This is a genomic window from Gordonia sp. IEGM753 (genome assembly GCF_050321825.1).
Classification (GTDB): Bacteria; Pseudomonadota; Gammaproteobacteria; order Pseudomonadales; family Pseudomonadaceae; genus Aquipseudomonas.
Genome location: NZ_JBNQGB010000006.1, coordinates 1 through 115,343 on the forward strand (window position 1 = coordinate 1; position 115,343 = coordinate 115,343).

95 protein-coding genes (1 of these 95 running past the window's edge) are annotated in these 115,343 nt (G+C 58.8%); 49 read left to right on the forward strand and 46 right to left on the reverse strand.

Annotation, left to right across the window (positions count from 1 at the left end; genetic code table 11):
- The 4 genes from ACQR3R_RS24035 to putP all read right to left on the reverse strand — a co-directional run.
- Positions 1-2,413: DUF6531 domain-containing protein (locus ACQR3R_RS24035; protein ID WP_428276075.1), on the reverse strand; the 2,413-nt coding region annotated here is incomplete at its 3' end.
- Positions 2,413-3,150 carry a DUF4123 domain-containing protein gene (locus tag ACQR3R_RS24040; protein ID WP_428276077.1) on the reverse strand — a complete coding sequence of 246 codons (738 nt, stop codon included), beginning with the start codon at positions 3,148-3,150 and terminating at the stop codon, positions 2,413-2,415. The genes ACQR3R_RS24040 and ACQR3R_RS24035, both read right to left, overlap by 1 nt.
- Positions 3,140-5,131, reverse strand: coding sequence for a type VI secretion system tip protein TssI/VgrG (locus ACQR3R_RS24045; protein WP_428276079.1), 1,992 nt, complete (start codon positions 5,129-5,131; stop codon positions 3,140-3,142). The genes ACQR3R_RS24040 and ACQR3R_RS24045 overlap by 11 nt, the downstream gene beginning before the upstream one ends.
- 254 nt (positions 5,132-5,385) lie before the next feature.
- On the reverse strand, positions 5,386-6,870 hold the full coding sequence (gene putP / locus ACQR3R_RS24050; RefSeq protein WP_428276081.1) for a sodium/proline symporter PutP: 1,485 nt from the start codon (positions 6,868-6,870) through the stop codon (positions 5,386-5,388).
- A 394-nt stretch (positions 6,871-7,264) separates the two neighbouring features.
- Between putP and putA the strand changes: the two genes are divergently transcribed.
- Complete coding sequence (putA, locus tag ACQR3R_RS24055; protein WP_428276083.1) at positions 7,265-11,215, forward strand: trifunctional transcriptional regulator/proline dehydrogenase/L-glutamate gamma-semialdehyde dehydrogenase; 3,951 nt, start codon at positions 7,265-7,267, stop codon at positions 11,213-11,215.
- Between the two features lie 260 nt (positions 11,216-11,475).
- A complete protein-coding gene (locus ACQR3R_RS24060; protein WP_428276085.1) occupies positions 11,476-13,278 on the forward strand; it encodes an acyl-CoA dehydrogenase C-terminal domain-containing protein in 1,803 nt (600 codons plus the stop codon).
- Positions 13,279-13,394: 116 nt separating this feature from the next.
- Here ACQR3R_RS24060 and ACQR3R_RS24065 read toward each other — a convergent pair whose 3' ends face one another.
- The 3 genes from ACQR3R_RS24065 to ACQR3R_RS24075 form a co-directional block, all read right to left on the reverse strand.
- The gene (locus ACQR3R_RS24065) at positions 13,395-15,341 is read right to left on the reverse strand and encodes a methyl-accepting chemotaxis protein (protein WP_428276087.1); all 1,947 of its coding nucleotides are present in this window, start codon (positions 15,339-15,341) and stop codon (positions 13,395-13,397) included.
- A gap of 101 nt (positions 15,342-15,442) precedes the next feature.
- Positions 15,443-15,745, reverse strand: a complete 303-nt coding sequence (locus ACQR3R_RS24070; RefSeq protein WP_428276089.1) for a cell division protein ZapA — start codon at positions 15,743-15,745, stop codon at positions 15,443-15,445.
- Positions 15,742-15,972 carry a hypothetical protein gene (locus ACQR3R_RS24075; protein WP_428276091.1) on the reverse strand — a complete coding sequence of 77 codons (231 nt, stop codon included), beginning with the start codon at positions 15,970-15,972 and terminating at the stop codon, positions 15,742-15,744. The genes ACQR3R_RS24070 and ACQR3R_RS24075 overlap by 4 nt, the downstream gene beginning before the upstream one ends.
- Before the next feature lie 274 nt (positions 15,973-16,246).
- Here ACQR3R_RS24075 and ACQR3R_RS24080 point away from each other — a divergent pair, with 274 nt between their 5' ends.
- The 4 genes from ACQR3R_RS24080 (at position 16,247) to selO (ending at position 24,787) form a co-directional block, all read left to right on the forward strand.
- Complete coding sequence (locus tag ACQR3R_RS24080) at positions 16,247-17,872, forward strand: methyl-accepting chemotaxis protein (RefSeq protein WP_428276093.1); 1,626 nt, start codon at positions 16,247-16,249, stop codon at positions 17,870-17,872.
- A gap of 275 nt (positions 17,873-18,147) precedes the next feature.
- Positions 18,148-19,890 carry a potassium/proton antiporter gene (locus ACQR3R_RS24085; RefSeq protein ID WP_428276095.1) on the forward strand — a complete coding sequence of 581 codons (1,743 nt, stop codon included), beginning with the start codon at positions 18,148-18,150 and terminating at the stop codon, positions 19,888-19,890.
- Between the two features lie 34 nt (positions 19,891-19,924).
- Entirely contained in the window at positions 19,925-23,275 is a 3,351-nt protein-coding gene (gene mscK, locus ACQR3R_RS24090) for a mechanosensitive channel MscK (RefSeq protein ID WP_428276097.1), read from the forward strand.
- Positions 23,276-23,323: 48 nt separating this feature from the next.
- Entirely contained in the window at positions 23,324-24,787 is a 1,464-nt protein-coding gene (gene selO, locus ACQR3R_RS24095) for a protein adenylyltransferase SelO (RefSeq protein WP_428276099.1), read from the forward strand.
- A 6-nt stretch (positions 24,788-24,793) separates the two neighbouring features.
- Here selO and ACQR3R_RS24100 read toward each other — a convergent pair whose 3' ends face one another.
- Together ACQR3R_RS24100 and ACQR3R_RS24105 are read right to left on the reverse strand one after the other, a co-directional pair.
- A complete protein-coding gene (locus tag ACQR3R_RS24100; protein ID WP_428276101.1) occupies positions 24,794-25,195 on the reverse strand; it encodes a helix-turn-helix domain-containing protein in 402 nt (133 codons plus the stop codon).
- A gap of 2 nt (positions 25,196-25,197) precedes the next feature.
- On the reverse strand, positions 25,198-25,443 hold the full coding sequence (locus tag ACQR3R_RS24105) for a type II toxin-antitoxin system HigB family toxin (protein WP_428276103.1): 246 nt from the start codon (positions 25,441-25,443) through the stop codon (positions 25,198-25,200).
- A gap of 238 nt (positions 25,444-25,681) precedes the next feature.
- Here ACQR3R_RS24105 and trxC point away from each other — a divergent pair, with 238 nt between their 5' ends.
- A complete protein-coding gene (gene trxC, locus ACQR3R_RS24110) occupies positions 25,682-26,116 on the forward strand; it encodes a thioredoxin TrxC (RefSeq protein ID WP_428276105.1) in 435 nt (144 codons plus the stop codon).
- A gap of 130 nt (positions 26,117-26,246) precedes the next feature.
- Here the strand turns inward: trxC and ACQR3R_RS24115 are convergent, their stop codons facing one another.
- Complete coding sequence (locus tag ACQR3R_RS24115; protein WP_428276107.1) at positions 26,247-27,017, reverse strand: AAA family ATPase; 771 nt, start codon at positions 27,015-27,017, stop codon at positions 26,247-26,249.
- 271 nt (positions 27,018-27,288) lie between these two features.
- On the opposite strand from ACQR3R_RS24115, the gene ACQR3R_RS24120 reads away from it, so the two are divergent.
- From ACQR3R_RS24120 to ACQR3R_RS24215, 20 genes are all read left to right on the forward strand, one after another.
- On the forward strand, positions 27,289-28,008 hold the full coding sequence (locus ACQR3R_RS24120) for a beta-ketoacyl synthase chain length factor (protein ID WP_428276109.1): 720 nt from the start codon (positions 27,289-27,291) through the stop codon (positions 28,006-28,008).
- On the forward strand, positions 27,984-28,793 hold the full coding sequence (locus tag ACQR3R_RS24125) for a 1-acyl-sn-glycerol-3-phosphate acyltransferase (RefSeq protein WP_428276111.1): 810 nt from the start codon (positions 27,984-27,986) through the stop codon (positions 28,791-28,793). Before ACQR3R_RS24120 ends, ACQR3R_RS24125 begins: the two co-directional genes overlap by 25 nt.
- On the forward strand, positions 28,774-29,034 hold the full coding sequence (locus ACQR3R_RS24130; protein WP_123510983.1) for a phosphopantetheine-binding protein: 261 nt from the start codon (positions 28,774-28,776) through the stop codon (positions 29,032-29,034). Before ACQR3R_RS24125 ends, ACQR3R_RS24130 begins: the two co-directional genes overlap by 20 nt.
- Before the next feature lie 9 nt (positions 29,035-29,043).
- Positions 29,044-29,298 carry an acyl carrier protein gene (locus ACQR3R_RS24135; RefSeq protein WP_008025124.1) on the forward strand — a complete coding sequence of 85 codons (255 nt, stop codon included), beginning with the start codon at positions 29,044-29,046 and terminating at the stop codon, positions 29,296-29,298.
- Positions 29,295-29,840: a hypothetical protein gene (locus ACQR3R_RS24140; protein ID WP_428276114.1), complete on the forward strand. Its 546-nt coding sequence runs from the start codon at positions 29,295-29,297 to the stop codon at positions 29,838-29,840. The genes ACQR3R_RS24135 and ACQR3R_RS24140 overlap by 4 nt, the downstream gene beginning before the upstream one ends.
- Positions 29,837-31,519, forward strand: a complete 1,683-nt coding sequence (locus ACQR3R_RS24145) for an ApeI family dehydratase (RefSeq protein ID WP_428276116.1) — start codon at positions 29,837-29,839, stop codon at positions 31,517-31,519. Before ACQR3R_RS24140 ends, ACQR3R_RS24145 begins: the two co-directional genes overlap by 4 nt.
- 122 nt (positions 31,520-31,641) lie before the next feature.
- On the forward strand, positions 31,642-32,376 hold the full coding sequence (locus tag ACQR3R_RS24150) for a glycosyltransferase (RefSeq protein ID WP_428276118.1): 735 nt from the start codon (positions 31,642-31,644) through the stop codon (positions 32,374-32,376).
- The gene (locus tag ACQR3R_RS24155) at positions 32,373-33,320 is read left to right on the forward strand and encodes an LpxL/LpxP family acyltransferase (protein ID WP_428276120.1); all 948 of its coding nucleotides are present in this window, start codon (positions 32,373-32,375) and stop codon (positions 33,318-33,320) included. Before ACQR3R_RS24150 ends, ACQR3R_RS24155 begins: the two co-directional genes overlap by 4 nt.
- Positions 33,301-34,845 carry an aromatic amino acid lyase gene (locus tag ACQR3R_RS24160; protein ID WP_428276122.1) on the forward strand — a complete coding sequence of 515 codons (1,545 nt, stop codon included), beginning with the start codon at positions 33,301-33,303 and terminating at the stop codon, positions 34,843-34,845. The genes ACQR3R_RS24155 and ACQR3R_RS24160 overlap by 20 nt, the downstream gene beginning before the upstream one ends.
- Positions 34,838-35,263 (forward strand): thioesterase family protein, encoded by a 426-nt coding sequence (locus ACQR3R_RS24165; protein ID WP_428276124.1) that lies wholly within the window; start codon positions 34,838-34,840, stop codon positions 35,261-35,263. Before ACQR3R_RS24160 ends, ACQR3R_RS24165 begins: the two co-directional genes overlap by 8 nt.
- A gap of 56 nt (positions 35,264-35,319) precedes the next feature.
- Entirely contained in the window at positions 35,320-35,913 is a 594-nt protein-coding gene (locus tag ACQR3R_RS24170) for a LolA-related protein (RefSeq protein WP_428276126.1), read from the forward strand.
- Entirely contained in the window at positions 35,897-38,239 is a 2,343-nt protein-coding gene (locus ACQR3R_RS24175) for an MMPL family transporter (RefSeq protein ID WP_428276128.1), read from the forward strand. Before ACQR3R_RS24170 ends, ACQR3R_RS24175 begins: the two co-directional genes overlap by 17 nt.
- On the forward strand, positions 38,236-39,396 hold the full coding sequence (locus tag ACQR3R_RS24180; RefSeq protein ID WP_428276130.1) for a hypothetical protein: 1,161 nt from the start codon (positions 38,236-38,238) through the stop codon (positions 39,394-39,396). Before ACQR3R_RS24175 ends, ACQR3R_RS24180 begins: the two co-directional genes overlap by 4 nt.
- Positions 39,383-40,630 (forward strand): tryptophan 7-halogenase, encoded by a 1,248-nt coding sequence (locus ACQR3R_RS24185; RefSeq protein WP_428276132.1) that lies wholly within the window; start codon positions 39,383-39,385, stop codon positions 40,628-40,630. The genes ACQR3R_RS24180 and ACQR3R_RS24185 overlap by 14 nt, the downstream gene beginning before the upstream one ends.
- Entirely contained in the window at positions 40,627-41,352 is a 726-nt protein-coding gene (locus tag ACQR3R_RS24190) for a methyltransferase domain-containing protein (protein ID WP_428276134.1), read from the forward strand. Before ACQR3R_RS24185 ends, ACQR3R_RS24190 begins: the two co-directional genes overlap by 4 nt.
- Positions 41,352-41,957: a hypothetical protein gene (locus ACQR3R_RS24195; protein ID WP_428276136.1), complete on the forward strand. Its 606-nt coding sequence runs from the start codon at positions 41,352-41,354 to the stop codon at positions 41,955-41,957. Before ACQR3R_RS24190 ends, ACQR3R_RS24195 begins: the two co-directional genes overlap by 1 nt.
- The gene (locus ACQR3R_RS24200; protein WP_428276138.1) at positions 41,954-43,150 is read left to right on the forward strand and encodes a beta-ketoacyl-ACP synthase; all 1,197 of its coding nucleotides are present in this window, start codon (positions 41,954-41,956) and stop codon (positions 43,148-43,150) included. The genes ACQR3R_RS24195 and ACQR3R_RS24200 overlap by 4 nt, the downstream gene beginning before the upstream one ends.
- The gene (locus ACQR3R_RS24205) at positions 43,147-43,608 is read left to right on the forward strand and encodes an ApeP family dehydratase (protein WP_428276140.1); all 462 of its coding nucleotides are present in this window, start codon (positions 43,147-43,149) and stop codon (positions 43,606-43,608) included. The genes ACQR3R_RS24200 and ACQR3R_RS24205 overlap by 4 nt, the downstream gene beginning before the upstream one ends.
- Positions 43,605-44,333, forward strand: a complete 729-nt coding sequence (gene fabG / locus ACQR3R_RS24210) for a 3-oxoacyl-ACP reductase FabG (protein ID WP_428276142.1) — start codon at positions 43,605-43,607, stop codon at positions 44,331-44,333. The genes ACQR3R_RS24205 and fabG overlap by 4 nt, the downstream gene beginning before the upstream one ends.
- Positions 44,333-45,559 (forward strand): beta-ketoacyl-ACP synthase, encoded by a 1,227-nt coding sequence (locus ACQR3R_RS24215; protein ID WP_428276144.1) that lies wholly within the window; start codon positions 44,333-44,335, stop codon positions 45,557-45,559. The genes fabG and ACQR3R_RS24215 overlap by 1 nt, the downstream gene beginning before the upstream one ends.
- Before the next feature lie 148 nt (positions 45,560-45,707).
- Here the strand turns inward: ACQR3R_RS24215 and ACQR3R_RS24220 are convergent, their stop codons facing one another.
- Entirely contained in the window at positions 45,708-46,610 is a 903-nt protein-coding gene (locus ACQR3R_RS24220; protein WP_428276146.1) for a LysR substrate-binding domain-containing protein, read from the reverse strand.
- A gap of 120 nt (positions 46,611-46,730) precedes the next feature.
- On the opposite strand from ACQR3R_RS24220, the gene ACQR3R_RS24225 reads away from it, so the two are divergent.
- A complete protein-coding gene (locus ACQR3R_RS24225; protein WP_428276148.1) occupies positions 46,731-48,005 on the forward strand; it encodes an MFS transporter in 1,275 nt (424 codons plus the stop codon).
- Positions 48,006-48,147: 142 nt separating this feature from the next.
- On the opposite strand, the gene hemE is transcribed toward ACQR3R_RS24225, so the two are convergent.
- From hemE to ACQR3R_RS24280, 11 genes are all read right to left on the reverse strand, one after another.
- Positions 48,148-49,215, reverse strand: a complete 1,068-nt coding sequence (gene hemE / locus ACQR3R_RS24230; protein ID WP_428276150.1) for a uroporphyrinogen decarboxylase — start codon at positions 49,213-49,215, stop codon at positions 48,148-48,150.
- A 251-nt stretch (positions 49,216-49,466) separates the two neighbouring features.
- Positions 49,467-50,885 (reverse strand): FAD-dependent oxidoreductase, encoded by a 1,419-nt coding sequence (locus ACQR3R_RS24235; protein ID WP_428276152.1) that lies wholly within the window; start codon positions 50,883-50,885, stop codon positions 49,467-49,469.
- Between the two features lie 32 nt (positions 50,886-50,917).
- Complete coding sequence (gltB, locus tag ACQR3R_RS24240) at positions 50,918-55,363, reverse strand: glutamate synthase large subunit (RefSeq protein ID WP_428276154.1); 4,446 nt, start codon at positions 55,361-55,363, stop codon at positions 50,918-50,920.
- Between the two features lie 350 nt (positions 55,364-55,713).
- Positions 55,714-57,294, reverse strand: a complete 1,581-nt coding sequence (locus ACQR3R_RS24245; protein WP_428276156.1) for an AAA family ATPase — start codon at positions 57,292-57,294, stop codon at positions 55,714-55,716.
- Positions 57,295-57,304: 10 nt separating this feature from the next.
- Positions 57,305-58,405, reverse strand: coding sequence for a 3-dehydroquinate synthase (gene aroB / locus ACQR3R_RS24250; RefSeq protein WP_428276158.1), 1,101 nt, complete (start codon positions 58,403-58,405; stop codon positions 57,305-57,307).
- A 151-nt stretch (positions 58,406-58,556) separates the two neighbouring features.
- Positions 58,557-59,075, reverse strand: a complete 519-nt coding sequence (aroK, locus tag ACQR3R_RS24255) for a shikimate kinase AroK (protein ID WP_428276160.1) — start codon at positions 59,073-59,075, stop codon at positions 58,557-58,559.
- A gap of 4 nt (positions 59,076-59,079) precedes the next feature.
- Complete coding sequence (gene pilQ, locus ACQR3R_RS24260) at positions 59,080-61,167, reverse strand: type IV pilus secretin PilQ (RefSeq protein ID WP_428276162.1); 2,088 nt, start codon at positions 61,165-61,167, stop codon at positions 59,080-59,082.
- A 13-nt stretch (positions 61,168-61,180) separates the two neighbouring features.
- On the reverse strand, positions 61,181-61,708 hold the full coding sequence (locus tag ACQR3R_RS24265) for a pilus assembly protein PilP (protein WP_428276164.1): 528 nt from the start codon (positions 61,706-61,708) through the stop codon (positions 61,181-61,183).
- Positions 61,705-62,328 (reverse strand): type 4a pilus biogenesis protein PilO, encoded by a 624-nt coding sequence (gene pilO / locus ACQR3R_RS24270; RefSeq protein WP_428276166.1) that lies wholly within the window; start codon positions 62,326-62,328, stop codon positions 61,705-61,707. Before pilO ends, ACQR3R_RS24265 begins: the two co-directional genes overlap by 4 nt.
- Positions 62,325-62,891, reverse strand: coding sequence for a PilN domain-containing protein (locus ACQR3R_RS24275; RefSeq protein ID WP_428276168.1), 567 nt, complete (start codon positions 62,889-62,891; stop codon positions 62,325-62,327). The genes pilO and ACQR3R_RS24275 overlap by 4 nt, the downstream gene beginning before the upstream one ends.
- On the reverse strand, positions 62,891-63,955 hold the full coding sequence (locus ACQR3R_RS24280) for a type IV pilus assembly protein PilM (RefSeq protein WP_428276170.1): 1,065 nt from the start codon (positions 63,953-63,955) through the stop codon (positions 62,891-62,893). The genes ACQR3R_RS24275 and ACQR3R_RS24280 overlap by 1 nt, the downstream gene beginning before the upstream one ends.
- A gap of 322 nt (positions 63,956-64,277) precedes the next feature.
- Here ACQR3R_RS24280 and ACQR3R_RS24285 point away from each other — a divergent pair, with 322 nt between their 5' ends.
- Positions 64,278-66,614 carry a PBP1A family penicillin-binding protein gene (locus ACQR3R_RS24285; protein ID WP_428276172.1) on the forward strand — a complete coding sequence of 779 codons (2,337 nt, stop codon included), beginning with the start codon at positions 64,278-64,280 and terminating at the stop codon, positions 66,612-66,614.
- Between the two features lie 228 nt (positions 66,615-66,842).
- On the opposite strand, the gene ACQR3R_RS24290 is transcribed toward ACQR3R_RS24285, so the two are convergent.
- From ACQR3R_RS24290 to rpmE, 3 genes are all read right to left on the reverse strand, one after another.
- Positions 66,843-68,111, reverse strand: coding sequence for a malic enzyme-like NAD(P)-binding protein (locus ACQR3R_RS24290; protein ID WP_428276174.1), 1,269 nt, complete (start codon positions 68,109-68,111; stop codon positions 66,843-66,845).
- 183 nt (positions 68,112-68,294) lie between these two features.
- Complete coding sequence (locus ACQR3R_RS24295) at positions 68,295-69,059, reverse strand: thermonuclease family protein (RefSeq protein ID WP_428276176.1); 765 nt, start codon at positions 69,057-69,059, stop codon at positions 68,295-68,297.
- Between the two features lie 50 nt (positions 69,060-69,109).
- Positions 69,110-69,343, reverse strand: coding sequence for a 50S ribosomal protein L31 (gene rpmE, locus ACQR3R_RS24300; protein WP_028621753.1), 234 nt, complete (start codon positions 69,341-69,343; stop codon positions 69,110-69,112).
- Between the two features lie 170 nt (positions 69,344-69,513).
- Here rpmE and ACQR3R_RS24305 point away from each other — a divergent pair, with 170 nt between their 5' ends.
- From ACQR3R_RS24305 to ACQR3R_RS24350, 10 genes are all read left to right on the forward strand, one after another.
- Positions 69,514-71,733 carry a primosomal protein N' gene (locus ACQR3R_RS24305; RefSeq protein ID WP_428276178.1) on the forward strand — a complete coding sequence of 740 codons (2,220 nt, stop codon included), beginning with the start codon at positions 69,514-69,516 and terminating at the stop codon, positions 71,731-71,733.
- Between the two features lie 234 nt (positions 71,734-71,967).
- Entirely contained in the window at positions 71,968-73,704 is a 1,737-nt protein-coding gene (gene argS / locus ACQR3R_RS24310) for an arginine--tRNA ligase (protein ID WP_428276180.1), read from the forward strand.
- Position 73,705: 1 nt separating this feature from the next.
- Entirely contained in the window at positions 73,706-74,404 is a 699-nt protein-coding gene (locus ACQR3R_RS24315) for an SPOR domain-containing protein (RefSeq protein ID WP_428276182.1), read from the forward strand.
- Positions 74,405-74,634: 230 nt separating this feature from the next.
- Entirely contained in the window at positions 74,635-75,165 is a 531-nt protein-coding gene (hslV, locus tag ACQR3R_RS24320) for an ATP-dependent protease subunit HslV (RefSeq protein WP_007899242.1), read from the forward strand.
- Between the two features lie 55 nt (positions 75,166-75,220).
- Positions 75,221-76,561 carry an ATP-dependent protease ATPase subunit HslU gene (gene hslU / locus ACQR3R_RS24325; protein WP_428276185.1) on the forward strand — a complete coding sequence of 447 codons (1,341 nt, stop codon included), beginning with the start codon at positions 75,221-75,223 and terminating at the stop codon, positions 76,559-76,561.
- Between the two features lie 205 nt (positions 76,562-76,766).
- Complete coding sequence (locus ACQR3R_RS24330; RefSeq protein ID WP_428276187.1) at positions 76,767-77,147, forward strand: gamma-butyrobetaine hydroxylase-like domain-containing protein; 381 nt, start codon at positions 76,767-76,769, stop codon at positions 77,145-77,147.
- 261 nt (positions 77,148-77,408) lie between these two features.
- Positions 77,409-79,088: a class II poly(R)-hydroxyalkanoic acid synthase gene (gene phaC, locus ACQR3R_RS24335; protein ID WP_428276189.1), complete on the forward strand. Its 1,680-nt coding sequence runs from the start codon at positions 77,409-77,411 to the stop codon at positions 79,086-79,088.
- 59 nt (positions 79,089-79,147) lie between these two features.
- Positions 79,148-80,002: a poly(3-hydroxyalkanoate) depolymerase gene (gene phaZ / locus ACQR3R_RS24340; protein WP_047536441.1), complete on the forward strand. Its 855-nt coding sequence runs from the start codon at positions 79,148-79,150 to the stop codon at positions 80,000-80,002.
- A 125-nt stretch (positions 80,003-80,127) separates the two neighbouring features.
- Entirely contained in the window at positions 80,128-81,810 is a 1,683-nt protein-coding gene (phaC, locus tag ACQR3R_RS24345; RefSeq protein WP_428276192.1) for a class II poly(R)-hydroxyalkanoic acid synthase, read from the forward strand.
- Between the two features lie 27 nt (positions 81,811-81,837).
- Positions 81,838-82,458, forward strand: coding sequence for a TetR/AcrR family transcriptional regulator (locus ACQR3R_RS24350; protein WP_428276194.1), 621 nt, complete (start codon positions 81,838-81,840; stop codon positions 82,456-82,458).
- Positions 82,459-82,560: 102 nt separating this feature from the next.
- On the opposite strand, the gene ACQR3R_RS24355 is transcribed toward ACQR3R_RS24350, so the two are convergent.
- From ACQR3R_RS24355 to ACQR3R_RS24365, 3 genes are all read right to left on the reverse strand, one after another.
- Positions 82,561-83,562, reverse strand: coding sequence for a phasin family protein (locus ACQR3R_RS24355; RefSeq protein WP_428276196.1), 1,002 nt, complete (start codon positions 83,560-83,562; stop codon positions 82,561-82,563).
- Between the two features lie 10 nt (positions 83,563-83,572).
- Positions 83,573-83,995, reverse strand: coding sequence for a phasin family protein (locus tag ACQR3R_RS24360; protein WP_428276198.1), 423 nt, complete (start codon positions 83,993-83,995; stop codon positions 83,573-83,575).
- 238 nt (positions 83,996-84,233) lie between these two features.
- On the reverse strand, positions 84,234-84,509 hold the full coding sequence (locus tag ACQR3R_RS24365) for a polyhydroxyalkanoic acid system family protein (RefSeq protein ID WP_428276200.1): 276 nt from the start codon (positions 84,507-84,509) through the stop codon (positions 84,234-84,236).
- 155 nt (positions 84,510-84,664) lie between these two features.
- Between ACQR3R_RS24365 and ubiE the strand changes: the two genes are divergently transcribed.
- From ubiE to ACQR3R_RS24415, 10 genes are all read left to right on the forward strand, one after another.
- On the forward strand, positions 84,665-85,435 hold the full coding sequence (ubiE, locus tag ACQR3R_RS24370) for a bifunctional demethylmenaquinone methyltransferase/2-methoxy-6-polyprenyl-1,4-benzoquinol methylase UbiE (protein ID WP_007948968.1): 771 nt from the start codon (positions 84,665-84,667) through the stop codon (positions 85,433-85,435).
- Positions 85,435-86,058: an SCP2 sterol-binding domain-containing protein gene (locus ACQR3R_RS24375; RefSeq protein ID WP_428276202.1), complete on the forward strand. Its 624-nt coding sequence runs from the start codon at positions 85,435-85,437 to the stop codon at positions 86,056-86,058. Before ubiE ends, ACQR3R_RS24375 begins: the two co-directional genes overlap by 1 nt.
- The gene (ubiB, locus tag ACQR3R_RS24380; RefSeq protein ID WP_428276204.1) at positions 86,055-87,659 is read left to right on the forward strand and encodes a ubiquinone biosynthesis regulatory protein kinase UbiB; all 1,605 of its coding nucleotides are present in this window, start codon (positions 86,055-86,057) and stop codon (positions 87,657-87,659) included. The genes ACQR3R_RS24375 and ubiB overlap by 4 nt, the downstream gene beginning before the upstream one ends.
- A gap of 171 nt (positions 87,660-87,830) precedes the next feature.
- Complete coding sequence (hisI, locus tag ACQR3R_RS24385; protein ID WP_428276206.1) at positions 87,831-88,232, forward strand: phosphoribosyl-AMP cyclohydrolase; 402 nt, start codon at positions 87,831-87,833, stop codon at positions 88,230-88,232.
- Positions 88,225-88,557 (forward strand): phosphoribosyl-ATP diphosphatase, encoded by a 333-nt coding sequence (locus ACQR3R_RS24390; protein WP_008047820.1) that lies wholly within the window; start codon positions 88,225-88,227, stop codon positions 88,555-88,557. Before hisI ends, ACQR3R_RS24390 begins: the two co-directional genes overlap by 8 nt.
- 25 nt (positions 88,558-88,582) lie before the next feature.
- On the forward strand, positions 88,583-88,858 hold the full coding sequence (locus ACQR3R_RS24395) for a twin-arginine translocase TatA/TatE family subunit (protein ID WP_428276209.1): 276 nt from the start codon (positions 88,583-88,585) through the stop codon (positions 88,856-88,858).
- Positions 88,859-88,868: 10 nt separating this feature from the next.
- A complete protein-coding gene (gene tatB / locus ACQR3R_RS24400; RefSeq protein ID WP_428276211.1) occupies positions 88,869-89,315 on the forward strand; it encodes a Sec-independent protein translocase protein TatB in 447 nt (148 codons plus the stop codon).
- The gene (gene tatC, locus ACQR3R_RS24405; RefSeq protein WP_428276213.1) at positions 89,312-90,106 is read left to right on the forward strand and encodes a twin-arginine translocase subunit TatC; all 795 of its coding nucleotides are present in this window, start codon (positions 89,312-89,314) and stop codon (positions 90,104-90,106) included. Before tatB ends, tatC begins: the two co-directional genes overlap by 4 nt.
- Positions 90,103-90,810, forward strand: a complete 708-nt coding sequence (locus tag ACQR3R_RS24410) for a 16S rRNA (uracil(1498)-N(3))-methyltransferase (protein WP_428276215.1) — start codon at positions 90,103-90,105, stop codon at positions 90,808-90,810. Before tatC ends, ACQR3R_RS24410 begins: the two co-directional genes overlap by 4 nt.
- Before the next feature lie 71 nt (positions 90,811-90,881).
- Positions 90,882-92,798, forward strand: coding sequence for a methyl-accepting chemotaxis protein (locus ACQR3R_RS24415; protein WP_428276217.1), 1,917 nt, complete (start codon positions 90,882-90,884; stop codon positions 92,796-92,798).
- A 654-nt stretch (positions 92,799-93,452) separates the two neighbouring features.
- Here the strand turns inward: ACQR3R_RS24415 and ACQR3R_RS24420 are convergent.
- The 18 genes from ACQR3R_RS24420 to hutC all read right to left on the reverse strand — a co-directional run.
- Positions 93,453-94,187 (reverse strand): ATP-binding cassette domain-containing protein, encoded by a 735-nt coding sequence (locus tag ACQR3R_RS24420; RefSeq protein WP_428276219.1) that lies wholly within the window; start codon positions 94,185-94,187, stop codon positions 93,453-93,455.
- Positions 94,180-95,139 (reverse strand): ABC transporter permease subunit, encoded by a 960-nt coding sequence (locus ACQR3R_RS24425; protein WP_428276221.1) that lies wholly within the window; start codon positions 95,137-95,139, stop codon positions 94,180-94,182. Before ACQR3R_RS24425 ends, ACQR3R_RS24420 begins: the two co-directional genes overlap by 8 nt.
- A 129-nt stretch (positions 95,140-95,268) precedes the next feature.
- Positions 95,269-96,066, reverse strand: a complete 798-nt coding sequence (locus ACQR3R_RS24430) for a transporter substrate-binding domain-containing protein (protein ID WP_428276223.1) — start codon at positions 96,064-96,066, stop codon at positions 95,269-95,271.
- 239 nt (positions 96,067-96,305) lie between these two features.
- Positions 96,306-98,876 (reverse strand): glucans biosynthesis glucosyltransferase MdoH, encoded by a 2,571-nt coding sequence (gene mdoH, locus ACQR3R_RS24435; RefSeq protein ID WP_428276225.1) that lies wholly within the window; start codon positions 98,874-98,876, stop codon positions 96,306-96,308.
- Positions 98,869-100,671: a glucan biosynthesis protein gene (locus ACQR3R_RS24440; RefSeq protein ID WP_428276227.1), complete on the reverse strand. Its 1,803-nt coding sequence runs from the start codon at positions 100,669-100,671 to the stop codon at positions 98,869-98,871. The genes mdoH and ACQR3R_RS24440 overlap by 8 nt, the downstream gene beginning before the upstream one ends.
- A gap of 307 nt (positions 100,672-100,978) precedes the next feature.
- Positions 100,979-101,416, reverse strand: coding sequence for a D-aminoacyl-tRNA deacylase (gene dtd, locus ACQR3R_RS24445; protein ID WP_428276229.1), 438 nt, complete (start codon positions 101,414-101,416; stop codon positions 100,979-100,981).
- Positions 101,413-102,384: a prolyl aminopeptidase gene (gene pip / locus ACQR3R_RS24450; protein WP_428276231.1), complete on the reverse strand. Its 972-nt coding sequence runs from the start codon at positions 102,382-102,384 to the stop codon at positions 101,413-101,415. The genes dtd and pip overlap by 4 nt, the downstream gene beginning before the upstream one ends.
- 141 nt (positions 102,385-102,525) lie before the next feature.
- A complete protein-coding gene (gene hutG / locus ACQR3R_RS24455) occupies positions 102,526-103,329 on the reverse strand; it encodes an N-formylglutamate deformylase (protein WP_428276233.1) in 804 nt (267 codons plus the stop codon).
- A gap of 10 nt (positions 103,330-103,339) precedes the next feature.
- Complete coding sequence (gene hutI / locus ACQR3R_RS24460) at positions 103,340-104,545, reverse strand: imidazolonepropionase (RefSeq protein ID WP_428276235.1); 1,206 nt, start codon at positions 104,543-104,545, stop codon at positions 103,340-103,342.
- 101 nt (positions 104,546-104,646) lie between these two features.
- Positions 104,647-106,179 (reverse strand): histidine ammonia-lyase, encoded by a 1,533-nt coding sequence (gene hutH, locus ACQR3R_RS24465; RefSeq protein ID WP_428276237.1) that lies wholly within the window; start codon positions 106,177-106,179, stop codon positions 104,647-104,649.
- Between the two features lie 119 nt (positions 106,180-106,298).
- Positions 106,299-107,822 carry a histidine ammonia-lyase gene (gene hutH, locus ACQR3R_RS24470; RefSeq protein WP_428276239.1) on the reverse strand — a complete coding sequence of 508 codons (1,524 nt, stop codon included), beginning with the start codon at positions 107,820-107,822 and terminating at the stop codon, positions 106,299-106,301.
- 157 nt (positions 107,823-107,979) lie between these two features.
- Positions 107,980-108,810, reverse strand: a complete 831-nt coding sequence (locus tag ACQR3R_RS24475; protein ID WP_428276241.1) for a betaine/proline/choline family ABC transporter ATP-binding protein — start codon at positions 108,808-108,810, stop codon at positions 107,980-107,982.
- Positions 108,807-109,658 carry an ABC transporter permease subunit gene (locus ACQR3R_RS24480; protein ID WP_428276243.1) on the reverse strand — a complete coding sequence of 284 codons (852 nt, stop codon included), beginning with the start codon at positions 109,656-109,658 and terminating at the stop codon, positions 108,807-108,809. The genes ACQR3R_RS24475 and ACQR3R_RS24480 overlap by 4 nt, the downstream gene beginning before the upstream one ends.
- Positions 109,659-109,728: 70 nt before the next feature.
- The gene (locus tag ACQR3R_RS24485) at positions 109,729-110,697 is read right to left on the reverse strand and encodes a glycine betaine ABC transporter substrate-binding protein (RefSeq protein WP_428276245.1); all 969 of its coding nucleotides are present in this window, start codon (positions 110,695-110,697) and stop codon (positions 109,729-109,731) included.
- Between the two features lie 76 nt (positions 110,698-110,773).
- Complete coding sequence (locus ACQR3R_RS24490) at positions 110,774-112,243, reverse strand: cytosine permease (protein WP_428276247.1); 1,470 nt, start codon at positions 112,241-112,243, stop codon at positions 110,774-110,776.
- 171 nt (positions 112,244-112,414) lie between these two features.
- Entirely contained in the window at positions 112,415-114,103 is a 1,689-nt protein-coding gene (hutU, locus tag ACQR3R_RS24495) for a urocanate hydratase (RefSeq protein ID WP_428276249.1), read from the reverse strand.
- Between the two features lie 477 nt (positions 114,104-114,580).
- The gene (locus ACQR3R_RS24500) at positions 114,581-115,150 is read right to left on the reverse strand and encodes a HutD family protein (RefSeq protein ID WP_428276251.1); all 570 of its coding nucleotides are present in this window, start codon (positions 115,148-115,150) and stop codon (positions 114,581-114,583) included.
- Between the two features lie 10 nt (positions 115,151-115,160).
- Positions 115,161-115,343, reverse strand: the 3' portion of a protein-coding gene (hutC, locus tag ACQR3R_RS24505) for a histidine utilization transcriptional repressor HutC (RefSeq protein WP_428276655.1). It continues 528 nt past the right edge of the window; 183 of the gene's 711 nt are visible here — the last part of the coding sequence; its start codon lies beyond the right edge, outside the window; it ends in the stop codon at positions 115,161-115,163.

Sequence of the window (115,343 nt, forward strand, 5' to 3'; positions counted from 1 at the left end):
CCGCCGGGTCGTGGGCGAAGTTTTCTGGTGGCGCGTCGCGGCTGTGGTGTACGCGGGTCAGTCGGTCGACGGCGTCGTAGTCATAGCTGCGCTGGCCGTGCTGGCTGTCGGCGATGGAGGCCAGGTGGCCGTTGGCCGCGTAGCAGTAATGGCGCAGGTACAGCGGGCGGTTTTTCTGGTTCAGCGCGTGGCTTTGCAGCCGACCCTGTTCGTCGTGGTGGTAGTGGCTGATCAACTGACCCTGTTGGCGTTGCTGCTCGCGGCCCAGCACGTAGTGATGGCCGGTGAGACGCGTGCCGTTGAGGTCGATGGCGGTCAGCGCACCACCGCTGGCGTGGTGGTAATCGAGTGTGCTGTTGTCCGGCAGGCGCAGGCGATTGAGTTGGCCACAGGCGTCGTAGCCGTAGCGCAACGTACCCCAGCCCTGGTGCTCGGTGATCAGCCGATCCTGGGCGTCGTACTCAAATTCCAGCGGATGGTCCTGGCCGTCATCGACGCTGATCAGCCGTCCGAGGCTGTCGTAGCGATACTCGACCTTGACCCCATCCGGCAGCGTCTTGACCCGCAAACGCCCTGCCGAATCGCGGGCATAACCGGTGATGAGTTGCGAGTCGTCAGCGCCGAACTCGGTTTTCTCCAGCAAGTGGCCGTTGAGGTCGTAGCGGTACGCGGTGCGTTGGCCGTCGAAGCCGCACTCCTGTCGGATCAGGCCGTTGGGCGTGTAGTCCAGTTGATATTTTTCGCCGGACTCGTTTTCGATTTCGGTCAGTAACAGTCGGGCGTTGTCATAGCGATAGCGCCGTTGTGTGCCGTCGGCGTTGATCCGGCGACTGACCAGGTGCAGATCGTCGGCGTATTCATAACGCGTGACCCGGTCCAGTTCGTCGCGCTCGGCGGTGAGTTGGCCGTAGGCGTTGTAGCTGAACGTGCGACGGGCGCCGTCAGGCAATGTGCTTTGCAGCAGTCGGCCAACGGCATCCCAGTGGGAGAGCGTGACCGCACCGTGTTCGTCCTGACGCGTAAGCTGACGCCCCAGCGCATCGTAGGAAAACTGCCGCTGGCCACCGTTTGCTAACGTTTCCTCGACTAACTGGCCAAGTGCGTTGCGCACGAACACATGCCGGCTCTCGTCCGGGTGACGAATCGACAGCAACTGACCTTTTTCGTCGTAGGCATAACGGGTGACATGGCCGTGTGGATCGGTGGCGGCGGTGACATCGCCCTGCGCATTGCGCTGATAAGTCCACACCGCTTGACCGCGATACCGTGCATGCAAAAAGCCGTTGCGGTACTCGTACGCGGTCGGTTCGTTTTCTGGCGGCAACAACGCCACGAGCCGGCCGACTTCGTCGTAGTGGTATTCGGTGACGGCACCCAGCGGGTCCTGCTCGGCGGTGAGCCGACCGTTATCGTCATACGCCTTGAGGTGTTCACCGCCGTCCGGCTCGACCTTGCGCACCAGTCGCGCACGCTCGTCGTGGGCATATGTTTCTTCGCTGCCATCGGCGTTGACGACCGTGACAGTGCCCGCGTCATCCCAGACATAACGTGCCTGCATCTGCGAAAACGAGGCCCAATGCCGGACGCAGCGCGCCGCTTTGCCCGAGCGCTCCCACTCCCAGAAGAAGCTCGCGCCACCGGCCAGTTGCCGCTGCAAGATGACGTGCTGATCGTCATAGTCGTAGCGCTCGCTTTCGTTGGCGGCGTTGGTGGCTTCGATCAGTCGCTGGCGTTCGTCGTAGCGATAGCGGACCAGCGTCTGCTCGGTCACCCAGGAACGGTGCAAGGCGGCGCCCGAAACAAAACGCTGGTAGTCGACGGCGATCAGGTGGCGGCGGTCGTAACGCAACAACAAGGCGCGGCCGGCGCCGTTGTCGAGGCGCTGGATACGCGCCTGAAGGTCGCGGGTGATGCTCAGGCGGTTGTCATAGGCGTCGCTGATCGACGTGAGCTGGCCGTTGATAAAGTGATAAAAACGTGGCTCGTCGCCGGCCTGGGCGACGATCAATTCCTCTGCTTGATCACCCAGGTAAATCGCTGCTCGCGACAGGCTGTTGTGGATGGCCGGGCGCTCGATACTCGGTATCGGAAACCTGGTGCGCCGGTTTTCGTGGTCGGTCCAGATGACGTCGTCGCCATCGATGTGCAACCGGTGCGAGAGGCTGTGGCTCCAGCCGAAACCGAGCCCGCAATCGACCTCGACGGCACTGCTGCGATAGAGCCGGGTGAAGTCGAACGCCAAGATGCCGTCCAGCACACCGTCGTTCAGGGTCAGCAGCTCTTCGCCGGTGACCATCGACACCGGGCATTTGTCGGTCGCGGTGTTACGGGCGGAATCGGTGCTGTCGTCGTTAGGGTTTTTCGCTTGTCGGGAGGCGTCGTCGTGACGCTCGGTTTGAGTGATCTGGTCCATCAGTTCAGCTCCGCCATCAGGTAATCCACCAACGCTGATTTCGGTGCTTGAGGCAGGCCGGGGGCGCCCAGAAACATCACGATCTTGTGGCGCAATACGCTGCCGGAAAACGCTTCGAAAAGGTCCGGGTGGTCTTCACCAAGCCACAACAGCAGGTTGTTGACGTGAGTGTCGATGGACTCACAAGCGAGTGTTTTCAGCAGCGTTGGCGAGACCTCCCACCAAGGGAAAGTTTTACCCGTCGCAAGCGCAGCACCACCGAGTTCGAGCGCCTGGCCGTTGATCAGGCAGCGCCCGATCACTGGCATCAACTGCGCGGTGTCGACTTCGTCAGCCTGAAGAATGGGCAGTAAATAACGCCCATCCCAAAACCGGAAAAAAACAACGTCACCATTCGCCAAAAGCACTTGGGTAAGGCTGCGCAAGTGCTCAACCATCACCTCAAGACTTGCCGAAGACACCGCCAGCCAACCCCAATCCGGAGCCTCGGTGCTGGCCGCCCAATCCAGAAATTCGCTGCCGGCAGCGACGACACCGACATACGGCATCACCGCTTCCCACTCGGCATAAGCGGTGCCAGCCCAGATCGGGTGAGGCGCTTGTGAAGGGTTCAAACGTCGCCAGACATTGAAGGGTTCAGCCGCACTGGCGCTGCTGAAAACAACGAACAATTGCTCGGTTGACTCAAGCGGCTGGCCTTCGAGCCAAGCCCGCGGTGATACGCGCTCAGACTGCACAGAGACCTGCCTTGCAACGCTCACATTCTTCACAAAAGGGTGCAGCGCTTTTCAGGCTCAGAACTTGTGCAAAACTCAGTAAAGCGAGGGGCACCACAGGTTTGTCGGGTGCGCCTACCGTGGCAGTCATTGCCTTGACCGGGGCGCCGCCGCTTTTTATCGGCACACTGCTGAAAATCCCGCCCGGACCGATGTTGATCCAGTTCCCGCCCGCCTGAATGGTGGCGCTTCCCCCGCCATCGATCACCACTTGCACGCCGGCACTGACGTGAAATTGCTGGCTGGCGTTGAGGGCTTGATTGTTTACGCTGATGTGCCGGTCACCGCTGACATGCAGGTGATCATTTTGTTTGAGCTCGGCCCATCGATTACCTCGAGTCTCATTACGATCAGCGCCACCCACCACCACGCTGCGATGGTTATCAACCTGCACATTCAAGTCGTGCCGAACCAACTGAGTCCAGTCGCGCTGGGCACGCAGGTAGATTTCCTCTGCACCTCTGCGATCTTCGATGCGCAGCTCGTTATAGCCTCGTGCACCGTCAGGACTCGCCGGTGTGCTTTGGCTGCGCAGCACGCTTCGGGTTTTGTCTGCCGGCAAGTCGAGTGCCGACGAATTGGCACCATTCGACAAGCAGCCCATTATCAACGGCTTGTCGGCGTCGGCATCGACGAAGCCCACCAACACTTCCATGCCGACCCTTGGAATCAGTGCGGCGCCGTAGCCGTCATGCGCCCAACTGCTGGCCACTCTCAGCCAGCAGCTGGAACGATCAGTGCCCTCGCCCTCTCGATCCCAGGCGAGCTGGACCTTGACCCGCCCGTGCTCATCGCAGTGGATTTCACTGTCTCGCGGACCGGTCACTACCGCGGATTGATAGCCTCGCACGTGCGGTTTTTCGATCAGCGGCGGACGAAAGATCACGTTCCATGGCGTTGCCAGAAACGTATTGCAATAGCCTTGAAAATCGTCCTCACCGTTGCTGGCGGCCAGCCCCTCAAGTACTTGCGGCTGACGCCCACGGTGCTCGATCCGGGTAATCAACCACAGGTCGTTCCACTGCTGCCGAGGGTGTTCTTCAATCGATAAAAAATGGCCAGTGATCAGCGCTGGTTGGTCACTGTGGCCCTCGGCCTGACGGTGGTCTGCAGCGTGGCGTTCCAATGCTCTCTGCGCCAGTTGCTTGCCGTATTCGCGATCACTGAACTGACCGGGAAAGTGATAATCCTCCAGCCCGGGCAACTGCTTGTTGTCAACGCGGCCTTCGAGTTTCAGTCGCGGCTTCAGGAAGTCGTAGTCGCGCCGGGTGACAGCGGTGGCGCGGGTTTCCAGGCGAACGTTGAAATGCTTGATCGTTGGCTCGGCGACGGCCATCGCGCTGCCAGAACGATAGGGTGTCGGCTCGGCCAAACGAGGGAAAAACGTCTGGTCATCACCGAACACCAACAGATGCCGTTCGGCGCTGTGCTGAAAGTGGTAGTGAATACCGAGCTCTGAGCACAGCCGCTGTATGAACGCCAAATCACTTTCAGCGTATTGCACACAGTACTCACGCTCCAGGTACTGACTGCCGAGCTCGAACTTGAACGTATCGCCGAGGATGCCGTGATCCTTGAGAATTTGTTCAATAATTTCGGGCACATTTTTGTGCTGGAAGATTCGCTGATTGATGCGCTGATCAAGATAGGCCAGGTGTGGCACCAGGCTGATCTGATAGCGCGTCAGGTGCTTCGATGTTTCGCCTTGGCCGACGCGATAAATTTGCCCATGAATACCCGCGCCTTGGGTATCGAAACTGAGAAAAGCCTGACGATGCAAAAGGCTTTCGAGTGCTATGTCCGGGCGCTCGCTGACCAGTTCGAGGTCAAAACGATAGGGCTGGCTGATAGCTTCCGTGCCAGTGAACTCAAGCACCTTGAGCTCATGCTGATCGTCGTCAAGGGCCAAGCTGAAGTACGGTTGGTTAGCAGGAGCAAACATCCGATGTGTCTCTGCAGATTCAAGACGGGCGATTCTGCATGACGCATAACGGGCACTGACGGGACTACCTGGAAAACAGATTACCCGCAGTTTCTTAGCGAATTTTCCCGCAAGCATCGGTATGTTTTGCTACAGACATTTGCTTCAAAACCACTGCCAGTTCGGGGGATATACCGACAAAAAAAAGACCCGACTCCAGTAGGAGACGAGTCTTTTTCATGTGGCCGATGAGACAAAGTCTCAGGCTATTTCCATCACTTGTTCAGACGGAAGTCCGCTTCGGCTGCAGCGAAACGCTGAAGCATGCCCGTTGTCGGTTTACCCTGCTTGCTGACGAAGTAGATAGCCAGGCTGGCAAAGATGAAACCTGGAATGATTTCGTACAGGCCCAGCAGGTTGAAGTGTTTCCAGACAATAACGGTGATTGCACCAACAACAATGCCTGCCAGTGCTCCGTTGCGGGTCATGTCTTTCCAGATCACCGAGATCAGAACCACCGGCCCAAACGCTGCACCGAAACCGGCCCAAGCGTAGCTGACAAGACCCAAGACACGGTTTTCCGGATTTGCGGCCAACGCGATTGCAATCAGGGCAACCAACAGCACCATGGCGCGACCGACCCACACCAGTTCAACCTGGGAAGCGGATTTACGCAGGAAGGTTTTGTAGAAGTCTTCGGTCAGCGCACTCGAGCACACCAGCAACTGGCAGCTCAACGTACTCATTACGGCGGCCAGAATGGCCGACAGCAGCACACCGGCGATCCATGGGTTGAACAGGATTTTCGCCAGTTCGATGAAAACCCGCTCAGGGTTCTCGGTCACAGGTGCTGCTACCTCCGGGTGCGCCGCGAAGTACGCAATGCCGAAGAAACCTACCGCTACGGTCCCGCCCAGGCACACGATCATCCAGGTCATGGAGATACGACGTGCTTTGGCGATCGACTTGACCGAATCCGCTGCCATGAAACGCGCGAGGATGTGCGGCTGACCGAAGTAGCCCAAGCCCCAACCCATCAACGAAATCACACCGATAAAAGTGGTGTTTTTCAACATGTCGAAGTTGCTAGGGTCTTGCGACTCGATGGCCAGGAATGTGGTATCGACACCACCAGTGGCCAGCAATACAAAGATCGGCGTCAGCAACAGCGCAAAGATCATGAGGGAGGCTTGTACGGTATCGGTCCAGCTCACGGCCAGGAAACCACCGATGAAAGTGTAGGCAATCGTCGCCGCAGCACCCGCCCACAACGCGGTCTCGTAGGGCATACCGAAAGTGCTTTCGAACAGACGGGCACCGGCGACGATGCCGGAAGCACAGTAGATGGTGAAGAACACCAGGATTACGACTGCAGAGATAATCCGCAGCAAACCGCTTTTGTCTTCGAAACGGCTGGAGAAGTAATCCGGCAGGGTCAGGGCATCGCCGTTGTGTTCGGTTTGAACGCGCAGACGACCAGCTACGAATAGCCAGTTCAGGTAAGCACCGACGATCAGGCCGATGGCGATCCAGCTTTCGGACAGGCCAGACATATAGATAGCGCCCGGTAAGCCCATCAGCAGCCAGCCGCTCATATCGGAAGCGCCGGCAGACAGTGCCGTCACAACGCTGCCCAGACTGCGGCCGCCCAGAATGTAGTCAGACAGGTTATTGGTGGAGCGATAGGCCATTAAGCCAATCAGCACCATTGCTGCGATGTAGATCACGAACGTGATCAGTGTTGGGTTGCTAACGCTCATTCGAGTTCGCCCTGGCTTTGTTTTTATGTATGACTGATGTTTCCCCAGGAAAGCCATCAGCCGATGCACCCATTCTCAAGACGGTTGCACCTTAGGGCGCGAATCCTATTCAACAATGCAAATGAGGTGCAACCCATTTCTCGATAATAAGTTGCACCTGAAATAATTTAGGTCAAAAAGGCGATTTTTCGCGCCCTTTTAGGGCAGTCATGCCATTTACCTGTCAGTAAAAGCGCACTTCAGGTGCACTGCGTTTAAAACAGAATTTATTTCTTGATCACCTGCCGATTATTCCTACAAAAAAGGGTTGCACCAGGTTGCACCTCTGAGATTGCCCAGCTAATCTTGCTGCCAGCTGATGCCACGCCATCGTGGCAAACATGAGGATAAAAATATGGCGACTACCACCCTCGGGGTCAAACTTGACGACCCCACCCGCGAGCGCCTCAAGGCTGCCGCGTCCTCGATCGATCGCACACCGCACTGGTTGATCAAACAGGCAATTTTCAATTACCTGGAAAAACTCGAGGGTGGTGCAACCCTGACCGAACTGAACGGTTTGGCCAAGGATGCTGACGATGTAGCCGATGCGCCACAGGAACATTCCCATCAATGCTTCCTGGAATTTGCAGAAAGCATCCTGCCGCAATCGGTTCTTCGCGCTTCGATCACGGCGGCCTATCGTCGTCCGGAACCTGAAGTGGTACCGATGCTGATGGAGCAGGCCCGACTGCCAGCAGCGATGGCTGAGGCCACCAACAAGCTCGCCTCCTCTATTGCCGATAAATTGCGCAATCAGAAAAGCGCCGGCGGCCGTGCAGGAATTGTTCAGGGCCTGCTGCAAGAATTTTCCCTTTCTTCCCAAGAAGGCGTGGCACTGATGTGCCTGGCCGAAGCGCTGCTGCGCATCCCGGACAAAGGCACTCGCGATGCGCTGATTCGCGACAAGATCAGCACCGGCAACTGGCACCCACATTTGGGCAACAGCCCATCGCTGTTCGTCAACGCTGCCACTTGGGGCTTGTTGCTGACCGGTAAATTGGTCGCCACCCACAACGAAGCCGGCCTCACATCCTCCCTGAGCCGCATCATTGGCAAAAGCGGCGAGCCGATGATCCGCAAGGGTGTCGACATGGCCATGCGCTTGATGGGCGAGCAGTTCGTCACTGGCGAAACCATCGCCGAAGCCCTGGCCAACGCCAGCAAGTTCGAAGCCAAGGGCTTCCGCTACTCCTACGACATGCTGGGTGAAGCCGCACTCACCGAGCACGACGCCCAGAAGTACCTGGCCTCGTACGAGCAAGCCATCCACTCCATCGGCAAAGCGTCGCACGGTCGTGGGATTTATGAAGGCCCGGGCATTTCCATCAAACTTTCGGCACTGCACCCGCGTTACAGCCGTGCGCAGTACGAGCGCGTGATGGACGAGTTGTACCCGCGCCTGCTGTCGCTGACCTTGCTGGCCAAGCACTACGACATTGGTTTAAACATCGACGCCGAAGAAGCCGACCGCCTCGAGTTGTCGCTGGATCTGCTGGAGCGCCTGTGCTTCGAGCCGCAGTTGAGCGGCTGGAACGGCATCGGTTTTGTGATCCAGGCTTACCAGAAACGTTGCCCGTACGTCATCGACTACGTGATCGACCTGGCTCGTCGCAGTCGTCATCGCCTGATGATCCGACTGGTAAAAGGCGCGTACTGGGACAGCGAAATAAAGCGTGCTCAGGTTGAAGGCCTGGAAGGCTATCCGGTCTATACCCGCAAGGTGTACACCGACGTTTCCTACATCGCCTGCGCCCGCAAACTGCTGTCGGTGCCGGAAGTCATCTACCCGCAATTCGCCACGCACAATGCGCACACCTTGTCGGCTATCTATCACATTGCAGGGCAGAACTATTACCCCGGCCAGTACGAGTTCCAATGCCTGCACGGCATGGGCGAACCGCTGTACGAACAGGTTGTAGGTAAAGTTTCCGAAGGCAAATTGAACCGTCCGTGCCGCGTGTACGCACCGGTCGGAACTCATGAAACGCTTCTGGCTTACCTGGTGCGTCGCCTGCTGGAAAATGGCGCGAACACTTCGTTCGTCAATCAGATCGCCGACCAGTCGATTTCGATTCAAGCGTTGGTCGCCGATCCAGTGGCCAGTATCGAGAAAATGGCGACGGCGGAAGGTGGCTTCGGTCTGCCGCATCCGCGCATCCCGCTGCCGCGCGACCTTTATGGTGCCGAGCGCGCCAACTCCAGCGGCATCGACATGGCCAACGAACACCGTTTGGCTTCGCTGTCCTGCGCCCTGCTGGCCAGCGCGCACAACAGTTGGAAAGCTGCGCCAATGCTGGGTTGCGCCTCCAGTACTGAAGCACCTGCGCCGGTGCTCAACCCGTCCGACTTGCGGGACGTGGTCGGCCACGTACAGGAAGCAACTGTCGAAGACGTCGACAACGCTATTCAGTGCGCATTGAAAGCTGCGCCGATCTGGCAGGCCACGCCGCCGGCCGAACGCGCCGCGATTCTGGAGCGCGCCGCCGATTTGATGGAAGGCGAAATTCAACCGCTGATGGGCCTGTTGGCTCGCGAAGCCGGCAAGACCTTCGCCAACGCCATCGCCGAGGTACGTGAAGCGGTGGACTTCCTGCGTTACTACGCGGTGCAGGCCCGCAACGATTTCACCAACGACGCTCATCGTCCATTGGGCCCGGTGGTTTGTATCAGCCCGTGGAACTTCCCGCTCGCAATCTTCAGCGGTCAAGTAGCTGCGGCATTGGCCGCCGGCAACCCGGTACTCGCCAAACCTGCCGAACAAACCCCACTGGTCGCTGCTCAGGCGGTGCGTTTGCTGCTCGAAGCAGGGATTCCTGAAGGCGTGCTGCAACTGCTGCCGGGCCGCGGCGAAACCGTCGGCGCACGCTTGGTCGGTGACGATCGGGTCAAAGGCGTGATGTTTACCGGCTCCACCGAAGTCGCTCGTTTGCTGCAACGCAACGTCGCCGGCCGCTTGGATGCACAAGGTCGTCCGATCCCGCTGATCGCCGAAACGGGTGGCCAGAACGCGATGATCGTCGACTCTTCAGCACTGACCGAACAAGTTGTGATCGACGTCGTTTCCTCGGCATTCGATAGCGCTGGCCAACGTTGCTCGGCACTGCGCGTGCTGTGCTTGCAGGAAGATTCCGCAGACCGCGTCATCGAAATGCTCAAAGGCGCCATGGCTGAATGCCGTCTCGGTAACCCTGAGCGTCTGTCTGTCGACATCGGCCCGGTGATCGACGCCGAAGCCAAGGCAGGCATCGAGAAGCACATCCAGGCCATGCGCGACAAAGGTCGCAGCGTGTACCAGGTGGCTATCGCCGACGCCGAAGAAGTCAAACGCGGCACCTTCGTGATACCGACGCTGATCGAGCTGGAAAGCTTCGATGAACTGCAACGCGAGATCTTCGGTCCGGTGCTGCACGTGGTTCGCTACAAGCGCCGGGACATCGATCAATTGATCGGCCAGATCAACGCTTCCGGCTACGGCCTGACGCTGGGCGTGCATACCCGCATCGACGAGACCATCGCCAAGGTGATCGACAACGTCAATGCCGGTAACGTCTACGTCAATCGCAACATCGTCGGCGCAGTGGTCGGCGTGCAACCGTTCGGCGGCGAAGGCCTGTCGGGTACGGGTCCGAAAGCAGGTGGTCCGTTGTACCTGTACCGCTTGCTGTCGACACGTCCTACTGATGCAATCGAACAATCCTTCGCTCGCGGTGACGCAATCGCCGCACCGGACGTTCGTCTGCGTGACGCCATGAGCAAACCGCTGACAGCGCTGCAAACCTGGGCCGACAGCAACAAACTCAGTGACCTGAGCGCTTTGTGCGCACAGTTCGCCACGCAATCGCAAAGCGGGATCACTCGTGTACTGGCTGGCCCAACCGGCGAGCGCAACAGCTATGCAATCCTGCCGCGTGAACACGTGCTGTGCCTGGCGGAAGTCGAAGGCGACCTGCTGACGCAATTGGCGGCAGTGCTGGCAGTCGGTGGCTCGGCCGTGTGGCCGGAAGCGGACTTGACCAAAGCCGTGTTCGCACGTTTGCCAAAGGAAATTCAGGCACGGATCAAACTGATTTCCGACTGGAACAAAGACGAAGTGGTGTTCGATGCAGTCCTGCATCACGGCCACTCCGATCAACTGCGCGCGGTGTGCCAAGAAGTGGCTAAGCGTGCCGGGGCAATCGTCGGGGTTCAGGGTCTGTCACAAGGCGAAACCAACATCGCCCTGGAACGGTTGGTGATTGAACGCGCACTGAGCGTTAACACCGCTGCAGCGGGTGGTAATGCGAGTTTGATGACTATTGGTTAAACCGTAACAAGACCAGGCACCCGCGATGGGTGCCTGAAATGCAAAACACTGTGGGAGCGAGCCTGCTCGCGATAGCGATTTATCAGTCACATCCTTTTTGAAGGTGTGCCGCCGCTATCGTGAGCAAGCTCGTTCCCACATTTGTTTTGTGGTGCCAGTAAAGTCGCCGCTCGGCTGCACCATCACCGCCATCAATCATGCTGTTCACCTCGCTGTCAGCACGCCTAGACTCGGTTTATTCCAAACCAAGGTAGGCCGCCATGTCCGAGACGCTGCTCAGTTCCCGCAATCTGGCTTTCGAGCTGTATGAAGTTCTTGATGCCGAGGGCTTGACCCAGCGTGAGCGATTCGCCGAGCACAATCGCGAGACATTCGATGCGGCGATTGGCACTGCCCGTAGCATCGCGGAGAAGTTTTTCGCCCCCCATAACCGCAAGGGTGACGAGAACGAACCGCGCTACGAGGACGGTCAAGCGATTCTGATTCCGGAAGTGAAACCGGCGGTGGATGCGTTTCTTGAGGCTGGTTTCTTGAATGCTGCGCGCAGTTTCGAAGCGGGTGGAATGCAGCTTCCTACGCTGTTGTCCCAGGCGTGTTTTGCACACTTTCAATCAGCCAACGCGGCGTCCACTTCCTATCCGTTCCTGACAATGGGTGCGGCGAACCTGATTGAAAGCTTTGGCACGCAAGAACAGAAGCAGCGCTTCCTGCAGCCGATGATTGATGGCCGTTTCTTCGGCACCATGGCGTTGACCGAACCGCATGCGGGTTCATCACTGTCGGATATCCGCACCCGCGCAGAGCCTGCACCTGACGGCACGTATCGGCTTAAAGGCAACAAGATTTTTATCTCGGGTGGCGATCATTCGCTGTCGGAAAACATTGTGCACATGGTGCTGGCGAAGCTGCCCGATGCACCGGCAGGGGTTAAGGGCATTTCGTTGTTTATCGTGCCCAAGTTCCTGGTCAACGATGATGGCAGTCTCGGCAAACGCAACGACGTATTGCTCGCGGGCCTGTTCCACAAAATGGGCTGGCGCGGCACGACGTCCACGGCACTGAACTTCGGCGACAACGGCGAATGCATCGGGTATCTGGTAGGCAAACCGCACCAAGGTTTGAGCTACATGTTCCAGATGATGAACGAGGCCCGAATCGGTGTTGGCATGGGCGCAGTGATGCTCGGTTATGCCGGTTATCTGTATTCGCTGGAGTACGCCCGCGAGCGTCCGCAGGGCCGGGTGCCGGACAGCAAAGACCCGAACACCTCGCCAGTAGCGATCATTCAGCACGCCGATGTAAAACGCATGTTGCTGACGCAAAAGGCCTACGTTGAAGGCTCCTTCGACCTTGGGCTTTACGCTGCACGGCTGTTCGATGACACCACGACGCTTGAGACCGAAGCCGAGCGTAAACAGGCGCATGAATTGCTGGATTTGCTGACGCCAATCGTCAAATCCTGGCCGTCGGAGTTCTGCCTGAAAGCGAACGAACTGGCGATCCAGATTCTTGGCGGGCACGGTTATACCCGTGAATATCCGGTGGAGCAGTATTACCGCGACAACCGTCTGAACCCGATTCATGAGGGCACGCACGGCATTCAGTCGCTGGATTTACTGGGGCGCAAACTGGCGCAGAACGGTGGCGCCGGGCTCAAGCAGTTGATCCGCCTGATTGCCAATACTGCAGAGCGGGCGCAGGCCTTTGAATCACTTACCGCGTTACGTGAGCCGCTGGAAAAACTGGTGGCGCGCCTGCAAACGGTGACTATCGGTTTGCTGACGGATCTGGGCCAAGGCAAGGTCAATAGCAGCCTGGCGAACTCGGCGCTGTACCTGAAAGTGTTTGGGCATACGGTGATTGGCTGGCGCTGGCTGGAGCAGGCAATTCGTGCCGAGCAAGGCTTGGTCAAGGGCAACACGGCGGATGTGAGCTTTTATAAAGGCAAGCTGCAGGCGGCGCGGTACTTCCTGACGTGGGAGGTACCGGGTTGCCATCATGAGCTGGCTATCCTTGAGGCACGCGATGATGTGTGCCTTGGGATGCAGGATGAATGGTTTTAACTAAAGCCTTGTGATGCTTCTTAAATCCATTCGCGAGCGAGCGAGCCTCCCACATTCGAAATGCTTTCCAGTGTGGGAGCGGGCTTGCTCGCGAAGGCGTCGGCACTGACCACGCATCAACTCAGTTTGAAACTACCCATCTGCCGCGCCAGGTCATCCGCCAGTCGCTGCAACGTCTGGCAATCTTCACGGCACGCCCTGACTTCCCCTGCCGTTGCACGGGCCAGATCGGAAATCCCCTGAACGTTGCGGTTGATCTCCTCGGTGACCGCCGACTGTTCTTCCGTTGCCGTCGCCACCTGGTGGTTCATGTCGCTGATGCGCTCCACCTGCCCGGTAATTGCCGTCAACGATGCTCCAGTGCGCTGGCTCGACTCGACACCGGTGCCGGTCGCCGCCTGCCCGCTGTGCATCGATGACACTGCATTTTCGGCGCCTTGCTTGAGGCTGCCGATCATTTGTTGAATTTCGTCAGTTGACGACTGCGTCCGTCGCGCCAAGGTTCGCACTTCATCTGCCACCACTGCGAACCCTCGGCCCATGTCCCCGGCTCGCGCGGCCTCGATAGCCGCGTTCAGCGCCAGTAAATTGGTCTGCTCGGAAATACCGCGGATCACTGCCAACACTTGATCGATCGACGCGACCTGATTGGCCAGCTCACCCACCGCCGTAGCGGCGAGGCCGATCTCGCAGGACATGCTTTCGATATGCCGAATCGATCCGCCGACCACTTCTCGCGCTTGCATGGCCTCATCGCGAGCGCTTTGCGACGCTACGGCTGCGTTACCGGCGTTTTGCGCGATTTCCTGTACGGTCAGGCCCATTTCGTGGACAGCGGTGGCGACCATGTCGGTCATTTCCTGCTGGCGTCCTGAACGCTCGGCGGTGTTGTCCACCACCTTCGCCACTTGACCGACAGCGGTGCGCAAACGCTCGCTGGTGGTCAGCACCTCGCCGATCATCTCACGCTGATTTTCCAGAAACCGATTGAAGCCGCGCGCAAGATCACCCAGCTCATCGGCACGACTGGAATCTAACCTGTGGGTCAAATCTCCCCCACCGCTACCGATGGCTACCAGCGCTGCTGTTACCTGACGAATCGGTCGTACCAGTCCGCGAGCCAGCAGCACCACCAGCAACAGGCACACCAATGCTACCGCCAAGCCAATGCCGCTGCTCATCCACATGGCGCGACGGGCCTCGGCGTAGATCTGCGACTGTGGTACTTCGGCCACCAATGTCCAACCCAGATCCCTTAGCGGCAGGCTCAGCGCCAGATAATCTTCGCCATCGCGGGTAAAGCTGCTGGCGGACGCTTTGGAGGTAGAGAGCTGCCCCATGACGGCTTGCGCCGCCGGTGCGCCAATTTGCTCGGCCAAGGTCCGTTTGCCACTGTATTGCGCCTCAGGATGAACCTGGATCAACCCATCGGAACGCACGAGATAGACCTTGCCGCGCTCACCGAAGCTGAAGTTGTGAATCAGCTCAGACAACTCTTTCATGCTCAGGCCTAGCCCGGCGACGCCCACGACTTTGCCGGCCTGCTCGACTTTAAGGTCGATGAACAGCGCCAGTTCTCCCGTTGCGGTGTCATTGTCGATGTTGAGCGTGCGTTGCTGGTGACTGTCGAGGAACGAATAAAACCAGGCATCAGCCGGGTTAGAGCGGCTGAGGGTGCGGTCCAGGCCTTTTTCGGTGAAGTAATGACTGGAGGCGGCGCCAACGATCAGTGCCGTAAATGCTTTGTGCTCCGCCCGAACCCCTTCCAGGTAGGTCACGAAACTCTCGGTCTGGGCACTGTTTTCGCCCCCGGCCAGCCAGTCGCGCACCATGCTGTTACTGGCGATGTCCTTCGCGGCGGTGAGCGGTTGAACGAGGATTCGCTCGATGTCGTTGCGCATCGCTTCGATGCTCGACGGCAGAGCCTGCTCGACCAGGTAACTCTGGGCGAGACGGTTGACCACGAGGGTATAAATGCCAACCACGATCAGGATACTGACCAACAGGGCGCTGCCCATACTCAGGATCAACTGCCACTGGATACTGCGCCGCCAGAACTGCATGGAACACCCCCAAAGAATAAGAGGCTGAAACACTGCAACAGCCGTGCCGATTGTATACAACTAAATCGACAATTTTATTCTTTGGTTGTGCGCAAAGGCGATCAGGCCTGATTGATCGTCTTGGAGATCACTTCAACCGTGGCGCTGACTTGCTCTTGGTAACGGTTGAGTTCGAGCGTGTGCTGCTTTTGCATTTCGATCTGCTGCGAGCACAGATTCATTGCCGCCAGCACCAGCAAGCGGTCACCGATCAGCGTCGGGTACTTCCTTTTGGTGTCGGCCAAAGCGGCCTTCAACATCATTGCAGCGTCCAGCAGGGTTTGCTCTTCCCCGGCCGGCGCCTTGATCGAATAGTCCTCCCCCAGGATCGAGACGACTTTTACCCCTGCGGCGCCTTGATTCATGCGCTGACCGGGCCGGCGCTGACGCGCTCAACCAGGGCCTGAATGCGTGCAGCAGTGGCGCCTTGTTTCTCTTCCTGCTCCATCAGGTTCAATTGCAGGCTTTCGTTTTCATCCTTGGCCTGGGCCAGTTCTGCACTGAGGGTCTGGTTAATGCCGAGCAGGTTCTGGTTCTGTAGCACCAGGTCGCTGACCAGTTGTTCCAATTGGCTGAGGGATGCTTCCAACATTTTGATTTTCCAAGCATTTTCAAAGGGCGCGTACGATAAAGAAAAGTCACCACGGATGCCAGGGTTATTCAGGCGCAAGGCCTTGATTTTCCTGGCGGACGACCTTCCTCGCGAGCTTTAAAGACTGTGACATGTGGATCTGGTTCCTGCACTTCGTCGCCCCACGCCTTGTGCGACAAATACGCACAGCCACTCAAGACTTTAGTCGTACGACCGATAAGGCATGCATACGTCAGTTCAGTCCCGCACGGATGCGCTATTTTCGGTAAACACCATGTCCCTTCGTAATATGAATATCGCACCGCGGGCATTCCTCGGCTTCGCCCTGATTGGCGGCTTGATGTTGGTTCTGGGTGTCTTTGCCTTGAACCAGATGAGCAAAATCCGCGCAGCAGGTGAAGACATCGCCAACGCCAGCGTGCCAAGCATCAAAAGCCTCGATGAGTTCACCCAGCTGACCCTGCGCCTGCGGGTGCTGTCGTACCGTTTGCTGATCAACCGTGAACCCGATGTGCAGCAGAAAACCATGGAGCTGTTTGATGCGCGCAATCAACAGATTCGCGATGCCCAGAAAACCTACGAACCGCTGATCGACGGCCCGAAAGAACGTGCCGCTTACGAGCAGTACATTCAGTTGCTGGCGCAGTACCGCCAGATCGAAGACCGGATGAAGACACTGTCGCGCAACAATCAGCTTGATGAGCTGAGCAAATTGCTCAACACCGAGTTGCTCGCCAATTCCGAAGCAGTCAACACAGCGCTCGCGAAACTGCTGGAGATCAACACCCAACAGATCGAAGAAACCAATCAGCAAGCGGCCGACCAGTATTCTCAGGCCTTCAACCTGGTGGTGGCGCTGTTGGTTTTGGCCACTGGCCTGACCCTGCTATTCGCCTGGTTGCTGACCACCAGCATTACCAAACCTATCGCCAACGCCTTGAACGCCGCAGAAGGCATTGCCGAAGGCAACCTCACGCGTCCGATAACGGTTGATGGTCAGGACGAAGCGGGCCGTTTGCTGTTGGCCATGTCGAAAATGCAGGAAAAACTGCGTGACACCCTGCAGCGGATTTCCGGCTCGGCCACGCAACTCGCATCGGCAGCCGAAGAACTCAACAGCGTCACCGATGAAAGCGCCCGCGGCCTGACTCAGCAAAACAACGAAATCGAACAGGCCGCAACGGCTGTCAACGAAATGACCAGTGCGGTGGAAGAAGTTGCGCGCAATGCGGTGAGCACCTCCGAAGCCTCGAAGAATGCCACCACCTCGGCGGGCGATGGTCGCGACCTGGTGCAGGAAACCGTCAGCGCCATCGAACGCATGAGCACCGATGTGCAGAGCACTGCCGCTTTGATCGGTGAGTTGGCGAACGAATCCCGTGACATCGGCAAAGTGCTGGACGTTATTCGGGGCTTGGCCGACCAGACCAATTTGTTGGCGCTGAACGCAGCCATTGAGGCGGCGCGAGCGGGTGAAGCCGGTCGCGGGTTTGCCGTGGTCGCAGACGAAGTACGTGCGTTGGCGCATCGCACTCAACAGTCGACCAGCGAGATCGAGCGCATGATCGGCAGCATCCAGAGCGGCACCGAGCACGCAGTGGATTCGATGCGCAACAGCACCGAGCGCGCAGAGTCGACGCTGAATATAGCGCGCGGTGCCGGTCTGTCGCTGGACACGATCAACAGTGCCATCGTGGAGATCAACGAACGCAACCTGGTGATCGCCAGCGCAGCAGAAGAGCAGGCGCAAGTGGCCCGCGAAGTGGATCGCAACCTGGTGAACATTCGTGATCTGTCGGTGCAATCCGCGACCGGCGCCAACCAGACGAGCGCGGCGAGCAATGAACTGTCGCGGTTGGCCGTGGACCTGAACAACATGGTTGGGCGGTTTAGCCTGTAAGCAACAACACAACCTCTGTGGCGAGGGAGCTTGCTCCCGTTCGGCTGCGAAGCAGTCGTCCAGTGCCTTGGCGTTTTGAGGCTGAATCACCCCGCTGGGGGTTTTGGTGTCGCTGCGCGACCCAGCGCGAGCAAGCTCCCTCGCCACAGGAATAGCTTCAGACTCGGTAACGCAAAAGCTTTTTGACAGCATCACAATTCAACAGGTTAGAATCGCTGGCACGCAGACTGCATGGTCAGTTTGCGCCCGCCTTTCAGCTTTCTGGAGTACTGCCTTTGAATGCGACGACCATCAACAGCCTGTTCTTGATCGGCGCGTTGCTGGTAGGTGCGAGCATTCTGGTGAGCTCACTTTCGTCGCGCCTCGGCATCCCGATCCTGGTGATTATTCTGGCCGTGGGTATGGCGGCCGGCGTCGATGGCGGCGGCATTGTTTTCGATAATTACCCAACGGCTTATCTGGTCGGCAACCTGGCGCTGGCGGTCATCCTGCTCGACGGTGGCTTGCGGACCCGGGTTTCAAGTTTCCGCGTGGCCTTGTGGCCAGCGCTGTCGCTCGCAACCGTCGGGGTGTTGATCACCACCGGGTTGACCGGCATGGCGGCTGCCTGGCTGTTCGATCTGAACATGATCCAGGGCCTGTTGATCGGCGCCATCGTCGGCTCGACCGACGCCGCTGCCGTGTTCTCGCTGCTCGGCGGCAAGGGTCTGAACGAACGGGTAACCGCCAGCCTCGAGATTGAATCCGGCAGCAACGACCCGATGGCGGTGTTTCTCACTGTCACACTGATCGACATGCTCGCCAGTGGCGAAACCGGCCTGCACTGGAACCTGCTCGGGCACCTGGTGCGCGAATTCGGCATCGGTGGCGCGATAGGGCTGGGTGGCGGCTGGGTCATGCTGCAACTGGTAAACCGGATCAATCTGGCCACCGGCCTGTATCCGATCCTGGTCATCGCCGGCGGCCTGCTGGTGTTTGCACTGACCAACGCCCTGCATGGCAGCGGCTTCCTCGCGGTGTACTTATGCGGCCTGGTAATCGGCAACCGGCCAGTGCGCAGCCGCCATGGCATTTTGCACATGCTGGACGGCATGGCCTGGCTGGCACAGATCGGCATGTTCCTGGTGCTTGGCCTGCTGGTGACGCCGCATGACTTGCTGCCCATCGCCCTGCCTGCTCTCGGCCTGGCGTTGTGGATGATTCTGTTTGCGCGGCCACTGTCAGTGATGGTCGGCCTGCTGCCCTTCAAGGCATTTCACGGTCGCGAGAAGGCGTTCATTTCCTGGGTAGGCTTACGTGGCGCGGTCCCGATTATTCTGGCGGTGTTCCCATTGATGGCCGGGCTGCCGCATGCCCAGCTCTACTTCAACCTCGCCTTCTTTATCGTGCTGGTGTCGCTGTTGGTGCAGGGCACGAGCCTGCCGTGGGTCGCGAAGTTATTGAAGGTGACCGTTCCGCCTGAGCCGGCACCGATCTCACGTGCGGCGCTGGAAGTGCATGTCACCAGTGAGTGGGAGTTGTTCGTTTATCGCCTGGGTGCCGAAAAATGGTGTATCGGCTCGCCACTGCGCGAACTGAAAATGCCTGAAGGCACCCGCATCGCGGCCCTGTTTCGTGGCCAACAACTGCTCCATCCGTCGGGTAGTACAGTGCTGGAGGTCGACGATTTACTGTGTGTAATCGGCCATGAACACAACCTTCCAGCCCTCGGAAAACTCTTCAGCCAAGCACCGCAAAGAGGTCTGGATTTGCGCTTTTTCGGCGACTTCGTACTCGAAGGCGATGCCCAGCTGGCTGCGGTTGCGGCGCTGTATGGGTTGAAAGTCGAAGGCATCGATCCGGACATGTCCCTGGCCCGTTTTATTGCGCAGAAAGTGGGTGGCGCACCAGTGGTCGGCGACCAGGTGGAGTGGAACAACACCATCTGGACTGTTGCGGTCATGGACGGGAACAAGATTGGCAAAGTGGGCGTCAGATTCCCCGAAGGAAGTCGCCCGGGTCCGGGTTTGTTCCTCTAAACTCCATTCTTCGTCTCGTTTTCGATCGGTCTCTATGTCAACCCTGCGCACCTTTTTTATCATGGCCCTGTTGGGCTTGAGCCTGTCCGTTGGCAGCGTGCAAGCTGCCGAACCGCCGTCCAGCGAAGCCGTACAGGCCAGCCTGGACAAGATTGCCGATCGCAAACTGCCGGAAGCCGATCAGAAAGCCCTGCAAACCCTCCTGCAGAACACGCTGACACAGCTCAACAACAGGCGTGACTACGAACAGAAACTGGTCGATCTGAAACAACAACTGGCCTCCGCCCCGAAGCAGAACATCGAGAACCAGCGAGAACTGGCACGCCTCAAGGCAACTAAAGTGCTGCCTCTGGAGCAACGCTTCGCCAATCTGTCGATCCAGCAACTCGAACAATTGCTGACTGATCGCTCCACCCAACAGAGCGACCTGCAAACCGCGCTGGCCAATGCCAATAGCCTGGTGATTACCGCGCAAACCCGCCCCGAGCGTGCCCAAGCCGAAATTTCCAGCAGCCAGACTCGCATCCAGCAGATCAACAACATCCTCAAGGCTGGCAAAGACAACGGTAAAACCTTGAGTGGAGAGCAACGCGACCTGCTCAACGCCGAACTTGCGGCACTCAATGCCTTGATACCGCTGCGTCGTCAGGAACTGGCCGGCAACAGTCAATTGCAGGACCTGGGCAACAGCCAGCATGACCTGCTTGATGAAAAATCGAATCGCCTGGACGCCGAGATCCAGGAGCTGCAAAACCTGATCAACCAGAAGCGCCTGGCGCAGTCGCAAGAGACAGTGACGCAGCAGTCCATCGAGGCGCAAAAGGCCGGCGGCAGCAGCCTGTTGGCCACAGAAAGCGCCGCCAACCTGAAGCTTTCCGACTATTTGCTGAAAAGCACCGATCGGCTCAATGTGGTGACCCAGCAAAACCTGCAGACCAAGCAGCAACTGGACAGCGTGACCCAAAGCGACTCGGCGCTGGACGAACAAATCAACGTGCTGAAAGGCAGCCTGCTGCTTTCCAAGATTCTCTACAAACAGAAACAAACCCTGCCGCGCATCAAGCTTGACCGCGACCTGGCAGACCAGATCGCCGACATTCGCCTGTATCAGTTCGAAGTCAGCCAACAGCGTGAACTGCTGAGTAATCCGGCCAGCTACGTCGATAACCTGCTGTCGACGCAACCGCCAGAGCAAGTCACCCCGCAGTTGCGCAAGAGTCTGCTGGAACTGGCCACTACGCGCGCCGACCTGCTGGAGCGACTCAACCGCGAACTGAGCGCGGTGCTCAATGAATCCATCACCCTGCAACTTAACCAGAAGCAACTGCTGAGCACCGCACAAAGCCTGCGCGCGACGCTGGATGAGCAGATGTTCTGGATTCCCAGCAACAAACCGCTGGACCTGGAGTGGATGCGCGGTGTTCCCGAGCGTCTGCAACGCCAGGTGACAACGCTGCCGTGGGCGTCAAGCCTCAGCGAATTGAGCGATGGCCTGACCCAGCGCCCGCTGCTATTCCTGCCGCTGGCACTGGTGATCGGCGCCCTGCTGTGGCGCCGCAAAAGCCTGTATGCGCGACTGAACAAAGTTCACCAAGACATTGGTCACTTCAAACGCGACAGCCAGTGGCACACACCGCAGGCGATTCTGATCAACATCCTGCTGGCGATGCCGGTTTCGTTGGGTCTGGCCCTGTGCGGTTATGCCCTGCAGATCGACGCTCGCGGACAGAACACCAACATGGGTGCGGCGCTTCTGCAAATGGCCCAGGCATGGTTGGTGTTCTACACCGCGTATCGCATCCTCGCGCCGGGCGGCGTCGCTGAACTGCATTTCCGCTGGGAGAAACCTCAGGTCGAATTCCTGCAAGGCTGGGTTCGTCGACTCGGCCTGGTGGTGCTGGCGTTGGTCGCGGTGGTGGCCGTTGCGGAACTGCAACCGGCGGCATTGGCCGAAGACGTCCTGGGCATGCCCGTTGTATTGATCTGCTACGCCTTGATGGCCTGGCTGCTCAGCCGACTGCTGATCAGCAGCCCGACTCACCAGAACGCTTCGCTGTTTCGCAAAGCGGTGGGCGTGTTGTTCACGGCGCTGCCCATCGCACTGTTCGTGGCGGTGTGCTTTGGCTATTACTACACCGCATTGAAACTCAGCGACCGGTTGATCAACACCCTTTACCTGCTGATGTTCTGGCTGGTGATCGAAGCCACGTTCGTGCGCGGCCTCAGTGTTGCCGCGCGGCGCCTGGCCTACCAGCGAGCGCTGGCCAAACGCCAGGCCGCGAAAGAGGCCGGCGACGGCGAAGCGGTGATTGAAGAACCGACCCTGGACATCGAGAAGGTCAACGAGCAGTCATTGCGGTTGATTCGTCTGGCATTGCTGGGTGGATTCATCGCGGCGCTGTACTGGGTCTGGTCGGACCTGATCACAGTGTTCTCCTACCTGGACAACATCACCCTCTACGAATACACGAGCGGCACCGGCGCCAACATGAGCATGGTGCCCATCAGCATCGGCGACATGCTCGGGGCGCTGATCATCATCGGCATCACCTTCGCCCTTGCGCGCAACTTGCCAGGGCTGCTGGAAGTACTGGTGTTGTCCAAACTGAACCTGGCGCAGGGCAGCGCCTACGCCACCACCACATTGCTGTCCTACGTGATTGCCGGGGTTGGTTTTGTCTCGACCTTGTCGACGCTCGGCGTCAGTTGGGACAAGTTGCAATGGCTGGTGGCGGCGCTGTCGGTCGGCCTCGGGTTCGGGATGCAGGAAATCTTCGCCAACTTCATCTCCGGCATCATGATTTTGTTCGAGCGTCCGGTAAGGATCGGCGACACGATCACCATCGGCAACCTGTCGGGTACGGTCAGCAAAATCCGCATCCGCGCCACGACCATTACCGACTTCGACCGCAAAGACATCATTGTCCCGAACAAGACGTTCATTACCGGGCAACTGATCAACTGGTCGCTGACCGACACCATCACCCGGGTAACCTTGAAACTGGGCGTGGATTACGGCTCCGACCTGGACCTGGTGAAAGAGCTGTTGCTGAAGGCTGCGCGTGATAATCCGCGCGTATTGAAAGACCCGGAGCCGCACGTCTACTTCCTGAACTTCGGCGAAAGCACACTCGATCACGAGTTGCGCATGCACGTGCGCGACCTCGGCGACCGTAACCCGGTGCTCGATGAGGTCAACCGCTTCATCAACCGCGAGTTCAAGAAGCAGCACATCAACATCTCGTTCCGGCAGATGGAGGTTTACCTCAAGAACCTGCAAGGCCAGGAATACAAAATGGTACCGATCGAACCTGAAACCAAAACCATCGTGCCTGCAGCCGATGGCAAACCGACGCAAGAGCCTCCCGCCACCAAGCTCGACTAACGCGCTTATCCCTAGCAGAATGCTCGGACATTCTGCTGGAGATGGCCGGTGAAAGCCCTCGACGAACTGACCTTCGATAATCGCTTCGCCCGCCTGGGCGACGCGTTTTCCGCCCACGTGCTGCCCGAGCCCATCGACAATCCTCGTTTGGTGGTGGCCAGCCCGGCGGCCATGAAACTGCTGGATCTTGACCCTGCCGTGGCTGAAAGCCCGGCGTTCGCCGAGCTGTTCAGCGGCCATAAGTTATGGGCCGACGCGATCCCTCGGGCAATGGTCTATTCCGGTCATCAGTTCGGTTCGTACAACCCGCAATTGGGCGATGGCCGAGGTTTGTTGCTGGGCGAGGTCTACAACGAGGCTGGCGAGCATTGGGACTTGCACCTCAAGGGCGCCGGGCAGACGCCTTACTCGCGCATGGGCGATGGTCGTGCGGTACTGCGCTCCTCTATCCGCGAGTTCCTGGCCTCGGAAGCACTGAATGCCCTGAACATTGCGACCACTCGCGCGCTGTGTGTGATTGGCTCCGACACGCCGGTATGGCGCGAAAAGCAGGAGCGCGCGGCCATGGTCTTGCGCCTGTCGCCCAGCCATGTGCGCTTCGGGCATTTTGAATACTTCTACTACACCAAACGTCTCGAGCAGCAGAAAGAGCTCGCAGAGCACGTGCTGGACATGCATTTTCCGGAATGCCTGGAGCAGCCGGAACCATACCTGGCAATGTTCCGGGAAATTGTCGAGCGCAACGCCGAATTGATCGCCAAGTGGCAGGCCTACGGTTTTTGCCACGGTGTGATGAACACCGACAACATGTCGATCCTGGGCATCACTTTCGACTTTGGGCCCTTCGCCTTTCTCGACGACTTCGACGCCAATTTCATCTGTAACCACTCCGACGATCAGGGTCGCTACTCTTTCAGCAACCAGGTGCCGATTGGCCAATGGAACCTCAGCGCTCTCGCGCAGGCTCTGACGCCGTTCATCAGTGTCGAAGCCTTGCGCGAAGCCCTCGGCCTTTATTTGCCACTTTACCAGGCACATTACCTGGACCTGATGCGCCGCCGCCTTGGTTTCACGACGGCCGAGGACGATGACCAGAAACTGCTCGAACAATTGCTGCAACTGATGCAAAACAGCGGCGTGGATTACAGCTTGTTTTTCCGTCGTCTTGGCGACGAATCAGCCGAACTGGCGGTTACCCGCTTGCGCGATGACTTTGTCGATATCCAAGGCTTCGATGCCTGGGCCGAGCGCTATGTCGCCCGGGTCGAGCGCGATGGCGCAAGCGATCAGCAGCAACGTCGTCAGCGGATGCACGCGGTTAATCCGCTGTACATCCTGCGCAACTATTTGGCTCAAAAAGCGATTGATGCGGCTGAAAGCGGCGACTATTCAGAGGTTCGACGCTTGCATGCCGTGTTGAGCAATCCTTTCGAGGAACAACCGGGAATGGAGGGCTACGCCGAACGGCCGCCCGAGTGGGGCAAGCATCTGGAGATCAGTTGTTCGTCTTGAGAAGAATTAGATGAACGTTTCCACGGACGTACCAAATCGCTCGGCCAGCCAGCGGATCTGCCGCAGGTTGAGCTGACGCTTGCCGCTCAGAATTTCGGATACGACAGACTGGGTACCCACACCCGGCAGGTCACTCTGGGTCAAACCGTGCTCTCGCATCAGGTAGCCGAGAACTTCGACCCCACTGGCTTCGGCCATGGGGTGATGTTTTCGATCCCATTCCGCTACCCAGTCGCCAATGATGTCAACCAGACTCATCAGCGGGTGGGTCTCATCATCACCCGTTATCTCAAGCAACTCATTCAGAGCACTGACGAGCGTGTCGTAGTCCTCTTCGCTTTTGGGTTTTCGCAGTAATGGCGAAACAAACTCCCAGTGCTCGGCAACCAATTTAATCAGAACACTCATAATTATTTGTCTCTCCATTTACCACGGTCATATTCCCCGTGATCCAGCACATACTTTATGTAGAGCTTCTGCGGCCCGTACCTAACGAATGCGATCAGCCTAAGCTTGTTGCCGCCGATGTCGAAAACATGAAACTCGCCCACCTTATCAATTGCAGGAAATATCGACTTCATCGCCGAAAAGTCCCTGGGCTGCTTCTCTTTGCCAATCGAAACCATTGCGCCAGAGCATTTGACGCGTTCGGCCACTTCTCCCTGGCTTCACGGATGGGTTTTTCTGAGAACACATGCATGCAACATCCTTATCGCATTCTGCTATGAAAAGTTAATCCCAAGCCTTGGATATCGCAAGTTGCGATAGCCACAACGCGACCAGTGGTCTCGCTCAGTGCTCATCAGCCTAGTTTTATGACTGGCAACTGCACGATTGAATTATGAACAAACGTCTCCACATAAAGAGGCATCGGCTTCTTAACAGGACCACTTCATGACAGACCCACTCCTCATCCCCTGCCCTCATTGCAACGGCCTGAACCGCATCCCTGCGCAGCGGCTCAGCGATCATCCCAAGTGTGGCCGCTGCAAGGCAGAGGTCTTGTTAACCAAGCCGTTTGAATTGAAGCAAGGCGATTACGCCAGCCAGATCAAAGGCGACCTGCCGCTGCTGGTGGATGTGTGGGCGGATTGGTGCGGCCCGTGCAAGTCGTTCGCGCCGGTGTTTGAACAGGCGGCGGAGCAATTGGCGGGCAAATGTCGGCTCGCCAAACTGGACAGCGAGGCCAATCAGCAGTTGTCGGCGCAGTTGGGGATTCGTTCGATTCCCAGCCTGATTCTGTTCAAGAACGGCCGGGAAGTGGCACGCCAGAGCGGTGCCTTCCCGTTACCGCAGCTGATGAGCTGGTTGCGCAGCCAAGGGATTTAGGGCCGCCGCCAGTCAACATCGTGGGAGCGAGCCTGCTCGCGAAGGGGCGCGTCGGTCGGCATCAATGTCGCCTGCCACACTGCCGTCGCGAACAGGCTCGTTCCCACATGGGTTGGGTGTGCTTACAGACTCAGTGGTTTTCGAGCAGGTTATGCAGTTCGACAAACTGCTGAGTCAGCTTGTGACGTGGGTCGAGGTGAATCAGCGGCGTATTCGCTTGGTGCGATTCACGCATCCGCACCGAACTACCCAGGTAAACCGGCAGTACCGGCAAGCCTTCGGCAATCAATTCGTCGAGGATTTGCTGAGGCAGGCTGGCACGGGCCTGGAACTGGTTGACGACGATGCCCTCCACTTCCAGACCTTCGTTGTGGTCTTCCTTCAACTCTTCGATTTCTGCCAACAGGCCGTACAACGCCTGGCGCGAGAAGCTGTCGCAGTCGAAGGGGATCAGCACCCGATCGGCGGCAATCAATGCCGACACGGCATAAAAATTCAGGGCTGGCGGCGTGTCGAGGTAGATGCGGTCGTAATCTTCATCCAGCTCTTCAAGCAATTTGCGCAGCTTGTTGATCTTGTGTTTTGCCTCAAGCTTCGGCTGCAAGTCGGCCAATTCAGCGGTGGCGGTGATGACATGAAGGTTATCGAACGGCGTTTCGTAAATATCCACCTGGTTTTTCTTGGAAAACGGCCCGGACGATAGCGTTTGCTTGAAGAAGTCGGCGATGCCCATCGGGATGTCGTTCCCGGTGAGCCCCGTCAGGTATTGAGTAGAGTTGGCTTGGGCGTCGAGATCCACCAATAGGGTGCGATAGCCCTCGCTGGCGCTAACCGCCGCCAGATTGCAGGCAATACTGGATTTGCCCACGCCACCTTTCTGATTGAACACCACGCGCCGCATGTCAAAACCTCCGTGTATCAAAGATTGACCGAGTGTAGTGGTCTAACCCGCCGCTTAGCTACCTCGGCGGACGCAATTTGGATAATGGCCAAACGACAGCTTCTCGACGGACCAATCGGTACATTTTGTTGCGCAAAAGATAACCAATATTTGCTACGCGCTCGCCACACCGCGATAATGCGCGCCACTCGGCGCCAAGCGCCACGTAAGGTCGGCTGCTGTTTGCGCAGCCAGCCACGTCAAGGAAGCCCCCAAGGGGCGGGATGAATCTGTGATCAATTTCAACATCGCCCAATGGCGCGCATGGGCCCCTGGGCTCGAAAGCGTGGACGATTGGCAGGCCTGGAGCCGGCAACCGGTTGTACTCCAGCGCAGCGATGCCGCCCCGGATGTATCGTTCCTGCCTGCCATGCAGCGCAGACGACTCAGCCGTCTGGCGCGGATGGCGTTCAGCGTCGGTTGGCCGCTGGCCGATGGTCGCCTGGACTTACCGTTGGTCTTTATTTCCCGCCATGGCGAAACCCCGCGCACCTTCGACATTCTTAGCGAACTGGCCGCCGACCAGCCCCTTTCACCGACCCAGTTCAGCCTGTCTGTGCACAACGCAATTATCGGCCTGTGGTCGATCATGCGGGGCGAAACCAGTGAAATGACCGCACTCGCAGCCGCTGGCGACGGGCTCGAACACGGCATGCTGGAGGCGGCAGCGCTGCTTGGGGAAGGTGCACCGGCAGTGCTGTTGGTGATCACCGAAGAACAACCACCCGACGCTTATTCGGCCTGGATTGACGACGTGCCATTCCCTTATGCCGTCGGCCTGCTGCTGACGCCCGGAAACGACTGGCAGTTGTCCCTGAACAGCGCTTCGGATGAGTTGTCCAAAGCGCACTGGCCCCATGCCCTTAATCTCTTGCGTACCCTGCTCGGCCAGCAGACCATCTGCCAACATGCCTGGAAAAATCGTGTATGGACCTGGCAACGCAACCTGTAACCGAAAAAAACCGCGACGCCTATTACTGGCGCCTGCTGGCCACCGCTGCGAGCTTCACCCTGTTCGGGTTGGGCGGCTTGTGCCTGCGCGTGGTGGTTTTCCCGCTGTTGGGCTGTTTGCCCGGTGATGCTCTGACGCATCGTCTGCGGGCGCGGCAAACGGTCAGCCGCTGCTTTTGGTTTTTTGTGCGTTTCATGGCCCGCACGGGTGTGCTGACCTACGACATTCAAGGCGCTGAACGGCTTGGCCGCCCCGGACAAATGATCATCGCCAATCACCCGTCGCTGATCGACGTGGTGTTTTTGATCGGCCTGGTGCGCCATTCCAACTGCGTGGTCAAAAGCAGCCTATGGGAAAACCCGTTCACCCGGGGTCCACTGCGCCGCACTGAATACATCAGCAACGATGGCAGCATGGACATGCTGGATGCCGCCGCCGACGCGCTCAAAAGTGGCCAGACACTGATCATTTTTCCTGAGGGCACGCGCACTCAACCTGGCCAACCACCCGCCTTTCATCGGGGTGGCGCGGCAATCGCACTGCGCGGTGCGAAAATCCTTACGCCGGTCGTCATCAAGGTCAACCCCAGCACGTTGACCAAAGCAGAACCCTGGTATCGGATCCCTAAACGTCGCGTGCACTTCAGTTTTCGTGTCGGGGCCGATATAGACCCACAAGCCTTTGCCGCGCTAGGCCCTGCGCCTCAAGCCTCGCGCAAGCTCAATGACTATTTGCACCACTACTTTATTAAGGAGCTCGCCGAAGATGAGCGATCTGCACCGTGACATCAAATTGCTGATCATCGACGCCCTGGGCCTGGAAGACATCAGCGTCGACGACATTGGCGACGACCAGACACTGTTTGGCGAAGGCCTGGGACTGGACTCCGTAGACGCCCTCGAATTGGGGCTGGCGATTCAGAAAAAGTACGGCATCAAGATCGACGCCGACGCAAAAGACACGCGTAATCACTTCAGCAACGTGGCGAGCCTTGCGGCGTTCGTCACTGCAAAACAGGCAGCTTGAGACCGGACCATGCAAACTCGTGACGACATTTTCAACACCCTGCGCGATGCCTTGGTCGAACTCTTCGAACTGGATCCCGAGCGTGTCAGCCTCGACTCCAACCTGTATCAGGACCTGGAAATCGACAGCATCGACGCCGTCGACCTGATCGATCACATCAAACGCCAGACCGGCAAAAAAATCGCCGCCGAAGAATTCAAATCGGTACGCACCGTCAGTGACGTCGTTGAGGCGGTCTACCGTCTGGTTCAGCCGGCCGCATGAGTCGACTGATTGGCCTCGGCCTGCTGCTGGCCGGGCTGCTGTATCCTTTCGCAGTCTATTTCGGCATGGAGCATTTCGCGCCGTGGCAGTTTGGCCTGCTGCTGGGCAGCTTGTGGCTTGCCCGGGTGCTGCTCGGTGTGCGCAAACCCGGCAGCTTGTGGATGGCGCTCATTGCGATTGCTTTCTGCCTGCTGCTGGCGCTGTTCGACAGCCCGCTGTTACTGCGCTGGTACCCGGTATTGATCAGCGCCTTCATGCTTGGCTTGTTTGGCCTGAGCTTGAAAGTCGGCACGCCGATGGTCGAACGCCTGGCACGTCTGCGCGAACCGCACCTGCCGCCCAAAGCGATTGTTTATACGCGCCAGGTGACTATTGCCTGGAGTGTGTTTTTCCTCTGTAACGGTTTGCTTGCGGCCGCCCTGACCCTTTGGGCACCGCTGAGCTGGTGGATGTTGTACACCGGCCTGATCTCCTACGGGTTGATGGGCCTGATGTTTGCCATTGAATGGCTAATACGACAACGGGTACGAGGCCACCCATGAATTGGATAAAACTTGAGCAACTGTTGCTCAAGGCTCAGCCGGAGCGTGCCGTGACGGCAGAGCCGGTGTTGAATCATGCTCATCTATGCGAACAGGCCTTGAGCCTGGCGGCGGGCCTGCAAGCCCAAGGGGTGCACCGCATTGCGGTGCACCTGGAAGACGCCGCCGACCTGGCGATTGCATTGCTCGGCGCCTGGCGTGCCGGGGTCGGCGTGCTGCTGCCTGCCGACCTGCAAGCCCAGACCCGCGAGCGCTGGTCGACACAAGTCGACCTGTGGCTGACCGATCAGGCAGATGACGCGCACCTGTCTGACTATCAACATGCGCCACTGAGCGCCGCCGAACTGGACCTGGATAACTGCCAGTTGAGCCTGTGCACATCCGGCTCCAGTGGCGAGCCCAAACGCATCGATAAAACCCTGCGCCAGATGGCCAATGAAGTTCAGGCGCTGGAACAGCTCTGGGGCACCGACCTGGGCCAGGCTTGCATCATTGGCAGCGTCGCCACCCAGCATATCTACGGCTTGTTGTTTCGGGTGCTGTGGCCGCTGTGTGCCGGCCGAACGTTCGTCCGCAAACAACTGGCGTTCCCGGAAGATTTGCAGCGCGCCAGCCGCGAGCATCAAGTCTTTGCCTGGGTTGCCAGCCCGGCCTTGCTCAAGCGCATGGGCGATAACCTCGACTGGCCGGCACTGAGCGCGGTTCGGCGGGTGTTTTCATCAGGTGGAGCCCTGCCAGCAGAAGCGGCCAACAGCCTGCAACAGCGTCTGGATCAATGGCCCACGGAAATTTTCGGCAGTTCGGAAACCGGCGGTATCGCCTGGCGTCAGGGCCAGACTCTCTGGCAGCCCTTTGCCGATATCAATCTGACCCAGGACTGCGACGGCGCGCTGCTGATTGCTTCACCGTACTTGCCGGTCGGCCACATCGAACACACCGCTGACGCTGCCCGCATTGCCGACGACGGCCGTTTTGAACTGCTGGGACGACTCGACCGCATCGTCAAACTGGAAGAAAAACGCATCTCGTTGCCCATGCTCGAACAGGCATTGATGGCTCACGAGTGGGTCGCCGAAGCGCGCCTTGGCGTGGTTCAGGAAAATAGAGCGTCGCTGGGTGCGTTGCTGGTATTGAGTGAGTCGGGTCTGCATGCTCTGCGCAATCAAGGTCGGCGTACGCTGACGCATCAATTGCGTCAGCATTTGAGCCTGCATTGCGAAGCATTGGCGCTGCCACGACGCTGGCGTTTGCTGCGGCAACTGCCTTTGAATGCGCAAGGCAAACTGGCCCAGGCTGAAGTGGAAGCATTGCTGCTGGCGCCACGCCCAAAAACACCCGAAGTGCTGGAGCGGTCTCAAGTCGAGGGCGAATGGAGCCTGCAATTGGCCGTGCCACCGGACCTGGCGTATTTCAGCGGCCACTTCCCCAAAACGCCGGTACTGCCGGGCGTGGTGCAGGTGGATTGGGCGCTGAGCCTCGGCCAGCAACTGATGGAGTTGCCGCAGAAGTTCGCCGGCATGGAAGTGCTTAAATTCCAGCAACTGGTGCGTCCCGGCGATGAAATCCAGTTACACCTGCGGTTCGACCCGGCACGCGGCAAGTTGTATTTCACGTATCGCAACGAGGCGGCGACCTGCTCCAGCGGACGGATTTTGCTGGAGGTGGCAGGCGATGCATAACGTTGATGAGTGCTGTGCACTCAATCGCGAGCAGGCTCGCTCCCACACTGGATGTGTGTATCCCCTGTGGGAGCGGGCTTGCTCGCGAAGGGCGCAACCCGGTCTCTCAGGTGCAACCCAAGATGCATAACCCCTGCGCAATCATCCCGGTTTACAACCACGAAACGGCGATCACCACCGTGGTTGAAGCGCTGCTGGCCAACAACCTGCCGTGCATTCTGGTTGATGACGCCAGCAACAAGACGTGCGCCGAAGTGCTCGACCAACTCGATCAGCGCGACAGCGTTTACCTGATCCGGCTCGCGACGAACCAGGGCAAGGGTGGCGCTGTCATGACCGGCCTGCGGGAAGCCTCGCGCTTGGGCTTCAGCCACGCCTTGCAAGTCGACGCTGATGGCCAACATGACCTGCAAGACGTCGCGCTCTTCGTCGAGCAGTCGCGCGCACACCCTGAAGCGGTGATCTGCGGTTACCCGCAATACGACGCCAGCGTGCCCAAAGGTCGTTTGTACGCCCGCTATCTGACGCATGTGATGGTGTGGATCAACACCCTGTCATTGCAAATTCGCGACTCGATGTGCGGCTTCCGGGTCTATCCCTTGCCGCCAACCCTGGCGCTGATTGACTCAACGACCATCGGCAAGCGCATGGATTTCGATTCGGACATTCTGGTGCGATTAGCCTGGCGCAATCAGCCGATGCAATGGCTGCCAACCAAGGTTCATTACCCGTTGGATGGCGTCTCGCATTTCCGCATGTTCCACGACAACGTGCTGATCTCCAGCATGCACACCCGGTTGTTCTTCGGCATGTTGTTACGAGCACCAGTGATTCTCTGGCGGCGGTGGCGAGCATGAGCAGCAATACCGACAAGGACCACTGGGCAGATCGCCAGGAACGCGGCAGTTTTTGGCTGATGAAACTCACCGCATTCGGCGCCAAAGTACTGGGGCGCAGACTGTTGAGCCCGTTGCTGTACGGCATCGTCCTGTACTTTTTCATGTTCGGGCGCAGTGCTCGCCAAAGCGCCTGGCAATATCAACAACGCCTCGCAGACTGGAGCGGCCGCAACGAATTGCGGCCAACCCATTGGCGAGTGTTTTGCCAGTTCATGGCCTTCGCCGACTCCATGCTCGATAAGCTCGACGTGTGGAACGGCAAGTTGCGCATTGAGCAAATCGAGATCATCGACCCGGCGCTGCTACGCAATCAGTTGCGCGGCAGCCGTGGGCAGATGCTGGTAGGCGCACACCTGGGCAATCTCGAAGTCTGTCGCGCGCTCGCAGAGATCGGCGAGAAGGTCACCATGAACGTGTTGGTGCACACCAAGCACGCTGAGCAGTTCAACCGGTTGCTCGGCGAAGCTGGCGCAACCAACCTGCGATTGATCCAGGTCAGCGAGCTCGATCCGGTGATCATGCTGCAATTGCATGAACGCTTGGAGCGCGGCGAATGGCTGGCCATTGCCGGCGACCGCGTGCCGCTGCACGGCGGGCGCAGCGTGACGGTAGATTTCCTTGGCCACCCGGCAGCCTTTCCGCAGGGCCCCTGGTTATTGGCTGGATTACTGAAGTGCCCGGTCAATTTGCTGCTGTGCCTGAAGAAGCCCACCGGTGACTATCGATTGACCCTGGAGCCGTTTGCCGAAGCGGTGGCGTGGAAACGCAGCGACCGCGAGCAGGTCATTCATCAGTGGGCTTCGCGTTATGCCGAACGCTTGGGTCACTATTGCCTCGAAGCACCTCAACAATGGTTCAACTTTTACCCTTTCTGGAAGACCGATGACGACGCCAACGCATGAGCCGGTAACCTTCGGCGAACTCCCTTTGCGCATCGAAGACGTATTGGCACTGGCCAATCGTCAGGCGCCGACGCAGCTGCAACATGACGCCGCGTACCGCGAACGCATCGCCAAGGGTGCGCGTTTCCTCGACTCGTTGCTGGACAAGGAAGGCGTGATTTATGGCGTGACCACCGGTTATGGCGACTCCTGTGTGGTGGCGGTGCCGCTGCATCACGTCGAGGCGCTGCCACGTCATCTGTACACCTTCCATGGTTGCGGCCTGGGCAAATTGCTCGATGCGCAAGCCACTCGAGCGGTACTGGCGGCGCGCTTGCAGTCGCTGTGCCATGGCGTTTCCGGGGTACGCGTTGAACTGCTGGAACGTCTGCATGCGTTTCTCGAACACGACATCCTGCCGCTGATTCCTGAAGAGGGTTCGGTGGGCGCCAGCGGCGATCTGACGCCGTTGTCATATGTTGCGGCAACGTTGTCCGGGGAGCGCGAGGTGATGTATCGCGGCGAGTGCCGACCCGCCGCCGACGTGCACCGCGAACTCGGCTGGGCGCCGCTGGTGCTGCGCCCCAAAGAAGCCTTGGCGCTGATGAATGGCACCGCTGTAATGACCGGTCTCGCCTGCCTGGCCTTTGCTCGCGCCGATTACCTGCTGCAGCTGGCGACGCGAATCACAGCGTTGAATGTGGTCGCGCTGCAAGGCAACCCGGAACACTTCGACGAACGTCTGTTCGCCGCCAAACCGCACCCTGGGCAAATGCAGGTCGCCGCGTGGCTGCGCAAGGACCTGGCGATCGATGCGCCTACGGCTCCGCTGCATCGCCTGCAAGACCGTTATTCGTTGCGATGTGCGCCGCACGTGCTCGGCGTGCTGGCCGACAGCCTGAGCTGGCTGCGTTCGTTCATCGAAATCGAGCTGAACAGCGCCAACGACAATCCGATCATCGACGCCGAAGCAGAGCGGGTACTGCACGGCGGGCATTTCTACGGCGGCCACATTGCGTTCGCCATGGACAGCCTGAAAAACCTGGTGGCCAACGTCGCCGACTTGCTCGATCGTCAGCTCGCCTTGTTGGTCGATGAGCGCTACAACCACGGTTTACCGAGCAATCTGTCCGGCGCTACCGCTGACCGCGCGATGCTCAACCATGGCTTCAAGGCTGTTCAAATCGGCACCAGTGCCTGGACGGCCGAAGCGCTGAAAAATACCATGCCGGCCAGCGTTTTTTCGCGCTCCACCGAGTGCCACAATCAGGACAAGGTGAGCATGGGCACCATTGCTGCCCGTGATGCGATTCGTGTACTGGAGCTGACCGAGCAAGTTGCCGCCGCTGCATTATTGGCGGCCAATCAAGGCGTATGGTTGCGCAGCCAGGCGTGTGATGCCCGTGCACTGCCGCCGGCGCTTGCGGCCATGCATGAAGAATTGGGCAAAGACTTCCCGCCGGTTATCGAAGACCGTGCACTGGAAGGCGAATTACGCTTGTGCCTGCAGCGCATCGCCGCACAACACTGGAGGCTGCATGCGTAGCAAAGGCGTGCTTCACACCGATACGGAAATCCTCGTGCCGTTCTTTGATGTCGACACCATGAACGTCGTCTGGCATGGCCATTACGTCAAATACCTGGAAGTCGCCCGCTGCGCGTTGCTGGACAAAATCGGCCATAACTACACGGCCATGGTGGCTTCCGGTTTCGCCTGGCCGGTGATCGACCTGCAATTGCGTTACGTACGCGGTGCGGTGTTTGGCCAGAAGCTCAACGTGCGGGCGAATCTGGTGGAGTGGGAGAACCGCTTGAAGATCAATTACCTGATCAGCGATCTGGACACCGGCGAGCGCCTGACCCGCGCCAGCTCCGTGCAAGTTGCCGTCGACATGAGCAGCCGCGAGATGCAAATGGCCTCGCCAAAGGTATTCACCGACGCCGTCGAAAGGGTATTGGCATGAGCCCGGGTTTCAATGCCAAAACCATTCCTTGTGGCGAACGAGCTTGCTCGCCACATGTGTTCAGATGGCTCGCTGCGCTGTTACTGCTCGGTTTATCCTCGCTCGCGCAAGCATTCGATCTGCAACAACTCAGCGATCAACTGGCCAGACCGGATGTTATCCACGGCAACTTCATCCAGGAAAAACACCTGCGCGCCCTGCCCCAACCGCTGACCAGTAAAGGCACTTTCGTCCTCGCAAAAAATAATGGCCTGCTGTGGCTGCTGAAAACACCGCTGCAGCAGGATTACCGCATCACCGCCAAAGGCATTGCGCGACGCGACGCCAGCGGCTGGCAAATGCTGCCCGGCAAGAGCGCCGGCGCCGAGCAGAACCGGTTGTTTTTGGCCGTATTGCAAGGTGACAGCAGTGGCTTGCAGCGTGATTTCGAACTGGCCCTGAGCGGTGACGCCCAACACTGGAAGCTGACACTGACGCCGCGCTCGCTGCTGCTAAAACAAGTGTTCAACCAGATAAACATCACGGGCAGTGAACTGGTGCAAACCATCGAGCTATTGGAAACCCAAGGTGACAGCACCGTATTGCGCATGCAGGACAGCACCAGCGCACAACCGTTGAGCGACGCGGAGCAACATGACTTTGCCGAGTGAACGGAGGCTGCCGCAACTGTTTCTGATCCTGCTGCTGGCAGTGCTTGCACTCGCCGGCTGGCAATGGCGTGACGGCGCCCCGCTGTCGGCCAATCTGATGGAACTGGTACCGGGTACAGCCCCGGACGCGCTGGAACTGCGCGCAGAACAACGCATGCAGGAACCGCTGAACCGCGAAATACTGCTGCTGGTCGGGCATGCAAATCGGCCGCAAGCGGTGGCCATGGCGCAAACACTGGGCGAACAATGGCAGGCCAGCGGCCTGTTCGAGAACGTCCAATGGAACTTGCAAGCAGACTTGCCAGCGCTGCGCACGCAACTGCTGCGAGGGCGGCTGGCGATGCTGTCCGAGGACGATCGGCAAGAACTGATTGAACATCCCGACGCCTTTATCCAGCAGCGCGTACAAGCGCTGTTCGATCCTTTCACCGGCTTCAGCCTGGTGCCCAGCCAGGACGACTGGCTAGGCCTGACGGGACGCATCCAGAACAGTCAACCTCAGCACGGCGACGTGCAACTGGACATTGGCAGCGGCGCATTGGTCGCCGATGCCGACGGTAAGAGTTGGGTGCTGCTACGGGCGAAAACCACCGGTAATGCATTCGACATGAACCTGCCGCTGCACGTGGCGGCTTTACTCAAACACAGCCGTGAAGAAGCCGCACAGGGTGGCGTGCAATTGCTGGCGGCCAGCGGTTTGTTATACGCCGCCAGCGGTCAGCAACAAGCGACCCGCGAGATGACGTGGGTCGGTGGCGGCGCCACGCTCGGTATTCTGTTGCTGCTGTTGCTGGCCTTCCGACGTTTGCGTGTGTTGCTGGCGTTTATTCCGGTAGTCGTCGGCATGCTCTTTGGCGCCGTGGCTTGCGTCGCGTTTTTCGGCCACATGCACGTGATGACACTGGTGCTGGGTTCTAGCCTGATCGGTGTCGCCGTCGATTATCCGCTGCACTATTTGTCCAAGAGCTGGAGCTTAAAGCCCTGGAACAGTTGGCCGGCCCTGCGCCTGACCTTGCCCGGCCTGACACTCAGCCTGATCACCAGCAGCATCGGCTACCTGGCACTGGCGTGGACGCCATTTCCGGCCCTGACCCAGATAGCAGTGTTCTCGGCGGCAGGCCTGGTCGGCGCCTATTTGTCTGCAGTGTGCCTGCTGCCGGCCCTGCTTAAAGGCGTAAATTTGCGTCCGGCGCAATGGCCGCTGCGCCTGTCTGAAAACTTGCTGGCATTGCGCGAGGCGCTGCTCAAACACATCAGCACGCCAGTGCTGCTCGCACTGGTGATCGCTTTCTGTGTCGGCGGCCTGTTACGGCTCGACAGCAAAAACGATATCCGCCAATGGATCGCCGCGCCTCAGCAACTGACTGACGAAGCCCAAACCATCGCGCGCATCACTGGGTTTCAGCCCACCAGTCAGTTCTTTCTGGTGCGAGCCGCCAACCAAGAGCAATTGCTCGAACGCCAAACGGCTTTGAGTGAGCGGCTGGATCAACTGGTTAACATGGATAAGCTGCAGGGTTATCTGTCGCTCAATCAACTGGTCGGCCCGCCCAGCGAGCAACGGCAAGTGCGTGAGGCGTTGAACAAACTGCCGCAGTTCTGGCAGCCGCTGCTGGACCTCGGCGTACCGGCCGAAGCGTTGCAAGCCGAGCTGGCACAGTTGCAGGCATTGCCGACGCAAGACATCGACGCGGCGTTGATTGGCCCGCTGGCCGAGCCTTACCGTGCGCTGTGGCTGGGTCCGACCGACGACGGCGTTGCCGCGATGGTCAGCCTGCAAGGCCTGAACAATCCGTCGCTGCTGCGTGTGCAGGCGCTGGATTTGCCGGGCGTTAAACTGGTCGACCGTCTCGGCGAATTGAACGGCGTCTTTGCTGCGACCCAAATCAGCGCGGCTGAGTTGAAACTCGCCTCTTGCGTGTTGATCGTGCTGGTGCTGATTCTGCCGTTCGGTCTCGGCGGGGCGCTGCGTATCGTCGCCCTGCCGCTGTTGGCCGCGCTGTGCAGCCTGGCCAGTCTTGGCTGGCTGGGACAACCGCTGACATTGTTCAGCCTGTTCGGTCTGCTGCTGGTGACGGCGATCAGCGTCGATTACGCGATCCTCATGCGTGAACAGGTCGGCGGCGCTGCAGTGAGCCTGTTGGGCACCTTGTTGGCGGCGGTGACCACTTGGCTGTCATTCGGACTGTTGGCGGTTTCAAGTACACCGGCGGTCAGCAATTTTGGACTTTCGGTCAGCCTGGGCCTGGCGTTCAGTTTCATACTGGCGCCGTGGGCGGCACGACCAACGCAAGCGCCTGCCGTAGCAGCGGAGCCGGCAGCGTGATGATTTTACTGTTCTGGGTCATGGCCCTGGCGATGTTCGCCGTGGCGACCCACCTCGGTCGCCACTTCGGCTTGATCCCGATTGTCAGCCAGTTGCTATTGGCAACCTTCGGCCTGCCGTTGTTGATGTATCTCTGGATCGAGCCAGGCTGGCACTTGAGCGGTGCGCTACTGATCTCGCCCATATGGCTAAAAAACCTCTACAGCCTCGGTTTTGCCTTGTTGTTAGGGCACATCTTGAGTGATGTGATCGACCTCAAACTCGACCGCCAGAGCTTGAAAATCGCCCTGCCGAGCTTCTGCATTCCGTTCGCCTGCGGGCTGTCGACTGCGATCTGGCTGTTGCCGACGCAACCCTGGATCAGTTCGCTGGCGGTCGGTTTGCTGTTCGCCATCACGGCGATCCCGGTGCTTTATCTGTACCTGCGACACATCAACTACCCGCCCGCCGCCACCCGGCGCCTAGTGCAAACCGCGATCCTTATTGACCTTACGTGCTGGACACTTTTCGCCATCGCCCAAGGCAGCCTGCACCTTGGCAGCCTGTTATTGCCGCTGGCCGGCGCTTGCCTGCCACTGCTGTTGCGCTTGCTGGGGCTGCGCCAACCGCTGCTGCACAGCGGCTGCTTTTTTGCATTGCTGGTGCTTGCCGAGCATTACAAGCTCAACGCGCTGATACTCGGCATCGGTTACCTGTTGTGCATGGCCGCCATTAAAGTGCCGTTGGTGCTGCCTCTGCCGGCGCTGTGGATGAGCCGTTTGCAGACGTATGTCGCAATACCGCTGATCCTCACGTTCGGCATCGTCCAGATCGACGTTCACAGCGCGATGAACAGCCTCGGCTGGCTACAACTGGCTGCGCTGCTGCTGTTTCCGATTGCCAGCAAAATGCTCGGCAACTGGCTGGGGCTCGGTTGGGCCGGTGCATCGTTTGAAGGCGCCAGTCGCTGGCGCGAGAGCATCCTGCTGAACATCCGTGGTTTGAGTGAAATCGTCTTTCTCAACCTGCTATTGCAACAACAACTCATCAGCCCTGCGCTGTACTTCGCGCTGATGTTGATGGGGTTGATCGCAACATTGCTGCCGGCATTGGCCGGCATGCACCGAACGCCCGCCCACACTCCCGTCCCGGCAAGGAGGCCTCATGCCAATAGTTGAAACGGAACGTCGCCAGGTTGTGGTGATTGGCGCTGGCCCCTCAGGGGCTATCGCCGCCGCGCTCCTGCGGCGCAAAGGGCATGACGTGTTAATGATCGAGCGCCAGCATTTCCCACGGTTCTCCATCGGTGAAAGCTTGCTTTCGCACTGCCTGGATTTCGTCGAAGAGGCCGGCATGCTCGACGCGGTGAACGCCGCAGGATTCCAGCTGAAAACCGGTGCGGCATTTGCCTGGGGCGAGCAATACAGCGCCTTCGATTTTGGCGACACGTTCAGCAACGGCAAGCCGACCACGTTCCAGGTGCAGCGCGCTGATTTCGACAAACTGCTGGCCGATCAAGCGGCCTTGCAAGGCGTGGAGGTTCGCTACGGCGAAGCCATTGTCAGCGTGGATGTCGACCGCCAGAAACCGCTGCTCGGCGTGCAACGCGAGGACGGCAGTGAATACCGTGTCGAAGCAGATTTCATGCTCGACGCCAGCGGCTACGGCCGTGTGCTGCCGCGCTTGCTGGACCTGGAGGCACCGTCGAATTTCCCGGTACGCCAAGCAGTGTTCACGCACGTTGAAGACCGCATTCAACACCCAGGCTTCGACCGCACCAAAATCCTGGTGACCACGCACCCGACCCAACGCGATATCTGGTTCTGGACCATCCCGTTCAGCAACGGTCGTTGTTCGGTAGGCGTCGTCGCCGCCGCCGAACATTTCGAGGGCCGCGAGAAGAACCTGGACGACTGCCTGCGCGACTTCATTGCGCAAACGCCAAGCCTGTCCGGCGTACTGAGCAACGCGGTGTGGGATACGCCTGCCCGCACCATCGGCGGCTATTCGGCCAACGTCAAAACCCTGCATGGCCCGGGCTATGCGTTGCTGGGCAATGCCGCAGAATTTCTCGACCCGGTGTTCTCCTCTGGCGTGACCATTGCCATGCGTTCGGCGAGCATGGCCGCAGCGGTGTTGCATCGCCAGTTGCAAGGCGAAGCCGTCGACTGGCAAAGCGAATTCGCCGTACCGCTCAAACGCGGCGTCGACACCTTCCGTTGCTACGTTGAAGGCTGGTACGCCGGGACCTTCCAGGATGTGATTTACCACCCGCAAAGTTCGCCGGACATTCGCCGCATGATCAGCGCCATTCTCGCCGGTTATGCCTGGGACGAGCGCAACCCGTTCGTTGCCGAACCCAAACGCCGATTGCGCATGCTGTCGGAACTCTGTGCAAGGGATGCGACATGAGTTACTTAAGCGACAACTACGTCGAAGAAACACGCTTCGGCTTCTGGTTCCTGCGCAGCCACACTTGGCAGCACCATGTTTTGCGCGTCGCGATCAACGATCTGCGCAGCCTGTTCAGCGAGCCATTACCGAGCAATCCGGTGCTTTTGGACGCGGGTTGCGGTCAGGGCAAATCCTTTCAGCATTTGCGTCAGACCTTCACGCCGCAGCGGTTGATCGGCGTCGATGCTGACCCTCACAGCCTGGACCTCAGTGGCGAGGAAGCGGCGCGTCAGGGCATGCTCGTCGAGTTGATCGGCAGCGATTGCGCGACGCTTGCGGTGCCGGATGCCAGTGTCGACCTGCTGTTCTGTCACCAGACCTTTCACCACTTGGTGGAACAGGACCTGGCGCTCGCCGAGTTCTATCGTGTGCTCAAACCGGGTGGTTATCTGCTGTTCGCCGAATCCACCGAGGCCTACATTGATACGTGGGTCATTCGCTGGCTGTTCCGCCATCCAATGCACGTGCAAAAAAGTGCCGCGGGGTACCTGGAAATGCTGCGCCGGCAAGGCTTCGAATTCGGCCCGCAAAACGTCTCCTATCCCTACCTGTGGTGGAGCCGTGCCAAGGATTTCGGCCTGCTCGAACGCCTTGGTCTACGCAAGCCAAAGCCTTTTGGGCAACGTGAAGAAACCCTGGTCAACGTGGTCGCGCGTAAACCACTTGAAGGTGCGCAGTGATGTCGAACTCAACACTGACCTGTGGGCGCAGGCTTGCTCGCGAAAGCGGTACTCCTGCAAACCTCATGGGTGCATGTGAGCACGCCTTCGCGAGCAACCCCGCTGCCACAAGGTTTTCTGCGCTGATGCGCTTTCTGCTGCTGGGTGCTGTGCTGCTGCTAAACGCGTGCGCCAGTCAGCCGCCGTTGCCGGCGCAAAACCCCGACCTGCCGTTGCCGCTGCAACTGCACATCCAGCGCCTGCAAGCCGATCAACGTCTGGATTGGGTGCTGGTCATCCAGCGTGAAGACCAAGGCATCCGCTGGTCGATGATGGACTTGCTGGGGATTCCCCAGGCGCGGCAGAAACTGATCAATGGCAAGTGGCAAGCCGATGGTCTGTTGCCACCCAACCCCGAAGCCCGCGAACTGTTTGCGGCGCTGTTGTTTGCGTTGACGCCCGAAGCAGAATTGGCCGCCAACTATCCCCAGGCGCGGCAACAAGGTGCGCAGCGAGATCTGGCGCCCCATTGGAGTGTTCACTATTCAAACCCGATGAGTTTTGACTTGAAGTTGCCCCAAGGCCCCGAATATTTAGTGACGCCGCTGAGCGGAGATGCGCCATGACCGCTTACCTGAATGCGCTCGGGTTGGTTTGCGCCCTGGGCCGTGACAAAAAACAGGTCGCGCACAATCTGTTCGCCGGCGATTGTTCCGGCATCCGCGCCGAGGCTGGCTGGGTGGCCGATCGCTCATTACCGATAGCCCCCGTGGACGGTGAACTGCCGCCGATCCCGACCGATTTGAGCGAGCACAGCAGCCGCAACAATCAGTTGCTGCTGGACGCCGCGCTGCAAATTCGCGAAGACATCACACGGGCCATCCAAGCCTATGGCCCCGCACGCATCGGCATCGTTCTGGGCACCAGCACGTCGGGAATTGACGAAGCCAGCCGCGGTTTGGCCCATTACATCCGAGAACATGAATTCCCGGCTGACTACGACTATCAGCAACAGGAACTCGGCGCACCGGCGAACTTCCTGGCTGACTGGCTGCAATTGAGCGGCCCGGCCTATGTGATTTCGACGGCCTGTACCTCCAGCGCCCGCGCGTTGATGAGTGCCCAGCGCCTGTTGAACCTGGGCCTGTGCGATGCCGTGCTGTGCGGTGGGGTCGACAGTTTGTGCAAACTGACACTGAATGGTTTTTCGGCGCTTGAAGCGGTCTCCGAAGAGCGCTGCAATCCGTTCTCGATCAATCGCAACGGCATTAACATCGGCGAAGCAGCGGTGCTGTTCCTGATGAGTAAGCGCCCCGACGACGCGCAATCAATTGCCCTGCTGGGCTGTGGTGCCAGCTCTGACGCGCACCATATTTCGGCACCGGAACCCACCGGTCGAGGTGCGCGGCAAGCCATGCAAAAAGCCTTGGCCCGCGCACATTTGCAGCCGCAGCAAATCAGCTACCTGAACCTGCACGGCACGGCCACTCAACACAATGACGCCATGGAAAGCCACGCGGTGGCGGCGGTATTCCCGCAGGGTGTGCCGTGCTCCTCAACCAAGTCGATGACCGGTCACACCCTGGGCGCGGCCGGTGCGCTGGAAGCAGCCTTCTGCTGGCTGAGCCTGAGTGCGGATAACCACGAGAACGCGTTGCCGCCACACGTCTGGGATGACCAGCCCGACCCGCAACTGCCAGCGCTGAATTGGGTGACCCCGGCCGATCGCCTGACGTCCATTGCACCTCGCTACCTGATGAGCAATTCCTTTGCCTTCGGTGGCAATAACGTCAGCCTGATTATCGGAGACGCCCCATGATTGACTGGCCGCTCGCCGAATTGCTGCCACACGCTGGCGACATGATCCTCATCGAGCAGATCCTGTCGTTCGATGACGAACAGATTTACACGCGCCTTAGCGTCAAGCCTGGCGGCTTGTTCAGCCGTCCCGACGGCAGCTTGCCGGCCTGGGTTGGTATCGAATTGATGGCGCAAAGCGTTGCCGCCTATGCCGGTTGCCATGCCCGACAGCGCGGTGACGCTGTAGAACTCGGCTTCTTGCTCGGCACGCGCAAATTCGAGTGCAACGTCGAGCATTTTCCCGTGGGCACCGAGCTGACCATTCATGGGTTGCGCTCGCTGGAAGACGATAACGGCATGGGCGTGTTCGAATGCCACATCAACGCTCCAGGCATTCATGCCACCGCCCGTCTGAACGTTTTCCGCCCACCGCAGGCTGCTCAATATCTTGATGAAACCAAAGGAACCCCGTCATGACTGAATCCGTACTGGTCACCGGTTCCAGCCGTGGCATCGGCCGTGCTATTGCGTTACGCCTGGCACAGGCAGGGCACGACATTGTGCTGCATTGCCGCAGCGGCCTGGCGGAAGTCATCGCGGTGCAGGCTGAAATCGAGGCGTTGGGCCGTAACGCCCGCGTGCTGCAATTCGACGTGTCCGACCGCGCCAGCTGCAAAACCATACTGGAGGCAGACGTTGAAGCTCACGGCGCCTACTACGGCGTCGTACTGAACGCCGGGCTGACGCGTGACGGTGCTTTTCCGGCGCTTAGCGAGGATGATTGGGACGTGGTGATGCGCACCAACCTCGACGGGTTCTACAACGTGCTGCACCCCGTGATGATGCCGATGATTCGTCGTCGCGCCGCCGGTAGAATCGTCTGCATTACCTCGGTGTCCGGCCTGATCGGCAATCGCGGCCAAGTCAATTACAGCGCCTCCAAGGCTGGTTTGATCGGTGCCGCAAAGGCATTGGCGATCGAACTGGGCAAGCGCAAAATCACGGTTAACTGTGTCGCACCCGGCCTGATCGACACAGCCATGCTCGATGAAAACGTGCCGGTGGAAGAACTGATGAAAATGATTCCCGCACAACGCATGGGCACCCCGGAAGAGGTGGCTGGCGCGGTGAATTTCCTGATGTCCGCGGAAGCGTCCTACATCACCCGCCAGGTTCTGGCCGTGAACGGAGGCCTGTGCTGATGAAACGCGTCGTCGTCACCGGCATGGCCGGCATCACGTCGCTTGGCAGCGACTGGGACACCATTGCCAGCAACTTCGCAGCCAACCGCAGCGGCATCCGCCGCATGGACGAATGGGATCGTTTTACCGAACTCAACACGCGCCTGGCCGGGCCAATTGATGATTTCAAAGTGCCGAGCCACTGGACGCGCAAGCAATTGCGCAGCATGGGCCGGGTGTCTCGCTTGGCCGTTGGCGCCGCAGAACAGGCATTGGCCGACGCCGGGCTGCTGGGTGACGAGTCCATCAAGGACGGACGCATGGGCGTTGCCTGCGGCTCATCGACAGGCAGCACCGACGAAATCAAAGCCTTTGGCAACATGCTGCTGAACTCGGTCGCCGAAGGCCTGAACGCCAACTCTTACGTGCGGATGATGCCGCACACCACGGCGGCGAATATCAGTATCTTCTTCGGCCTTACGGGCCGGCTCATTCCCACGTCCAGTGCCTGCACCAGCGGCAGCCAGGGCATCGGCTACGCCTACGAGTCCATCAAGTTCGGGCGTCTGCCACTGATGCTCGCCGGCGGCGCCGAAGAATTGTGTCCCACCGAAGCCATGGTATTCGACGCGCTCTACGCCACCAGCCTGAAAAACGACGCGCCGCAAACCAGCCCGCGTCCTTATGACAAAGGTCGCGATGGCCTGGTGATTGGCGAAGGTGGCGGCATGCTCGTGCTTGAGGAGCTGGAACACGCCTTGGCGCGCGGCGCACACATTCACGCCGAACTCGTAGGCTTTGGCAGCAATGCCGACGGCCAGCACACCACCCGTCCCGAGCAAACCACCATGCGCCGGGCCATGGAGCTGGCGCTGGAAGATGCCGGTTTGCAGCCTTCGGATATTGGTTACGTCAACGGTCACGGCACGGCAACCGAACAGGGCGACATCGCCGAAACGCTGGCCACCAGTGCACTGTTTGGCGAACACATGCCCATCAGCTCGCAGAAAAGCTTCCTCGGTCACACCCTCGGGGCCTGCGGCGCACTGGAATCCTGGTTCAGCATCGAAATGCTGAACCGCGACCTGTACGTGCACACCTTCAACCTCGACGAGGTCGACCCGCACTGCGGCAAACTCGATTACTTGCGCGGCGAGTTCCGGCAGATGAGCAACCAGTACGTGATGAACAACAATTTTGCGTTTGGCGGGGTGAATACGTCGCTGATCTTTCGGCGCTGGCAGTAAGAAAAATCAAGATCAAAAGGTCGCCCCCACGCTCAGCGCAGGAGGCCAACTTTCAGTGTTTTGCGGACGCCTTCGCGAGCAGGCTCGCGCCCACAATTGACCGCATTCCCTGTGGGAGCGAGCCTGCTCGCGATTGGCTGCGAAGTTGTTATGACTTCAGCGGCTCTACCTTCCTCGTCAACAACTCGACAAACGCCTTCGCCATCGGTGACTTCTGGTCTTTGCGTTGCACCAGCCACACCGCTGAAACAGCTGCAGGATCGAGCAATGGCCGATACACCACGCCGTCGATGCGCATCCGCTGGTAAGACGCCGGCAGCACCGAAACACCTAGCCCTGCCGCGACCAGGCCGATAATGGTCATGGCCTCGCCCGCTTCTTGGGCGAAGTGCGGGCTGAATCCCGCATCACGCGCCAGGCTGAGCAATTGGGCGTACAGGCCACTGCCATAACTGCGCGGGAAAAAGACGAAGGGCTCGAGCGCCAGGGATGACAGAAACAGGCCTCCCTCGCTGCCACTCACCAGCGGATGCTTGGAGCTGAGCACCGCCACCAGTGGCTCTCGCATCAGTTCCACCACGCTGAGCGAGTCGGGTAACCCAAGAGGACGCATGATGCCGACCTCAATCGACTCGTCCACCAACGCATCGGCGACTTGGGTGCTGCTCATTTCCCGCAGGTTCAGGTGCACGGCCGGAAAGCGCTGGCGGAACGAAAAAATCGCCTGGGGGATGGTCGAGTTAAACGGTGCCGACGAAGTGAAGCCGATTTTCAGTTCACCTAACTCGCCCAACTGGGCTCGACGCGCCACATCAGCCGCTTTGTCGACTTGTGCCAAGGCCAATCGCGCCTCTTGCAGAAACAGTCGACCGGCTTCGCTGAGCTCGACCCGACGATTGGTACGCTCGAACAATCGCGCCCCGACCTCTTGCTCCAGCGCCTGAATTTGCTGGCTCAGCGGCGGTTGCGAGATGCCCAGCGCCTGAGCGGCGCGGCCGAAGTGCAGTTCTTCGGCGACGGCGATGAAGTAGCGCAGGTGACGCAATTCCATGAAAACCCCATTGAGTCGTAAAACCTATCAAACAGGTCGAACAATATATTGGATTGAATCATTAGGCAGCTATATGCTTTTTTCATTGCCTGACCGGCTGCACGTCACCCGAGGTTTGAAGTGAAAACTGCTGTTGCGCCCTACGCCCATGAAGTTCCACCCGCCGCGCTGGACGATGTTGTCAGCGAGCTGCAAGAAATCTACATCGAAAAAGGCACGCCGATGTTCCTGCGTACGGTGCTGGCGTTGTTCTCCGGCGGCTTCGCAACATTTGCGTTGCTGTATTGCGTGCAACCGATGATGCCGATGTTGTCCCACGAATATTCCATCAATGCAGCGCAAAGCAGCCTGATCCTGTCCGTGGCAACCGGGATGCTCGCCCTTGGTTTGTTGATCACCGGCCCGATCTCCGATCGCGTCGGACGTAAGCCGGTGATGGTTGCGGCGTTGTTCGCTGCGGCGCTGTGCACCATGGCCAGCGCAATGATGCCGAGCTGGCAGGGCGTGTTGGTGATGCGCGCCTTGATCGGGTTGTCGTTGAGTGGACTGGCCGCGGTCGCAATGACTTATTTGAGCGAAGAGATCCACCCGCAACACATCGGCTTGGCGATGGGTTTGTACATCGGCGGCAACGCGATTGGGGGGATGAGCGGACGCCTGATCACCGGCATGCTGATCGACTTCGTCAGTTGGCACACAGCGATGCTGGTCATCGGTGGTTTGGCGATGATTGCAGCGACAGTATTCTGGAAAATTCTCCCCGAATCGCGCAACTTCCGGTCCCGCGCCATCAACCCGCGTAGCCTGCTCGACGGCTTCACCATGCACTTTCGTGACGCTGGCCTGCCGCTGCTGTTCCTGGAAGCGTTCGTGCTGATGGGCGCGTTCGTCACGTTGTTCAACTACATCGGCTATCGCCTGTTGGCCGAGCCGTATCACCTGGACCAAGTGTTTGTCGGGCTACTGTCGGTGGTGTACCTGTCGGGCATCTACAGTTCGGCAAAAATCGGCTCACTGGCCGACAAGCTGGGGCGTCGCAAAGTGCTCTGGGCCACCATTGTGCTGATGATCGCCGGCCTTGCGCTGACCCTGTTCACGCCGCTGCCCATCGTGATTATCGGCATGCTGATCTTCACCTTCGGCTTCTTCGGTGCGCATTCGGTGGCGAGTAGCTGGATCGGGCGCCGGGCGATCAAGGCCAAGGGCCAGGCTTCCTCGCTTTATCTGTTCAGCTATTACGCCGGCTCGAGCATTGCGGGGACTGCGGGCGGGGTGTTTTGGCACATCGGCGGCTGGAACGGGATTGGTCTGTTTATCGGCGGGTTGTTGCTGGTGGCGCTGCTGGTGGCGTTGAAGCTCGCGAAGCTGCCACCACTGGAAAATCTGAAAGCCTGAATTCGGTCAACCACAAATAATTGTGGGAGCGAGCCTGCTCGCGATGGCGGCGTAACAGACAACACACATGTTGAATGTTATGGCCTCATCGCGAGCAGGCTCGCTCCCACTAAAACGCAGGTTTGTCGTTAACCCGCGACGATCACTCGTGATACTGCGCCGACAACTCGTGCACCGCGCGCAGGAACGCACCGGCATGTTCCGGATTGACTTCCGGGGTGATGCCATGGCCCAGGTTGAACACGTGACCGCTGCCTTTGCCATAGCTGGCCAGGATACGGCCCACTTCGGTGCGAATGGCTTCAGGTTTTGCGTACAGCACGGTGGGGTCCATGTTGCCCTGCAACGCAACTTTGTCGCCAACGCGGGCACGGGCGTTGCCAATGTCGCAGGTCCAGTCCAGGCCCAACGCGTCAGCGCCGGCATCGGCAATGCTTTCCAGCCATAGCCCGCCACCCTTGGTAAACAGGATGACAGGCACTTTGCGGCCTTCGTGCTCGCGGATCAGGCCGCTGACGATCTTGCGCATGTAGGCCAGGGAGAACTCCTGGTACGCCGCCGCCGAGAGGTTGCCGCCCCAGCTATCGAAGATCTGCACGGCTTGGGCACCGGCCATGATCTGGCCGTTGAGGTAGCTGGTGACGGACTGAGCCAACTTGTCCAGCAACAGGTGCAAGGCTTGCGGGTTGTCGTAGAGCATGGTTTTGGTCTTGCGGTAGTCTTTCGACGAGCCGCCTTCGACCATGTAGGTGGCCAGCGTCCATGGGCTGCCAGAGAAGCCGATCAGCGGCACACGACCATTCAGTTCGCGGCGAATAGTGCTGACCGCGTCCATCACGTAACCCAGGTCTTTGTGCGGGTCAGGAATCGGCAGTGCTTCGATGTCGGCCATCGTGCTGACGACTTTTTTGAAGCGCGGGCCTTCACCGGTTTCGAAGTACAGGCCTTGGCCCATGGCGTCCGGGATGGTGAGAATGTCGGAAAAGAGGATCGCCGCATCCAGTTGCGGGTAGCGGTCAAGCGGCTGCATCGTGACTTCGCAAGCGAACTCCGGATTCATGCACAGGCTCATGAAGTCACCGGCCTTGGCACGGCTGGCGCGGTATTCAGGCAAGTAGCGGCCCGCCTGACGCATCATCCAGACAGGGGTGACATCCACAGGTTGCTTGAGCAGGGCACGAAGGAAACGGTCGTTCTTCAGGGCAGTCATGTCGGCATCCGCAAAAAAAGTGCGGGCATTTTCTCAGAGCGCGACGCAAAAGGCACGGTTGCAGGTCAGCCTTTTGTCTATCGGGTCAATTTATCAGGCTGAAAACCCGGTATTCGCAACACCGAGAAACAACTGTGGGAGCTGGCCCGCCAGCGATGCAGGCACCTCGGTATGTCAGTCAGACCGAGATGACGCTATCGCTGGCAGGCCAGCTCCCACAGGGTTACTGCATTTCAGCTCGAGAGCGCGGGTTACACGCCCAGGTAATCGAGGATCCCTTCGGCGGCGTTGCGGCCTTCGAAGATAGCCGTCACCACCAGGTCAGAACCGCGAACCATATCGCCACCGGCGAAGATTTTCGGGTTGCTGGTCTGATGCTTGTACTGACCTTGTTCCGGGGCCACCACACGGCCCTGGCTGTCGGTCTGGATTTCGAACTGCTCGAACCACGACGCCGGGCTTGGACGGAAACCGAAAGCGATAACCACGGCATCTGCCGGGATGATCTCTTCGGAACCCGGAATCGGCTCAGGGCTGCGACGGCCACGGGCATCCGGCTCGCCGAGACGGGTCTCGACCACTTTCACGCCTTCGACCCTGTCTTCGCCGACGATGGCAATTGGCTGACGGTTGTAGAGGAATTTCACGCCTTCTTCCTTGGCGTTCTTCACCTCTTTACGCGAGCCCGGCATGTTCGCTTCATCGCGACGATATGCGCAGGTCACCGATTTGGCGCCTTGGCGAATCGACGTACGGTTGCAGTCCATCGCCGTGTCGCCACCGCCCAACACCACTACCCGCTTACCTTTCATGTCGACGAAATCTGCCGGCGACTTTTCAAAGCCCAGGTTGCGGTTGACGTTGGCGATCAGGAAGTCCAGCGCGTCATGCACGCCCGGCAGGTCTTCACCGGCAAAGCCGCCCTTCATGTAGGTGTAAGTGCCCATGCCCATGAACACGGCATCGTATTCTTCGAGCAATTGCTCGATGGTCACGTCCTTGCCCACTTCAGTGTTCAGACGGAACTCGATGCCCATGCCGGTAAAGACTTCGCGACGATTGCTCAGCACGGTCTTTTCCAGCTTGAACTCCGGAATACCGAAGGTCAGCAGACCGCCGATTTCCGGGTTCTTGTCGAACACCACCGGGGCTACGCCGCCACGCACCAACACGTCGGCGCAGCCCAGTCCCGCAGGACCGGCGCCGATGATCGCCACACGCTTGCCGGTCGGCTTGACCTTGGACATGTCCGGACGCCAGCCCATGGCGAACGCCGTGTCGGTGATGTACTTCTCGACCGAGCCGATAGTGACGGCACCAAAGCCGTCGTTGAGCGTGCACGCGCCCTCGCACAGACGATCCTGAGGACACACCCGGCCGCAGACTTCCGGCAGGGTATTGGTCTGGTGCGACAGTTCGGCGGCTTGAAGGATGTTGCCCTCGGCCACCAGTTTCAGCCAGTTTGGAATGAAGTTGTGCACCGGGCACTTCCATTCGCAATACGGGTTACCGCACCCCAGGCAGCGGTGGGCCTGATCGGCCGAATGCTGGGGTTTGAAGGGTTCGTAGATTTCCACGAACTCTTTCTTGCGTTGACGCAACAGTTTCTTCTTCGGATCTTTGCGCCCGACATCGATGAACTGGAAGTCGTTATTCAGACGTTCAGCCATGTTAAAACCTCATCAAACTCTTCAGGCGCATATCACTGCGGATTGGCACGGATGCTGGAAAGCAACGATTTCAAGTTGGCAGCCTTGGGCTTGACCAACCAGAAACGACGCAGGTAGTCATCGAGGTTTTCAGCGAGGTTACGACCCCATTCGCTGTTGGTTTCCTCGACATATTCGTCCAGCACATGCTGCAAGTGGTTGCGATAGGATTCCATTGCTTCGCCGCTGATCCGCTGGATCTCCACCAATTCGTGGTTCACCTTGTCGACGAAGGTGTTGTCCTGGTCCAGCACGTAGGCGAAACCGCCCGTCATGCCCGAACCGAAGTTGTAGCCGGTCTTGCCCAATACGCAGACGAAACCACCGGTCATGTATTCGCAGCAGTGATCGCCAGTGCCTTCAACCACGGTGTGAGCACCGGAGTTTCGCACCGCAAAACGCTCGCCTGCGGTGCCAGCGGCGAACAACTTGCCGCCTGTGGCGCCGTAAAGGCAGGTGTTGCCGATGATGGCACTGTCCTGGGTTTTGTAGGCGCTGCCTTTCGGCGGCACGATGACCAGTTTGCCACCCGTCATGCCTTTACCGACGTAGTCGTTGGCGTCACCTTCCAGGTACATGTTCAAGCCGCCAGCGTTCCACACACCGAAGCTCTGACCGGCCGTTCCTTTGAAACGGAAGGTGATCGGCGCTTTGGCCATGCCTTGGTTGCCGTGCTTGCGAGCGATCTCCCCGGAAATCCGTGCACCGATCGAACGGTCGCAGTTGCAGATATCCAGTTCAAAATCGGCGCCGCTCATGTCGTTGATAGCGGAAGTGGCCATGCCGACCATTTTCTCGGCCAGCAAGCCTTTGTCGAACGGCGGATTGCGCTCAACCTGGCAGAACTGCGGCTTGTCTGCCGGGATGTGGTCGCTGCCCAGCAACGGCGTCAGGTCAAGATGCTGCTGCTTGGCGGTCTGGCCTTCGAGGACTTCCAGCAGATCGGTACGACCGATCAGCTCCTCAAGCGAGCGCACGCCTAATTTGGCCAGCCACTCACGGGTTTCTTCGGCGACGTAGGTGAAGAAATTCACCACCATGTCGACGGTGCCGATGTAGTGATCTTTGCGCAGCTTCTCGTTCTGCGTCGCAACGCCGGTGGCGCAGTTGTTCAGGTGACAGATACGCAGGTATTTGCAGCCCAGGGCAATCATTGGCGCGGTGCCGAAGCCGAAGCTTTCGGCGCCGAGAATGGCAGCCTTGATCACGTCGAGGCCGGTTTTCAGGCCGCCGTCGGTCTGCACCCGGACTTTGCCACGCAGGTCGTTGCCACGCAGTGTCTGGTGGGTTTCGGCCAGGCCGAGCTCCCACGGAGCGCCCGCGTACTTGATCGAGGTCAGTGGCGATGCGCCCGTGCCGCCGTCGTAACCGGAGATGGTGATCAAGTCCGCATAGGCCTTGGCCACACCGGCGGCGATGGTGCCGACGCCCGCTTCGGCAACCAGTTTCACCGAGACCAGCGCTTTCGGGTTGACTTGCTTCAGGTCGAAAATCAGCTGCGACAAGTCTTCAATCGAATAGATGTCGTGGTGCGGGGGCGGCGAAATCAGCGTCACGCCCGGCACCGCATAACGCAGTTTGGCGATCAGACCGTTGACCTTGCCACCTGGCAACTGACCACCTTCACCGGGCTTCGCGCCTTGGGCGACCTTGATCTGCAGCACTTCAGCGTTGACCAGGTATTCCGGGGTGACACCGAAACGACCCGTCGCCACTTGTTTGATTTTCGAGCTCTTGATGGTGCCGTAGCGGGCCGGGTCTTCGCCGCCCTCACCGGAGTTTGAACGCGCGCCGAGGCAGTTCATGGCTTCGGCCAATGCTTCGTGAGCCTCCGGCGACAATGCGCCCAACGAGATGCCGGCGGAGTCAAAGCGCTTGAGTACCGATTCCAGTGGTTCGATCTCGCTGATATCCAGCGGCGTGTCCAGGGTTTTGACTTTGAACAGGTCACGGATCATCGACACCGGACGGTTGTCCACCAGCGCCGTGTATTCCTTGAACTTGCTGTAGTCGCCTTGCTGCACGGCAGCCTGCAACGTGTTGACCACATCCGGGTTGTAAGCGTGATATTCGCCACCGTGCACGAACTTCAGCAGGCCACCTTGCTGGATAGGTTTACGCGGGCTCCAGGCTTCGGCGGCCAGGGCTTTTTGCTCGGCTTCGATGTCGACAAAGCGCGCACCCTTGATGCGGCTTGGCACGCCACGGAAGCTCAGCTCGCAGACTGCTTCGGACAGGCCGATGGCCTCGAACAACTGCGCACCACGGTACGAAGTAATGGTCGAGATGCCCATCTTCGACAGAATCTTCAGCAAGCCTTTGGTGATGCCTTTGCGGTAGTTCTTGAATACCTCATAGAGGTCGCCCAGGACTTCACCGGTACGGATCAGGTCACCCAACACTTCGTAGGCCAGGAACGGATAAACCGCCGAGGCGCCGAAACCGATCAACACCGCAAAGTGGTGCGGGTCGCGTGCGGTCGCAGTTTCCACCAGGATGTTGGAGTCGCAACGCAGGCCTTTTTCGGTCAGGCGATGGTGCACCGCGCCAGTCGCCAGCGACGCGTGAATCGGCAATTTGCCCGGAGCAATATGACGGTCAGTCAGCACAACCTGGGTACGACCGGCACGCACAGCTTCTTCAGCCTGATCAGCGACGTTGCGAATGGCCGCTTCCAGGCCCACGCTTTCGTCGTAGTTGAGGTCGATGATCTGACGTTCGAAGCCCGGACGATCAAGGTTCATCAGCGAGCGCCACTTGGCCGGGGAAATAACCGGCGAGCTGAGGATCACGCGTGAGGCGTGTTCCGGCGACTCCTGGAAGATGTTGCGCTCGGCACCGAGGCAAATCTCCAGCGACATGACGATGGCTTCACGCAGCGGGTCGATCGGCGGGTTGGTGACCTGCGCGAACTGCTGACGGAAATAATCGTACGGCGTGCGCACGCGCTGGGACAGCACGGCCATCGGCGTATCGTCGCCCATCGAGCCGACGGCTTCGTAGCCTTGCTCCCCGAGCGGGCGCAGCACCTGATCACGCTCTTCGAACGTGACCTGGTACATCTTCATGTACTGCTTCAGTTGGTCGACATCATAGAAAGCCGAACCGTGGTCGTTGTCTTCCATGGTCGCCTGAATACGCAGAGCATTCTTGCGCAGCCATTGCTTATACGGATGACGAGACTTCAAGCGGTTGTCGATAGCGTCGGTGTCGAGGATCTGGCCGGTTTCGGTGTCCACGGCAAAGATCTGGCCCGGGCCAACGCGGCCCTTGGCGATCACGTCTTCAGGCTGGTAGTTCCAGACACCGATTTCCGACGCCAAGGTGATGAAACCATTTTTGGTCGTGACCCAACGTGCCGGACGCAGGCCGTTACGGTCGAGCAGGCACACGGCGTAACGACCATCGGTCATTACCACGCCGGCCGGGCCGTCCCACGGTTCCATGTGCATCGAGTTGTATTCGTAGAACGCCCGCAGGTCCGGGTCCATGGTCTCGACGTTCTGCCACGCAGGCGGAATGATCATCCGCACGCCACGGAACAGGTCGATGCCACCGGTGACCATCAGCTCAAGCATGTTGTCCATGCTGGAGGAGTCGGAACCGACGCGGTTGACCAACGGGCCGAGTTCTTCCAGGTCCATCAAATCGTTGGTGAACTTGGTGCGCCGGGCCACCGCCCAGTTGCGGTTGCCGGTGATGGTGTTGATCTCGCCGTTGTGCGCCAGGAAGCGGAACGGTTGAGCCAGCGGCCATTTCGGCAGGGTGTTGGTGGAGAAGCGCTGGTGGAACACGCAAATCGACGTTTGCAGGCGCTGATCGCTTAGGTCTGGATAGAAGGCGGTCAAATCCGCCGGCATCATCAGGCCTTTATAAATGATGGTCTTGTGCGAAAAGCTGCAGACGTAATGGTCGGCATCGGCGGCGTTAGCCACGGACGAACGACGACGGGAGCTGAACAGCTTGATCGCCATGTCCTGATCGCTCAGGCCTTCACCACCGATATACACCTGTTCAATCTGCGGCAAGCGCTCGAGCGCCAGACGACCGAGCACGCTGGTGTCGATGGGCACTTTGCGCCAGCCGATCAGTTGCAGTCCGGCCGCCAAAATCTCGCGATTCATGTTTTCGCGAGCGGCTTGAGCTTTCACCGGGTCCTGGTTGAAGAAGACCATGCCCACCGCATATTGCTTGGGCAGTTCGACACCGAAGGTTTCCTGGGCGATGGCACGCAGGAACACATCCGGCTTTTGAATCAGCAGACCGCAACCGTCACCGGTCTTGCCGTCGGCGTTGATCCCACCGCGGTGGGTCATGCAGGTCAGGGCCTCGATGGCCGTTTGCAAAAGGGTATGACTGGGTTCGCCCTGCATATGGGCTATCAGGCCGAAACCACAGTTATCCTTGAATTCATCTGGTTGGTACAGACCTGCTTTCATAGACACTTTCTCACCAGGCTGCCTCTTATAGAGGCAAATTTCTTTTCAATTCAACCACTTACCATCCGCGCCGAACGTGCGTCAGCTTTGCGGGGGCAAAAGGGAGGTCATTGTACACACCGACACAGGGGCTCACAAATTTGACGACGAACTGTCGTAAATCTATGTCGCATTTGTGAAAGGTTTAAAGCGATATGCTGTGCTAGTCAAAACATTTTTAATGTTGACCGCAACGACTCAAACACTACTGTAACGCAGACACCACAAGGCACGCGGTCTGTAGAGACGGCATGCGCTTGCAGAAATTTTGAGTTGCCGGGAGAGGCGGCCTGGGTAAGGCCGCCGAATCTTCAGCGAGTTGTTGCCAGTTCCTGTTGGACGCTGGCGACAGTGCGAGGCCAAGGTTTACCAGCCTGAACCTTCGCTGGCAAGGCCTTGATGGCAGTTACGGCAGCATCGCGGTTGGCGAAATTACCGTAGGTGATGACGTAGAGAGGCTTGCCGTTGAGCACTTTCTTGAAATAGCGGTACTCGCCGCCCTGCTCTTTAACAAAGTTTTGCGCGGCCGTTTCGGAGCTGGTACCGAGGATCTGCACCACGTAGTTGCCCGGAGCCTGTCCTGCGTACCAGGTACCGCCAGCGGCCTTAGCCACGGCGGTTGGTTTCTCGACAGGTTTGGCGGTGGCCACTGCAGCAGGTTTGGCAGGCGCCGGCGTCGGCTTCGCAACAGGTGCTGGCTTGGCGCTGGCAATCTGAGTCGGCGCAGGTTTGGCGGCCGGTGTTGGCGCAGGACCCGGCTGGATTCCAGCAGGTGGCGCAGTGGTGGTGACGGTCGGCGGCGTAGCGCTGGAACCTTCGACCGGTACGCCATCGTCACCTTCAGTAATGCCACCCGCCGCTTCGGCCAGAGGACCGCGCATGACCGGTTGCGAATTACCGACCAGCGGCAACGGCATCGGCTGCGAGTTGCCGGCGAATTCGACGGAAGGTGCTCCGCCGCTGTTAGGTTTCGGCGTGCCCTGGCCGAGCGGCAGTTGCGCCTGCTCATTGGCAGGAGCGCCGGTGGTTGGTGCTTTGCTGCGACCCGGCATCAACCAGGCGGCGGCTACCGCGACCACGACTACGGCAGAAATCGCCAATACGTGTTTCTTCGGCATGTTGAACCCCATACTTGGACGCTTGACCGCTGAGCGGCTGGCAATCATGGCTTCGATCATTGCATCGCGGGCGACCTGATTAATGTTGCCAGGCCAGCCATCGGAGCTTTCGTGAATATCAGAGATCTGATCGGCGGTGAAAAGTTCGATACCCCGACCTGCGCCTTCAAGCCGCTGGTCGAGATATTCGCGAGTTTCTTCCTCGGTATAAGGCGCAAGCTCGATGACATGGAAGCGCTCTTCTTCAAGACTCAACTGATCCAGTTGAGCAATCAGCGACGACTCGCCGAACAGGAAGACGTGAGGCCGACCTTCCGGCGCCCCGGCAGCCAAAGCAAGCAGGGCTTCCAGCGCCGACTCGTCAAGCTGCTCGGCGTCATCGACCAGCAGATAGACTTCCTGCCCGGTCAGCGCCAACTGAACCACTTGGGCCAGGATTGCACCGATTTCGGCCTGGGCGACATTCAGCGCCTGAGCCACTTGACGCAAAATACCGGCCGCATCGCCAGCGCCACGGGCGGACACCACCACGCTTTGCACGGACTGTTTGTTGGTGCTGGCAACCAGGGCCTGGCGCAAAAGGGTCTTGCCGCTGCCCTGAGGGCCGGTGACCACTAGCAGCAATTGGCTATAACGCGCCAGATGATGCAATTGCCCCAGCACCGGTTTGCGCTGGGCCGGGAAGAATTTGAAACCAGGCACCCGTGGAGCAAAAGGGTCATGGCTCAACTGGTAATGGCCGAGGAAAGCCTCGTCGGCATGCAAACTAGTCATGGGGATCTTATTAACCTTTAAGCTGAGCCAGGGCGCGGTAATCCGCTCCCAGCGTGGCCTGTAGAACCTCTTTCGGATAATCGTCGGTCACCACTGCTTCGCCTATCTGGCGCAGCAGCACCAGGCGCAAACGACCGTCGATCACTTTCTTGTCAATTGCCATGTGTTCCAGAAAATCGGCTTCAGTCATCTCTTCAGGCGGAATAACCGGCAGCCCGGCACGCTGGAACAAACGGATACCACGATCGCGCTCTTGCTCACTGATCCAGCCCAGACGAGCAGACATTTCCAACGCCATTACAGTGCCAGCAGCCACGGCTTCACCGTGTAACCAAACACCATAGCCCATATGGGTTTCGATAGCGTGGCCGAAGGTATGACCCAAATTCAGTGTCGCGCGCACGCCGGTTTCTCGCTCATCAGCGCCCACCACCGCAGCCTTGGCCGCGCAAGAGCGCTCAATGGCGTAAGTCAGCGCCGGTTGATCCAGCGCACGCAGGCGATCGACGTTTTCTTCGAGCCAGGTCAGGAATGGCTCATCGCAGATCAACCCGTACTTGATGACTTCAGCAAGCCCGGCAGACAACTCGCGAGCGGGTAGCGTATTCAGAGAAGCAGTATCGATAAGCACCACGTTCGGCTGATAGAAAGCGCCGACCATGTTTTTGCCCAACGGATGATTGATACCGGTTTTGCCGCCGACAGACGAATCGACTTGCGACAGCAGCGTAGTGGGAATCTGGATGAAATCGACACCGCGCTGGTAGCAAGCAGCCGCAAACCCGGCCATGTCGCCAATGACCCCGCCACCGAGCGCTATCACAGTGGTGCGGCGGTCGTGCCGCGCGGTCAACAGACCGTCGAAAATAAGTTGCAGGGTTTCCCAGGTCTTGAAGGATTCACCGTCCGGCAGTATCACGGACACCACCGAAAACTGCGCCAGACTTCGGGTCAAACGCTCGAGATACAGCGGCGCAACCGTCTCGTTCGAGATAATCGCCACTTGCCGTCCGCGGATATGCGGGGCCAGCAACTCGGGCTGATCCAACAAACCTTCGCCAATATGAATCGGGTAGCTGCGCTCGCCTAGTTCGACCTTGAGTGTCTGCATGTGTCCCCACATTGAAGATGGAATCCGGCGTCCTGCCTTGAATTATCGAGTATCCATGGCTTCTGCTGATGTGACGCCGCTTGGTAGCCAACTGCCACAGCCGTGAGCGGTTGTGACAGGACGCCGAGGATAGCGCATTTCGCGCCATGCTTTAACGGGGAGGTAGCTGCTGCAAGCGCTCGAGGATGTCGAGAACCACCATCCGCGGCGGTCGCTCATCGGTTTCAACCACCAGATCGGCAATTTCCCGATAAAGCGGATCACGAATCGCCAGCAGATCCCGAAGGGTCTTCGCCGGGTCAGCAGTTCGTAACAGCGGTCGATTGCGATCGCGAGCGGTGCGACCGACCTGCTGCTCGACGGACGCGTGCAAGTAGACCACCCGACCACCGGCATGCAAGGCCCGACGATTGGCTTCGCGCATGACTGCACCGCCGCCCGTCGCCAGCACCACGCCATCGAGCCCGCAGAGTTCGGCGATCATCGCCTCCTCACGGTCACGAAAGCCCGGCTCGCCTTCCTTATCGAAAATCCACGGGATATTGGCGCCCGTGCGCAATTCAATTTCCTTATCGGAATCTTTGAATGGCAGGCGCAGCTCTTTGGCCAGCAACCGGCCGATGGTGCTTTTTCCAGCCCCCATCGGTCCAACAAGAATCAAATTTCGCACAGAATCAATGACTCACAGCAATCGCCTGATTGTTCATGATACGCGGAGTGAGAAATACCAGCAGCTCGGATTTTTTCTCCGAAACCACGTCACGCCGGAAAAGGCGGCCAAGATACGGCACATCACCGAGAAATGGCACCTTATCTACAACCTTGCTCTGAGTATTTGAGAAAACGCCGCCAATCACGATGGTCTCGCCATCGTTGACCAATACCTTCGCATTGACTTCGTTTTTCTTGATGGGCGGTACGTCCTGCACTTTATTCAGGTAGTCCGGTTCATCCTTGGTGACCTTTACTTCCATGATGATGCGGTTATCTGGCGTAATTTGCGGCGTGACCTCCAGCGACAGCGAGGCCTCCTTGAACGACACCGAGGTCGCGCCACTGGAGCTTGCTTCCTGATAAGGAATTTCGGTGCCCTTGAGGATTTTTGCGGTTTCCTTGTCGGACGTGACCACCTTGGGCTGTGAAACGATTTCACCGTTGCCGGTTTTCTCCATCGCGGTCAGTTCCAGATCCAACAGCACATTATCCGTAATGAACGCGATACCGAGCCCGGAGGTATTGGCTGCCGTGCCCATGTCAACGAACGGCGAGTTAGTGCTGGTACTGCCGGGCGTGCCTATGGTCGATGAGGCATTGGCGCCGTTGCTGACCCCGGATGCGTTCCAGTTGCCTCTGTTTTGCAGCGACCCGCCCCAGCGAACACCCAGGCTTTTGTCGTAGTCGACGTTGGCCTCGACGATTCGCGCCTCGATCATCACTTGGCGTACCGGAATATCCAGTTGCGCGACAATACGACGAAGCTCATCCAGTCGATCCTGAGTCTGATAAGCGATGATGTTGTTGGTACGTTCATCGACAGTGATTGAGCCGCGCTCGTCGACTTTTGCTTCGGCATTGGTCACCGACTGGAACAACTTTGCGATATCGGCAGCTTTCGCATAGTTGACTTGCAGCAGTTCACGCCGCAACGGCGCGAGTTCGGCAATCTGCTTCTGCGACTCCAGTTCCTGGCGCTCACGCGCAGCAATTTCATCGGCCGGCGCCACCAGCAACACATTGCCGATCTTGCGTTTATCGAGGCCTTTGGTCTTCAGCACGAGGTCCAGCGCCTGATCCCACGGTACGTTTTGCAGCCGCAAGGTAATGCCACCTTGCACCGTGTCGCTGGCGACCAGATTGAGGTTGGTGAAATCGGCGATCAGTTGCAGCACCGAACGCACATCAATGTCCTGGAAGTTCAGCGAAAGCTTTTCGCCGGTATAGGCAAATCGTTCGGCATTACGCTTTTGCAAATCGTCGACCGTCATCGCCCGGATACTGACGGTGAGCTTGTTGTCGGTTTGATACGTCGAATAATCAAAAGCGCCGCTGGGCTCAATGCTGATGGTGGCGCGGTCACCGGTGGCGCTGGCATTCACAAATTGCACCGGGGTGGCGAAGTCCTTGACGTCCAGACGCACACGCAGGGGTTCTGGTAATTGCGTTCGGGCAAAACCGAGGATGATCTTGCCGTCGCGCTCCTGAATGTCTGGCGCGATGGACGGATCCGACAGATCAATCACCACATTGCCCTCACCCTGAGTGCCCCGCTGAAAATCCACGCCCCGAATGGCCTTGCTTGAAGGCGCATAGGTTTTAGCCGGAGCAGCCGTTGCAGTAGCGGCACGCGGTGGCGCGGCGGCTGGCCTGGCAGCAGTTTTGGTTGCTCCTTGCCCGACGACCACTATCAGATTGTTACCTTCGACACGCGCATTGTAAGGCGTCAACTGGGTCAGGTTGATGATCAGTCGAGTACGATCGTTGGCCTCAACCACGGTCGCACTGCGTGCATTCCCACCGCCTAGATCGCGCGTTTTGACTGTCAATTGGTTGGCAACGCCGGGCAGATCCAGCGCAATACGCGCCGGCTGTTCCGTTGTGTACCCATGAGGCACCGGCGGCGGACCATCGAACGATAACTTCAACTCTACGCGGTCACCCGGGAGCGCTGCCACATCCAGCGTTTTAAGGTTGGCCGCTTGCACCATCGGCGAAAGCAACGCTATCCATAGCGAAATACCGAGGGTTGAGAAAATCCTGTTCATTATTCGAGTCCCACTATGAGTGCTCTTTCAAAGGGATGGTCCGCGGACGTTCCAGCCAGGCACCTTGGCCATCGGGAACAATTTCGACCACATCGACTTGCGAGCCGCTGATGGCGACTATTCGCCCATCGTTACGCCCCAGGTAATCGCCGACTTTCAACCGATGCACGCCGCCTGCCCCGCGCAACAGCGCGAAGGAGCCCGTAGCATTGGAAATAGTGCCGACCATTTCAAACTGCTCGATGTTGAAACCTTCGAGGTATTGCTTGGCCCGATTTGGGTCGGGTTTGACGTTGCGCGAACCTCTTTTCTGCCCCGCCAGATCCACCCGCAGCTGTTTGGAAAACGGACTTCGCAAGTTGGCAGCGTTATAGGTAAATGTCGGATAAGACCGGAATGTAGGCGTTGGTTCAATTTTACCGGGTGGACGCAGACGCACTTCATTCATGTAGGCATCGAGGTCGCTGAAATCATTTTCGTTGCCGCACCCCGCCAGCACTGCGAACACCACCATCATCGACAAGCAACGGATCGGGCTCATTTTTGCAGCCCTTTGTCGTTGTAGCGGTAAGTCTTGGCCAGAATACTCATGCGCAGCTTCGGACCGCCGTCGGGGTTGACCGGCACCAGGTCGAAATCATGCAGGGTGACGATTCTTGGCAGCCCCGCCACACCGCTGACGAATGTCGCGAGGTCGTGATAAGCACCGGTTACGGTGATCTGAATCGGCAGCTCGATGTAAAACTGCTGCGTGACTTCCGGCAGCAGTTTGATTTCTTCGAACTCCAGTCCGCTGCCAAGGCCTGTACGGGTGATGTCTTCGAGCAACCCGGGCACTTCGGTGTCGCTGGGCAATTGGCGCAGCAGTACGCCAAACGAGTTCTCCATCTCCTTCATCTGCTGGGTGTACAACTCAAGGTTGGCGGCCATACGGGCCTTGCTGGCGAACTGGTCCTTCAGCGCCGACTCTTCGTCACGCTTGAGCCCGAGTTGATCTTCCAGATCGCTGATATAAAAGGTGTAACCCAGCGCCAACACCAGAACCATGAGCAAAACGCCGGCCAAGGCCTTGATTGCTGGCGGCCAGGAACCCATGTTGTTGGTGTCCAGATCGTTTATATCGACCTTGCGCAGCCCTTCGAACCATTCAGACGGACTCATTTAGCGTCCTCCGCTGCGGCAGGCTGAGTCTGACGTACGGTCAACTGAAAAACGTTGGCCTGATCCAGTTGACCGGCGGTGGTTGCCTTGACTTCAGTGAGACTGGGCGCATCGAACCAGTCGGACGCGTCGAGATTGCGCATCAGGTCCGACACTCGGTTGTTGGACTCGGCCGCGCCGGTAATGGACAAGGACTTGCCGACCATTTTGACTTCGGTGAAATACACACCGTCGGGCAAGGTGCGCGCCAATTGATCAAATATTCGCCCGCTGATTGGCCGGTTACCTTGCAGGTCCTGGATGATGCGCATGCGCTCCACCAGTTGTTGACGACGCTCCTTCAAATCACTGATCTGCTTTATTCGCTCGTCGACCACCGCGATTTGTTTACCGATGTAATCGTTACGGGCGATCTGCCGATCGATGGCGCTGCTGATGACCTGCTCGGCAATCAAGACAGCACCCACCGAACCGACTACCACGGCGACCAGCGCCACCAGGAAACGCTTGCGTCGCTCTTCGCGAAGCTCTTCACGCCAAGGTAAAAGATTGATCCGCGCCATCAGTCGAAACTCCTGAGCGCCAGACCACAAGCAATCATCAAGGCCGGTGCATCGCTGGCCAGGGCACTCGCGTTGACCTTGCTGCCCAGAGCCATGTCTGCGAAAGGATTGGCGACCTGTGTTGGCGTTCCCAAGCGCTGCTCGATCAGACGATCGAGTCCTGGAACCGATGCGGTGCCGCCTGCCAACAAGATGTGATCGACCGAGTTGTACTGGCCGGACGCAAAGAAAAACTGCAATGAACGCGAGACCTGTTGCACCAATGCTTCGCGAAACGGCTGCAAGACTTCACTGACATAATCGTCAGGCAAACCGCCCTGCTTCTTTGCCAGTCCGGCCTGCTCCAGAGTCAGACCATAACGGCGCTGGATTTCCTCTGTGAGCTGGCGCCCACCAAAGAGTTGTTCGCGCGTGTAGATGATTCGCCCATTGTGCAGAACGCTGAGCGTGGTCATGGTGGCGCCGATATCAACCACGGCCACCGTCAATTGCTCTTGGGAGGCCGCTAGGTGACCGGTCAGCAAACCGAAGGATCGCTCGAGTGCGTATGCCTCCACATCAACCACCCGTGCGGTAAGGCCTGCCAGCGCCAAAGCAGCTTCACGGACCTCGACGTTTTCCTTGCGGCACGCTGCCAGCAACACGTTGACTCGCTCGGCGCTACGAGCAGAAACGCCCTGGACCTCGAAATCGATAGCGACTTCGTCCAGTGGATAAGGGATGTACTGATCGGCTTCGATCTTGAGCTGGCTTTCCATCTCATCGTCGGAAAGACCGGCATCCATCTCGATGGTCTTGGTGATCACCGCCGAGCCGGCCACGGCCACCGCTACGTTCCTGATACTGGTCTTAGCCTTGAGCAGCACGCGAGAAAGGGCCTGGCCCACGCCTTCAAGCTCGGCGATATTTTTTTCGACAACCGCACTGGCGGGCAGTGGCTCTACCGCGTAGGCCTCGACCCGATAGCGGTCGCCTTGGCGGCTCAACTCCAAAAGCTTCACCGACGTAGAACTGATGTCGATCCCCAGAAGCGTATTGGCCTTTTTATTGAAGAGTCCTAGCACTACCAATTCCCTATGACTTTCCGTGAGTTACGGACTCTGTAACGTCCAATGCGTTCAGACCACCCGTCTTGACACCAGTGCAAATGACGTCTTTGACGGAAAAATGCTTATAATGCCCAGCGTTTTTTTCCGCTTTTTACTTCAAGCTCCGGGCGTTCCCCAATTTCTGAACCCTGATGCCTAATTCATACTTTGCCCTGGATATCCAAAAGCCTTGATTCGTCTGCTGAAGTTTTTCGGTTGGTCCATCGTCGCCGTTTTCTGCGGACTGCTCCTGAGTCTGAGTGGCGCGTATCTCTACCTTAGTCCTGGATTGCCTTCTGTGGAGGCGCTGAGAAGCATTCAGTTGCAGATTCCGTTGCGCGTCTACAGCAGCGATAACAAGTTGATAGCAGAATTCGGCGAAATGCGCCGCACGCCGATACGTTTCGCCGACATTCCCCCTAATTTCATTAATGCGTTACTAAGTGCTGAAGACGACAATTTTGCCAACCACTATGGCGTCGATCCTAGCAGCCTTATGCGCGCCGCCACCCAATTGGTGAAAAGCGGACACATCCAGTCCGGCGGCAGCACCATTACCATGCAGGTCGCGAAGAACTTCTTCCTGACCAGCGAGCGCAGTTTCTCGCGCAAAACCACTGAAATCCTCTTGGCCTTGCAGATCGAGCGACAGCTGACCAAGGACGAAATCCTTGAGTTGTATGTCAACAAAATCTACCTGGGTAACCGCGCCTACGGCATCGAAGCCGCCGCGCAGGTTTACTACGGCAAGTCGATTCGTGACGTCAGCCTGGCGCAGATGGCGATGATCGCAGGCCTGCCAAAAGCACCGTCGCGCTTTAACCCGCTGGCCAACCCGGCTCGCAGCAAGGAACGTCGCGACTGGATTCTGGGCCGCATGTACAAGCTTGGGAAAATCACCGAAGCCGACTACACCACCGCGATCAACGAACCGCTGAACGCCAGTTATCACGTGCCGACCCCGGAAGTGAATGCGCCCTATATTGCTGAAATGGCCCGCGCCGAAATGGTCGGCCGCTACGGCAGCGACGCCTATACCGAAGGCTTTCGCGTCACCACCACAGTGCCAAGCAATCTTCAGGAAATGGCCAACACGGCCGTTCACGAAGGCTTGATGACATACGATCAGCGTCACGGTTATCGCGGTCCGGAATCCCGGTTGCCAGGCAAAACGCCTGATGCATGGGCCACCGAGCTGACCAAGCAGCGCACCATCAGCAGCCTCGAGCCTGCCATCGTCACCCAGGTCGACAAGAACGGCCTGCAAGTGATGACCCGCACTGGCGAAGAGCACGTTGGCTGGGACAGCATGAAATGGGCGCGCCCCTTCCTTAATACCAACAGCATGGGCCCCAATCCCAAGCAGCCTTCGGATGTGGCGCAGGTCGGTGACCTGATTCGCGTTCAGCGCCAACCCGATAATTCGTTGAAGTTCAGCCAGATTCCTCAGGCTCAAGGCGCATTGGTCTCACTTGACCCACAGAACGGCGCGATTCGTTCGCTGGTTGGCGGCTTCGCCTTCGAGCAAAGTAACTACAACCGTGCCCTGCAGGCCAAACGTCAGCCCGGCTCGAGTTTCAAACCGTTCGTTTACAGCGCCGCACTGGACAATGGCTACACCGCGGCCAGCCTGGTCAACGACGCGCCAATCGTGTTTGTCGACGAATACCTGGACAAGGTCTGGCGTCCGAAGAACGACACCAATACCTTCCTCGGCCCGATACGCCTGCGTGAAGGGCTCTACAAGTCGCGCAACCTGGTGTCGATCCGACTGGTGCAGGCGCTGGGTGTAGATCGCACCATCGACTACATCAGCAGGTTCGGCTTCAACAAACAGGACCTGCCGCGCAACCTTTCATTGGCGCTGGGGACCGCAACCCTGACCCCCATGGAAATTGCCACTGGCTGGAGCACGTTCGCCAACGGCGGCTATAAAATCTCGCCGTACATCATCGACAAGATTGAAAGCCGTAACGGTGACACGCTGTTCGTCGCCAACCCGCCAAGCGTTCCCAAAGGCGATGTGGCCAGCAGCGGCATAGCAGCACCCGCCTCTCAGTCGTTCACCGTAAATGCGACGCCGGGCGAAGCGCCGGCTGCCGCAGACGCGGCACCGCAAACTCCGGCCGTGGCCGAACGCATCGTCGATGGCCGTACCACTTACATTCTCAACAGCATGCTTGAGGACGTAATCAAACTCGGTACCGGTCGCCGCGCACTGGCACTGGGGCGCCCGGATATTGCAGGCAAAACCGGTACTACCAACGAATCCAAGGACGCCTGGTTCTCCGGCTACAACGGCGATTACGTGACCACCGTCTGGACTGGCTTCGATCAGCCTGAAAGCCTGGGCCGCAGGGAATTCGGTGGCACGGTCGCGTTGCCAATCTGGATGAACTACATGGGCGCTGCCCTCAAAGGCAAGCCACCCCACACGCAACCAGAGCCCGAAGGCATCCTCAGCCTGCGCGTGGACCCGGTCAGCGGCCGTGCAGCCACACCAAGCACGCCAGGAGCTTACTTCGAGCTGTTCAAAGCCGAAGACACGCCACCCTCGGTCAACGAGTTGGGTAACGGCACCGCACCGGGCAGCCCGCTACCGGCCGACGAAGCCGCACCGATCGACTTGTTCTGATCCGATAGCGCAACGAAAAGCCCCGCCTTCGAGAGACGTGCGGGGCTTTTTGTTGCCAGCTACAAAGGCTGCGACTGGGCGGCCGTCATCGCGAGCAGGCTCGCTCCCACATTGAAATGCATGCCCCTGCTCGGGATGACGGCCAATTGTGGCGCTACAAAACCACAGGCATAAAAAAGCCCCGACTCACTTAAGAGCCAGGGCTTTCGGTTGATGCGCTACAACGGCTTAGCCGTTGAACACGTCATCCACGCTTTGCAGCGGGTAGTTCTTCGGATACGGCAGGGTCGCAACACCAGTCTCGATGGCAGCTTTAGCCACGGCATCGGAGATCACGGTGATCAGGCGTGCATCCATTGGCTTCGGAATGATGTACTCACGACCGAATTCCAGTTTGATGCCACCGTAAGCGTCGCACACTTCCTGAGGCACTGGCAGTTTGGCCAGTTTACGCAGGGCATTGGCTGCAGCCACTTTCATTTCTTCGTTGATGCGCTTGGCGCGAACGTCCAGGGCACCGCGGAAGATGAACGGAAAGCCCAGTACGTTGTTGACCTGGTTCGGGTAGTCCGAACGGCCAGTGGCCATGATCACGTCGTTACGAGTAGCGTGCGCCAGTTCCGGGGAGATTTCCGGATCCGGGTTCGAGCAAGCGAACACGATCGGGTTGGCCGCCATGGACTTCAGGCCTTCAGCGCTCAGCAGGTTCGGGCCGGACAGGCCTACGAACACGTCAGCACCGGTCAAGGCGTCAGCCAGGGTGCGCTTGTCGGTCGCGTGAGCGAAGACAGCCTTGTACTGGTTCAGGTCGTCACGGCCGGAGTGGATCACGCCGGTACGGTCAACCATGAAGATGTTTTCGATGTTGGCGCCCATGCTCACCAGCAGTTTCATGCAGGAGATGGCGGCAGCACCGGCGCCCAGGCAGACGATCTTGGCTTCGGCCAGGGTTTTGCCAGCGATTTCCAGCGCGTTGATCATGCCGGCCGCGGTAACGATTGCGGTGCCGTGCTGGTCATCGTGGAATACTGGGATATCGCACTGTTCGATCAGCGCACGCTCGATCTCAAAGCACTCAGGCGCCTTGATGTCTTCGAGGTTGATGCCACCGAAAGTGATGGAGATACGCTTGACGGTGTCGATGAAGGCCTGCGGGCTTTCGGAGTCGACTTCGATGTCGAAAACGTCGATGCCGGCGAAGCGCTTGAACAGCACACCTTTACCTTCCATCACTGGCTTGGAAGCCAATGGACCGAGGTTACCCAGGCCAAGAATGGCGGTGCCATCGGAAATGACTGCAACCAGGTTGCCTTTACCGGTGTATTTGTAGGCCAGTTCAGGATCGCGGGCGATTTCGCGTACTGGTTCGGCTACGCCGGGGCTGTAGGCCAGCGACAAGTCGCGAGCGGTAGCGGTGGCCTTGGTGAGCTCGACACTCAGCTTTCCTGGACGAGGATGGGCATGATATTCGAGAGCGGCAGTTTTCAGATCAGACATGGGGGCATTCCGCTTTTTACTGTTGGACAGACTGGTCAGCGAGGATACGCGCCTCGCAAAGTCCCCACAAGACTGACCAGTCACCCCTGTCAAGCGCCCTGCCATACGACTTTGGGCCAAGAGCCGCAGAACACAAGGGATAGAGTGTTCACAATCGACTTAAAAAATGTCTACAATTTTTTATCAAGGCATCGTTTGCAACATTGCCGGATCGGTCAAAGGCAAAAGCCAACGCGCCTGTCCCTCTTTCAACCCGCCGCGTCGCGAGCGATCCAGTACCCAGCCACGCGCCTCGATCTGTTTGCCTTTGAGTTGATCAAGCGCCGTTTTGCCAAACGGGCCAAGCAGATTGGGCGCAATGCGCAATACAACCGAGTCCTGCAACTCGATCCAAACGCCGCCGCGATTGCGCTTAACGCTGCTTACACGACCACTGAGCACGGCAAAACCAGACGCATTGATCTGCTCCGCTTTCTGAACAGGAGAATGGCGCCATATTCCGTTCCCGGCGTCCCGAGCGCTGCGCTCTGCGGCTTGCTGACACGCCGCCAATTCGACATTCGGCGCGATTGCAACGTGAAAACCAAGGCCTTGGGCAAGCATTTGCGCTTCGAGGTTAGCGCCATCGCCCCCATAGAGATGAGCCAACGTGCGGCCGTAGCGATCCTTGCCCTCCTTGCCTGGAAGCAACCCCAGCCGACCATCGCTGGCAGCCACCAAGGCCTCAAGCTGTTTGCGTGCAGCCACGGCAAAAGGTTCGTCTGAACGGCCCTGCCTACCCAACTCCGGCGTATTCAAACCGATCATCCGCACGCTGCGGCCATCGACCAGCCGAAGGGTGTCGCCATCGACCACGCGCTGTACCACCACTGGGCTCAGGCCACTCGGCGCGGGGCAAAAGGCCTGAGCACCCGAGAACCAAATCGCAGGCACAAAAAAGGCGCCCACGAGGGACGCCTTTTTCATCAGCTTGGAAAAGCCCATCGGGCTTTTCAGCCTTACTCTGCAGCAGCAGGAGCCTTGGCTTTGCCGAAAGCACCGAAACGGTCTGCGAAGCGCTGAACACGGCCGCCAGTATCCAGAGTCTTCTGCTTACCGGTGTAGAACGGGTGGCACTCGTTGCATACGTCAGTACCCAGTGGCTTGCACAGGTTCGAACGAGTTTCGAACTTGTTGCCGCAGCTGCAAGTTACTTCGATGGTTTCGTATGCTGGATGGATATCGGCTTTCATGGTGTATTCCTCAGGCTAGCGTGCCGCCACTCAACACTATTGTTGAATACCGCACGTAATTAGGCCGCGAATTCTAACAGACATTGGCAATCACGCAAGCTGTCCCTTATACCGACCGTCTGCTAGGCTCCCGGCCTTCTTCACCGCTTCACTATAGAGAAAATCATCGCGTGCCCGACGCCATTCTCCGCCTAGCCCTGCCTTCGCCGCTGCGCCGCCTGTTCGATTACCGTGCCCCGGCCGGCGTCCTGCGCGACCAGTTGCAACCTGGCATGCGCGTGCGCGTGCCGTTCGGCCGGCGGGAGATGATCGGGATTCTGGTGGAAGTCACCGACCATAGCGAAGTCCCGGCGCAAAAGCTCAAACCGGCCATTGCGTTGCTCGATACCACTGCGCCGCTGCCGCCTGCGTTATTCAAGCTGTGCCTGTGGACATCGCAGTATTACCAGCACAGCCTCGGCGACACCTTGAGCTGGGCACTGCCAGTTTTACTGCGTCAGGGCGAACTGGCCGAAGCGCGCCAGGAACGCTTCTGGTCCGCCGCACCCGACGCCAGCCTTGATGACCCACGTATCGCCCGCGCCCCGCGACAGCGTGAGGCCTTGGCGACGTTGGCCCAACATCCCCACGGCGTCGCCCATCAGTTGCTGAGCAAACTGATGCTGAGCAAGGACAGCCTGGATTTGTTGCTCGCCAAAGGCCTGGTGCACGTGGAGATCCGCAAGCACGCACCCGGCGCCCGCCACGAACATTGGCTGGCGCAACCCGAATTGCCGCTCAATCCGGAACAGCGTGCGGCTTATGAAGCGATCCGCGCAGGCTTCGACAGCTATCATGCGTTTCTGCTGGCAGGCGTGACCGGCAGCGGCAAGACCGAAGTGTATTTGCAACTGATTCGCGAAACCCTGCAAGCGGGCAAGCAAGCGCTGGTGCTAATCCCCGAAATCAACCTCGGGCCACAGACGCTGGCGCGCTTCGAACAGCGCTTCAATGCACGTATTGCCCTTGTCCACTCGGCGGTCAATGACCGTGAACGCCTCGAAGCCTGGCTCGCCGCACGGGACGGCGATGCCGACATTATTATCGGCACTCGCTCGGCGCTGTTCACACCGATGAAAAATCCCGGGCTGATCATCATCGACGAAGAGCACGACGGCTCTTATAAACAGCAGGAAGGTTTGCGTTATCACGCACGCGACCTGGCGTTGGTACGCGCCCGCCAGGAAAACATTCCTATCGTGCTGGGTTCCGCCACGCCTTCGCTGGAAAGCCTGCACAACGCCTATACCGGCCGCTATGGGCTGCTGCGCCTGAACGAGCGGGCGGGCGGCGCCCAGCAGCCGCGCTTTCTGCGCCTGGACGTAAAAAGTCGTCCGCTGGACAGCGGCATTTCCGGGCCGATGCAACAAGCCATCGGCCAAACGCTGGCCGCCGGCCAGCAAGTCCTGGTGTTCCTTAACCGGCGCGGCTTTGCGCCAACGTTGCTGTGTCACGATTGCGGCTGGATGTCCGAGTGCCAACGCTGCGATGCGCGCATGACCGTGCACCAGCGCTCCGGTGAACTGCGCTGCCACCATTGCGGATACGTCGAGCGCGTTCCACGGCATTGCCCCAAGTGCGGCAAGGTCGACTTGCGACCCGTGGGCGCCGGCACCGAACGCGCCGAAGAACGCTTGGCTATTCTGTTTCCAGACGTTCCGGTGCTGCGGGTCGACCGCGACAGCACCTCGCGCAAAGACGCAATGAACCAACTGTTTGCAACCATTCAAAAAGGCCAGCCGTGCATCTTGGTGGGCACCCAAATGCTCGCCAAAGGGCATCACTTTCCACGCGTGACGCTGGTGTCGATACTCGACGCCGATGGAGGATTGTTCTCCGGCGACTTCCGCGCCAGCGAACGCATGGCGCAATTGATCGTGCAAGTCGCCGGGCGTGCTGGCCGCGCGGAAGAACCGGGCAAAGTGATTATCCAGACGCACCTGGCCGACCACCCACTGTTGGTACAACTCACCGAGCAGGGTTATTTCGCCTTTGCCGAGCAAGCCCTGAGCGAACGACGCTCTGCCGGCCTGCCACCGTTTGCGCACTTGGCGCTGCTGCGAGCCGAAGCGCACAAACCCGGGCAGGCAGAAGGTTTTCTGGATGAAGCCTGCAGCGAGGCGGAACGATTGCTGGCCGAACAGAATCTGACCGGAATCGAGTTGCTTGGGCCTGTGCCGGCACCGATGGAACGTCGTGCGGGGCGTTATCGTGCGCAGTTGTTGTTGCAGGCCACCGCCCGGGCGCCGCTGCATCGACTATTAAGCAGTTGGCTGTTGATGCTGGAACAGATGCCGAGCGGGCGCGCGGTGCGTTGGTCGCTGGATGTTGATCCGGTGGATTTGTACTGACTGGAAGATCGCCATCGCGTGCAGGCTCGCGCCCACAGTGGTTCTGTGTCTGGTACATAAGTATGAACACCGCTCAACCATTGTGGGGGCCTGCTCGCGATGAGGCCCGAATAGTCACCACATATCCATAACCTGCCCGCTATAGTTGGCAAGCACGCCTGGGCCACGGATAATGCCCAGTTTTTCCACTAGCGCATCGAAGCGCCGCCGCGCTTGCGGTCGAAAGAGAACACCATGAAAGACACCATTCGCCAGCTGATCCAACAAGCCATCACCCAACTCGTCAACGAAGGTGTGTTGCCTGAAGGCCTGTCGCCGGCGATCCAGGTGGAAAACTCCCGCGACAAGAAGAACGGCGACTTCGCCAGCAACATCGCGATGATGCTGGCCAAACCGGCCGGTATGAAGCCCCGCGACCTGGCTGAAAAAATCATTGCAGCCCTGCCGGCTGACGAGAATGTCACCAAGACTGAAATCGCCGGCCCGGGCTTCCTCAATTTCTTCCAGAACACCGCAGCCCTGGCCACGCGCCTGGACGCGGCATTGGCCGACGAACACATCGGCGTGCGCAAGGCTGGCCCAGTGCAGCGTACGGTCGTTGACCTGTCAGCACCCAACCTTGCCAAAGAGATGCACGTCGGCCATTTGCGCTCGACCATCATTGGCGACGGTGTGGCGCGTGTACTTGAGTTTCTCGGCGACGACGTTATCCGTCAGAACCATGTCGGCGACTGGGGCACCCAGTTCGGCATGCTGATGGCGTACCTGCAAGAAAACCCGATCACCAGCGATGAGCTTTCCGACCTGGAAAACTTCTACCGCGCCGCCAAGCAGCGCTTCGACGAATCCGAAGAGTTCGCGGACCGTGCCCGTGGCCTGGTGGTCAAGCTGCAAGCCGGCGACCCGGATTGCCTGGCGCTGTGGACCAAGTTCAAAGACATCTCGTTGTCGCACTGCCAGAAAATCTACGAATTGTTGAACGTCAAACTGACCATGGCTGACGTGATGGGCGAAAGCGCCTACAACGACGACCTGATCAACGTGGTCAACGACCTCAAGGCCGCTGGCATGCTGGTTGAGAGCAACGGCGCCCAGTGTGTGTTCCTCGACGAATTCAAGAATGCCGACGGCGACCCGCTGCCGGTGATTATCGTCAAGGCTGACGGCGGCTACTTGTACGCCACCACTGACCTGGCAGCCGTGCGCTATCGCAGCGGCACGCTGAAAGCTGATCGGGCGCTGTACTTCGTCGACCAGCGTCAGGCGCTGCACTTCCAGCAAGTGTTCGCGGTGGCGCGCAAGGCCGGTTTCGTGACGCACCCGATGGAAATGGAGCACATGGGCTTCGGCACCATGAACGGTGCCGATGGCCGTCCGTTCAAGACCCGTGATGGCGGCACCGTAAAACTGATCGACCTGCTGACCGAAGCCCAGGACCGCGCCTACACCCTGGTAAAGGACAAGAACCCGGAACTGGCCGAGGCCGAGTTGCGCAACATCGCCAAAGTGGTGGGGATTGGCGCGGTGAAGTACGCCGACCTGTCCAAGCACCGTACCAGCGATTACAGCTTCAACTTCGACCTGATGCTGAACTTTGAAGGCAACACCGCGCCGTACTTGCTGTACGCCTACACGCGCGTCGCCGGGGTGTTCCGTAAGCTGGGCAAGGATTTCACCGAAGTCGAAGGCCACATTGTTCTGCAAGCGCCACACGAACACGAATTGGCCGCCAAACTGGCGCAGTTCGGTGAAGTCCTGAACAATGTTTGCGACAAAGGAACGCCTCACACGCTGTGCACCTACCTGTACGATGTCGCCGGCCTGTTCTCCAGCTTCTATGAGAACTGCCCTATTCTCAGCGCCGACACACCGGCACAAATGCAAAGCCGCCTGCGCCTCGCCGCGCTGACTGGCCGCACTCTCAAGCAAGGCCTGGAACTCTTGGGCCTGGAAACACTGGAGCGTATGTAAGTTGGCTGCCAAGAAAAAACCTGCACCCAAGCGTGGCGCCAGTCGTTACACCGCTCCTGCAAAGCAACCGATTCCGGGATGGCTGTGGATGGCCATCGGCCTGACGGTCGGCGCCTTCATCGTGTTTCTGATGAAGTTGGAGCCAGGCAAGGGCAGTGAAAGCGTCAAGCGCGAAAAGATCGAGCAGCAGAAAGCCACCAAGATCGCCGAAGCCAACAAGACCCCGCCGAGCCCGACGCAACCGGTGAAGCCGAAGTACGACTTCTATACGTTGCTTCCGGAGTCGGAAGTGATCGTGCCGCCGGACGCGGTGCCGGAGAAAACCTTGCCGACACCACAAGTGCCGACCACGCCGGTGACGCCGGAACAAGCGGCCAAGATCGACACTGCACGCGCCCAGGCTGCGCTGTCCGGTATCACGCCGCCACCGGCGCCGCCGGTTTCCAAAGCAGCGCCGGTCACCAAGTTTTTCCTGCAGGCCGGCTCGTTCCGCAAAGAAGCTGACGCAGACAAGGTGCGGGCACAGATCATCTTGCTGGGTCAGGCAGTGGCGGTTGAATCCGGCACGGTTAAAGATGAAACCTGGTATCGAGTATTGGTTGGGCCGTTCAGCAACCGTGAACAACTGACAACCGCCCAGAAACAGCTGGCTGGCAGTGGTTTCAGCAACCTGTTGTTACAACAACGCCAGAGCCGCTGACCCTTTCAGCGACACCGCTTCATCGTTCATCGCAAGCAGGCTCGCTCCCACAGAATATGCGCCAACCCTGTGGGAGCGAGCCTGCTTGCGATGGCGCCCTTACAAACACCACACCCGTGATTCCGCTCGCACCGCTCGTCCTCTCCCCCGTTCTACAGTTGAAAAAATCTCCACCACCCCCATATGAGTTTGCATAAGGCATTTTCGCCCCGCTGCGTGGAGACTCTCCCTTGACCACCATCGTTTCAGTTCGCCGCCACGGCAAAGTCGTCATGGGTGGCGACGGCCAGGTTTCTCTTGGCAATACCGTGATGAAAGGCAACGCGAAGAAAGTTCGTCGCCTGTACCACGGCCAGGTTATCGCCGGTTTCGCCGGGGCCACCGCTGACGCCTTTACGCTGTTCGAGCGTTTTGAGGGTCAGCTTGAGAAACATCAGGGCCACTTGGTTCGCGCTGCCGTCGAACTGGCCAAAGAATGGCGTACCGATCGCTCCCTGAGCCGCCTCGAAGCCATGCTTGCGGTGGCTAACAAAGACGCCTCCCTGATCATCACCGGCAACGGCGACGTCGTCGAACCTGAAGAAGGTTTGATTGCCATGGGCTCCGGTGGCGGTTACGCCCAAGCCGCAGCCAGCGCCCTGTTGAAAAAAACTGACCTGTCGGCCCGCGAGATCGTCGAGACCGCGCTCGGCATCGCCGGCGACATCTGTGTATTCACCAACCACACCTTCACCATTGAGGAGCAGGACCTCGCCGAGTAAGCCTGTTTTGGCCTTTGTGCCACGGCTCACTTTTGCTTGAGGACCGCCAATTACTATGTCCATGACTCCCCGTGAAATCGTCCACGAACTCAATCGCCATATCATCGGCCAGGACGATGCCAAGCGCGCCGTCGCTATCGCGCTGCGTAACCGCTGGCGCCGGATGCAACTGCCAGAAGAGCTGCGCGTTGAAGTAACGCCCAAGAACATCCTGATGATCGGCCCGACCGGCGTCGGTAAAACCGAAATTGCCCGACGCCTGGCCAAACTCGCCAACGCGCCGTTCATCAAAGTCGAAGCCACCAAGTTCACTGAAGTCGGTTACGTTGGCCGCGACGTGGAATCGATCATTCGCGACCTCGCTGACGCCGCCATCAAACTGCTGCGCGAACAGGAAATCACCAAGGTTCGCCACCGCGCCGAAGACGCTGCAGAAGAACGCATCCTGGATGCTCTGCTGCCACCGGCACGCATGGGTTTCAACAACGATGAGGCGGCACCGTCGGCCGACTCCAATACCCGGCAACTGTTCCGCAAGCGTCTGCGTGAAGGGCAGCTGGACGACAAAGAAATTGAAATCGAAGTCACTGAAATGGCCGGCGTCGACATCTCCGCACCGCCGGGCATGGAAGAGATGACCAATCAGTTGCAGAGCCTGTTTGCCAACATGGGCAAAGGCAAAAAGAAAAGCCGCAAGCTCAAGGTCAAGGAAGCGTTGAAGCTGGTCCGTGACGAAGAGGCCGGTCGCCTGGTCAACGAAGAAGAGTTGAAAGCCAAGGCACTGGAAGCGGTCGAGCAACATGGCATCGTGTTCATCGACGAAATCGACAAGGTCGCCAAGCGCGGCAACTCCGGTGGCGTTGATGTTTCCCGCGAAGGTGTACAGCGCGATCTGCTGCCGCTGATCGAAGGCTGCACGGTCAACACCAAACTGGGCATGGTCAAGACTGACCACATTTTGTTCATCGCTTCCGGCGCGTTCCACCTGAGCAAGCCAAGCGACCTGGTGCCGGAACTGCAAGGCCGCCTGCCAATTCGAGTCGAGCTAAAGGCGCTGACGCCTGAGGACTTCGAACGAATTCTCAGCGAACCGCATGCCTCGCTCACCGAGCAGTACTGCGCCCTGCTGAAAACCGAAGGCTTGACCATCGAGTTCCAGCCGGACGGTATCAAGCGTATCGCCGAGATCGCCTGGCAGGTTAACGAGAAGACCGAGAACATCGGTGCCCGTCGCCTGCACACCTTGCTTGAGCGCCTGCTGGAAGAGGTATCGTTCAGCGCCGGTGACCTGGCCAGCGCCCATGACGAAAAAGCGATTTTGATCGACGCCGAGTACGTCAACAGTCACCTCGGTGAATTGGCGCAGAACGAAGACCTGTCCCGTTATATCCTGTAGGTCACATTCTGTGTGAGCGGGCTTCTGTGGCGAGGGAGCTTGCTCGCGTTGGGTCGCGAAGCGGCCACTAAACCGGCGAATACGGTCTATCCGCAAGGTCCCGTTCACCGAATTTACGACTGCTGCACAGTCGAGCGCGAGCAAGCCCCCTCTCCACAGGATCACCCGCCATACAGGGCCTCCATTACGACGGACGACTGGCCCCATGACGACCCAACTTCCCACCGACATCAAACTGCACAAAGCCTCGAAAACCCTGTCGTTGAAATATGCGTCGGGCGAGGAGCATCACCTGCCCGCCGAATTTCTTCGCGTGCATTCTCCTTCCGCCGAGGTCCAGGGCCACGGCAAACCCATCCTGCAATTTGGCAAGATCAGCGTCGGCCTGACCAAGGTAGAACCGGCCGGTCAGTACGCACTGAAATTGACCTTCGACGACGGCCACGACAGCGGCCTGTTCACTTGGGAATATCTTTACCAGTTGGGTGTTCGCCAGGACGATCTATGGCGCGATTATCTTGCCGAACTTAAAGCTGCCGGAAAAACCCGTGATCCGAACGAATCCATCGTCAAGCTAATGCTCTAGTTCAAGCCTCTTGCTCATTAGAGGGCATTTTCTAATTCCATCTGTTTGAATGCTTGGCCGCAAGGTCAGTCATTGGCCTGCTTGCGAAAAAATTTAAACTCGGGTAACCAATGGAGCTGGCAAGGTCCCTGCAGTGCTCTCTGAACTAAAAAGCAGCGATGCAGAATTATCGGTCACCCGAGCAGAAGTACCTGGCAGTTGCTGTGGTGCGATTGCACAGCTGCACTCAGGTACTCGTCTCAGGACAATGGAGCGTCGTAGATGAGTAGCAAGAATAACGATGACCTGAAATCTCAGGCCTCGGAAAATACCTTGGGGCTTAATCCTGTCGTTGGGCTGCGCAGAAAGGATCTGCTGGGCTCTGCTCGAATGGTACTGACACAGGCCATTAAACAACCGCTGCACAGTGCCAAGCATGTGGCGCACTTCGGCATCGAGCTGAAAAACGTCCTGTTCGGCAAATCCGCACTTCAGCCGACCAGCGATGACCGTCGCTTCGCCGACCCGGCCTGGAGCCAGAACCCGCTCTATAAACGTTATCTGCAAACCTATCTGGCGTGGCGCAAAGAGCTTCACGACTGGATAGACGACAGCAGCCTTTCGCCAAAGGATGTCGCTCGCGGGCACTTCGTGATCAACCTGATGACCGAAGCCATGGCCCCCACCAACAGTGCGGTCAACCCGGCAGCGGTGAAACGCTTCTTCGAAACCGGCGGCAAAAGCCTGCTCGACGGCCTCTCGCATTTGGCCAAGGACCTGGTGCACAACGGCGGCATGCCGAGCCAGGTCAACATGGGTGCGTTCGAAGTCGGCAAAAGTCTGGGCGTGACCGAAGGCGCGGTGGTTTTCCGCAACGATGTGCTGGAGCTGATTCAGTACCGACCCATCACCGAGCAGGTGCACGAGCGTCCGTTGCTGGTGGTCCCACCGCAAATCAACAAATTCTACGTATTCGACCTCAGCCCGGACAAAAGCCTGGCCAGGTTTTGCCTGCGCAACAACGTGCAGACCTTCATCGTCAGCTGGCGTAACCCGACCAAAGAGCAACGTGAGTGGGGCCTTTCGACCTATATCGAAGCGCTCAAGGAAGCCGTCGATGTGGTCACGGCGATTACCGGCAGCAAAGACATCAACATGCTCGGCGCCTGCTCTGGTGGCATCACCTGCACCGCACTGCTGGGCCATTACGCCGCGATTGGCGAGAAAAAAGTCAACGCGCTGACACTGCTGGTGAGTGTGTTGGACACCACGCTCGACAGCGACGTAGCACTGTTCGTTGATGAGCAAACCCTTGAAGCCGCCAAGCGCCATTCCTATCAGGCGGGCGTGCTTGAGGGCCGCGACATGGCGAAAGTCTTCGCCTGGATGCGCCCCAACGACCTGATCTGGAACTACTGGGTCAACAATTACCTGCTGGGCAACGAGCCGCCGGTTTTTGACATCCTGTTCTGGAACAACGACACCACAAGGCTGCCCGCGGCATTCCACGGCGACCTGATCGAGATGTTCAAAAGTAATCCACTGATTCGCGCGAATGCACTGGAAGTGTGCGGCACCGCCATCGACCTGAAGCAGGTAACGGCCGACATCTTTTCCCTGGCCGGCACCAACGACCACATCACCCCATGGAAGTCTTGCTACAAGTCCGCGCAGTTGTTCGGAGGCAACGTTGAATTCGTGCTGTCCAGCAGCGGCCATATCCAGAGCATCCTGAACCCGCCGGGCAACCCAAAATCGCGCTACATGACCAGCACCGAAATGAGCACGACAGCTGAGGACTGGCAGGAAAACTCCACCAAACACACTGATTCCTGGTGGCTGCACTGGCAGGCCTGGCAAGCCGAGCGTTCCGGCAAACTGAAAAAATCGCCGACGACCCTGGGCAGCAAAACATACGTCGCGGGCGAAGCAGCCCCGGGCACCTATGTACATGAACGGTAACTGACACACCTCGTTCCCACAGTGGGAGCGGGGATGAATTCACCTACAGGGCTTGAAGCATGCCGCAACCGTTCATTTTTCGTACCGTCGACCTGGATGGCCAGACCCTCCGCACGGCGGTACGCCCCGGCAAGCCTCACTTGACGCCGTTGCTGATTTTCAATGGCATCGGCGCCAACCTGGAGCTGGTGTTTCCGTTCGTCGCGGCGCTGGACCCGGACCTCGAAGTCATCGCTTTCGACGTGCCCGGGGTCGGTGGTTCGTCGACGCCAAACCGGCCGTATCGCTTTCCGGGCCTGGCGAAACTCACCGCGCGCATGCTCGACTATCTCGATTACGGGCAAGTCAACGTGATCGGCGTTTCCTGGGGCGGCGCACTCGCCCAGCAGTTCGCTTATGACTATCCCGAGCGCTGCAAAAAACTGGTGCTGGCGGCCACGGCCGCCGGCGCGGTGATGGTGCCAGGCAAACCGAAAGTGCTGTGGATGATGGCCAGCCCACGGCGCTATATCCAGCCTTCCCACGTGATCCGGATCGCGCCGATGATCTACGGCGGCTCGTTCCGACGCGATCCGACACTTGCCGCCAGTCATGCGGCCAAGGTCCGTTCAGCAGGCAAGCTCGGGTATTACTGGCAACTGTTCGCGGGCCTTGGCTGGACCAGCATTCATTGGCTGCACAAGATCCATCAGCCAACCCTGGTGCTGGCCGGCGATGACGACCCACTGATCCCGCTGATCAATATGCGCCTGCTTGCGTGGCGCATCCCCAACGCTCAACTGCACATCATCGATGACGGGCATCTGTTCCTGATTACCCGCGCCGAAGCCGTGGCACCGATCATCATGAAATTCCTCGAGGAGGAGCGCCAACGCGCAGTGATGCATCCGCATCCGGCACCATTGGGCGGTTAAGCACCGATATTGTTAACGGAAAGGGGTCGGCAGGACGCCGCGCCGCGCACCAACCCATTCCAGCGTCTATTGTGTTTTGGTTCGGTGTATTTGTATTTGGCCTGAAGACGAAGGAGTGTTGACTCATGCGCGAAAAACCAGCAAGGGACTCTTTTCCCACTCCCGCCGCTTTCATCAACGCACAAAGCGCGATTACCGGCCTGCGCGGCCAGGATCTGCTGTCAACGCTGCGCAGTGTTGCAGTGCATGGTTTGCGCAACCCGGTACACAGCGCCCGGCATGCGCTGAAATTCGGCGGCCAACTCGGCCGTGTATTACTGGGCGAAACACTGCACCCCACCAACCCGCAGGACAGCCGCTTTGCCGACCCGGCCTGGAGCCTCAACCCATTTTACCGGCGCAGCTTGCAGGCGTATCTGAGCTGGCAACAGCAGGCCAGAAGCTGGATCGACGAAAGCAACATGAACCCCGATGATCGGGCCCGCGCACACTTCGCCTTCGCCTTGCTCAATGATGCCGTGGCGCCGTCCAACACGTTGCTCAACCCACTGGCGATCAAAGAGCTTTTCAACTCTGGGGGCAGCAGCCTGGTGCGCGGTGTCAGCCATTTGGTGGATGACTTCCTGCACAACGACGGCCTGCCGAGGCAAGTGACCCGGCAAGCGTTCGAAGTGGGCAAGACTGTCGCCACCACCACCGGCTCAGTGGTGTTTCGCAATGAGCTGCTGGAGTTGATCCAGTACAAGCCGATGAGCGAGAAGCAGTACTCCAAACCGCTGCTGGTGGTACCGCCGCAAATCAACAAGTACTACATTTTTGACCTCAGCCCCAGCAACAGCTTTGTCCAGTTCGCGCTGAAAAACAGCCTGCAGACCTTCATGATCAGTTGGCGCAACCCCGATGTGCGTCACCGTGAATGGGGCCTGTCGACATACGTTGCAGCCGTGGAAGAAGCCATGAACGTTTGCCGGGCCATCACCGGCGCACGAGAGGTCAACCTGATGGGCGCTTGCGCTGGCGGCCTGACCATCGCTGCGTTGCAAGGTCACCTGCAAGCCAAGCGGCAGTTGCGTCGGGTATCGAGTGCGACGTATCTGGTGAGCCTGCTCGACAGTCAAATGGACAGTCCCGCCACTCTGTTTGCCGATGAGCAAACGCTGGAGGCAGCCAAACGTCGCTCCTATCAAAAAGGTGTGCTGGACGGTCGCGACATGGCCAAGATCTTCGCCTGGATGCGTCCCAACGATCTGATCTGGAGCTACTTCGTCAACAACTACCTGTTGGGCAAGGAGCCGCCAGCGTTCGACATCCTCTACTGGAACAACGACAACACGCGGCTACCGGCAGCCTTCCATGGCGACTTGCTGGACTTCTTCAAACATAACCCCCTGACTCATCCGGGTGGGCTCGAGGTGTGCGGTACACCCATCGATTTGCAAAAAGTCACCGTCGACAGCTTCAGCGTGGCCGGTATCAACGACCACATCACACCGTGGGACGCGGTCTATCGCTCGACCTTGTTGCTGGGTGGTGACCGACGCTTCGTGCTGTCCAATAGCGGCCATGTGCAGAGCATCCTCAACCCGCCATCCAACCCGAAAGCCAACTACGTCGAAAGCCCGAAACTCAGCAGCGACCCTCGAGCCTGGTACTACGATGCCAAGCAAGTCGAGGGCAGTTGGTGGACTCAATGGCTGAGCTGGATTCAGGAGCGTTCGGGTGCGCAAAAAGAAACTCACATGGCGCTTGGCAACCAGAACTATCCACCGATGGAGGCTGCACCCGGCACTTACGTGCGAGTGCGCTGACGTTCAACGAACCCTTAAGAAGACTGGATGAAAACCCGCGACCGGATCCTCGAATGTGCCTTGCAGCTGTTCAACCAGAAAGGCGAACCGAACGTTTCCACCATGGAAGTTGCCAATGAAATGGGCATCAGCCCAGGTAATCTTTACTATCACTTCCATGGCAAGGAGCCACTGATTCTCGGCCTGTTCGATCGGTTCCAGGCCGAACTTGCCCCGCTACTCGACCCACCGTCCGATGTGGAGTTGGCACCGGAAGACTATTGGTTGTTCCTGCACTTGATCGTTGAACGGTTGGCCCACTACCGGTTCCTGTTCCAGGACTTGTCCAACCTGGCCGGGCGCTTGCCGAAACTGGCCAAGGGTATCCGTCATCTGCTCAACGCCTTGAAGCGTACGCTGGCTTCGTTGCTGGCGCGGCTCAAAGCGCAGGGTCAATTGATCAGCGACACCCAGGCGTTGGGGCAACTGGTGGAACAAATCACCATGACCCTGCTGTTCTCGTTGGACTATCAGAGGATTCTGGATCGCGAAGGTGAAGTGCGACTGGTGGTGTACCAGATCATGATGCTGGTCGCGCCGCATCTGCATCCGCCGATAAAAGCGGCGACCGAACAACTGGCACTCCAATACCTGGAAGATCACGAATAACCCAGCAGGCTCGCTCTCACATTGGATGTGCGGTGTTGCCGGATCGCGCACAAACAAAAACGCCCGACCTTTGCAGGACGGGCGTTTTTTTGAGCCCTGGAATCAGGACTGACTGGTTGGCGTCGCCGGAGTCGGCGCAACAGTCGGGGCGGCAGCAGGTGTCGGGGCGGCAGCGGAGTTCGCTGTGCTGGCCGGGGCGGATGCCGGTTTGGCGGCCGCCACTGCTGGTTTTGGTGCTGCAGGCTTTGGCGCTGCGGCTTTCGGTGCGGCCGGTTTTTTCACTGCAGGCTTCTTCGCAGCAGCTGGTTTGGCCGCTGGCTTAACGGCTGCCGGTTTGGCTGTTGCTGCAGGCTTGGCCGCCGCTGTTTTAGCGGCAGGTTTAGCCGCTGTTTTCGCCGCAGGCTTGGCTGCAGATTTAGCGGCAGGCTTGGTTGCAGGTTTCGCGGCGGCTTTGGCGGCAACCGGTTTGGCCGCAGGTTTGGCAGCAGCAGGTTTGGCCGCTGCTGTTTTGGCGGCAGGCTTGGCAGCCGCTTTCGCTGCCGGTTTGGCAACTGCCTTGGTGGCAGCCTTGACCAGTGGCTTGGCGGCAGCTTTGACCGCGGGTTTAGCAGCCGCTGTTTTGGTCGCTGGTTTGGCAGCGGTCTTGGCTGCAGGTTTTGCTGCTGCGGTTTTCGACGCAACAGGCGCGACCTTGGCACCCGTCAGCTTCTCAATTTGTTTAGTCAGCGTATCGACCTTGCTATGCAGGGCTTTGACTTCGTTGCGGCTCGGTACGCCAAGGCGCGAAATTGCGCTATTCAGACGCTTGTCGAAAGCACCTTCCAGCTCATCCCACTTACCCAGTGCACGGTCTTTAACGTCGGTGATGCGCGACTTGGCCGAAGAAGCAGAATCCTTCGCCGCATCGACTTTTTTGCCAACTGCACTCTTGGTTAGTTTTTCGGCTTTCTCGCCGTCTTTAACTAATGTATCGAAGAGCTTGCTGCCGTCAGTGTCGATCTTCGAGTACACGCCTAAACCAGCCAGCCAGATTTTGCGGGAGTAGTCTTCGACTTTCCCGATCCACGAGCTGCCTTCTTTTTCGGTGTTCTTTTTAACAGCCATCCCGTTCTCCTTAAGATTTACGCGCGACGCGTTCGAGCAATGCCGTCAGCTCATCGAGCTTAGCAGAGAGTGTCTCAACGTCATGTTTAGACGGAATCCCGATACGATTCAAGGCACTTGCAACGCGTGAGTCAAAAGCCTTCTCGACCTTGTCGAGTTGAACTTCAACTTTGCCTTTGAAAGTAGTCACTTCACTCTTGGCTTCATCGATCTCGGCATTGGCTGCTTCAAGCTTTTCAGCGACCACTTTTTTGCCTTTCTTTTCAACAGTTTGACCAGTTTTTATCAACTCTTGAAAGTACTCGCTGCCCTCAGAACCGACCTTTGCGTAGGCCCCCAGGCCTGCCAGCCAGATCTTGCGGGCATAGGATTTAACGTCGCCCAGAGCAGTAGTCGAGGCATCGATTTTTTTCTTCAAAATAACTTTGGCCATGGTGCACCTCACGCGCAGAAGGTTTGAGGAACGGCCCGCGAAAGTGTCGGGCACAGGCACAAAGTAGGGAGATTAATTAGAAACGGCACCCTAACAACCGACATAAATCCTTGGGCACACCACAAGACAAATGTGGGAGCTAGCCTGCTAGCGATAGCGATTACCCGTCGGCATTCTTGTTGACTGATGAACCGCTATCGCTAGCAGGCTAGCTCCCACAAGGGGGTTCAATCCGGGATCAAGCCAATGCTTTATCCAGCGCTTTTTCGATTTCCGATTTGATGGTGCCGCTCATGGCGGACATCAACATGCCCAACTCGACATCGACCTTGATCGAATCCTCGCCGACATGCACCGAGCCTTTTACCCCGGAACGTTTGAGGTTCAGGGTGTCGCCCGACCATTGCGGCTCCAGGCCATATTGCTCGGACAGCTTCTGCGCCAACTTCTCGGCCTTCTCGCGGGCCGCTTCCTTACCCAGGCCGTGGGCACGCTCAACACTAATACGGGCCATCGAATGACTCCTGTTTTATGGATACTTTCCTGAAGCATCTTGACCGCAACTGCGGCAAAAGGTCCCGGTTGTTGCGCATCTTACCTTCAGCCTTGCCAAGACAAAGCAAGCCACCGGGATTAGAATGTCCCGCATTCTATTTTGGTGACAGCGATATGACTGATCAGCGCAAAGGCAGCGATGCCGAACCCACCACTCACTTCGGCTTCAAAAACGTTCCGGAAAGCCAGAAAGCGGAAAAAGTCGCAGAAGTCTTTCACTCGGTAGCGGCCAAGTACGACTTGATGAACGACCTCCTGTCGGGTGGCATGCACCGCCTGTGGAAGCGTTTTGCGATCGAACTGTCGGGTGTGCGCACCGGTAACCGCGTGCTGGATATCGCCGGGGGCACGGGCGACCTGACCAAGAAATTCTCGCACCTCGTTGGCCCAACCGGCCAGGTGGTACTGGCCGACATCAACGAATCCATGCTCAAGGTCGGTCGCGATCGTCTGCTGGACCTGGGTGTGGCCGGCAACGTTGAATTCGTTCAGGCCGACGCTGAAAAGCTGCCGTTCCCGGACAACCATTTCGACTGCGTAACCATTGCTTTCGGCTTGCGTAACGTCACGCACAAAGAAGACGCCTTGCGTTCGATGCTGCGCGTACTCAAGCCTGGCGGCCGTTTGCTGGTGCTCGAGTTCTCCAAGCCAACCAACGCGCTGATGTCGAAGGCTTACGACGCCTACTCGTTTGCGTTCATGCCGCTGATGGGCAAATTGATTACCAACGACTCGGAAAGCTATCGCTACCTGGCCGAATCGATCCGCATGCACCCGAACCAGGAAACCCTGAAGTCGATGATGGTCGAGGCCGGTTTCGACCGCGTGACCTACCACAACATGACCGCAGGCATCGTTGCCTTGCACCGCGGCATCAAACCCTGATGCTGTTCGCCGGCCTGCTCGCCAGCGTTGAGCTCGGCCTTAACCGGGTACTGCGCCTCGACAGCACGGCGCTGCCGCGGCTTGCACATTTGAGTGGCCGGGTGATCGCTGTCGATTGTCGCAGCCCGGCGCTGCAACTGTTTATCCTCCCCAGCGATGAAGGCTTGATGTTGGCTTCCCAGTGGGAAACCGGTGCCGATTGCACCTTGCGTGCTCCGGCCTCAAGCCTGTTGAAACTGGCGATGAGCAAGGACAAGACTTCAATCCTCCATGGGCCCGACGTTGAGCTTGAAGGTGACAGCGGCGTGCTGCTGGAACTGGCCGCCATCCTTCAGGACCTGGAGCTGGATTGGGAGTACGAGCTGTCGCGCTGGCTCGGCCCGGTCGCCACGCAACTGGTCGGCGGTCACCTGCGTAGCCGCGCGCGCTGGTACCAACAAGGGTTCGCCAGCCTGAATCAAAACCTTGGCGAATACCTGGCCGAAGAATCGCGCACCCTTGTCGGCCAGCGCGAAGCAGAAGCCCGTTTCAGTGAACTGGACCAGATCAAGCTAGATCTGGAACGTCTAGAGGCGCGTTTCGAGCGCCTTTCCCGATCCCTCGACCCAAGCGATAACGCATGAAGCTGCTTGCCGTCCGCCGTTTGTTGCGCATCCAGCGCGTCGTGATTCGTTACCGCCTCGATGACCTGCTGTTCGCCTTGCCGCTGCCCTGGTTTTTGCTGGCGCTGCGTTATGCCTTGCCGTGGCGCTGGTTCCCGCGCAAGTCGCTGGACCTCAGCCGAGGTGCGCGTTTGCGCTTGGCATTGCAGGACCTGGGGCCGATTTTCATCAAGTTCGGGCAGATCCTTTCGACTCGCCGCGACCTGTTGCCCGAAGACATTGCCGATGAGTTGATGAAGCTCCAGGACCGGGTACCGCCGTTCGATTCGCAACTGTCGATCAAGTTGATCGAAGAACAGTTGGGCAAGAAAATCAGCGAAGTCTTCAGCCGCTTCGACGTCGAGCCGCTGGCCTCCGCTTCGGTGGCACAGGTTCATGCCGCGCAGCTTAAAACCGGCGAAGAAGTCGTCGTCAAAGTGATTCGCCCAGGCCTGAAGCCGATCATCGCGCAGGATCTGGCATGGCTGTTCATCCTCGCCCGCACCGCCGAAAAACTCTCGGCCGATGCACGCCTGTTGCACCCGGTTGATGTGGTGCAGGACTACGAAAAAACCATCTATGACGAACTCGACCTGCTGCGCGAAGCCGCCAACGCCAGCCAGTTGAAGCGCAACTTCGAAGGCTCGCCGCTGCTGTACGTGCCGCAAGTGTATTGGGACTGGTGCCGTCCGAAAGTGCTGGTGATGGAGCGTATCTACGGTATCCAGGTTACCGATCTGGCGACCCTGGCCGACCAGCGTACCGACATGAAGATGCTCGCCGAGCGCGGCGTTGAAATCTTCTTCACCCAAGTCTTCCGCGACAGTTTTTTCCACGCAGACATGCACCCAGGCAACATCTTCGTCAGCACCGTCAATCCGTGGAGCCCGCAGTACATAGCCATCGACTGCGGCATCGTCGGCAGCCTGACCCCGGAAGATCAGGATTACCTGGCGCGAAATCTGTTCGCGTTCTTCAAACGCGACTATCGCCGTGTCGCGCAGTTGCACATCGATTCGGGTTGGGTTCCGGCAGAAACCAAACTCAACGAATTCGAAGCGGCCATTCGCACCGTGTGCGAACCGATTTTCGAAAAACCGTTAAAAGATATTTCATTCGGCCAGGTGCTGATGCGCCTTTTCCAGACCGCTCGACGCTTCAACATGGAAGTACAGCCGCAGTTGGTATTGCTGCAAAAAACCCTGTTGAACATCGAAGGCCTGGGCCGCCAGCTGTACCCTGACCTTGACTTGTGGAATACCGCTCAGCCGTTCCTTGAACGCTGGATGCGTGAGCGCATCAGCCCCAAAACCTTGATTGGCAACGTGCAGAGCCAGTTCGAGCAACTGCCGCATTTGGCGAACATGGCCCGCGACATGCTCGAACGCATGTCGCAGCCACACGCATACGATCCGCCGCCGCCATGGCACAAGCGCAAGGACGACTGGTTCCTGCGCTTGCTCGGCTGCGCGCACCTGGCGGGCGGCGCTATCGTGTTGGCTGGCGGGCCGTTGGGCGAATTGGGCCATTGGCCGGGTGGCATCATGGTGGCCGTCGGTTTGTATCTGGTCGTTCGCCGATAGCCGGATTGAGCTGCAAGCGATAAGCTTCAGGCTTGAAGCAATATTCGTAGCGCTCACTTTTGGCTTATGGCTGTAGATTAGCAACGCCGCACATGATGAAGGCACGGTACGGACTGGCTTTTACTTGTGGCTGGAAGCTTGAAGCTTGTCGCTGCTGCTCGGGAATCGAAGATGAAAAACTGGCTGGACGAAATCAAATGGGACGCCGATGGCCTGGTGCCGGCAATTGCCCAGGATCACAAGACCGGGCGCGTCCTGATGATGGCCTGGATGAACCGCGAAGCATTGGAACTGACCGCTGCCGAGAACCGCGCCATCTACTGGTCGCGCTCGCGCGGCAAGCTGTGGCGTAAAGGCGAAGAGTCCGGCCACGTGCAAACCCTGCACGAGATGCGCCTGGACTGCGACGCTGACGTCATCATCCTGATGGTTGAACAGATTGGCGATATCGCTTGCCACACCGGCCGCCAAAGCTGCTTCTACCGCGTCTTCGAAAACGGCGACTGGAAAACCGTCGATCCCGTTTTGAAAGACCCGCATGCTATCTATTCCGCAGGACACGCACATGAGTGACACTCTGACCCGACTGGCCGAGGTACTGGAGGAGCGCAAAGGCGCGGCCGCCGACAGCTCATACGTCGCCAGTCTGTATCACAAGGGCCTGAACAAGATTCTGGAAAAAGTCGGCGAAGAGTCGGTTGAAACCATCATTGCCGCCAAGGATGCCGCCATCAGCGGTGACTGCAGCGATGTAATCTACGAAACTGCTGACTTGTGGTTCCACAGCATGGTCATGCTCGCCCAACTGGGGCAGCATCCTCAGGCTGTACTCGATGAACTGGACCGTCGCTTCGGTCTGTCCGGACACGCCGAGAAAGCCTCGCGCCCGTCCGCTTGAACAACTATTAGAGAGGAGCAGCAACATGGGCATTTTTGACTGGAAACACTGGATCGTCATCCTGGTTGTTGTCGTACTGGTGTTCGGCACCAAGAAGCTGAAAAACCTGGGCACTGACGTCGGCGAATCGATCAAGGGCTTTCGCAAAGCCATGAACGATGACGAAAAACCAGCAGACCCGACCGTGACCCCGGCACAACCGGTGCCACCGGTTCAGCCACAGGCCAACGCTGTAAACCAGCCGCACACCATTGATGTGCAGGCGCAAAAAGTTGAAGAGCCGATCCGCAAAGACGTGTGAGCACTGACTAATGTTTGGTATCAGCTTCTCTGAACTGTTGCTCGTCGGCCTGGTTGCCCTGCTGGTGCTGGGCCCTGAGCGTCTGCCGGGTGCTGCGCGCACCGCCGGCCTGTGGGTCGGGCGCCTGAAGCGCAGCTTCAACGCGATCAAACAGGAAGTTGAACGTGAAATCGGTGCCGACGAGATTCGTCGGCAACTGCACAACGAGCACATTCTGTCCCTGGAGCAGGAGGCGCGGAAGATCTTCACGCCGACTCAACAGGAAGCCACGCCGGTACAGCCGACCGAGCCTGCGACGGAACAAACGATTCACGCGCAGGCCGCGCCCGTTGACGCGGTGCCTGCGGCTACCGTTGAACCGACGCCCGTTGTCGCTCCCGTAGAACCTGTTGCGCCTGCCGCCGCGCCGACCACGCCGGCCCCTCACGACCCAACACTGCCGCCGCGAGCCCCATGAGCGATCTCCCAGAAAACGACCAGCACATGCCGCTGGTTTCGCACCTCACCGAGTTGCGTACCCGACTGCTGCGCTGTGTAGCGGCGATCTTCATCATTTTTGCCGGGTTGTTCGCCTTCACCCAGCAGATCTACACCTTCGTCTCTACACCACTGCGCCAATACCTGCCGGTGGGCGCGACGATGATCGCCACCGACGTATCGTCGCCGTTCCTGACACCGCTGAAGCTGACGATGATGGTCTCGTTGTTCCTGGCGATCCCGGTCATCCTGCATCAGATCTGGGGCTTCATCGCGCCAGGCCTGTACAAGCATGAGAAACGCATCGCAGTGCCATTGCTGATGTCCAGCATCGTGCTGTTCTACACCGGCATGGCCTTCGCTTATTACCTGGTATTCCCGCTGATTTTCAAATTCTTCGCCGCAGCCACTCCGGCCGGTGTGGAAATGATGACCGACATTACCAGTTACCTCGATTTCGTCATGACACTGTTCTTCGCCTTCGGCGTGGCGTTCGAGATCCCTGTGGCCGTGGTGTTGCTGGTATGGATTGGCGTGGTCGACGTCAAATACCTGCGAAAAATCCGCCCGTACGTGGTCATCGGCTGCTTTGTGGTGGGCATGATCCTGACCCCTCCGGACATCTTCTCGCAGACGCTGCTGGCCGTACCGATGTGGCTGTTGTTCGAGATCGGCGTGCTGTTTGGCGGCCTGATCAGCAAACGCGGTGAGCATCCGGACGATCAACCGGTTGACGATAACAACGACCAACCGCCAGCCACCCAACCGTGAACTTGCTGCTACTCGAAGAGGCCGATTTTATTGCGCCGGACCGGGTGATCCTGCGTGATCGCCGGTTGACTCACATGCAGGAAGTTCATCGTTCGGTGGTTGGCGACAGTCTGCGAGTGGGGCGTATTGGCGGCCTGATGGGCTCGGCGCAGTTGCTGCGCCTTGAGGCTGACGAAGCCGAATTGCGCATCACGCTCGACCAGCCTCCGCCCGCCAAACTCCCATTGACCTTGGTACTGGCTCTGCCACGCCCCAAAATGCTGCGCAGGGTGTTTCAGACCGTTGCAGCTATGGGTGTACCAAAAATCGTGCTGGTGAACAGCTATCGCGTCGAGAAGAGCTTCTGGCAGACGCCATTTCTCGAACCGCAAGCCATCCGCGAGCAACTGATCCTGGGCCTGGAGCAAGCACGCGACAGCGTTTTACCGGACATCATCATCGAAAAGCGCTTCAAGCCGTTTGTCGAAGATCGACTGCCAGCCCTCACGCAAGGCACGCTCGGCCTGGTGGGCCATCCCGGCAACTACCCGCCCTGCCCTCGTGGTCTTGATGAACCGGTAACGCTGGCCATCGGGCCTGAGGGCGGCTGGATCCCCTACGAAATCGACCTGTTGAGTATTGCCGGCCTGCAACCGGTGCAACTCGGCGACCGCATCCTGCGCGTTGAAACCGCCGTTACCGCGCTGCTCGCACGCCTGTTCTAACCCCTACAGATATTCCCTGGCCGGCCGATACAGTTCCCATAAAAACCAAAGCGGTTCTGGGGAGTTGCAGCATGTATCAATGGCTAGCCGATAAACTGGGGAACGTCAGCGTCAACCGCAAACTGGGGATTGGTTTCGGTCTGGTGCTGCTTCTGACATTGCTGATCACCTTTACCGGTTGGACCGGCCTGAGCGGGGTGATGAGTCGCGGCGACAAACTGGGGTTCATTTCCAGTCTTAGCGAGCTGACCAAAGACATGCGCCTGGCCCGACTGCAGTACGAAATGCGCCGCGGTGAAGGAGGACCGGGCGCCGTTAACGACTTGCTGGATAAACTCGGTAGCGGTTTGCAAGAGGCCCGCAAATTGATCGAGCAGCCCGCCGACGTGGCATTGATCGACCAGCAATTGGCCGCTCTCAGCCAATATCGGCAAGGCTTCAACACCATGACTCAGGCCGATGCCAACCGTGAGGATGCCCGCAGCAAACTCGGCGCTACTGCAGACACTGCGGCTGCGCGCGTCGCTGAAGTCGAAAAGGCCATGCTGCAAGGCGACAGCGTCGCCGACTTCAATAGCGTGGTCGACTTGAGTAAACAGATCCAGCAAGCGCGCTTTCAGGTTCGCGGCTACACCTACAGTGCCAAGCCCGAGGCCGAGCAGCCAGCACTGGATGCCATCGACAATGCGCTGAAAAGCCTTGAAAGCCTGCCGGCCAAACTGCCGCCACAACACCTCTCCAACCTGCAACAGGCTGCTGACTCGCTCAAGGGTTATCGTGCCGCTGTCAGCCAGTTTCGTGACTCTCAGGTGGCCAGTGCCAATGCACTCAAGAACATGAGCGTGCACGGCGAGATCCTGGTTGATGCCAGCAAAAAGCTGACCGAGTCGCAAACCATCGTCCGCGATACCGATGCGGCAAATGCCAAGAATATGCTGTTGCTGGCGACGGCTTTAGCGCTTGGCTTCGGCCTCATCGCCGCATGGGCGATCACTCGTCAAATCGTGATACCGCTGAATCAGACCCTGAAAGTGGCCGAACGTGTTGCTGCCGGAGACTTGACCCTCAACCTCATTTCCAAGCGCCAGGACGAACTCGGTCAGCTGCAACGTGCGATGCAGAGCATGACGCTGGGCTTGCGCGAGTTGATCGGCGGTATCAGCGACGGTGTGACTCAAATCGCCAGCGCCGCCGAGCAATTGTCTGCGGTCACCGAGCAGACCAGCGCCGGGGTCAACAGTCAGAAGGTCGAGACCGACCAGGTGGCTACAGCCATGAATGAAATGACCGCCACCGTGCAGGAAGTTGCGCGCAATGCCGAAGAAGCCTCGGAGGCTGCTGTGGCGGCAGACCAACAGGCCCGCGAAGGTGACAAAGTGGTCGGAGAAGCCATCGCTCAAATCGAGCGTTTGGCCAAAGAGGTCGGCAACTCCACCACTGCCATGGGCGAGCTAAAGCGCGAGAGCGACAAAATCGGCAGCGTGCTCGACGTGATCAAATCCGTCGCCCAGCAAACCAATTTGCTGGCACTCAACGCCGCGATCGAAGCGGCCCGCGCCGGCGAAGCAGGACGCGGTTTTGCGGTGGTGGCCGACGAAGTCCGCAGCCTTGCGCAACGGACTCAAAAATCCACCGAAGAAATCGAAGAATTGATCGTCGGCCTGCAAAACGGCACGCAGCAAGTCGCGACAATAATGGATAACAGCCGCGCGCTGACCGAAAGCAGTGTGGAGCTGACACGCCGTGCCGGTGGCTCACTGGAAAACATTACGCGCACCGTCTCGGCGATTCAGTCGATGAACCAGCAGATTGCAGCAGCAGCCGAACAGCAAAGTGCCGTCGCCGAAGAGATCAACCGCAGCGTATTGAACGTGCGCGACGTGTCTGAGCAAACCTCGGCGGCGAGCGAGGAAACGGCGGCCTCCAGCGTTGAGCTGGCACGCCTGGGCACGGATTTGCGGATGCTGGTGGGCAAGTTCAAGGTTTGAGGTGATTTGCATGCCTCGGCCCGCCTGAAAGCGGGTTGATGCCATCGCCAGCAGGCTGGCTCCCACAGGGGTAGGTGTGAACACACATCCACTGTGGGAGCTAGAACCTGAAAGCGGGTTGATGCCATCGCCAGCAGGCTGGCTCCCACAGGGCTAGGTGTGAACACACACATCCACTGTGGGTGCTAGAACCTGAAAGCGGGTTGATGCCATCGCCGGCAGGCTGGCTCCCACAGGGGTAGGTGTGAACACCACACATCCTTTGTGGGTGCTAGAACCTGAAAGCGAGTTGATGCCATCGCCGGCAGGCTGGCTCCCACAGGGGTAGGTGTGAACACCACACATCCACTGTGGGAGCTAGAACCTGAAAGCGGGTTGATGCCATCGCCGGCAGGCTGGCTCCCACAGAGGTAGGTGTGAACACCACACATCCACTGTGGGCGCTAGAACCTGAAAGCGGGTTGATGCCATCGCCAGCAGGCTGGCTCCCACAGGGGTAGCTGTGAACACCACACATCCTTTGTGGGTGCTAGAACCTGAAAGCGGGTTGATGCCATCGCCAGCAGGCTGGCTCCCACAGGGGTAGGTGTGAACACCACACATCCACTGTGGAAGCTAGCCTGCTAGCGATTAGCGGCCCTCAAGGCGCTGCTGTTAGAGGACCTGACGAAGGAAGGCCTGCGCCCGGGGATCCTTTGGCGCATCGAAGAACGCTGCCGGTGCGGCGTCTTCCAGCAATTTACCGTGATCGAAAAACAGCACCCGATCCGCCACTTCACGGGCAAAACCCATTTCATGGGTGACGCACACCATGGTCATGCCCTCCACGGCCAGGGTTTTCATCACGTCCAGCACTTCGCCGACCATCTCCGGGTCCAGCGCCGAGGTCGGCTCATCGAACAACATCACCTTCGGCTCCATGGCCAAGGCCCGCGCAATGGCCACACGCTGCTGCTGGCCACCGGACAGGCGTGATGGAAATTCGTTGGCCTTCTGCGCAATACCGACCTTTTCCAATAACGCCAAAGCCTTGGTCTCGCGCTCTTTCTTGCCGCGCTTGCGCACGACTTTCTGCGCCAGGCACAGATTTTCAAGCACGGTCATGTGCGGGAACAGATTGAAATGCTGGAACACCATGCCGACTTCGCGACGGTAGGCGTTGACGTCGGTTTTCGGATCGGCCAGTTGCAAGCCATCGATGCTCACCGAGCCCGAGTCGAACTCTTCCAGGCCGTTGAGGCATCGCAGGAAGGTCGACTTACCGGAACCGGACGGCCCGATCACCACCAGCACTTCGCCCTTGGCCACGCGCGTAGTGACGTTGTCCACCGCACGCACCACTTGGCCACGGGTGTCGAAGACTTTTACCAGATCGCGGACTTCAATCACTTTGCGCGAGCCTCCGCTCAAGCCGGCTGGCGATTTTCGACAGCGGCAGGTTGATCAACAAGTACAGACCCGCCACACAGAACAGGATTTCGAACGGTGAAAACGAGGTGGTGATGACTTCGCGACCGCTTTTCAGCAATTCGGTAATCGCGATCACCGATACCAGCGAGGTGTCTTTCACCAGGCTGATGAACTGACCGGCCAATGGCGGCAATACGCGCTTCAGCGCTTGTGGCAACACCACATGACGCATCGATTGACCCGAACTCAGGCCAAGGGAGCGCGCCGCTTCGTTCTGACCACGGGCAATGGATTGAACGCCGGAGCGGATAATTTCGGCCACGTAGGCGCCGGTAAACAATGACAGCGCGGCAATCCCGGCAAACTCCCGGGACAGGTTCATGACGGTGCCGATGAAGAAGTAGAAGATGAAGATCTGCACCAGCAGCGGCGTACCACGCACCAGTTCGACGTAAATCGTCGAAAGATCGCGCAGCGTCGGGTTGCTCGACAACCGGCAAAGGCCCGTGGCGAGGCCGATCAGCAGCCCAAGCACCCCGGAAACCACCGACAGCCACAACGTCGTCCAAAGCCCCCAAAGCAGCGGCCCTGCAGCCCAATGCCGAGTGACACCAATGACATCGCCTTCAGCCACATCATCGCCTTGAGCGACTTGCAGGCTGTTGTCGTCGACGATCACGTGTTGCTCATCACCGGCATCGTTGCGCAGGGTGACTTCAGCCTTATCACCTTTGCGCACCAGCGCTGTGACCGAAGAAATATCGGCGGCGCGCTGGGATTCTTCGGCGTGGTAGGCGAAGTATTGCGGCACGCGATTCCAGCGCCATTCGTAGGACATCAGCGAGGTGGCGTAATACAACGCACCCGCCAGGCCGATCAGCACCAGCGCGGTTAGCACGTGCCACGGCCATTGGGCTTTTTTCTGTTTCATTGCAAGTTCCGGAATGTGTGTTGCCTTGAACGCCGTCATCGCCAGCAGGCTGGCTCCCACAGGGAGTGCATTTCAATGTGGAAGCCAGCCTGCTGGCGATGTGCGCGACTCGGTCTATTTGACCAAGCGTTATTCCATGTCCTTGAGCCAAGCGGTGTCTTTGAACCACTTGTCATGGATGCGATCGTAGGTGCCGTCTTCGTGGATCTGGTGCAGGAAGTTGTTGATGAAGTTGATGCTGTCGTAATCACCCTTCTTCAAGCCAAAGGCCAGCGGCTCGTAGGTGAACGGCTTGTCGAGAAACACCAGTTTGCCAGCGCCGACCTTGTTCACCGCAACAACGTTGTACGGCGCGTCATAGATGAAGGCATCAGCCTTGCCGTTGACCACGTCCAGCACTGCTTCCTGCTCGTTGTCATAGCCGTGGTACTTGGCTTTGGAGATCAACTTCTTGGCAACCATCTCGCCAGTGGTACCGAGTTTGGAGGTAATGCGGTAATCGGCGGTGTTCAGGTCTTTGTAAGACTTGATGCCGCCTTCCAGTTCTTTACGGATCAGCAGCGTCTGGCCAACCACGATAAACGGGTCGCTGAAGTTCAGGCGCAGGTTACGCTCCTGGGTCAGCGTCATGCCGCTGCCAATCATGTCGAACTTGTCGGTCATCAAGGCCGGGATGATGCCGTCATAGCCGGTCGAAACCATCTCCAGCTTGACGCCCATGGCCTTGGCCATGGCTTTGAGGATGTCGACTTCGAAGCCGATGATCTCGCCACGTTTGTTGGTCATCTCGAATGGCATGTAAGTCGGGTCCATGCCGACCTTCAGCGTGCCGCGCTTGACCGCGTCATCGATAGCACCGGCCTGTGCCGCGCTGACTGCAACCAATGCTGTGACGCCGACCAGCAGCATCGAGAGATACTTCTTCATCATCAAGTCCCCAAAACCATTGCGTTGTAAGGCACGCAATCCGTCAATTTTCCTTGGAAAACCGACAGATACGAACAAAAAGTTGTCCGGGCGCGCCAATTCGGGGACGGATGCTAACGCACTCGCTCGCCAGCACAAGTGTTTACGCAGGAATTGTTGCCTGATCGTTCCCATACGGAGCGTGAGAACGGTCAGTATCAACGATCAAAAAAAAACCCCGCTTTCGCGGGGTTTCTTTGTTAAGCCAACTGAGGCTGTGCGCTCAGCGGCTTGAGCGGCAGCAGCGGCGCATGCGGATCGGCTTTCACCGACTGGCGCCAGGCTTGCAACCACTCGGCATGACCTTCGCTCCAGATCTGCTCGTGCAAACGAGCCAAAGCCACCGGGTCGCTCAGCAGTTGTACCCGCTCGTTGTTGTTCAGACCGTCCGGCCCGACCTTCAACGCATGACGAACACGCTCGACGCGCAGCCATTCAATCGGCTCGGCCAGATTATGGCGCGAGGTCGCCAGCGAGCACGCCAAAGCGTTCTGCTGCGGATCGACCACTGCCCGTACAAAACCGTCTTTCAGCGCGTGATAACGGTTTTCATGGGTGTACTGGTCAGTCGCAAGCAACGCTTGTGGCGGATTGTATTCCTCAGGTATCAGGAACAGGCTCTCGTCACGCGACTTCAGGCCCAGACCCACGCGGCTGGAAATGACCGACACAGGGATCGACAGCATCAACGAACCGACGATCGGCACCAACCACCACAGGAAACTAGGGTTCAACCAGACCACCAGCAGCGCCCAGAAGAAGCCCAGCAGGGTTTGTGGACCGTGGCGTTTTACTGCTTCGCTCCATGGCGTGGAGTCGTCGTCGCGTTGTGGCGAATTCCAGGTCGCCGCCCAACCGAGGAACGCGGCCAGTACAAAACGGGTGTGGAAGATCATCCGCACTGGCGCCAGCAGCATGGAGAACAGCATCTCCAGCAGCATCGACAGCGTCACCTTGAACTTGCCACCGAACTCTTTCGCACCTTTGGCCCAGATCAGGATGATGCTCAGCAACTTCGGCAGGAACAGCAGCACGATAGTGGTTGAGAACAACGCAACCGCCTTGTCCGGATGCCACTGCGGCCATAGCGGATAAAGCTGTCGCGGCTCCATGAAGTACTGAGGTTCCATCAGCGTATTGACCGCCAGCAGCGCTGTCGACAATACAAGGAAGAAGAACCACAGCGGTGCCGACAGGTAAGACATCACGCCGGTCAGGAACACCGCGCGGTGCACCGGGTGCATGCCTTTGACCAGAAACAGCCGGAAGTTCATCAGGTTGCCGTGGCACCAGCGACGGTCACGCTTGAGTTCATCCAGCAGGTTCGGCGGCAGCTCTTCGTAGCTGCCCGGCAGATCGTAAGCAATCCAGACGCCCCAGCCAGCACGACGCATCAGTGCCGCTTCGACGAAGTCGTGAGACAGGATCGCACCGGCAAACGCACCTTTACCCGGCAACGGCGCCAAGGCGCAGTGCTCGATAAACGGCTTCATGCGGATGATTGCGTTGTGGCCCCAGTAATGGGATTCGCCCAACTGCCAGAAGTGCAGGCCGGCGGTGAACAGCGGACCGTACACGCGAGTCGCAAATTGCTGCATGCGCGCATAAAGGGTGTCCATGCCCGACGCACGCGGCGCGGTCTGGATGATCCCGGCATCTGGCGTGGCTTCCATCAAGCGCACCAGGCTGGTCAGGCATTCGCCACTCATTACCGAGTCGGCGTCGAGCACGACCATGTATTTGTAATCGCCACCCCAGCGACGGCAGAAGTCATCGAGGTTGCCGCTTTTGCGTTTTACACGGCGGCGGCGGCGACGATAGAAAATCTTGCCAAAGCCTTTGGCTTCACGGCAAACATCCAGCCAAGCTTGTTGCTCGGCAACGCAGATGTCGGCTTCATTACTGTCGCTTAGAACGAAGAAGTCGAAACGGTCCAGGTCGCCCGTGGCCGCAACCGACTCGAAAGTCGCCCGCAAACCGGCGAATACACGTGGCACGTCTTCGTTGCAGATCGGCATGACCAGAGCGGTACGCGCGTCTTTGGCGATCGGCTCATTGCCGGCACTTTTGCCGGAGATGCGGTATTTGTCATGCCCGGTGAGCAACTCGAGGAAGCCCATCAGCGCCGTCCAGAAACCGGCAGACACCCAGCAAAACAGAATCCCGAACAAAATCAGAATGCTGGTTTGCAGCGCATACGGCAGCACTTGCGTGGCCGTTTGCATCAACGGTTGATGCAGCACTTCGTTCAGGTCAACGAATGACCAACCCTGATACGGCATGATGCCTTTCATGTACCAGCCGGCGACGATGGTCTGGCCGAGCATCAGGATCAGCAAAATGTAACGACGGATCGAACCAACGGTGCGCCACCGGGCGGCCGGCAGCACACGTTCATCCTTGGGCGGTGCCGGCGGATTGGTGCGACCGGTCATGCGGCGCCAGCCGCGCACCAGGATATTGGTACGCCACGGCTCGGGTACAACTTTGGTGCGACGGATCGGTGGAGTGGCTTTGAGCACCACTCGACCATTGGCATCGACCGCAAGCATTTCAGCGTCTTGCAGTTCTTCAGCGGAGTTCAGGGTCAGGCGACGGCCCACCGAGGCTTGCGCAGCCTCGGCCGGGGCGTCGAATGTCGACGATGACAGACGTTGGTGCAGCTCGCTGAAAGACTGGCAGCCCGCGAGTTCCGCGCGCTGCTCGTCGGTCATCGGCAGATGCGCCAGATACTCCGAAAGAGTTTCTGGCTGTACTTGAGAATTACTCATCGGCAGGCAACTGATAGCTCCAGGTCTCGGTCAGGACTTCTTCAGTCGAGGCCGGTTCCGGTGTGGCTGGGGCCGCGTCCGCAGCCGCTGGCTGCTTGGCGTCTTTGTTGTCCGTGGACTTGTCCTTCTTGGCATCGGCGACAGGCTTGGCATCTGCCTGTTTGGCCTGTTGGGCCTCGGCCTGCTTGGCTTCCTTGTCTTCCTTCTCTTGTTGCTTGGCGGCCACTTTGTCTGCCTTGGCGACAGAAGAGTTGGACGCTGGCAGCGAGGTCTTGGCGAGGTCCGCCGGCACGATGTTCTCAACCAGTGCCGCACGCATCTCGGTGGACTTGCCCGGATCCTTGATCTTCATGCGCAGCGTCAGGCGCCAGCCCTTGGTCTCAGGGTTGTAACGCACGCTGTTTTCGACCAGTTCGGCATTGTCGCCAACGCTGACCTGGCTGCGAACGTCCGCATCGGGCGGCAATGCAGCAAGGGACGGGCCCTCGAAGTCCACCAGATAAGCAACGCTGCCGTCTGGCTGACGAATCAGGTTGGACTGTTTCACATCACCCGTGGAGCGCAAGGTCTGTTTGACCCAAGCGCTGTCCGGTGCGTGCAGCGCAGCTTCGTCGATGGTCCAGTGCATGCGATAGGCAACGTCGAGTGGCTGACCTGGCTCAGGCAGTTTTTCCGGGCTCCAGAACGCAACGATGTTGTCGTTGGTTTCGTCGGCGGTCGGAATTTCGACCAGGTCGACAGAACCCTTGCCCCAATCGCCTTTTGGCTCGATCCAGGCACTTGGACGCTTGTCGTAGCGGTCATCGAGGTCTTCGTAGTGGCTGAAGTCACGGCCACGTTGCAGCAAACCGAAGCCACGCGGGTTCTCGATGGAGAAGTTGCTCACCGCCAGGTGTTTCGGGTTGTTCAATGGACGCCAGATCCACTCGCCGTTACCGGCATGAATCGACAAACCGCTGGAGTCATGCAGCTCACGACGGTAGTTCAGTACTTTTGACGGCTGGTTGGCACCGAACAGGAACATGCTGGTCAGCGGCGCGATGCCCAGTTTGGTGACCTTGTCACGCAGGAACATCCGGGCCTTGACGTCGACGATGGTGTCGCTGCCCGGGCGCAGGATAAGGCGATAGGCGCCGGTAGCGCGTGGCGAATCCAGCAAGGCAAAGATCACCAGGTGCTTGTCGCCTGGCTTCGGCTGCTGAATCCAGAACTCGGTGAAACGCGGGAATTCTTCACCGGACGGCAAAGCGGTATCAATCGCCATGCCGCGGGCAGACAAACCGTAGGTGTGACCCTTGCCGACAACGCGGAAATAACTCGCGCCGAGCATGGTCATGATTTCGTCTTGCTTGTCGGCCTTGTTGATCGGGTACAGCACACGGAAACCGGCATAACCCAGTTGCTCAGTGGCTTTTGGATCGAATTTCACATCGCCAAAATCAAAGCGACTTGGGTCGTATTTGATCTCTTCGACGGTGTTAGCGGTGATTTCGTTGATTTTCACCGGAGTATCGAAGTGCATACCCTGGTGATAGAACGACAGTTTGAACGGGGTTTTCTGATCGGCCCATTCAGCTTTTTCGGTGCGGAAACGAATTTTTTGATAGTCCGCGAATTTCATCTCGCGAAATTCGGTCGGCAAGTTACTGCGCGGGGCTTCGTATTTTTGCCCGGCCAGCTCTTTTGCCTTGACCGATACATCATCCAGATTGAATGCCCAAAGCTGGCCGGCGCTGAGCAGGCAGAGCAGTGCAGAGCCCGCTACCAGTGCGCTACGTAACCGTTTGGTAGACAAAATTGGTGCATTACAGGGACTAACAATCACGAGCAACCCTCGCCGAAAACAGATCAATAAACCAACGGCCAGCTATCTATATGCCAGGTTGGCGAGCATTGTTCCGACTCCTATGGGGCTAAATGATTCCCCAACAGGTCCCGGACAAGTCTCTACCTAAGTCAAAAATGGACCAACGAACGCTGATCCCCGTAGCGCGCGATTATCTAGTAGGCCGCGTTACAACGCATCAGGGGTAACAAAGTATTTATCGGGTAAAACCCCTGTTTTCAGCGAAAAAGCCCTTAAAAACATGTTTCAAGCGCTTTCAGGTCTGTAACAGGAAGGTTACCGGGCCATCATTGACCAGGTGCACCTGCATATCCGCGCCGAATCTACCTGATGCCACAGTGCCATGCACTTGTTTCGCTTTGCCTACTAGATAGTCGAATAACTCCTCGCCCAGGGCTGGTGGGGCTGCGGTCGAGAAACTCGGTCGCAATCCGCTTTTGGTGTCGGCAGCCAGGGTGAACTGAGAGACCAGCAGCAACCCGCCGCCCACCTCCGCCAAGGACAGATTCATCTTGCCTTCGGCGTCGCTGAACACTCGATAGTTAAGCAGCTTATGGAGAAGTTTGTCGGCACTGACACGTGTGTCGTTGGGTTCGATGGCCACCAACACCAGTAAACCCTGATCAACTGCGCCAACCACTTCCCCCGCTACCTCGACGCGCGCACCCCGCACGCGTTGCAACAGACCCTTCATGCTTCTTCTGGCGGCAGGTCGAGCATGCGCCGGGCCATCTGATCGGCGGCACGCACCAGCGCGTCGGTGATGCCAGGTTCGGACGCAGCATGACCCGCGTCGCGGATAACCTGCAGTTCGCTGTTCGGCCAGTTCTGATGCAGTTCCCAGGCATTATCCAACGGGCAGATCACGTCGTAGCGACCGTGGACGATCACGCCGGGCAAATGGGCGATCTTGCCCATGTCGCGAATCAACTGGTTGGGTTCGAGGAACGAATTGTTCGTGAAGTAATGGCACTCGATACGGGCAATGGACAAAGCACGCTGCGGCTCGCAGAAGCGATCCACCACCAACGGGTTCGGGCGCAAGGTTGCTGTGCGGCCTTCCCAGGTCGACCACGCTTTGGCGGCATGCATTTGAGCAATCTGATCATTACCGATCAGGCGCTTGTGGAAAGCGGTGAGCAAGTCGTCGCGCTCGTCCAACGGGATCGGTGCGATGTAGTCCTGCCAGTAGTCGGGAAACAGACGGCTGGCGCCTGCCTGATAGAACCACTCGATCTCCTGCGGACGGCATAGAAAAATCCCCCGCAGGATCAGGCCATGCACACGTTCCGGATGGGTTTGTGCGTAGGCCAGCGCCAGGGTCGATCCCCATGAGCCGCCAAACAGCACCCATTTGTCGATGCCCAAATGCTGGCGAATACGCTCCAGGTCAGCAACCAGATCCCAGGTGGTGTTGTTTTCAAGGCTGGCGTGCGGCGTAGAGCGACCGCAACCACGCTGGTCGAATGTGACGATACGGTAGAGGTTGGGATCGAAAAAGCGCCGACTTTGGGCGTCGCACCCGGCGCCAGGACCGCCATGAATGAACACGACTGGCAAACCTTGCGGTGAACCGCTTTCGTCGACGTACAGGGTATGGGTTTCATCGACGGCCAGATCGTGCCGGGCGTAGGGTTTGATCTGCGGGTACAAAGTCTGCATTGCGCGCTCCGTAAGGGGTCGAGGTCATCCCTGGGGGGACATCTATTATTCTGCCGTCCGGCATCATAAACCCGAATTACGTCAATGAGCATGCCCCTGTAAGCGCGAGCGTGTTCACGCCTGCAGAGGCAAGGCGCAGGCTTAGGCGTTGTAGTGCTTTTCGCCCCAAGCCAACATCGCTTGCAGCAATTGCTTGAGCACCACCTGCGTCGGCGCGGCCAGATCAGGGCGATAGCGGAACGGCTCGAACTCTTCCATGTAGGTGCACTGGCTCAGCTCCAACTGCACGGCATGAATATTTTCGGCGGGGTTACCGTAATGACGCGTGATGTGGCCGCCCTTGAAACGACCGTTCAGCACATGGCTGTAATCGTCGTGACGGGCGCAAATCGCTTCCAGTTGCGTGGCCAGTTGAGGGTCGCAACTGGCGCCGTTGAAAGTACCCAGGTTGAAATCCGGCAGCTTGCCGTCGAACAGGTGCGGGATGATCGAGCGGATCGAATGCGCATCGAACAGCAACGCATAACCGAACTCGGCTTTCAGTCGCGCCAGCTCGCTTTGCAAAGTGCTGTGATACGGCGTCCACACCTGTTGCAGATACGCGGCACGCTCAGCGGCCGACGGCGCCATGCCGTCACGAAACAATGGAATGCCATCAAACAAGGTTGCCGGGTACAGACCGGTGGTTGCACCGACGTACAATGGTTTGTCGTCGGACGGACGGTTGAGGTCGATGACAAATCGCGAATACTCGGCGGCCAGCGTACTGGCCCCCAGCTCGGCGGCGAACGCGTAGAGCTGCGGGATGTGCCAGTCAGTGTCCGGCAGGCTGCGCGCATCCGCGATCAGCCCGGCCTCGACCGCCGGGGTCAGGCGCACACCCGCGTGGGGCATGCTGATCAGCAGCGGCACGCGGCCTTGTTTGAAGTTCAGAACCTTATCCACCACTGCTCTCCTATACGCTCGTTTCTACGCCGTGACGCACGACGCGTTTTTCCAGGTCACCGCCCAGCCAGTACGACAGGTCGGCGGGACGATCGATTTGCCAGGCAACAAAGTCCGCGACCTTGCCGACTTCGAGCGAACCGTGCGTCGCGGCCATGCCCAACGCGGCCGCAGCGTGAAGGGTCGCGCCGGCCAACGCCTCTTCCGGGGTCATGCGAAAACAGGTGCACGCCATGTTCAACATCAAACGCTGCGACAGCGCTGGTGACGTACCGGGATTGAGGTCGCTGGCGATCGCAATTTTCACCCCGTGTTTGCGCAATGCGTCCATCGGCGGCAATTGGGTTTCACGCAGGAAGTAAAACGCGCCGGGCAACAGCACTGCGACCGTGCCGGAGCGGGCCATGGCGATGGCGTCTTCTTCGGTCATGAACTCCAGGTGATCGGCGGACAAGGCGTGATAACGCGCAGCCAGACTCGAACCGTGCAGCGATGACAATTGCTCGGCATGCAGTTTCACCGGCAACCCAAGCGCTTGGGCGGTGATGAATACGCGTTCCACTTGAGCCGGCGAAAACGCCAGGTATTCACAGAACGCATCGACTGCGTCCACCAGCCCTTCAGCAGCCAGGGCCGGGAGCATTTCGGTGCAGATGTGATCGATGTAGTCGTCGGCGCGATCAGCGTATTCCGGTGGCAACGCGTGAGCGGCCAGGCAAGTGCTGCGTACGCTGACCGGGAGTTCAGCGCCCAGACGACGAATGACCCGCAAGATCTTGCGTTCACTGGCAAGGTCGAGGCCGTAACCGGATTTCATTTCGACCGTGGTCACACCATCGCGCATCAGGCTTTTCAAGCGTTTGGCGGCGCTGGCGAACAGTTCGTCTTCGGTGGCAGCGCGAGTGGCGCGTACGGTACTGGCGATGCCACCACCGGCCGCCGCGATGTCCGCATAGCTGACACCTTGCAGGCGCTGTTCGAATTCGCCGCTGCGATTACCACCGAACACGGTGTGCGTGTGGCAATCGATCAGGCCCGGGGTAACCCAAGCACCGTTTAAATCGTTGACGGTCGGGTACTCAGCCGACGGCAATTCGCCGCGCGGGCCGATCCACTCAATGTGCGCACCGGACGTCACGATGGCCGCATCCTCGATGATCGAGTAGACGCCTTGCGCCATGGTTGCGACGTGGCAGTTTTGCCAGAGGGTATTCATCCCTTAGTCTCCACAGTATTCACATTCGAATCGCCAGCAGGCAGGCTCCCACAGGGATGCGCAACGCAACTGTGGCAGCCAGCCTGCTGGCGATGAGTACATCACAGGCTAGGCAAAAGCCTGGCTTGGACCAGTTCATTCAGGCAGCCCGTGGCCAGCAACTCACTCGCGGCATTGATGTCGGGCGCAAAGAAGCGATCTTTCTCATAAAACGGTACTTCAGCTCGTAAAATAGCGCGGGCCTTTTCCAGTTTCGGCGAGGTCTTCAGACCGTTGCGCAAATCCAGACCCTGGGCTGCAGCCAGCCATTCCACCGCCAATACGCCACGGGTGTTATCGGCCATTTCCCACAAACGCTTGCCGGCCGCCGGGGCCATGGACACGTGGTCTTCCTGGTTCGCGGAAGTGGGTATGCTGTCCACAGAATGCGGATGAGCCAGCGCCTTGTTCTCGCTAGCCAGTGCTGCCGCCGTCACCTGCGCGATCATGAAGCCGGAGTTCACGCCGCCATTGGCCACCAAAAACGGTGGCAGTTGCGACATGTGCTTGTCCATCATCAGCGAGATACGGCGCTCACTCAGGGAACCGATTTCAGCGATGGCCAGCGCCATGTTGTCAGCGGCCATGGCCACCGGCTCGGCGTGGAAGTTACCGCCCGAGATCACGTCGCCTTCAGCCGCGAACACCAGCGGGTTATCGGAAACCGCGTTGGCTTCGATCACCAGCACTTCGGCGGCCTGACGGAACTGGGTCAGGCAGGCGCCCATGACTTGCGGCTGGCAACGCAGGGAGTACGGATCCTGAACCTTTTCACAGTTCTGGTGCGAGTCAGACACCTCACTGCGCTCGCCCAGCAAATCGCGGTACGCGGCGGCGGCGTCGATCTGGCCTTTCTGGCCGCGAGCAGCGTGGATGCGTGCGTCGAACGGCGAACGCGAACCCAGTACCGCTTCAACCGTCATAGCGCCCAGCGCGACGGCGCCGGCAAACAAGTCTTCGCCTTCAAACAAGCCACGCAACGCGTACGCAGTGGAAACCTGAGTGCCGTTAAGCAGCGCCAGGCCTTCTTTCGCCGCCAGGGTCAGCGGGGTCAAACCGGCGACTTTCAGCGCTTCGGTCGCCTCAAGCCATTCGCCCTTGTAGCGAGCCTTGCCTTCACCCAGCAATACCAGCGACATGTGCGCCAACGGCGCCAAATCGCCGGAAGCACCCACCGACCCCTTCAACGGAATGTGCGGGTAAACCTCGGCGTTGATCAGTGCGATCAGCGCGTCGATCACAACTCGGCGAATACCGGAAAAACCACGGCTGAGGCTGTTGACCTTAAGCACCATGACCAGGCGCACCAATGCGTCACTGATCGGCGCGCCGACGCCGGCGGCATGCGATAACACCAGCGAGCGCTGGAGGTTTTCCAGGTCTTCGCTGGCGATACGGGTCGAGGCCAGCAGGCCGAAACCGGTGTTGATGCCATAGGCAGTGCGGTTCTCGGCGAGGATCTGCTCGACGCAGGCAACACTGGCTTCGATCTGCGCCGAGGCGCTGTTGTCGAGCGATATCTGGACAGGTTGCTGATAGATAGCACGCAGTTGGGCAAGGCTCAGTTGGCCGGGAATCAAATTAAGCGCAGTCACATTCGTTCTCCTTTTGAGAGCTTTTATTAACTAACCAGACGCTCCGGAGATGTCCGTTGTCCGTCGCTTCCCCTCTTTATGAGAAGGGCTGGCGCCTTGGCACGCTGGTGGTAGGGAAATCAATGCAGATCGGGTAACGCCTTGTGCAGCAAATCGGGTGCTTTCAAAACGCCGGCAGCGGCAGCGATGTCTGGTGCCAGCCATCGGTCCTGGTCGTACGCCGGCACCCGCTCGCGCAACAGACGCCACGCGGTATCGGTGCCGGCGCCGAAGCGTTGTTCTTTCAAAAATTCAAACGCCTGGGCGGCCAACAGGTATTCGATGGCGAGTATCTGCGTGCAGTTTTCCAGTGCGCGATGCAGCTTCAGCGCCGCGTTGGTGCCCATGCTCAAGTGATCTTCCTGCAGGCCCGAGGTGACGTAGTTGTCGAGCACGGCCGGTTGCGCCAGTTGACGGTTTTCGGCGCACAGTGAAGCGGCCACGTACTGGACGATCATCATCCCGGAATTGACTCCCGGATTCGCCACCAGAAACGCTGGCAAGCCGCTGACGTGCGGGTTGATCAAACGATCGAGGCGACGCTCGGCAATCGAGCCGATTTCGGCCATGGCAATGGCCAGCACATCTGCCGCCAACGCCACCGACTGGCCGTGTGGATTAGCCTGAGACATCACCCGGAAGTCGTCCGGCGTGCCCAGCAGCAACGGGTTGTCGGTGCAGCCGTTCAGTTCGGTTTCGATCTGTTTAACCGCATGCGCCAGTTGATCGCGAGCGGCACCGTGCACCTGCGGAATCGAGCGGATGCTCAGCGCATCTTGGGTGCGAATGCCTTTGCTGCTGGCAATCACTTCGCTGCCGTCGAGCAACGCTCGCAAGTTGATGCCCACTTGCTGCATGCCCGGGTGCGGTTTGAGCGCGATGATCTCGGCATCAAACGCTGCAATCTGGCCACGTTGCGCTTCAAAACTCATGGCGCCAATCACATCGGCCCATTGCACCAGGCGCGTGGCATCGGCCAGGGCAAGGCAACTGAGACCGGTCATGCACGGCGTGCCGTTGACCAAGCACAAGCCATCCTTAGCGCCGAGCTGAACCGGTTGCAGGCCTTCTTCGGCCAACGCTTGCTGCGCCGTAACAACCCGCCCCCGGTAGCTGACGTTCCCGACACCCAGCAGCGCAATGCCGATGTGGGCCATGTGGGTCAGGTAACCCACCGAACCCTGGGACGGCACTTGCGGGGTAATGCCGTGGTTGAGCAGCGCCAGCAGCGCTTCGACCACTTGCCGGTGAAGGCCGGATTTGCCGTGGCTGTAGTTGCGAATTGCCGCGCACATGATCGCGCGGGTTTGCTCATCGGCAAGCGGGGTGCCTACGCCACACGCATGGCTGAGCAGCGTATTGCGCGACAACTGGCTGAGCTGTTCACCCTTCAGCGAGACGTTGCACAACGCGCCCAGGCCCGTGTTGACGCCATAGGCACGCTCACCGCTGACGACGATGCGCTGCACGATGGCCTGGGCGTTTTCGATACGAGCCCAGGCCTGCGCCGACAGCTCAAGCTGAGCGCCGTGACGGGCGACGGCGACCACATCCTGCCAACGCAGGTGATCGCCGGTGATAACGATTTTTTCAGCCTGGGACATCTGGAGCCTCATACAAAAATTCTGTTGATCCATGAAACCCTGTGGCGAGGGGATTTATCCCGGCTGGGATGCGCAACAGCCCCAAAAAAGGCGACCGCTTCGCGTTCGAACGGGGATAAATCCCCTCACCACAATAGAGTTCACCACCCGCAAATCGTTAAACCACCGCAGCGCGTCGCTGTACGAACCGATCCACGTACTCATCCGCTGGCGAATGCAAAATCTCTCGCGGCGTGCCGACCTGAATCAGGCGGCCATCCTTGAGGATTGCAATGCGATTGCCGATCCGTACCGCTTCATCGAGGTCGTGAGTGATGAAGACGATGGTCTTGTGCAGGGTCTTTTGCAGTTCCAGTAACTGGTCCTGCATCTCGGCGCGGATCAACGGGTCGAGTGCGCTGAAGGCTTCGTCCATCAGGATGATGTCGGTATCGGCCGCCAGGGCGCGGGCCAGGCCCACACGCTGACGCATGCCGCCCGAGAGCTGATGCGGGTACTTGTTCTCGTAACCTTTGAGGCCCACGGTGTTGATCCAGTGCAGCGCGCGCTCCGAGCACACTTGCTTGCTCTCGCCGCGCACCTTCAGGCCGTATGCCACATTGTCCAACACTGTCTTGTGCGGCAGCAGGCCGAAGCTCTGGAACACCATGCTGATCTTGTGCCGGCGGAATTGACGCAGGGCTTCCATGTCGTATTGCAGGATGTCCACGCCGTCGACCAGGATCGCGCCGCTGGTAGGATCGATCAGGCGATTGAAGTGGCGCACCAAGGTCGATTTACCAGAGCCGGAAAGGCCCATGATCACGAAGATCTCACCGGTGCCGATGCTCAACGACAAATCGTTCACACCGACCACGCAGCCGGTTTCAGACAGCACCTGGTCTTTGGTTTTGCCTTGGCCGATCATGGCCAGCGCATCCTTGGAACGGTTGCCGAAAATCTTGAAGACGTTTTTGACTTCAATCTTGCTGATGGCTTCGTTGCTCATTTGTTCACCTCATGCCGTGGCCGACCATACGCCTGAGTGATGCGGTCGATGACCACTGCGAGAATCACGATCGCCAGGCCGGCTTCAAGGCCGCGCCCGACGTTGAGAGTTTGAATACCCACCAACACGTCTTCGCCCAAACCGCGCGCGCCGATCATCGAGGCGATGACCACCATCGACAGCGCCATCATAGTGGTCTGGTTGATCCCGGCCATGATGCTTGGCAAGGCCAACGGCAGTTGCACGCCAAACAGTTGCTGCCAGCGGTTGGCACCGAAGGCGTTGATCGCTTCCATCACTTCGCCGTCAACCTGGCGAATACCCAGATCGGTCAAGCGAATCAGTGGTGGGGCGGCGTAGATCACCGTGGCGAAAATCGCCGGCACCTTGCCCAGGCCGAACAGCATCAGCACCGGGATCAGGTAGACGAAACTCGGCATGGTTTGCATGATGTCCAGCAACGGCATCAGCACCGAACGCAAGCGATTGCTGCGCGCCGAAAGAATGCCCAGCGGAATGCCGATCAATACCGAAATGACCGTCGCCACCATCATCAGCGCGAGCGTCTGCATCAGTTTGTCCCAGAGGCCGACCGCACCCACCAGAAACAGCAAACCGACGATGACCGCGGTGGTCACCACTTTGCGAGTGGCATGCCAGGCAATCACGCCGACGATGGCCAACATCAACCACCAGGGCGCCGCACGCAGCAGGCCTTCAAGATTGACGATGGCCCACAACAGGGTGTCGGAGATGTGCCGAAAAACATCACCGTAATTGGTGACCAGCGAATCAACCCAATTGTTGACCCAATCAGCGATGGAAAAGGTAAAGCTTTCGGGAAACATAAGAGGCTCTCAATCAAGGGGTTGCGATCAAGCATCCGACTGCCGTTACCGGCAGTGGAAAGACCATGACCTACAAGGCCGCGTCGATTTTTTTGGCGGCGTCGTCGCTCACCCATGCGTGCCAGACTTCAGGATGTTCCTTCAAGAAGATCTTCGCCAGTTTCGGCGACGCGATCCGCTCTTTGGTCATGCGAGCCAGGTTTTGATTGAGGATATCGATTGGCAGGTTGACCTTCTCCAGCACGGCCACCAGTTCCGGGGCTTCGTCGTGGAACGTCTTGGACAGGCCGACCTTGATGGTCACATGCTTATCCACACCTGGCTTCTCGTCGAGTTTGACCAGGTCGAGCTGGCCCATCAGCGGCGTTGGCGACCAGTAATAGAACAGGATTGGTTCACCGCGTTTGTAGCTCGACAGCGCGGCCGCATCCAGCGCCGGGCCGGTGCCCGGGCGGAAGTTGGTATAGATGCTTTCCAGGCCGTAGCTTTTCAGCATCTCGCTGTTGTCGAGTTCACAGGTCCAACCGGCGGGGCAATTGTAAAAACGGCCCTTGGAAGGTTCTTCCTGATCTTTGAACACCGCTGAATATTTGGCCAGGTCAGCGATATTCTTCAGGTCAGGGGCTTTAGGTTCCAGCTTGCGCTTGGCGTCGCCTTCAATGACATAACGTGGCACGTACCAGCCTTCAACCGCACCCACGACCGGAGCGCCGACACCCACAACCTTGCCGGCCTTCTCGGCCTTGTTCCAGACCTCGCTGCGGCCCACCCACTCTTCAGCGAACACTTGAATATCGTTACTGCTCAAGGCGTTTTCCATGGTGATGGAGTTGCCCGGCAGGCTATCGGTCTTGCAGTCATAGCCTTTTTCCAGCACGACTTGCAGCACGTCGGTCAGCAACATGCCGCTTTCCCAGTTCAGGCCGGCAAACTTCACCGGTTTTCCCGATTCGCACCAACCGGCAGCCTGAGTGGCACCGGCACTGGCCAACAGGCCCATGGAAAATAGTGTGGTCAGTAAGGTCTTGTTCGACTTCATTGGGCTGATGCTCCTAGTCATTAATTGGCATACGGCAGTCAAGAGGCATCCAGCCCTGTCCACGTCCAATCGGGCTTCACACCGCAGTGGCACGGCCCGCCCTGGTTGTTTTTTGTTCTGTGACCACGTTCTGCTCGACCGGCAGAATCATCTTATCGGGCACGGCGCCGTGCCATTTTTTCGCACACACGTAATACAGGGCTGCGGGAAGCACCAGGCCGATGATCCAGGAAATATCCACATCACCCAGAGCGGCCACCAGCGGACCGGTGTAGAACTTGGTGGAGATGAACGGCAGCTGCACCAGCACACCGAACACATAGATGCTGATACCCAGAAGATTCCAACGACCGTAGCGACCGTTCGGATCGGCCAGTGCCGGCACGTCATAGCGCTCGCGAGTGATGCAGTAGTAGTCCACCAGGTTGATCGCGCTCCAGGGTGTAAAGAACGCCAGCAAAAACAGGATGAAAGATTTGAACGCACCGAGGAACGAGTGCTGACCGAGCAACGCGATCAGGGTCGCGGTACCGACGATAACCAGCACGAACACCAGGCGCTGAAGGCGCGATACCTTCAGGTGACCACGGAAACCACTGATGATGGTCGCAATGCACATGAAGCTGCCGTAGGAGTTCAGTGTGGAGATGGTGACCTTGCCGAACGCGATGCTGAAGTACAGCAGTGCAGCGGTAGCGCCGGTACCGCCTAAACCTACGATGTAGGCCACTTCGTGACCGGCGAATTGGCCGTTGGACATTGCAGCGGCAAACACACCGAGGATCATCGCCACCTGAGCGCCGATGACCGAACCTGCGCCAGCGGCGAGAAAGGTTTTGACCGAGGAAACATTGCTCGGCAGGTAACGTGAATAGTCAGCCACGTAAGGGCCGAAAGCGATTTGCCAGGACGCCGCGAGCGATACCGCGAGCAGGAAACTGCTCCAGCTGAAGTGACGAATTTGCAGGAGTGCGCCAACGTCGGTCTGGCTAATCAGACGGCTGAACAGGTAAACGAAAGCAATCACACCAATGACACTGGCAATACGACCAATCCAATGGATCACTCGATAGCCGAGCACCGTGACCAGCACGATGACACTGGCGAAAATGAGGATGCCGACGCTGTCACTGACGCCGAACAACTGACCCAGCGCCTGGCCGGAAAGCACGGTGCCTGTGGCGGTGAAGCCGAGGTACATCAAGCACACCAGCACGATTGGAATGGCCGCGCCATAAACGCCGAACTGCACGCGACTGGAAATCATCTGCGGCAGTCCAAGCTTCGGCCCTTGCGCCGCATGCAGCGCCATCACGCCACCACCGAGCAATTGACCGATAAACAAACCGATCAACGACCAGAACACATCACCGCCCAGCACGACCGCCAAAGCACCCGTCACGATCGCGGTAATTTGCAAATTGGCACCCATCCAAAGGGTGAACTGGCTGAATAGACGACCGTGTCTTTCCGATTCCGGGATGTAGTCGATCGAGCGCCTCTCGATCAACGGTTTATTGCCTGCACGATCGTTGTTAACAGCCATGATTCAACCTCTGTGGATTGTTGTTCGAGTTCACTGAGCGTCTTTGTGGCTGCTTTGGGTGGGAGCGGGCTTGCTCGCGAAAGCGTCGGCACATTCAAAACATGTGCTGAGCGATCCTCCCTATTCGTGAGCAAGCCCACTCCCACCAAAAGCATTCCCCACCGTTTTTTATTACTTGCCGGTGATCATCGGCAGGTTCAAACCCTGTTCGTTGGCGCAGTCGATAGCGATCTGGTAACCCGCATCGGCGTGACGCATCACACCCGTGGCCGGGTCGTTGTGCAGGACGCGAGCAATACGCTCGGCCGCTTCATCAGTACCGTCGCAGACAATCACCATGCCCGAGTGTTGCGAGAAGCCCATGCCGACGCCGCCGCCGTGGTGCAGCGAAACCCAGGTCGCGCCGCTGGCGGTGTTGAGCAACGCGTTGAGCAATGGCCAGTCGGACACAGCATCAGAACCGTCCTGCATCGATTCGGTTTCACGGTTCGGGCTGGCCACGGAACCAGAGTCCAAATGGTCGCGACCGATCACGATAGGCGCCGACAACTCGCCGCTGCGCACCATTTCGTTGAACGCCAGGCCAAGCTTGGCGCGCAGGCCCAGACCGACCCAGCAGATACGTGCCGGCAGACCCTGGAAGCTGATGCGCTCGCGGGCCATGTCCAGCCAGTTGTGCAGGTGCGCGTCGTCCGGGATCAGTTCCTTGACCTTGGCGTCGGTTTTGTAGATGTCTTCGGCGTTACCCGACAGTGCAGCCCAACGGAATGGGCCGATGCCACGGCAGAACAGCGGACGAATATAAGCCGGCACAAAACCCGGGAAGTCGAAGGCGTTTTCCACGCCTTCTTCTTGCGCCATCTGACGGATGTTGTTGCCGTAGTCGAAGGTCGGAATGCCCATTTTCTGGAAGTCGAGCATCGCTTTGACGTGCACGGCCATCGATTGCTTGGCGGCTTTTACCACCGCAGCAGGTTCGGTCTTGGCGCGAGCGCGGTACTCGTCCCAGGTCCAGCCGGCCGGCAGGTAACCGTTCAGCGGGTCGTGGGCGCTGGTTTGGTCGGTGACCATGTCCGGGCGCACGCCACGCTTGACCAGTTCCGGCAAAATTTCAGCCGCGTTGCCCAGCAGCGCGATGGAAATCGCCTTGCCTTCCTTGGTGTATTTTTCGATGCGAGCCAGCGCGTCGTCGAGGTCGGTGGCTTGCTCGTCGACATAACGGCTGTTCAGGCGGAAATCGATACTCACCTGCTGGCATTCGATGTTCAGCGAGCAAGCACCGGCCAGGGTCGCGGCCAATGGCTGAGCGCCGCCCATGCCGCCGAGGCCTGCGGTCAAGACCCAACGACCTTTCAGGTCATCGTTGTAATGTTGGCGGCCGGCCTCAACGAAGGTTTCGTAGGTGCCCTGGACGATGCCCTGGCTGCCGATGTAGATCCAGCTGCCAGCGGTCATCTGGCCGTACATGGCCAAGCCTTTGGCGTCGAGTTCGTTGAAGTGTTCCCAGCTCGCCCAGTGTGGCACCAGGTTGGAGTTGGCGATCAGTACGCGCGGGGCGTTGGTGTGGGTCTTGAACACGCCGACCGGTTTACCGGATTGCACCAGCAGGGTCTCGTCGTCATTCAGGTTGGTCAGGCTTTCGACGATCTTGTCGTAGCACTCCCAGTTACGCGCTGCACGACCGATGCCACCGTAAACCACCAGTTCTTTAGGGTTCTCGGCGACTTCCGGGTCGAGGTTGTTCATCAACATGCGCAGCGGCGCTTCGGTCATCCAGCTCTTGGCGGTCAGCGTGTTACCGCGGGCAGCGCGGATTTCTACGTCGCGGTACTTAGTAGGTTTCTGGGTATTGTCAGTCACGAAAGAGACTCCTCAGCAATCAATCCAAACCAACCCTGGCAGTGGGTAAGCCAGCCTGGGCGCGTCGATGCGCCACAAGCGAATCAGTGGACGTGGCGGGGAGTCGGGGTTCGACTCATACGCATACGTCTTTACTTGTACATACAAGCATATGCAATCAAGCGGCCAACTTGCTGCCCAGCCGTTCAAGAAAAATGGGAGGCACGCCGGGAAGCCCCTGAATCAGGGGTTCTAGCGTAGAAGATTTTTTGGAAAGGGGATTTTCGTGAGGGGTGACGGCTGTTACTTCAACGTGGTTTTGCGCCACGCTGGGGCGTTCGGTAACAAGTTGGTGCGCGGAGGGGAACGGTATGAGTACCGCTTTTGTGGTGAGGGGATTCATCCCCGTTGGGCCGCAAAGGGAACCTAACTATGGGACTGCTGAGCAGTCCAGCGGGGATAAATCCCCTCACCACAGATGATCACCTCACCACAGGTTTAACGTGATGTCAGCTCAATCACGCAGCAGCGGCCGTTGCTGCAGACTTCAACCAACCCGGCGTTACCGTCAAGCTGCAGGCAATCGTGTCGACCCAATTGCGAGCTGTTGTGATCGATCTTCACTTCCAGCGACTCAGCAACACTGAACACCAGCAACGTTCCCGCCGAGCTGAAAAACCGCTGCTCAGCGTTCAGCCACTGCAACCGCGCGTGATAACGCTGCGGTGCATAGATCAGGTTGAAATCGCGAATCGGTCCGCCGAGCAGTGCACAGGAAACCTGGCTCTCACCACTGAAGGCAAACGGGTCCAGCGGTAACAGCGGCCGCGTGGTGTGGCCGTCAACCCGCAAGGTCATGCCGTCACCTTGCAGTACGGTGATCACGCGCTCGTAGCCTGCAAACGTCGAGAAACCTCCTGACTCGCCAATGTCCGCAATCGACAAACGCCAGCCGAACCCATCGAGACCGGTGCCGGCATCACGGGTGATTTCTTCGGTGCTGCCGCCGCCGTTCTTCCACGGCATGCGCGGATAATCCTTGGCGCGTAAAACCTTCACTTCATTCATTTATGGCGCTCTATTTATGGAACCGACCTTCCAGACGATGACGCGAACCTGGGTGAATCAAACGGGCAGCGGTCACTGGCTGTCGGCCGGACCAGGTGCGACGACGAATCAACAGGCACGGCTCGCCTTTTTCAATCTGCAGCAATTTGCACTCGGAGGCCTCGGCCAGAATCGCTTCAACGACGTGCTCGCC

Bases quoted from the DNA above. Each gene is read 5' to 3' on its own strand.
- ACQR3R_RS24350 (WP_428276194.1), top strand. From the start codon at position 81,838: ATGAAAACCCGCGACCGGATCCTCGAATGTGCCTTGCAGCTGTTCAAC.
- putA (WP_428276083.1), top strand. From the start codon at position 7,265: ATGGCGACTACCACCCTCGGGGTCAAACTTGACGACCCCACCCGCGAG.
- ACQR3R_RS24220 (WP_428276146.1), bottom strand. From the start codon at position 46,610: ATGGAATTGCGTCACCTGCGCTACTTCATCGCCGTCGCCGAAGAACTG.
- ACQR3R_RS24060 (WP_428276085.1), top strand. From the start codon at position 11,476: ATGTCCGAGACGCTGCTCAGTTCCCGCAATCTGGCTTTCGAGCTGTAT.
- gltB (WP_428276154.1), bottom strand. From the start codon at position 55,363: ATGAAAGCAGGTCTGTACCAACCAGATGAATTCAAGGATAACTGTGGT.
- ACQR3R_RS24215 (WP_428276144.1), top strand. From the start codon at position 44,333: ATGAAACGCGTCGTCGTCACCGGCATGGCCGGCATCACGTCGCTTGGC.
- tatC (WP_428276213.1), top strand. From the start codon at position 89,312: ATGAGCGATCTCCCAGAAAACGACCAGCACATGCCGCTGGTTTCGCAC.
- hutH (WP_428276239.1), bottom strand. From the start codon at position 107,822: ATGTCCCAGGCTGAAAAAATCGTTATCACCGGCGATCACCTGCGTTGG.
- ACQR3R_RS24500 (WP_428276251.1), bottom strand. From the start codon at position 115,150: ATGAATGAAGTGAAGGTTTTACGCGCCAAGGATTATCCGCGCATGCCG.
- pip (WP_428276231.1), bottom strand. From the start codon at position 102,384: ATGCAGACTTTGTACCCGCAGATCAAACCCTACGCCCGGCACGATCTG.
- ACQR3R_RS24430 (WP_428276223.1), bottom strand. From the start codon at position 96,066: ATGAAGAAGTATCTCTCGATGCTGCTGGTCGGCGTCACAGCATTGGTT.
- trxC (WP_428276105.1), top strand. From the start codon at position 25,682: ATGACAGACCCACTCCTCATCCCCTGCCCTCATTGCAACGGCCTGAAC.
- ACQR3R_RS24235 (WP_428276152.1), bottom strand. From the start codon at position 50,885: ATGGCTGAACGTCTGAATAACGACTTCCAGTTCATCGATGTCGGGCGC.
- hisI (WP_428276206.1), top strand. From the start codon at position 87,831: ATGAAAAACTGGCTGGACGAAATCAAATGGGACGCCGATGGCCTGGTG.
- ACQR3R_RS24185 (WP_428276132.1), top strand. From the start codon at position 39,383: ATGCCAATAGTTGAAACGGAACGTCGCCAGGTTGTGGTGATTGGCGCT.
- ACQR3R_RS24475 (WP_428276241.1), bottom strand. From the start codon at position 108,810: ATGAGCAACGAAGCCATCAGCAAGATTGAAGTCAAAAACGTCTTCAAG.
- ACQR3R_RS24375 (WP_428276202.1), top strand. From the start codon at position 85,435: ATGCTGTTCGCCGGCCTGCTCGCCAGCGTTGAGCTCGGCCTTAACCGG.
- ACQR3R_RS24490 (WP_428276247.1), bottom strand. From the start codon at position 112,243: ATGGCTGTTAACAACGATCGTGCAGGCAATAAACCGTTGATCGAGAGG.
- ACQR3R_RS24175 (WP_428276128.1), top strand. From the start codon at position 35,897: ATGACTTTGCCGAGTGAACGGAGGCTGCCGCAACTGTTTCTGATCCTG.
- ACQR3R_RS24100 (WP_428276101.1), bottom strand. From the start codon at position 25,195: ATGAGTGTTCTGATTAAATTGGTTGCCGAGCACTGGGAGTTTGTTTCG.
- ACQR3R_RS24330 (WP_428276187.1), top strand. From the start codon at position 76,767: ATGACGACCCAACTTCCCACCGACATCAAACTGCACAAAGCCTCGAAA.
- hutI (WP_428276235.1), bottom strand. From the start codon at position 104,545: ATGAATACCCTCTGGCAAAACTGCCACGTCGCAACCATGGCGCAAGGC.
- ubiB (WP_428276204.1), top strand. From the start codon at position 86,055: ATGAAGCTGCTTGCCGTCCGCCGTTTGTTGCGCATCCAGCGCGTCGTG.
- ACQR3R_RS24080 (WP_428276093.1), top strand. From the start codon at position 16,247: ATGTCCCTTCGTAATATGAATATCGCACCGCGGGCATTCCTCGGCTTC.
- ACQR3R_RS24075 (WP_428276091.1), bottom strand. From the start codon at position 15,972: ATGTTGGAAGCATCCCTCAGCCAATTGGAACAACTGGTCAGCGACCTG.
- ACQR3R_RS24415 (WP_428276217.1), top strand. From the start codon at position 90,882: ATGTATCAATGGCTAGCCGATAAACTGGGGAACGTCAGCGTCAACCGC.
- fabG (WP_428276142.1), top strand. From the start codon at position 43,605: ATGACTGAATCCGTACTGGTCACCGGTTCCAGCCGTGGCATCGGCCGT.
- ACQR3R_RS24245 (WP_428276156.1), bottom strand. From the start codon at position 57,294: ATGACTAGTTTGCATGCCGACGAGGCTTTCCTCGGCCATTACCAGTTG.
- ACQR3R_RS24390 (WP_008047820.1), top strand. From the start codon at position 88,225: ATGAGTGACACTCTGACCCGACTGGCCGAGGTACTGGAGGAGCGCAAA.
- ACQR3R_RS24065 (WP_428276087.1), bottom strand. From the start codon at position 15,341: ATGCAGTTCTGGCGGCGCAGTATCCAGTGGCAGTTGATCCTGAGTATG.
- hemE (WP_428276150.1), bottom strand. From the start codon at position 49,215: ATGACTGCCCTGAAGAACGACCGTTTCCTTCGTGCCCTGCTCAAGCAA.
- hslU (WP_428276185.1), top strand. From the start codon at position 75,221: ATGTCCATGACTCCCCGTGAAATCGTCCACGAACTCAATCGCCATATC.
- rpmE (WP_028621753.1), bottom strand. From the start codon at position 69,343: ATGAAAGCCGATATCCATCCAGCATACGAAACCATCGAAGTAACTTGC.
- ACQR3R_RS24160 (WP_428276122.1), top strand. From the start codon at position 33,301: ATGACGACGCCAACGCATGAGCCGGTAACCTTCGGCGAACTCCCTTTG.
- ACQR3R_RS24190 (WP_428276134.1), top strand. From the start codon at position 40,627: ATGAGTTACTTAAGCGACAACTACGTCGAAGAAACACGCTTCGGCTTC.
- ACQR3R_RS24140 (WP_428276114.1), top strand. From the start codon at position 29,295: ATGAGTCGACTGATTGGCCTCGGCCTGCTGCTGGCCGGGCTGCTGTAT.
- ACQR3R_RS24480 (WP_428276243.1), bottom strand. From the start codon at position 109,658: ATGTTTCCCGAAAGCTTTACCTTTTCCATCGCTGATTGGGTCAACAAT.
- ACQR3R_RS24275 (WP_428276168.1), bottom strand. From the start codon at position 62,891: ATGGCGCGGATCAATCTTTTACCTTGGCGTGAAGAGCTTCGCGAAGAG.
- ACQR3R_RS24125 (WP_428276111.1), top strand. From the start codon at position 27,984: ATGGACCTGGCAACGCAACCTGTAACCGAAAAAAACCGCGACGCCTAT.
- ACQR3R_RS24485 (WP_428276245.1), bottom strand. From the start codon at position 110,697: ATGAAGTCGAACAAGACCTTACTGACCACACTATTTTCCATGGGCCTG.
- pilO (WP_428276166.1), bottom strand. From the start codon at position 62,328: ATGAGTCCGTCTGAATGGTTCGAAGGGCTGCGCAAGGTCGATATAAAC.
- ACQR3R_RS24070 (WP_428276089.1), bottom strand. From the start codon at position 15,745: ATGAATCAAGGCGCCGCAGGGGTAAAAGTCGTCTCGATCCTGGGGGAG.
- aroB (WP_428276158.1), bottom strand. From the start codon at position 58,405: ATGCAGACACTCAAGGTCGAACTAGGCGAGCGCAGCTACCCGATTCAT.
- ACQR3R_RS24425 (WP_428276221.1), bottom strand. From the start codon at position 95,139: ATGAAACAGAAAAAAGCCCAATGGCCGTGGCACGTGCTAACCGCGCTG.
- ACQR3R_RS24150 (WP_428276118.1), top strand. From the start codon at position 31,642: ATGCATAACCCCTGCGCAATCATCCCGGTTTACAACCACGAAACGGCG.
- pilQ (WP_428276162.1), bottom strand. From the start codon at position 61,167: ATGAACAGGATTTTCTCAACCCTCGGTATTTCGCTATGGATAGCGTTG.
- ACQR3R_RS24265 (WP_428276164.1), bottom strand. From the start codon at position 61,708: ATGAGCCCGATCCGTTGCTTGTCGATGATGGTGGTGTTCGCAGTGCTG.
- phaC (WP_428276192.1), top strand. From the start codon at position 80,128: ATGCGCGAAAAACCAGCAAGGGACTCTTTTCCCACTCCCGCCGCTTTC.
- phaZ (WP_047536441.1), top strand. From the start codon at position 79,148: ATGCCGCAACCGTTCATTTTTCGTACCGTCGACCTGGATGGCCAGACC.
- putP (WP_428276081.1), bottom strand. From the start codon at position 6,870: ATGAGCGTTAGCAACCCAACACTGATCACGTTCGTGATCTACATCGCA.
- ACQR3R_RS24355 (WP_428276196.1), bottom strand. From the start codon at position 83,562: ATGGCTGTTAAAAAGAACACCGAAAAAGAAGGCAGCTCGTGGATCGGG.
- ACQR3R_RS24045 (WP_428276079.1), bottom strand. From the start codon at position 5,131: ATGTTTGCTCCTGCTAACCAACCGTACTTCAGCTTGGCCCTTGACGAC.
- ACQR3R_RS24200 (WP_428276138.1), top strand. From the start codon at position 41,954: ATGACCGCTTACCTGAATGCGCTCGGGTTGGTTTGCGCCCTGGGCCGT.
- ACQR3R_RS24115 (WP_428276107.1), bottom strand. From the start codon at position 27,017: ATGCGGCGCGTGGTGTTCAATCAGAAAGGTGGCGTGGGCAAATCCAGT.
- ubiE (WP_007948968.1), top strand. From the start codon at position 84,665: ATGACTGATCAGCGCAAAGGCAGCGATGCCGAACCCACCACTCACTTC.
- ACQR3R_RS24365 (WP_428276200.1), bottom strand. From the start codon at position 84,509: ATGGCCCGTATTAGTGTTGAGCGTGCCCACGGCCTGGGTAAGGAAGCG.
- ACQR3R_RS24290 (WP_428276174.1), bottom strand. From the start codon at position 68,111: ATGTCTGATCTGAAAACTGCCGCTCTCGAATATCATGCCCATCCTCGT.
- mdoH (WP_428276225.1), bottom strand. From the start codon at position 98,876: ATGAGTAATTCTCAAGTACAGCCAGAAACTCTTTCGGAGTATCTGGCG.
- ACQR3R_RS24135 (WP_008025124.1), top strand. From the start codon at position 29,044: ATGCAAACTCGTGACGACATTTTCAACACCCTGCGCGATGCCTTGGTC.
- ACQR3R_RS24145 (WP_428276116.1), top strand. From the start codon at position 29,837: ATGAATTGGATAAAACTTGAGCAACTGTTGCTCAAGGCTCAGCCGGAG.
- tatB (WP_428276211.1), top strand. From the start codon at position 88,869: ATGTTTGGTATCAGCTTCTCTGAACTGTTGCTCGTCGGCCTGGTTGCC.
- ACQR3R_RS24395 (WP_428276209.1), top strand. From the start codon at position 88,583: ATGGGCATTTTTGACTGGAAACACTGGATCGTCATCCTGGTTGTTGTC.
- dtd (WP_428276229.1), bottom strand. From the start codon at position 101,416: ATGAAGGGTCTGTTGCAACGCGTGCGGGGTGCGCGCGTCGAGGTAGCG.
- mscK (WP_428276097.1), top strand. From the start codon at position 19,925: ATGTCAACCCTGCGCACCTTTTTTATCATGGCCCTGTTGGGCTTGAGC.
- argS (WP_428276180.1), top strand. From the start codon at position 71,968: ATGAAAGACACCATTCGCCAGCTGATCCAACAAGCCATCACCCAACTC.
- ACQR3R_RS24360 (WP_428276198.1), bottom strand. From the start codon at position 83,995: ATGGCCAAAGTTATTTTGAAGAAAAAAATCGATGCCTCGACTACTGCT.
- phaC (WP_428276189.1), top strand. From the start codon at position 77,409: ATGAGTAGCAAGAATAACGATGACCTGAAATCTCAGGCCTCGGAAAAT.
- ACQR3R_RS24195 (WP_428276136.1), top strand. From the start codon at position 41,352: ATGTCGAACTCAACACTGACCTGTGGGCGCAGGCTTGCTCGCGAAAGC.
- ACQR3R_RS24165 (WP_428276124.1), top strand. From the start codon at position 34,838: ATGCGTAGCAAAGGCGTGCTTCACACCGATACGGAAATCCTCGTGCCG.
- ACQR3R_RS24130 (WP_123510983.1), top strand. From the start codon at position 28,774: ATGAGCGATCTGCACCGTGACATCAAATTGCTGATCATCGACGCCCTG.
- ACQR3R_RS24205 (WP_428276140.1), top strand. From the start codon at position 43,147: ATGATTGACTGGCCGCTCGCCGAATTGCTGCCACACGCTGGCGACATG.
- ACQR3R_RS24155 (WP_428276120.1), top strand. From the start codon at position 32,373: ATGAGCAGCAATACCGACAAGGACCACTGGGCAGATCGCCAGGAACGC.